We start from the raw sequence: 115,343 nt of genomic DNA on the forward strand, positions 1-115,343 counted from the left end.
TGACCGGCACGCCCCGCTCGGTCATCATTTCCTCCAGATCGCGGTAGCTCACCCCGTAGCGGCAGTACCACCGCACTGCCTACAGAATGATGTCACGGGGGAAATGACGACCGGAGAAGATACCCATGGCTGTGATTATTTCACGTCGCTCATCCTACTGCCCCAACTTTGCAACAGCACCTTAACTGAAATATCTGTAACGGATCTTCAATCCAGCACCCTAACTGTAATAACTGCAATTGCGACTCGGTTACGCGCGTTGCCAAGCGGTCGTCGCGGAGATCGGTTGCGCGCGCGCAACATCGCTTATCGACGGATATGAGCTGTACCCTGTCTCCACCTCCGCCCAGCGGCTCTTTGCGGCGCTCAATGCGGATTCCACCAACGCGGTGCCGACACCCGCACCGCGGTAGGCGGGCAGGACAAAGACGAGGCCGAGCTCGATGAGCGAGTCGTCGTCGGCATCGTAGTGGACGGCTTCGGCGAGCCCGACTGCCAGACGCACGCCGTCGGGTGCAGTGCTGAATGCGATCGCGGTGAACTGGTTGCCGCCGCGGTCGAGCAGTCGTGCTCGGGCGTCGCGAAGACGCTGCTCGGTCCATTCCACCGTGTCGAGCTTCAAGTCCCCGCGCGGGTACCCCTCGGATGCGGTGGTGAGAAGTGCACGGAACAAGGTCAGATTGTCGGCGGAAATCTCGTTATTGAACACCACGTCAATGGAGTCGACGGGGAGTCGGTCGGCTGCTGCGGGGTGGACAATTGTGTCGATCGAGAAGGTGGCTTGGTCCTCGCGGTAAGCGGGGGTGTAGCCGGCGGCGGTCAGGATTTCGGCAGCAGGGGAGCCGGTGGCAGGGGCATGGGTCTCCCAGATGTGGCGGGTGGGGCGGTGGTGGGTGTGGGATAGGGCGTCGATAAGCGATAAAGCGGCGACCCACGGCTCTTCCGGGACGGGCTCGCCGGGCAGCGGCGCGATGGCGGCGTCGAGCGTGACGGAGGCTTCAATGACGCTGGTGTCTTCCAGAAGCGGCAGGGAGATGAAGACCCAGGCGTCGATATCGGCGAGGTCGTCGACCGTGATCTCCGGGTACCCGTGCGCGCCGAGCGGACGCGGCGCCCGAACACTGGTCAGCGCGAACAGGTACGACTCGGACTCCGCGGAACCCTCGAGCCGTTTCGCGATGTGAGATGCCGTGATCCCCGAATGCGCGTCGCCGGTGATGTCCTGAATCGCGAGCGTCGCCGAAAACGCGTACGCGCCGACGACCTCTTCGGCATCGGCGCCAGCGGAAAAGAGAAGCGGCTGCAAGTTAGTCGTCGAGAGCCTTCGCCGCGACGTCCGCGAACTCCTGCCACTGCTCAGCCTGCGCGCGCAGCTCCGCTGCCTTCGCGGCGTTGCCCTTGGCCTCGGCGGCCTCAGCCTTCGCGCGGAAGTCGTCGGCCTTGACCTGGAACTGGTTCGCCTTGTCCTGCTGGACCGGGTTCGACTTGCGCCACTGGCGCTCCTCGGCGTCGGAAACGCGCTTTTCGATCTCGCCGATCTTGTCCTCGTACTCGCGGATCTTGCCGCGCGGAACGAAACCGATCTCCTCCCACTTCTCCTGCAGCTCGCGCAACTTCGACTTCGCCGCGCCCAGGCCCTTCTCCGGGTCGATAAGCGGGCCGTATTCGGCGATGAGGTCGTCCTTCGCCTTCGCGTTGGCCTCGAACTCGCGGTCGCGCTCCTCATTGACGGCGTTGCGCGCGGCGAAGAAGTGGTCCTGCGCGGAGCGGAAGCGCTCCCACAGCTTGTCGTCCACGTCGCGGGGTGCGCGGCCAGCAGCTTTCCATTCCTTCATCAGGTCGCTGAACGCACGGGCCGTTTCGTTCCACTCTGTGGAGTCCTTGATCTTCTCGGCGCGCTCGATGATGTCTTCCTTGGCGGCCTTCGCAGCTGCGCGACCACGGTCGAGCTCGGCGAAGTGGGCACCGCGACGGCGGTTGAACGAGTCGCGGGCCTTGGAGTAGCGCTTCCACAGCGCGTCGTCGGTCTTGCGGTCGATGCCACGGATCGTCTTCCACTCGTCGAGGATCGCGCGGATACGGTCGCCGGCGGCTTTCCACTCGGTGGAATTCGCGGCGATGTCCTCGGCCTCGGCTGCGAGGGTCTCCTTGCGCTCGATCGCTTCGGCGCGGCGGGTTTCCTTGGCTTCCTTGGCCTTCTCGCCGGCGATATCCGCCTGGCCGAGGAGCTCCTTCAAGCGCTTTTCGACGGCGTCGAGGTCACCGACCACCGCCTGCTCGTCAAGCGAATCGATGAGCTGCTGTGCCTGCGTGCGCACAGAGTTGGCGTCCTCCGGGCGTGCAGCGAGGCGGTTTTCTAGCAGACCGACCTCAGTGGTCAGGTCGCCGAAACGCTGGGCGAAGTGCTCCAGGCCCTCTTCCGCGGTGCCGGCCTGCCACGAGCCGACGGCGCGCTCGGTGCCGCCGCGGGCGACGTAAACGGTGCCTTCTTCGTCGACGCGGCCGAATTTCTTCGCTGCGGCGGTGTCGACGGCGGGTGCGGCCGGCATCGCAGGAACCGGCGACGGAGTAGACGACCCCACCTTCGCCGGGCTGGCCCCCGGGCGCGGTCCGGGCTTGGGCGCCTTCGTCGGCATCGATCCGGGCGAAGGTGCCGCAGGCTTCGGAGTCGGCTTCTGTCCGTCGGTAGGGGGCTGCGTCATGGTGGGGGCCAGTCCTTTCATCTTTGTGCCGCGCGACACGGCTGCCGTAACGCTTTGAGACTTTACCGGCCCCCGCGCCTCAATGTCAGGCTCTTGGAACCGTTTGCCCGCGGATCGGGAGGCACTGGATAGGGTGGTGGGCGTGAATCAGTTCAATGTGTGCGTCGTGCCGGGGTCTCCGGCGCTGGTGGCAGAGCTCGCGCCGGGGGATGAGGCCGGGCGCGACATTGTGCGCACCATCCGTGAGCTGACCGCTAACGACGCGCGCGACATCCACATTGTGGGCTCGCGCGACGCTCAGTGGCGCACGGAACGTACGGGTTCGTTCGCGGCGTGGGGCGCGCCGCAGATCACCGTCGGCGAGGGGAATTTCATGGCAGAGCTCGTCGCGCGGTACGTGCTGGGGGACGCGGCCACACGCGTGACGGATTCGCGTGGCACGATCGCCCCGCTCGACCCGGAGGTGCTCACGGTGGTCGTCGTCGATGGGTCGGCAGGCCTGACGCAGCGCGCGCCGCTCGCGTTCATCGACGGTGCGCTGGACACACACGAGCAGATGGCGCGCTTTTTGGACGGCCGCGGCGCGTTGCCGGACGAGCTTACGGCACGCGGTGTCGTCGAGCCCGCCCTGTGGCACGAGCTCGCGGCACTCGATGCGTCGAACCAGCGGCTCATCGCGCAGGACGCGACGCACGGTGTCGGACGCTTCGTCGCGACGTGGCAGGTGGACCATGACTGATCTGGCCGTCACTCCCATCGCGGTCGTCGGTCCGACGGCGTCCGGCAAATCGGACCTCGGCATCGCCCTCGCACGCGAGCTCGGCGGGGAAGTGGTCAACGTCGACTCGATGCAGCTCTACCGCGGCATGGATATCGGCACCGCGAAGCTCCCGCCCGCCGAACGCGGCGGAATCCCGCACCATTTGCTGGATATTTGGGAGGTCACGCGCACGGCGTCAGTCGCCGAATATCAAGCCCGCGCGTGCGAAGTCGTGGAAGAGATCGCCGCCCGCGGCACGGTCCCGATCCTCGTCGGCGGGTCCATGATGTACGTGCAGTCGCTCATCGACGACTGGCAGTTCCCGCCCACTGATCCCGCCGTCCGCGCCAAGTACGAGGCACGCCAGGCTGAGATCGGGGTGCAGGCCCTCCATGCTGAGCTTATGGACATCGACCCCCAGGCCGCGAGCATCATTGAGGACAACGACCCGCGCCGCACCGTCCGCGCACTCGAAGTCATCGAGTTGACCGGCAAGCCCTTCCAAGCCTCGCAACCGCCGAAAGACTCCCCGCCGCGCTGGGGCACGCGCATCATCGGGTTACGCACGAACGCCGAATGGCTCAATCCCCGCATCGAAAAACGCACGCAGCTCATGTTCGACCGTGGCTTCGTCGACGAAGTGCGCACGCTTATCGACGCCGGCCTCACCCCCGATTCCACCGCCGGCCGCGCCATCGGCTACGCGCAGGTCTTGGACTATCTCGCTGGGGGCTGCACCTTCGCAGAAGCAATCGAGTCGACGATCACCGGCACCCGCCGTTACGTGCGCCGGCAGCGGTCCTGGTTCAACCGCGATAAGCGAATCGCCTGGGTCGACGCGGATCAGGACCCGGAGGCGTTGCTACGCGCCGCGCTAGACTCGCTGGCGTGACTTACAGCAACAAGTATTTGTCCACCCTGCCGTTCATCAAGGCGCACGGCACGGAGAACGACTTCGTCGTGCTTATCGACGTCGACGATCAGCTCGACACCCTCGGTGTCCTGACCGACGACCTTGTCGCCTCCCTCTGCGATCGCCGCGCAGGCATCGGCGGCGACGGTTTTCTGCGCGTCGTTCGCGCAGACGGTGATGACGCTAAGTGGTTCATGGACTACCGCAATGCCGACGGTTCGATCGCGGAAATGTGCGGCAACGGCATCCGCGTCTTCGCGCACGTACTGATGGCTCAGGGGCTGGAGACGGAGCGCGAATTCGACGTGGCGACCCGCGCGGGTGTCAAGCACATCGTCGTTCACGAGCTGACGGGCGAGGGCCCGCACGGTCCGTCGCACGCCCAGGTGGAAGTCGGCATGGGGCCCGTGGAGGTCACCGGCGTATCCACCGCGCGCATGGGGCAGTTCGATTTCGCGGGCCTCGGCGTGGACGTTGGAAACCCGCACCTCGCCGCAGTCATCCCAGGGCTGACCGCCGCAGAACTTGAGGCGATGAAGTTGGTCCAGCCCGCCTTCGATCACGACTTCTTCCCCGAGGGCGTCAACGTGGAAATCCTCACCGAGATGGCCGACGGTGCCGTACACATGCGCGTGTGGGAGCGCGGAGTGGGAGAGACGCGCTCCTGCGGAACAGGAACCGTCGCTGCGGCGCGGGCAGCGCTTGCCGACGCCGGCATCGAGAACGGCTCCGTCACCGTCAACGTTCCGGGCGGTGCCTTGACTATCGCCATTGAAGGCGGTCAGGCCACCATGACGGGACCGTCGGTGATCGTGGGGAGGGGAGAAGTGGAGCTGGGGGCGCTTCGTCGATAAGCGAAATGCTTTAAGCGGGACCTAACCTGCGGGCGGCGCGACGCGCGTCAGCCCACGAGTCCGCGAGCTCCATTGCCCGTTGATCCGCAATATTGATCATGCGCTCCAGCGCGTGGCGGTCCAGATCGTCGTTGCGCAAATGCGTGTCCACCCTTGACAGGAAACGCCGTGACGAACCGAGGCGCAGGTGGAAATCCTCGATCGCCGGAATATCACTGTGGGGCGTCGCCAACGCGCGGTAGGTGAGCGTGCGCTCCGCGAGCGCGTCCGGGCTGGTGCCCGACTTGAAATCCTCGTACTCGGCGACCACTTGGGCGATATCGTCGCGCGCGACCCGCAGCGACGATTTCAGTGACTCCACCTCCGGGTCCACCGTCCTTTTGCGATACGCCACGAACGCCACCGCAGCTAACGCGATCCCGAGGAGCAGACCCGGCGGGCCGAGCCGTGTGCCCAGCACAATCGCGACGACGAGCGCGAGCGTCAGCCAAATCGCCGACTCCACGTTGCGGCTGCTTCGGCCCATCGTCTCCGTGTCCTTGCTTTCCTAGCTGACTAGTGTCCGCCGCAACCGCAGCTGCCGCCACCGCAACCGCCGCCACCGCCGCAACCGGCAGCCATTGCGACCTGGCCAGCGAGCACCGCGGTGCCAGCAATGACTGAATTGCGCTCCGGCAGCTCGGCGCCGGAGTCAGGCAGGACTACGTCGAAGGGGAACGCGCCGTCGACGGAGATGTGAACGAAGCGCTCGCCGGTCAACGTGTTGGTGCGGTACTCAGCCTCCAGGACGCGGGCGGAGAATGCCGCGGCGGCGTCCGGGGCAGCAGCGGCACCGGAATTCACGCGCTCAGCGCCCTCGGACACGATCGTCCCCAGGGTCTCGCCGGTGGCGGCGAGGTATTCGTCGACGCTGCTGTAGTGCTGCACGTCAATAGCCAGGGCAGTGAAGCCCATTTCTTGCCACTGGAGGGTGGATTCGTCGACAAGCAATGGCCCCTGCGCGATATTCGCCGTGACGGACGCGATCGCGTTGCCCATCGGATCGACGACATCGCAGAGCCCCACGACGTCGTTGAGCATCGTGACATGCGCGTACGTGCGCGTCGTCGAATCGAAACCGGCAAATGTCGCGAACGGCTCGACAGCCAAAATGTTCAGCTGGGCGCCCGACGGGTCCGAAAACTGGATCAGCTGGCCGCCGCGCACCTCGCCCGTCACCACGAGCTGATTCGACGCGATCGCGGCTTCGACGGCATCCTGCCACCGCGAATAGCCCATGCCGATGCTGGAAAGATCTGTCGTGATCGTCTCACTCATAACTCCCGATCCTAGTGCCGGGGTGGCGGAAGGGAACAATCCGCCGTCGCACGCGGTTGCGAATGACGAGGGCGTTTATTTGCCTGGACATGCAGCCATGCGACAATAAGGACTCAATGACGAAACCTTTTTCCGTATTCTCCGCCGACTCCGACGATGAGACGGCCCACGACAAGCTCCTCGCGGAAGCGTTCCGCCACAACGCGCCGCCTGCCGCGCGCGGCAGCGCGGACCCGACGGTCGGTTCGCTGGACCTCGCCGAGCGCAACGCTTTCCGACGCGTCATCCGCGACACCGACATCCGCTCCGAAGAGCAGGAGGACGGCTACGAGGTCGAGTACCGCAAACTGCGCCTCGAACAGGTCGTCCTCATCGGTGTGTGGACCGAAGGCACCACCGCCGAAGTGGAAGCTAACATGAACGAACTCGCGGCACTGGCGGAGACAGCCGGCGCGGACGTCGTCGAAATGCTGTACCAAAAGCGCGACAAGCCGGACCCGGGAACCTACATTGGCTCCGGAAAAGTCAGCGAGCTCAAAGACATCGTGGCGGCCACCGGCGCCGATACCGTGGTGTGCGACGGTGAGCTCTCGCCCGGCCAGATGGTGGCGCTCGAAGAAGCGCTGAAGGTCAAGGTGATCGACCGCACTATGCTCATTCTCGATATTTTCGCGCAGCACGCGAAGTCGAAAGAGGGCAAGGCCCAGGTCAGTCTCGCGCAAATGGAGTACCTCTACACGCGCACCCGCGGTTGGGGCGGCAACCTGTCGCGCCAGGCAGGCGGACGCGCGGGCTCCAACGGCGGTGTGGGTCTGCGCGGCCCCGGTGAGACACGCATCGAGGCGGACCGCCGCCGACTGCGCTCCGAGATGGCGAAGCTGCGCCGCGAGCTGGCGGGCATGAAGACAGCCCGCGACATCAAGCGCGCGCAACGCCAGCGCTCGACCATTCCGAAGATCGCGATCGCGGGCTACACCAACGCGGGCAAATCGTCGCTCATCAACGCCATGACGGATGCGGGCGTGTTGGTGGAGGATGCGCTTTTCGCGACGCTGGATCCGTCGACACGCAAAGCCGAGCTTGCCGACGGCCGTTCCGTCGTGCTCACCGACACCGTCGGTTTCGTCCGCCACCTGCCCACGCAGCTTGTCGAAGCGTTCAAGTCCACCCTCGAGGAGGTCGCGGGCGCGGACTTGATGTTGCACGTCGTCGACGGTTCCGATCCGTTCCCGCTGAAGCAGATCAAGGCCGTGACCGAGGTGCTCGCCGAAATCACGCGCGACACAGGCGAGGAGATTCCGCCCGAGATCGTCGTGGTGAACAAGATCGACCAAGCTGATCCGGTCGTGCTGGCCGAGCTGCGCCACGCATTCGCCGATTCGGGCCGTGACGTCGTTTTCGTCTCCGCGCGAACGGGCGAAGGCATCGCGGAGCTTGAGGGCCGCATCGAGATGTTCCTCAACACGCTCGACGCGCACGCGACCCTGCTCGTGCCGTACACGCGCGGCGACATCGTCTCCCGCCTCCACGAAGAAGGCACAGTACGCAGCGAAGACTACAAGGAAGAGGGCACGCTTATCGACGTCCGCCTGCCCCGCGTCCTTGCCCATCAGTACTCCGAATTCGTAGTCGGCTGAGACGAATTCGCCGTGGCCGGGAGCGGTGCTAAATTTGTGAGTCTGTGAGCTTTATTCCTTCCTGGACCGTCCACGGTGACGGCAAAACCATCCAACCTGGATCTGTTGTTGCGCCAGAAGAGCGCTTGAGCTGGTCGCGCACAATCGGAATCGGCATGCAGCACGTCATCGCCATGTTCGGCGCAACGCTGCTGGTACCCACCCTGACCGGCTTCCCGGTGAACACCACGCTGCTGTTCTCCGGTGTGGGCACCATCATCTTCCTGTTAATTACGCGCAACCGGTTGCCCAGCTACCTGGGGTCGTCGTTCGCGTTCATCGCCCCGCTGACGGCGTCGCAGCAGCACGGTATCGGTGCGCAGCTCGGCGGCATTCTCGTGACAGGTCTCGCGCTTATCGGTGTGGGGCTGCTGGTCACCTGGGCTGGCAAGCGCGTCATTGACGCTGTCATGCCGCCCGTGGTCACAGGCGCGATCGTCGCGCTGATCGGTTTGAATCTGGCGCCGACTGCTGTGGCGAACACCCAGACGCAGCCCGCCGTCGGCCTGGTCACCCTGGCGACGATTCTGATCGCCACCGCGTGCCTGCGCGGTATGGCTACGCGCTTGTCCATCCTCATCGGTGTGGTCACTGGGTGGATCTTCGCCGCGCTGACCGGCAACCTTGCCGAAGACGCAGGCGAGACCATCGCCGCTGCTCCGTGGATCGGCCTGCCGACGTTCCACACCCCCGAATTCCATCTCTCGGCGATCCTGGTGACGCTGCCGGTGCTCGTCGTCCTCATCGCCGAGAATGTCGGCCACGTCAAAGCGGTCGCCGAGATGACGCGCCGCGACCTCGACGACCTCGCCGGGCCCGCCCTTATCGGCGACGGCATCGCGACCACCCTCGCCGGTGGCTTCGGCGGCTCCGGGACCACCACCTACGCCGAGAATATCGGCGTCATGGCGGCCACCCGCGTCTACTCCACAGCCGCCTACTGGGTGGCGGCAGTCTTCGCCATCCTGCTCGCGTTCGTGCCCAAATTCGGTGCTTTGATCTTTACTATTCCCGCCGGCGTGCTCGGCGGCGCATGCCTGGTGCTCTATGGACTCATCGGCATGCTGGGCGTGCGTATCTGGCAGGACAACCATGTCGACTTCAACAACCCCGTCAACCTCACGATGGCGGCAGTCGCCCTGATCGTCGGCATCGGCAACCTCACCTTCGAGATCGGCAATGTCACTTTGGAGGGCATCGCGCTCGGCTCCATCGGCATCATGGTTTTGTACCCGGTCATGCGGTGGGCGTATGGCACCTTCGGCGAGGGACGGTTCCTTCCCGCCAGCGACCGTGCAGCCACGATCGAAACCCGCGATTAAACCACGCGGGAGACACCGCGCGCATCCCGGGGCCTGTCAGCCTGTGGATAACTCGCGTTATCCACAGGCTCGTATCCGTCTCTATTGACGGTTCCGCGCTGATCTTTAATCTGCGGGGTATGAGCGCATTTGCTTCATTCCTCGACACGCAGACTGCCGACGCCTTGGACGTCCTCGCCGATTTCGACCGCGAGGCTGCCCTTGCCGCCGGCATTCGACCGAGCCATGTCGACGAATGGCAGCTCGTCCGTGACACCTACTTCGGAACCACCACATGGACCGCGCAACAGCGGCTCGCCGTGGAGGTGGTGCGCTCGCGGAAGATGAGTATCGACCAGCTGGCGCTCATCGAGAAACAGCTCAAGAAAGTCAAAGATCCCCGCCAAAAGTGGGAGCTGCGGTTCGAGCTGTTGGGGGTGAGCGGGAGGTATGAGACGGTGCGTCGTAAAGCGAAAGCTTTGATCGGCGAGGAAAAGAAACCCGCGCGGAAGCAACTGTGCTTCTCGAAAACGCGTAACGGACGCCGCACGATGACCGTCACCGCCGACGAACGCGACCTCGCCGACCTCGAGCACGTGCTTCTGCGCGGCATCGACCCGTCGAAAGCCGCCGCACCGCAAATGCTCGCAAATTTCCTGCGGCTCATGCGCAGCGGTAATGCCGGTGTCCCGGCCGCCGTACCGCGACCGATCGTGCTCGTGCCGCTGCCCGCATACAGCCGGATCATGGCAGGGGACGGCGACGATATCCGCCTCGGGCTTACCGATGCCACCACCATGACCGGTGCGGAATTCCTCCAGCAATGCGTCAGCGAAGAACTCGAACTCGCCGCCGTGCACCCGCAAGAAGGTCCTGTGAACCTCTACCGCGCGCAGCGGCTGGCGAATCAAAAGCAGCGCGACCTCGCACGGGTGTCCTCGCCTGTGTGCCCGGTGCCCGGCTGCCGCCACGGCGCTGACGCGTGCGAAATCCACCACATCACAGCGTGGAAGAACGGGGGAGAGACCAACGCCGCGAATCTCGCACCGCTGTGCAGGTACCACAACCGCGTCAACGACGACGACCCGTGGCGCGCGAAACGCGGCCGCATCGAACGCGTGCGGGGAACACCGAGGTGGCGCTCACCCCGCGGATACCTTGTGCCCAACGATTACCACCGGTACGCGGCAGTAGACACCCTGTTCGGGCCGAGAGGGCCGACATAGAAAAAGCTCCGGCACTTGAAGCCGGAGCTTGGACGGGCGACGTTTTCTTACTCGTCGTCCAGGTTGGACTCGATGAGCGCCGCGATCTTCTCAACGGCCTCGTCGTTATCGGACGAGACTGTCACCTCGGCGCCGTGCTCTGCTCCCATGGCCATGATCATCAGGGACGATGCGGCATCCGTCTCGTCATCCTCGTCGCCGCCGACGAGGATGAGAATGATGTCGTCGTCGTACTCGCCGGCCGCTTCCGCGATCACGGTCGCTGGGCGGGCGTGCAGCCCTACGGTGGAGCCGACGGTGACTGTTTTGGAAGCCATGTGAAGTCCTTTCTTTGGGGCGCGTATGCGACCTATCGTAGGAGATTTTTCCAGTGCCGAACGGTTACGCGGCGGAGGCTGTCGGTGTCGGTGTCGGTGTCGGTTCGGGAGCCACAGCGTTGTGCGCTGCCTCCTCAATGGTCTTGTTGGGCCACAGGCGCTTGGCGGCGATGACGGCGAGTGCTGCGACTGCCACGCCGGCTGCCAGGGCGATGAACAGACCCCACCACGGCTCATATGCGAAAATGACGAAGATGCCGCCGTGCGGTGCCTTCGCTCCCACGCCGAGCGCCATTGAGGTTGCGCCGGCAGCGGCGCCGCCCAGCATCATCGACGGAATGACGCGGAATGGGTCGGCCGCGGCGAACGGGATCGCACCCTCGGACACGAAGGACAAGCCGAGCAGCCACGCTGATTTGCCGTTCTCCTGCTCAGCGGGAGTGAAAAGTTTGGCGCGGAGGAATGTCGCAACAGACAGGGCGATCGGCGGGACCATGCCGGAGATCATCACGGCAGCCATGACCTCGTAGGCGGCGTCGGTTCCCGCTGACAGGCCTGCAGTACCGAAGAGATAGGCAGCCTTGTTCACGGGGCCGCCGAGGTCGAAGCACATCATGAGACCGACGATGACGCCGAGCAGAATTGCCGACGAGCCGCTCATCGACTCCAACCACCCTTGCAAGCTCGTCATGATTGCGCCCAGCGGGCGACCGAGCAGCAGGAACATGAGTAGACCCACGGCCAGCGATGTCAGTAGCGGAATGATCACCACCGGCATCAGCGAACTGAGCCAGCGCGGCACCTTCCACGAGCCGATCCAGTACGCGATGAGACCGGCAAGGAGACCGGTGACCAAACCGCCGATGAAACCGGCGCCGACCATCACCGAGATAGCGCCGCCGATAAAACCAGGAGCGATGCCGGGACGCCCGGCGAGGCCGTAGCCGATATAGCCGGAGAGAGCAGCGACGACGAACCGCATTGCCAATTGCCCGATGGCGAAGAGGACCGCGCCCAGGTACAAGGCCCAGCCGGAGCGGTCGAAGGGGACGGGGGCTCCGTCGATAAGCACGTCGTTGCCCGGTAAGTTCGTCGGCGAATACTCGAGCGGAATGACCTGCCAACCGTCGGCGACGTCGTAGCCTCCGACGAGGAAACCGAGCGCGAGCAACAACCCGCCGGCTGCGACGAACGGCACCATGTAGGACACACCCGTCATGACGGCTTGCTGGATACGCTTCGGCCAGCCGACGTCGCCGCGCGTTTCGACAGCGGTGGCGGGTACGCGCCGGGCGTGCGGGTTGTCAGCGGCGGCAATCGCCTCGTCGATGATCGCGTTGGGCTCGTTGATGCCACGTTTGACGGGGCTGTCCACGACAGGTTTGCCCGCGAAGCGCTCCCGGTCGCGCACGGCAACATCGTGGGCGAAGATGACGGCATCCGCCGCGTCGATGAACTCCTGGTCGACCCGGCCCCCGCCCGACGACCCCTGAGGTTCGATGCGCAGCTCGACATCGTCGCGGCCTTGCGCTGCCTGTTCGAGAGCGTCGGCGGCCATATAGGTGTGCGCGATGCCCGTTGCGCACGACGTGACGGCGACGATGCGCTTCTTCGGCGCGGATGCTGCGCCCGAGCTGCTTTTCTTCGTCGCGTTGAGCACCTCGTCGACGGCTGCGACGATGTCCTCAGGGGTTGCGGCAGTGCGCAGCTTATCGACGAAATCCCCCCGCACCAGCGCCCGTGCCAACTTCGACAGAATCTTCAAGTGTTCCTTGCCGCCTCCCTTAGGGGCGGCGATGAGGAAGACGAGTTCAGCGTCGCCGTCTGGACCTGCGAAATCGACGGGGCGGGACAGGCGCGCAAAAGCGAGCGTCGGTTCTTTCACCGCGGAGGTGCGGCAGTGGGGGATTGCCACGCGGCCGTTGACGCCGGTGCCGGTTTTCTCTTCGCGGGCGGTGGCGGCGTCGGCAAGCGTGCTCGGCTCGTTGGTTCGTCCTGCCTCCGCAACGATCGAAGCGAGGTGCCCAATGACATCGCCGGGCGTTTCCCCGAAGTCGCAGTCGAGCCGGACGAGGTCCGGGGTGATGGTGGGTGAAGACACGGTGTGGCCTTTCTTAGAGTTCGCGCACTATGGTGCGTTCGAGATCGATGTCGTCCGGGGAGGGGCTTTCAGTGCCGGGGTTCGCGGCGGCTGCGGTGCCGTAGGCGACGGCGTGGCGGAGCGCGTCGGGGAAGTCTGCGCCGTTCAGGCGCGCCAGTACATAGCCTGCGAGTGCGCTGTCGCCTGCGCCGACGGTGGAGCGCACCTGCGCGGGTGGGGTGGCGGCGTGCCAGGCGCCGTGCGCGGTGACAAGGCATGCGCCGGCACCGCCGAGGGTGACGAGTACGTCGCTGATGCCTTTTTCGACGAGCTCCCGCGCGGCATCTGCGACCTGTTCGAAGCAGCCGCTTTCTGCTTGGCGTTGGAGCTCGGCACCGTCGCGTCCGCAGAGTTGACCGAGCTCAAAAGCATTCGGCTTGACGACGTCCGGCGTCGCCCCGTTCACCTGTTCCCCCAGCTGTTTGAGCGGTTCGTCCGAAGTGTCTACAGCGATCAGCACCTCGGGGCAGGTCGCGCGCAGAGCGCGGATGAGCGCCGGGTACCAATCTGCCGGTGCTCCTGGCGGAAGCGACCCGGCGAGGACCACTGCCTTCGTTGCCGGTGAGGATGCAGCCGTAGTGAGCTCCGCTTCAAGCGCTCGCATGACGGTCTCCGTGAGCGCTGCGCCGGGCTCGTTGAGCTTGGTCGTTCGCCCGTCGGCTTCGGTGACGGTGGTATTCGTCCGGACTGCACCGTCGACCGGAATCGTCCGCAGTGGGAGACCAGCCCGAGCCGTAAGAGCGACAAAGGGGTCGTGCTGGGCGGCGGGCGCGATGGCGACGGTGTCGCGGCCGGCTTTCACCATGGCGCTGGCGACGTTGATTCCTTTACCCCCGGGCTGCCGGAGACTGCGGGTCACGCGGAGTACTCCGCCGAGTTCAAGACGGTTGACGCACATTGTCACGTCGATGCTCGGGTTGGCGGTGAATGTCACAATCACGTGGCGTGTCCCTTCCTGGCCCTTAGCGTGCGCAGGGTGAGCCTCCTCCAATATGGGGGTAGAGGAGTCGCGTCCCTCTATGTCCGAGTATGCCCGGTTGTGTGACTGTGCTCAACAATCGGGTCACCAGCGCGGGAAGGGGATTACTCGGCCAGGATCACGTCGACGCCGAGCTCGGTGAGCTCATCGACGAAGGATGGCGGTGCGTCGGTGTCCGTGATAACGACGTCGACACTGTCGAGCCCCGCGAAGCTGACCAGGTAATCGCTTCCCAACTTCGAGGAATCGCACAGCACAACTACCTTCCGGGCATTGGTCACCATTGCCGATTTCACAGCCGCTTCCTGGGCGTCGGCCGTCGATAAGCCGTGATCGACGGTGAGGGCATTGGTGCCGATGAACGCGACGTCGGCACGCAAAAGCGCGAGTGTGCGAAGCGCTGTGTCCCCGACAACTGCCTGCGTAATGGCGCGCACAGTACCGCCGAGCAACTGGATGTTGAGCTTTCCCGAGCTGGACAGATCGACTGCGATCGGCAAAGAATTCGTCACGAACGACAATGACGGTGCACCAGGCGCGTCTTTGATCAATCCTGCGAGGACGTTGGTCGTCGTGCCCGCGTCGAGGAAGACCGACCCTTCGCCGGAAGGCAAAAACTGCAGCGCAGCTTTCGCGATCGCTGACTTCGCCGTCGTCGCCGAGCGGAGGCGGGTGTCCAAGGGAAGCTCTGTGGTCAGGTACGACTGACTCGACACCGCACCGCCGTGCACGCGCTGAATAATGCCGTCGCGGTCGAGGACAGCAAGGTCGCGGCGGATTGTTTCAGCTGTGACATCGAATCTATCGGAGAGTTCGGTAACGTTGACGCGCCCCTCGACTGCTGTCAGGGACGCGATCTGGCGGCGCCGTTCTTCGGCGTACATGGGCACTTCCTTCCGGGGCCTCGAACATCGCGTGCGAGGCATTCACACTCGTGCACCATTATTCCCACAAAGTGAACGCAATCGGGCCAGCGGGTGTCCGGGTGTGCCCGATTCACCCCCGGACGGGGAGATTAGAGCCGGCGGAAAACGGAGACAACCAGACCCATGATTTCCGCATCGTCGCCCTTAATGGGGGCAAAAGCTTCGTTGTGGGGCAGAAGCCACACACCGGAGGAGTCTTGGTGGAATTCCTTGACGGTCGCCTCCCCGTCGATAAGCGCGGCGACGAATTGCCCTTCCTCCGCGACGGGCTGCGTGCGGACGGCGACCCAGTCTCCGTCGAGGATGCCCGCATCGCGCATGGATTCGCCGACGACCTGGAGAAGATAGAGATCGCCGTCGCCGACGAGCTCCTCGGGCAGCGGGAAATACTCCGACACATTCTCTTCCGCCAGGATTGGGTTGCCTGCTGCTATCTGGCCGAGCACCGGGATGTAACGCGGGGCAGCTGCATCTTCCGGCGTCGGCTCCGGCTTGCGGGTTTTGCGACCGGCGGTCTCAGGCAGGTGGCGCAGGTCGACGGCACGCGGCTTATTCGGGTCGCGCCGCAAAAAGCCCTTCTTCTCCAGCTCTTTGAGTTGGTATGCCACCGAGGACGTCGATTGCAGACCCGCAGCATCCCCGATCTCGCGGATGCTCGGCGGGTAGCCCCGGAGCACCACCGCATCCTGGATGACCTCCAGAATGCGACGTTGGCGCTCGGTCAACGACTTCAGGTCAGGTTTCTTGTCTTCTCGTTTCGGCATTGGCTGCGTCCTCTTTCTTTCCGTGATCGTCGTTATCGGTGTGGTGGGTGAAAACCCTCACATACTTCGACGACGCTGCCCGGCGTTCGGTTCCCTTGCCTCCTGTTTACCACGTATGAGCAAATTTGTTCGAAATATTTCGCGTGCGCCTAGACAAAAATTCGGAGCCTTGCTATAAATCGAACATAGAAGCTATCGAACACCTACTCGAACGGTGTGGCGGCGGTGGTTCAACCGGGCCATAGAATCGCAAACACACAACAAGAAAGGGAACGACAATGACCATCTCCATCGCACGCACTAACAGCACTGATTCTTTCTCTATGGCGACGCCGCAACGCGTTCAGCCGGCGGATGTCTGGGACCTGGATCGCCGCCGTTCTGGCAATGCCGCGCCGGTGCATGTTCGAACGCTGGAATCATCGAATCGAAAATACGGTCCTATCCCGGACGGTCACTCCGGCAGGGATGAGGGCGGCGCCGATAGTTTCGAAACTCGCCGCGAGAAGACCGGGGCGGCGCTCATGGGTGCGCTCTTCGGTTTGGCCCTGATTGTCGGATCGGCTTTCGGCGGAGCGTTCTCCGGCGGGGATGCCGGCTTTGTCCCGAAGGATGCGGGTAACCAGATTGCGGCTGTCTCGCAGCGCTAGCAAGCAGGGGGACCGTTCGGCCGGGCCGGGCCGGGGCGAAAATAAGGCCGCAGCGAACGGGTAAGATGCAGTGTCGTGCACTGCCCTTTTTGTCAGAACGATAGCTCCCGCGTCTCAGACTCGCGTCTCGTGGACGGCGGAGCAGCCATCCGCCGCCGTCGCGAATGCACGGAGTGCGGGGGACGTTTCACCACCATGGAGAAAGCTGTGTTGACGGTGGTGAAGCGCAACGGGGTCAGCGAGCCCTTCGACCGCGACAAGCTCATCGTCGGCGTGCGCCGCGCGTGCCAAGGTCGCGACGTGTCCGACGACTCGCTGAAGCGACTCGCGCAGGAAGTCGAAGAGATCGTACGCAGCCACGGCAGCTCCCAAATCCCGTCGAATGAGATCGGTCTTGCGATCTTGGAGCCGCTGCGTGCGCTGGATGAGGTCGCGTACCTGCGTTTCGCGTCCGTGTATAAGTCCTTCGAAAGTGCTGATGACTTCGAATCGGAGATCCGTCTCATGCGTCGCAAAGATCGTGGGATGGACGAGCTCTAGCGAACAGCTCGGGATGATCCACTGCCTGATCCGTGGCTAGAGCTTGTCGATCATCTTCTCGATGCGCCGTGGACTCACCGGCTTTGCAGTGCCCAGACGCTGGGCGAACAGGCTCACTCGTAGCTCTTGGATTCGCCAATTGATGTCCTTCACTGCCCGGGATTTCGCGCGGTTAGCGGGCAGGCGTTGGAGCTTGGCATCGCGGTATGCCTTGACATCGTCGATGACGGATTGGCGGTCGGCATCGCGGTCGGGGTCGAGGTTCATGTCGTCGAGACGCGCTTGGATCGCCGACATGTAGCGCGGTAGGTGCTGGAGATTCTCGGTGCCGTGAATCGTGATCGCGTTCTTCGGCAGCAGGAAGCGCATTTGCTGCTTGATGTCGTCGATGGCGGGGCCGTCCCACTTGTCGATTTCGGCGGCGATATTGACGTATTCGACAATTCCGCCGGCGAGGGCGACGACGGAGTGGCGAACGGCACCAGGAACCTGGGGTTTGACCGCGCCCAGCAGTGTCTTGAATTCGTCGGGGGTGCGCACGGGGCCGCCATTTTTCATCATGAGGTCGCGGATTGCGGCCACGCGCGCATCCTCGACGAGTCCAGCGGCACCACCGTGGGGATACTTATCGACGGCCACACGCTGCCGCAACGGCAATCCTTTCGTCATTTGGGAAACGTTGACGGGGATCTGGCGCATCAGCATGGTGAGTGTCGCCGTCATCATGGAGGCATCGGCGGCAGCCTTGGTGGGGAAGACCTTGACGCGGACGCCGTCGGCAGTCGCTTCCAGAGCGGGATACGCATCGACATCGTTGCCTTCGATCGTCGTAGTGACGGTCTCAGGCACGTCGCCGAGGGTATCGGCGGTCCAGTCTTTGGCGGCGTCGGATTCCGCTTTCTTCGTCGCCTTGGCCACAGAAGACGTGATGTGGCCGGCCTGGCGGTTTTTGAGAGCGCTGAGGCTCTTGTCGTGATCGATGATCTTTCCGCGGCGGTCGACGGCAGCGAAGGTCATCGTGAGGTGCGCCGGCAGCGCATTGGGTCGGAAGTCGGACCCGTTGATGCCGTGGCCGCCGAGGGACTGCAAAACGTCGGCGAGCTGTTCGGTGATGGGAGCTTCGAACGGGACGAGCTTGCCCATCGCCCGGTCGGCGAATTCCGGGGCCGGGACAACCGTTTTGCGCAGGGCTTTCGGAAGAGAGCGGATGAGTTCGGTGACCAGTTCCTCGCGTAGTCCGGGCACGAGCCAGTCGAAACCGGTGTCTTCGAGTCCCGCGAGGAGAGGAACAGGGACGAGCACCGTCACACCGTCGAATGGGTCGCCGGGCTCGAATTTGTACTGGAGGTCGTAGTCGATGGAGCCGTGGCGCCAGGTGTCGGGGAAGGCGGTGTCGCCGGCGTCGGCGGAGGCGTCGTAAAGCAATGCCTCGGGGTCGAAGTCGAGGAAGGACGCGTCGTGCTGGCGCTTCTTCTTCCACCATGCGTCGAAGTGGCGTCCGGTGCCGATGTCGTTGGGGACGCGCTGGTCGTAGAAGTCAAAAAGGGTGTCCTCGTCGACGACGATGCCGCGGCGACGGACCTTTTCCTCGACGGCTGCGGCTTCTTCGAGCAGGGCCGCGTTGTGCTTCAAGAACTTATGGTGAGCATTCCATTCGCCGTCGATAAGCGCGTGGCGGATGAACAGGTCGCGGGCTGCCTCCATGTCGACGCGGTGGTACGGGACCAAGCGGTCAGCGACGACGGTGACGCCGTAAAGCATCGACTTCTGGTGCACCATCGGCGCGGCGCGCTTCTGCGACCACACCGGTTCGGAATAGGAGTGCTTGAGAAGGTCGCGGGCGATCTTCTCCACCCACGACGGGTCGATCGCGGCGACGTCGCGTGCCCAGAGGCGGGACGTTTCGACGAGCTCCGCCGCCATCACGAATTCCGGCGGTTTCTTCGCCAGGGCGGAACCCGGGAAAACCATGAAGCGGGTCCCGCGGGCCCCCTTGAATTCCTTGGAGTTTCCGTCGCGGGCACCGATATTGGACAGCAGACCGGTAAGTAGCGACTGATGGATCGCGTTGGTGTCGCGGTCGGCGGCATCGACGGCGGACGAGACATTCTTCCACCCGAGCTGCGCTTCAGCGTCGCGGAGCTGACGCACAAGGTCGAACCACTCGCGGATGCGCATGTAGTGGAGGAATTCCTTCTTCATGCGTTTGCGGAAGGCGTTGCCGGACAGTTCGTCGCGGGAGTCTTTGATGTAGTCCCAGAGGTTCAAAGACGCGAGGAAGTCGGAGGTCGTGTCCTTGAAGCGGGCGTGCGCCTGGTCAGCCTGCGCCTGGTATTCCAGGGGGCGTTCGCGGACGTCCTGAATGGTCATGGCGGCGACGATGATGGTCACGTCGCGGAGCACACCGAGCCTGTCGGCTTCGACGAGCATGCGCGCCATGCGCGGGTCGACAGGAATGCGTGCGATGTCGCGGCCGATGCCGGTCAGCGCAAGTTCAGCGTGGTCGCGCGAGTCTTTGATGGTGCCCAGTTCCTGGAGGAGCAGGAGACCATCGCGGACTGCTTTGGGTTCGGGCGGCTGCACGAAGGGGAATTCGGAGATATCGCCGAGCCGCAGATTGATCATCTGGAGGATGACGCTGGCCAGGTTAGTGCGCAGGATTTCCGGGTCGGTGAATTCGGGGCGCGCATTGAAATTGTCTTCGGAGTAGAGGCGGATGGCGATGCCGTCGGCGGTGCGGCCCGAGCGACCGGAACGCTGGTTGGCGCTGGCCTGCGAGATCTCCTCAATAGGGAGACGCTGGACCTTGGTGCGGGTGGAGTAGCGCGAGATGCGCGCAAGGCCGGTGTCCACGACATAGTGGATGCCCGGCACGGTCAGCGACGTCTCTGCGATATTGGTGGCCAGCACGATGCGGCGGCCGGAGTGCGGTGAGAACACGCGGTGCTGCTCGGCATTGGACAGGCGGCCGAACAGGGGAGTGACTTCGACACCGCGCCAGTGCTGTTTCTCGATGACTTCCATCGCGTCGCGGATATCGCGCTCGGAGGCGAAGAAGCACAGGATGTCGCCGTCGCCTTCGCGAATGAGTTCTTTCAGTGCGTCGATAAGCCCGTCGAGCATGTCGATGTCAACGACCTTGGTGCTGCCGTCCTTGGCGGCGACTTCCGTCTCCAGCGGCCGGTAGCGGATTTCCACCGGGTAGGTGCGACCGGAGACTTCGATGATGGGCGCGGGTTCGCCGGAAGCGTCGGCGAAGTGCGCGGCGAAGCGCTCGGGGTCGATGGTCGCGGAGGTGATGATCACCTTCAGGTCGGGCCGCGCGGGCAGCAGGCGTTTGAGGTAGCCGAGGAGGAAGTCGATGTTGAGCGACCGCTCGTGGGCCTCGTCGATGATGATCGTGTCGTAGGCGTTGAGGAACCGGTCGCGCTGCATTTCGGCGAGGAGGATGCCGTCGGTCATGAGTTTGACGGCGGTGGTGTCGGTAACGCGGTCGTCGAAGCGGATGGCGTAGCCGACGGTCTCGCCGATGTCTTGGCCGAGTTCGTCGGCGATGCGTTCGCCAACAGTGCGCGCGGCGATACGGCGCGGCTGGGTGTGGCCAATCAGGCCGCGGCGTCCGCGCCCGAGCTCGAGGAGCATCTTCGGGATCTGCGTGGTTTTGCCGGAGCCGGTCTCACCAGCGATGACGACGACCTGGTTGTCGCGGATGAGCTCCATGATGTCGTCGCGCCGCGCGGAGACAGGGAGGGATTCGGGGTACTCGATCGCGGGGACATGCTTATCGATATCCGCTATTTTCCCAGCCTCTGCGTCCATGTCAGCGCTGATCTGGCTGAGCGCATGCGGAGAACGCGCCTTTTTCAGGCGCCGCTTGAAACGCCGGACGCTGGCGATGGGCAGTTCGTCGAGGCGGCGGTAGAGCTCGTCGCGGGTGAGTTCAGGGTTCGTCATAGTCAACGCGCGAGTCTACCCGCGTGCGAGTAGCCGTCGTGCGGTGGCTATGCGCGCTTATCGACGGTCGCGTGGAATGCTTCCGCAATCAGCTCCCCGAGGGCAGTGAATTCCTCGGTGCGCGTGGACGATGAGCGGTGCACGAGTCCGATGTCGCGTGAGGCGGTGACATCGTCGGCGAAGTGCGCGACAGCGACGTTAGGGCGGGCGCATTCGACGGGGACGGCGGAGATAGGGAGCAGTGTGGCGCCGTAACCGGCGGCGACGAGCTGGATGATGGTGGTCAGTGAGGACGCGCGGGTGACGGATTCGGTCATTCCGGCTACGTCGAGGTTGGCGGTGCGGCACAGGTCCATGATCTGGTCACGCAGGCAGTGGCCGTCGTCCATGAGAAGCATATCCAGAGCGTCGAGTTCGGCGAGTGCGACGTCGCTGCGGCCGGCAAGGCCGTTGGTTTCGTTCACGGCGATGGCGAAGTCCTCGGTGTAGAGGGGAATTTCGTCGAGGCCGGTCGTGCCGGACGGAAAGGCGATGAGTGCGGCGTCGAGCTGGCCGTTGCGCAGTTGCTCCATGAGCGCTGGGGTCGTCTCCTCGACGACTTTCGGTTCGAGGTCCGGGTAGCGCTCTTGGGCGAGGCGCAGAAATTCTGGCAGTAGGTACGGCGCGATGGTGGGAATGATGCCGAGCGTGAGTTGCCCGTTGAGAATGCCTTGGGCGCCGCGGGAGTGCTGCACGAAGGATTCGGCGGCTTCGAGCGTGGCTTGGGCGTAGGGGAGGAGGCGTTCGCCGACGGGGGTGACGATCACTTTGCGCGTCGAGCGCTCGATGAGCTGAATTCCCAAGCCGGATTCCAAGGCGACGAGTGCCTGGGATAGGGATGGCTGGGAGATCTGCAGATGGCTGGCCGCGGTGCCGAAGTGCCGGTGTTCGGCAATGGTCACGAAGGTGCGGATCTGAGCCAGCGTCGGGCGGTACTCCTTATTACTCATATCTTCAAAAACTACAAGGATTAATAGGTTGGTGCGGGAAAATAGAAGAAATACTTAATGGCGCATTTCAAGAGAGCTCAGGCGGACTTCGCCGGCGGCGTCGGAAGCGTCGAGGTCAACGGTGCCGTGCAATTGGAAAGAATTGTCGCCTTCAGGATCTTTGACGAGCTGGGTGACAGTCCAGCTGCGGGAGTCCGTGTCGGCAAGCACGAAGTACTCGGGTCCGCGGGCATCGGCGTCCAAGTCGACATCGTCATAGTCGTCGAAATAGTCGTCCATGAGTGCAGGCCAGTCGGGCTGGTCGGCCAGCTCCATGTAGTCGAGCATGTCGGCGAGCTCTTTTTCCTTCTCGAAGGCGAAGAGCTCGACCATGCGGAAGAAATAATTGCGCACCATGATGGTGAAGGCGCGGCGATTGGCGGTCAGAGCGGTCGGATCTTCCACGCCGAAGGCCAGTTCGCGTTCCAGATCGTCGCGGCTTATGGGGGTGTTCTCGTCGGCCATGTGGGCCCATTCGTCGATAAGCGATGAATCGACCTGGCGGATGAGCTCGCCGAGCCACACAATGATGTCGTCGAGGCGCTCTGTCATGTACGCGTCGGGGATGGAATGCGATAGCGTGCGCCACGCGTCGGTGAGGTAGCGCAGGACGACGCCTTCGCTGCGCGCGAGACCGTATGTGGCGATGACGTCGGAGAATGTCATCGCGTGCTCGATCATGTCGCGCACGACCGATTTGGGGGAGAGATCGAATTCTTTCGCCCACGGATTACCATGCACGAAGGTCTCGTAGGCATCCTCGAGCTCGTCGCGCAGCGGCTGCGGGTAGGTGACGTCCTCGATGAGCGCCATGCGTTCGGTGTAGTCGACGCCGTCGGCCTTGAGTGCGGCGATTTCCTCGCCGCGCGCCGCGGATTGCTGGGCCTGGAGGAGCTGGCGCGGATCGTCGAGAATCGCCTCGAATGTGGAGATGACATCCAAGTCGTAGGTTTCCGAGGCTGGGTCGAGCAACGTCAAAAACGCGAGTGCGAACGGCGACAGCGGCTGGTTGAGCGCGAAGTCCCGGTCGAGCTCCGCAGTCAGGGTGTACGGGCGGAACGCGGGAGAATCAGGAGTGCGCTCGACGACCTCGGCGGCGATGAGCCCGCGGAAGAGATCGACGGCGGTGAGAATGTCGCGGTTCTGCTTGGCGCGGGTGTCGTGGTTGTCTCGCAGCAAGTGCTTCATGTGCTCGTAACCGTCGCCGGGACGTGCGACGACGTTGAGCAGCATCGAGTTCGACACCGTGAATTGGCTGGTCAGCTCCTCGGGCTCAGCTTCAGTGAGCCGGTTGAACGTCTTCTCCGACCACGAGACTTCGCCGTCGCGCGGGGCCTTCTTGCGGATCTTCTTCAGCTTCTTCGGGTCGTCGCCGGCCTTGCGGCGGAGTTTCACGCTCTCGATCTCGTGCTCGGGTGCTTCGACGACGACGGTGCCTTCTGTGTCGTAGCCTGCGCGGCCCGCGCGTCCGGCGATCTGGTGGAATTCGCGGGATTTCACGATGCGCTGCTTCGTGCCGTCGAATTTCGCCAGCCCGGTCATGAGGACGGTACGGATCGGAACGTTGATGCCCACACCGAGCGTGTCCGTTCCGCAAATGACCTTCAGATGTCCCGCCTGGGCGAGACGCTCCACCAGGCGCCGGTATTTCGGCAGCATGCCTGCGTGGTGGATGCCGATGCCGCGGCGCAGCAGCTTCGACAGAGTCTTGCCGAAGGTGGTGGTGAAGCGGAAGTCGCCGATGGCGTCGCGAATCGCGTCTTTTTCCTCGGCGGAAATGATGGACATCGACGTGAGCGCCTGCGCGCGCTCCGTCGCCTCACGCTGGGAGAAATGCACGACGTAGATGGGTGCCTTACCGTCGGCAAGCAGCTCTTCAATGGTGTCGTGGACGGGCGTGAACACGTAGTGGAAATCCAGCGGAACCGGGCGTTCGGATCCGCCGACGTAGGTGGTCTCGCGACCGGTGCGGCGGGTGAGGTCGTCCTCGAGCCACTTTGTGTCGCCGAGCGTCGCCGACATGAGCAGGAACTGTGCTTTGGGCAGCTCCAGCAGCGGCACCTGCCACGCCCAGCCGCGGTCGGGCTCGGAGTAGTAGTGGAACTCGTCCATCACGACTTGGCGGATGTCGGATTTGGCGCCCTCGCGCAGCGCGATATTGGCCACGATCTCAGCAGTAGCCGCGATGATCGGGGCATCACCGTTGACGGTGGCATCTCCGGTCATCATGCCGACATTCTCCGGGCCGAAAATCTCGCACAGGGAGAAGAATTTCTCGCTCACCAACGCCTTGATCGGTGCGGTGTAGAAAGACCGCTGGCCGCGCGCCATGGCGATGAAGTGCGCAGCGTTAGCCACCATCGACTTACCGGACCCAGTAGGCGTGGCCAAGATGACATTGTCACCGGACAACAGAGCCAACGACGCTTCCTCCTGCGCCGGATACAGCGAGATCCCGCGCGAGGAGGTCCAGGAGGTGAAAGAGTCCCAGACTGCGTCGTCGATAAGCGTGCTCGGGACGTTCTCGAGATCCGCAATCGAATCTCCGAGCGTCGGTGCTGAGGCGTTGGAAGTCACCTCACCCACGGTACTAAAGGCGCGCGGCTACTCGTCGTCGTCCGGCATATCGATGTCGTCGCCCGGGCCGAGCGTTTTGTCGCGGTCGTCGATGGCCGCGAGAAAATTCTCGAATGCCTCGCCGATCTCCTCGCCGCTGGGCACCTGTGCCTCGCCCGGCATCATCTTCTGCGGGTTCTTTTTGCGGTAGGACGCCATCTCCGAGTCGTAGTGCTGCTCGAGCTGGCCGACGACGTTGGCGATCTCCTCGGAATTATTCGTCTGCTCGGCGAGCTGCTGCGCGACGCGCTCCATGTCGCGCTCGATCGCGCCCAGCGGGAACTTCAGGTTCGACGTATCCGAAACGGATTGCAGCAACTGGTAGACAGCCTGCGGGTACGGCGAAGACGCGACGTAATGCGGAACGTGCGCCGTGTAGCCCGCAACGCGGCGGCCGCGGGAGTGCAACTCGCGCTCGATCATCACGGCGGCGGCACCTGGAACAGACACCATGCCGTCGAACGTGAACATCTTCCCGACGAGCTCGCGGTCGTTGCCGTGCGCGGACACGACGAGCGGACGCGTGTGCGGCGCACCCATCGGCGCGGCGTAAAGGCAGATGGTCTTGTCCACGTTGAAGCGGTCGGCGAGATCCGCCACCGACTTCGAGAACGCCTCCCAGCGCAGATCCGGCTCTGGGCCGGAAAGCAGCAGGAAGGACTCGCCCTTGGAATCGCGCAGCACGCGGATGTCTAGGTCAATGTCGTCGACGTCGCTGATCTCGTGCTGGCTCAGCGTCACCATCGGGCGGCGCGAGCGGTAGTCAATGAGCTCGTCGTTGTTGAACGTGGCGAGCGTGCGCGAATCGAGCGCGTCCTTCAGATGCCCGGCCGCGCCCTCGACGGCGTGCCCCGCGTCGGCGTAGCCCTGCATGGCCACGATGAGGGTGGGGCCAGAGGACGCGCCGTCTTCCACGGCGGGAGCCGGGTACTCCAGCTCGTACATGTGCCGCTGATCGTCTGACGTCATGTGTGTGACATCCTCCTTCTTGTGAACTAACACCCAGTACAACACCGTGGGTGTTAGGTTTCATTCCCACCTTACGGACCCCACGCGATAGGTGGTAACGCACGTCCCGCATTGTCCGGGAAAGCACAGCTTCGCTTATCGACGCACCCCCGCCACGCTCCCCAGTTCTGCTTTCCTGGGAACCGATCCGGGGGGTGGGGAAGTCCAATAGGGCATGACACATTCATTCTCAGGACAACAGAAACCGACAAACTCGAACAACCCGAATTTCGATCCGTGGACCGACGACATCGGTTCCGTGGACGACCCAGCGACCATCATCGCGACCATTCCCGGCACGCTCGGCTATTACCCGCAGGAATCCGTCGTCGTGATCGGGCTCGTTCCGGACGACGTGAAAGGTGGGGAGCTCATGCTGGGGCCGGTGATGAGGGCGGATCTCTCGCACGCCGGCCAGTTGGGTACCTTCTTGGAGACGGCGCCGGTGGAGCGCTGCGTCGCCTTCCTCGGCGTCATGGTGACCAGGACACCGCTTGGTGAACTCGCGACCAGTGCCGCGCACGGACTGGAGGAGTTGACGCGTCCAGGCGGGGAACCGCTTATCGACGTATTGTGGCACGTCTCCGAAATCGCCCAGGGCACCCCGTACGAGATGGTCTTCGGGCCCGACCCGGAGGACATGAACCGGAACTGGCCCGACTTGAAATGGGACCGCGGAACGGTGGCGTCTGTGGTCAACTCGCCGGCGATGCGTGCGTGGCGCGACAACGGGATCCTGCCGGCGTTGAACCGTTCCGACACATTCGAGTATTTCGAGCAGGACTCCCACACGGGGTGGGTGACGCTCGGTGGGGACAACATTGAGGTCGCGGCGTTCATCCGGGAGGCGCGTTTGTGCGCCGATGCGCTGCGCCGCCAGATCGATCGCGGTGCGTCCACCCCCGGCGAATATGTGCGGGAAGCAATGGCCGCGCTGCGCAACGCCCCGGCTCAGCCACTCATCGCTTCAGACGGACGACCGAGCTTGGACAGCGTTTTCTCAGACACCGACGATCTTTTCGCACTCGTGACGGTGTTGTCGCGCTCGATGCTGCGGGACTGCGTCATCGGCACCGCGGTGCGGTACCCCGAGCAATCAGCGGCGGCTCTGCTTGCCGTGGCCCGGACATTCGACGGTGTGATCCGTGCGAATGCGCTGAGCCTGTGGGCGATCGTCGCCATTAGCAAGGGCTTGTCTTCCTGGGCGTCTGCGGCGCTGGCGACTGCGCAGGAGGACATGCCCAGGCACTCCATGTCAGCGATCTGCCAAGAGATTCTCGCCGCCGGCCAGCAGCAGCACCTCGTCACCACGATTCTGCAAGGGTGCGAATTGGCGTGCGCGCACATCATCGGAAACGCCGCCGAAGGCGACGGCGACGAGTTCAACGATCTCGGCCGCGACGATGACGAAGCCGATGATTTCGACGATCCCGACGAGGAATACGGGGACCAGGCGGCCAGCGCGTAGCTAACGGGACTGGGTGTACTCCCATGCGTCCGCCACGATCTGGTCGAGGTCGGTGCGGGTGGGGGTCCACCCAAGTTCATTCTTCGCGCGCTGGGAGGACGCGATCAGTGTTGCTGGATCGCCAGCGCGCCGGGGGGCGATGTCTGCAGGAATGGGATGACCGGTGACGCGCCGGCACGCCTCGATGACTTCCTTGACGGAATAGCCGTCGCCGGAACCGAGATTGAAAATGCGGTGCTTGCCTGGAGTATTGGACTGCAGGGCGAGCAGGTGTGCGTCAGCGAGGTCACGGATGTGGATGTAGTCGCGCACGCAGGTGCCGTCAGCGGTAGGCCAGTCGTCGCCGTACATGAAGATCTTCTCGCGTTTGCCCTGTGCCACCTGGAGCACCAACGGAATCAAGTGGGTCTCCGTCGCGTGGTTCTCGCCGAGGCCGCCGTAAGCACCTGCCACGTTGAAGTAGCGCAAACTCGTTGCACCCAGTCCGAATGCGGTGGCATAGGAGGTGATGGCGTAGTCGATGGCCAGCTTTGTCGCGCCGTAGGCATTCGTCGGGGCAGTGGGCATGTCCTCGGTGATCGGGACACGCTCTGGTTCACCGTACGTCGCGGCGGTGGAGGAGAACACGAGGTTGGTCACGTCGTGATCGCGCATGGAGTTCAGCAATGTCAGCGTGGTGCCCACGTTGTCGCGCCAGTATTCGTCGGGCTTTTCCACGGACTCGCCGACTAGCGACCGGGCGGCGAAGTGGAGGACGCCATCGACGGGGCCGTCGGAAAGCACGTCGTCGATGACGTCGTTGATGTCGCCCTCGACGAGCGTGGCGCCCTCGGGCACGGCATCGCGGTTGCCGGTCGAAAAATTATCGACGATGGTGACCGTGTGGCCCGCTTCCATAAGGACCTTCGAGCAGACGCTGCCGACGTAGCCGGCGCCACCGGTGACGACGAGACGGGACATGAATTTCCCTCTTTCAGGGTTGGAGGCTAGTACGTTTAGTCAGCCTAGTTGCTACCCGTGGACAGGGATGACGCGAAGCGCGTGCTCGAGGTCCGGTGCGAGGTTCACGCGAGAACCGGACTCGGTGACGAGCGCCAGTGAGCCATTATCGTTGCGCTCGAGAGTGACATGTGCGCCGCGGGCGATGCCGAAGCGGCAGATCGAAGAATAGTGCTCGGAGTCGAGCTGGAGGATTTCGTTGATCTGCACGATCTCCACGTGGACCGGCTCGGAGACCTCGAGATCGCTGACCCGCACCCCGAGGTCTTCTTCCGCCGCCGCAGTGTAGCCAAGCTCGTCGAGAGCGGGAATCGGATTGCCGAATGGCGAGCGCGTCGGGTCGTCGAGCACCCGGAGCATTTGGCGCTCCACGTCCTCGCTCATTACGTGCTCCCAACGGCAGGCTTCGGCGTGAACTTGGCTCAAATCCAGATTCAAAACGTCGGTGAGCAGGCACTCGGCGAGGCGGTGTTTGCGCATGACGGAGGTGGCCAGTTCGCGGCCGCGCTCGGTCAGGGAGAGGGAACGGTCCGATTCGACGACGATGAGGCCGTCGCGCTCCATGCGCGCCACGGTCTGGGAGACGGTGGGGCCGGACTGATCCAGGCGCTCGGCGATGCGAGCGCGAAGCGGAATGATGCCTTCTTCCTCAAGCTCGTAGACCGTGCGCAGGTACATTTCGGTGGTGTCTACGAGATCTCTCACTTCAGACTTCCTTCAATCCTTACACACGGCGGCTATTGACTAGAGCACATAGTAACCCAGAACGCACCGCCGTTTGGGCGGTGCGTTTAGGGCAGAGGCTCTACTGTGCGTAATCGCGCAGGCGGTCGGCGCGGTCGCCGACGCGCAGCTTGCTCATTACTTCGCGTTCGATCTGGCGGACGCGCTCGCGGGACAGGCCGAATTTGCGGCCGATCTGGTCGAGCGTGCGCGGCACACCGTCATCGAGGCCGTAGCGCAAGCGGATGACATCCTGTTCGCGCTGCTCGAGGCCGCCGATGATGTCGTTGATGTCATCGTGGCGCAGCACGGAGACAACGGCATCTTCAGCGTCTGCGGCCTCAGCATCCTCAATGAAATCGCCCAACGGGGCTTCCTCGTCGGCGCCGACGGGCATGTCCAAGCTCACCGGGTCACGGGACTGACGCAGCAGCATCTCGATCTTGGATTCTTCGATGCCGGACTCTTCCGACAGCTCCTCATTCGTTGGTTCGCGGCCGAGGGACTGGTACATCTCGCGGCGGATGCGGGAGAGCTTATTGACCTGCTCGACCAGGTGGACTGGGAGGCGGATCGTGCGCGACTGGTCCGCCATGCCGCGGGTGATTGCCTGGCGGATCCACCAGGTGGCGTAGGTGGAGAACTTGAAGCCCTTGGTGTAGTCGAATTTCTCCATCGCGCGGATGAGGCCGAGGTTGCCTTCCTGGATGAGATCCAGCAGCGGCATGCCGCGGCCGGTGTAGCGCTTGGCCAAGGAGACAACGAGGCGCAGGTTGGCTTCCAGGAGGTGGGAGCGTGCTTTGCGGCCTTCCTTCGCCAGAATCTTCAGGTCGCGGCGCTTGGCGCGGGTGAGTTCTACCTCAGGGTCGTCGAGGAGGTGCTGGGAGTACAGCCCGACTTCGATCTGTTGGGCGAGTTCGACTTCTTCCTCAGCGTTCAGCAATGCGGTCTTGCCGATGCCGTTGAGATAGACGCGCACGAGGTCGGCGGAAGGGTTGTCATTCGTCTGATTTCGTCGGCTTCCGCGGTCGACCTTTTCTTCATTGGCATCGACAGGATCCACATTGGGCTGAGTCATGGATGAAAGCTCCTTCAAGTCTTGCGAATCTATCGTTCTAACGCCGGACAAGAGCAGATTGTTCCCGCGGTAAGACCCTGCCGCTTTTGCGTGCATTTATGCAGCTCATCTGCGGGTCTGGTATGGGGAGCGGATGCGCGGTTGCCGTGATTGGGACTTTAGCAGGTTGCGTTTAGCTTTCAACAGTTACGGTAAACGGTCCGGAGTTGACCGACGCGACCTCCATCATTGCCCCGAAACGGCCTTCTTCAACATGGATTCCGCGCTCGCGCAAACCGGCCGCGATCTTCGCGATGATGGGCTCGGCGACATCGCCCGGAGCAGCGTCGGACCACGACGGGCGGCGGCCTTTTTTGGTGCGTCCCATGAGAGTGAATTGGCTGACGAGGAGGACAGGTGCGCCTGCATCCTCGGCGGATACTTCGCCGTCGAGAATGCGCAGTTCGGCGATTTTGCGCACCATGGTCTCCCAGGCGTCGTCAGCGTCGTCGTTGCCGACTCCGACGAGGGCGAGAATCCCGCCGGTGTCGGGGCAGTCGATGGCTCCGACGGTCTCACCGTCGACGGTGACGGAGGCCTGCGTGACACGGGTGAGCACGGCTTTCATTGGGGATCCTTTCGGCTAGCTGTTCAGGCTGATGAGGTCGGCGGGGAGGACGAAGCCGTGGCGGATCAGGTCGACGATGACTCCGGCGGCATCGTGGGCGAGTGCTTCTTCGGCGTCGTCGTCGAGTCCGTGGGAGGCGGCCCAGAGGGAGACGATGTCGCGAAGCGGCAGTCCGTCGGGGTTGAGTCCGGCGATGATCGCGGCGACCGCGTCGTCGATCTCGTGACTGAAACGGGGGCCGTCGGTACGCGTGATGCGTTTGACCTCGGGGGCAAATCCCATGCCGGTCTCGGCGTCGGCGAGGCTGACATCTTCGAGGGCGATGCCGGGACGCAGCGCATAGCGCGCATCGAGCACATCGCTTATCGACGTCTCCCGCAGCCACTCCATTCTCACAAAATACTCCTCGACCTCTGGGCCGAGCGGGTCTGTGAACGGTTGGGAAAGTGTTTCGGTCACGACTTCTGTGGGGGCGTCGCCGATCTTGCGGATGAAGATCCAGCCGAACCCGACGGCGCGAACGTCTTCCTCGCGGAAGTGGGCGAGCCACTGCCGGGTGCGGGCGATCCCGTTGGCTGAGCGGGGGTCGACGGACTCGTCCTTGAGCCATGTGGAGACGTATAGCGCGGGGTCCACGACATCGCGCTGTAGCACCCACGCGGAGACACCGGTGGAGGGGAACCAGCTGGCCACGCGCTGCTCCCACGACTGTTCGCTGGTGTGTACCCAGGAGCCCAGGATGAAGGCGGAACCGCTGTCTTCCAGGTAGTCGGGGGCAGAGGACACAACGAGTTCGGTGGCGCCGTCCAAGTCGAGGCCGGAATCGCGGTAGACGTGGCCGACCTCGGGCAGGCCCACGACAAAGGGCGGGTTTGCCACGATGCGGTCGAAACGCTCGCCCTCGACGGGCTCGAACCAGGAGCCGTGGCGCAGGTCCACATTGGTCGCCTCGGCGCCGGCCATCGTGGCATCGGCGAGACTAAGGGCGCGCTCGTGGACATCCGTGGCCACCACGCGTTCAGCACAACCCGACTGCGCCAGAGCCTGCACACCGGAGCCGGTTCCTAAGTCGAGCACTGAGTCGACGGGAGTCAGCGGCGTGGCGGACAGCAACGACAAGCTCGCCGCACCGACACCGAGAACGTGGTCGGGGCCTGGCACGTGGTCGGTCATGGAAGCATCCAGGTCAGAGAAAATGAACCGGTCGCGCCCGGCAATGATGTGGGGCCGGATGTCCAATGCGATTTCCAGGTCGCCGGAGGGGGTGGGGGAGACCACGGCGGCGTCGATAAGCGAAAGAACGAGCCGCGCCGGAAGGAACTCGGAGAGCTGTTCCGCTGTCATCTTTTCGCGCACGAGGAAGAAACGGACGAGGCCCGACAAGCGCGAATCATCGCACGCTTCGACAACCGCGCCGGGCTCGCCGCGGAAGAGCGCCTCCATGGCATCGGGGCCGAGGTGCGCGGCGATGGAATCCGAGGTGAACCCGGCGGAAGTAAATTCGCGGATCAGTTCGCCCGCGATGTCGGTGGGGTGCACGGATAGCTCCTTAATCCTCGTGGTCGATCGTCTCAGGGGTGTTGTCTGTGTGCGCTCGTTCGGTGAGCTGTTGTTGGCGGGCGGCCGCGAGCTGTTGCTGGCGGGCGGCGGCGGGCTTGTATACGTTCCGCGAACGTTTATCGCGCACCTCGTTGCCGTCATTGGCCACCACCACCGAAATCCATGGCAGCGGAATCGAGATAGCGAAGAAAATGATCGCGAGCACCCAGTTATGCCACCACATCACTGCCGCGATGGACAGGAACACGAACGGCAAGCGCATGCCCTGCATGATCAGGTAAGCACGCTCGCGCGACCGCAGATTCTCCTGCGGCGAACGCTTCGCGGACGTGATCAACGCGGCCTTGCGACGGGAAAAGCGCTTGCCGGGCGAGCTCACCGCATCCCCGTCGACGACGGAAGGATCGTTGGGTCCGCCTGCTGTGCTCATGGCACCCAAGGGTAGACGTGCCGCGTGCACTTCCGCGAGCAGCCAGCAACACGGTTTTTAAACATGGTTCGGGCAATGAGGCATGATGGTGTGCGTGACGCAGACAACGACGAAGACGATTGAACGGCCCGATGTCCGCGAAGACACTTCGCAGGGCAATGACACTCCGGACTTCTTCCACTATGTGAAGAAGGACAAGATCGTGCACTCCGCCATCAGCGGTGACATGGTCGTCGCGTTGTGCGGTGAGACCTTCCCGGTGCGGAAGCAGGCCAAGCCCGGCTCCCCGGTGTGCCCCGACTGCGAGCGCATTTACAAGGGGCTGCGCCGCAAGTGACATCCGCAGCACCGGGCAAAGGGCCGTCTCTGCGCCAATGGCAGCAGGAGGCCCTTGACCTTTTCACCGCCACGAAGCCGAAGGACTTCCTCGCCGTGGCTACGCCAGGCGCTGGTAAGACGACCTTCGCGCTGACGTTGGCGAGCACGCTGCACGCGGAGAAGACCGTCGAGCGCATCATCGTCGTGGTGCCCACGGAACACCTGAAGGTCCAGTGGTCGCAGGCCGCGGCGCGCTTCGGGCTGTCGCTCGACCCGGAGTTCACTAATTCGTCTGCGGTGAACCCGGCCTACGACGGCATCGTGGTCACCTACGCGCAGGTGGGCATGCACCCGTTCAAACACCACGCGGTGGCGTCGTCGCGCCGCACGCTGGTGATTTTGGACGAGATCCACCATGCCGGCGATGCCAAGAGCTGGGGCGACGGTGTGCGCGAGGCGTACAACGACGTCGATCACCGCCTCGCGCTGACAGGCACGCCGTTTCGTTCCGACGATTCCGCGATCCCATTCGTCACCTACGAAGAAGACGGCGAGGGGCATCTCGTGTCCCAGGCGGACTACACGTACGGCTACGCCGAAGCGCTTGCAGACGGTGTGGTGCGCCCCGTCGTCTTCCTCGCCTACAGCGGTGAGGCGCAGTGGAAGGACTCGGCGGGGGAGGAATACACCGCACGGCTCGGTGAGCCGCTGGATGCGGCGCAGACGGCGCGCGCGTGGAAGACCGCGTTGGACCCGAAGGGCGATTGGATCGCCGCGGTGCTCCAGGCCGCGCAGACCCGTTTGACGAAGGTCCGCGGCCACATGCCGGACGCCGGCGGCCTCGTGATTGCCACGGACACCACGACGGCGCGCGCGTACGCGAAAATCCTGGAGACCATAAGCAGCACTCCCGTGACTGTGGTGCTTTCCGACGAGCCGGGGTCGTCGAAACGCATTGCCGAGTTCTCCTCCTCCCAGGACGAATGGCTCGTGGCCGTCCGCATGGTCTCCGAGGGCGTCGACGTGCCGCGCCTGGCGGTAGGTGTGTACGCGACCTCGGCGTCGACGCCGCTGTTCTTCGCGCAGGCGATCGGCCGCTTCGTGCGTTCCCGTATGCCCGGCGAATCCGCTTCGATCTTCCTGCCGTCAGTGCCGGTCCTGCTGCGCCTCGCCGAAGAAATGGAGGTCTCCCGCGACCACGTGCTGGGCAAGCCGCACCGCGAATCCGGTTGGTCCGACGAATTGCTTGAGCAGGCCAACCAGAAGCGAAGCGAGCCCGACGAGGCTTCGAAATACGAGTCCATTGGTGCCTCAGCGGAGCTCGATTCCCTCATCTTCGACGGTTCCACCTACGGCACTCCGACGATGACCGGAACCGACGAGGAACAAGACTTCCTCGGCCTGCCCGGCCTCCTCGACGCGGAACAGGTGAAGACGCTTCTGCGCAAACGCCAATCCGAGCAGCTCGACGCCCGCGAGGCAGAGGAGAAAGCGCGCCGGGCCAAAGAGGCTGCCGCCGCGAAAGAGCGGGAAGCGCGTCCACTGGCCTCACCGGATACACCCGTCGGCGCAGCAAGCGCCACGGGCGGCAGCGGTGTCGCGTCGGAGGACATCCCCGCGCTCCGGCAAGAGTTGAACACGCGCGTGTCCATCATGGCCTCGCGCACCGGCCGCCCACACGGTGCGATCCACACCGAGGTGCGCAAAGCCTGCGGCGGTCCGCCTACCGCACTGTGCTCCGCCGATCAGCTCAGGGAAAGAATCAGGTACCTGCAGCAGTGGTAAAGTCGGCCACACCATGGTGCACCCGAATCCTTACGGCGCTGGTTACCCGCGCAGCCCGCGGGACCCACTGAACGAACCTTACGGCGGCTATTCCCACGAGCGCGCCGGACAGTTCGACGGCTACGGCCAGCCTTTTGAACAGGGCCCTGTTGACGCGTACGGGCGTTACAACCCCCACGGCCCGAATTCATACCTTCCTTCGGGCTACGCGGACCACTACAACGGGCAGCCCCGCAGCAACGGCTTCGCCATCGCGTCTCTCGTCATCGGTATCGCCACGATTCTCACCTCGTGGTGGTTCATCATCCTCGGTTCAATTTCCGCGATCGTCGGAATCATTTTTGGCGCCATCGGGATCAGCCAGAAACGCCGGGGTCTGCGCCGCGGCGGACTCATATCCGCCATCATCGGCATCGTCCTCAATGTGTGCGCGATCATCGTCTCCATCCTCATCGCCGTCATTCTCATCTCCATGCTTTTCGAGGAACCGGGCAGCTACACCGACTTCGACGATCCAGCCCCCATCGGCCCGGACGAGTTCAACGAACAGATCGAAAAGCACCCCGATGGCCGGTTCACCGAGAGCACTTAGCCCGGATTATTCGCCTTCTGTTGACGCGCTACCGCAGAAAATCCGCCGAGAGAATTCCGCTATTTCCAGGTAATGTCTCTGTGGTCACAACCGTTTTTCAGTCCACGGACGACTGCGCTCGTGGCGTGTTGCGGAAAGAGGAGAAGTGCAGGGCACAGAAGGTAGGCCGAACGGAAACGACGCCGGCAATGTCCCGCCGACTCCTCCCGGCTTCTCCCGCGGGCCGGGTGCCGGGTTCCCGCAGGGGCCGACCTCGATGCCGCCGGGCGGCGGCATCTATTACGGCCAGCCAACCCCATACTCCCCGGGGGACCGTCCAACAGCCCCGTACCCGCTCTACCAGTCGCCGCAGCAACAGCCGGTCGCTTCTGACGAGACGCACCAGGCGCAGCAACCGACGAACCACGCAGTAGAACCCGGGGTCCAGGGCGCCCCGGACCAACCGACTTCTTTCCCGCCCCAGAATCCGAATGTCCCTCCTGGCCCTCCAATGGCACCGCAGCAACCCGGGAAGCCTAGTGTCCTTCTTCCTGTGCTCTCCATCGTTCTGCTTATCGCGGTGATCGGCGGGGCAGTTGCCTGGATTCAGCGGGAGAAAGTCCCAGAAATCGACCAGCGTGCCGTCGACCACACATTTGTTGACGGCAAAATGGTGAGCTGCGAGCTCGGAGAAGAGCTCTTTGATTCCCTCGCCTGGCAAGATGTTTTCCTGCCGTATGACAGGGATGACTCGTGTTCTGGGTGGGTTGAAACGACCGAAGGCGATATCAGAGTCGATTTCTCTCTTCAGTCAGAGACGTTAGAAGGTAAGGTATCCGCCTCCGCCATCGAAGCCTGGGAGGAGACTACCTCGGAAACCCCTGGAGATCCCTGGTGCATGATGACTACCGATGATCCGGCATACCCCGATCTCGTCTTGTCTGTGGGCGCGTCGTGTGAACCACTGCATCCAATGGCCCGCAAGCTGTCTGATCTGTCCTCTATCGCTGCGGGAGAGATACCCAGCGATTATGGCGATGATACGGTGCCCACTCGATTCAACATTATTGGGAAAAACTACTCCAAACTGTTTCCAGATGCCGTTCCGATGGGCACAAGGGAGCCCATTGAGTCGAAAGATTTGAAAAACGCCACGCTGAGTCTGGGGGATATTAGTGTCTCCCGGTTCGGAGTAGAAACGGTCAAAGGCATGGACGATGAAATATGCGTTGATGCGGTTCTCAACGTGGGCGAATTCAAGGATAAGAACGCGGCAGAATTCGGTGTCCCTGGCCTAGGTGTCGTGAATCCGGCAGGCCAAATGGTCTGGCTTGAACAACAGAAACACCATTCTGACGTAGAGGAATACGAGAAACTCGATCTCACCTACTGTGGCCTTCACACAGGCGATTTCCGTCACGCAACGCACCTCTTTGTCAGCTATGACGAGGAGAACGACGAGTTCACCCCCGTGTGGAGTTTCGACATCAAAGGGGAAGTAGGGAGCTAACTCCGCAGAGCAGAAAAGCCCGTAGGCTCTCTTATTTTCAAGAGACCTACGGGCTTTCGCGTCGAGTGCGCGTTGACTAGTCGAGGTAGTCGCGCAGCACCTGAGAACGCGAGGGGTGGCGCAGCTTCGACATCGTCTTCGACTCGATCTGGCGGATGCGCTCGCGGGTGACGCCGTAGACTTGGCCGATTTCGTCGAGAGTGCGGGGCATGCCGTCAGTCAGGCCGAAGCGCAGACGCACGACGCCGGCCTCGCGCTCGGAGAGCGTGTGGAGGACGTCCTGGAGCTGGTCCTGCAGCAGGGTGAAGGACACGGCGTCCACCGCGACGACGGCCTCAGAATCCTCAATGAAGTCGCCGAGCTGGCTGTCGCCCTCATCGCCGATGGTCTGGTCCAAAGAGATCGGCTCACGCGCGTACTGCTGGATCTCGAGGACCTTTTCCTCGGTGATGTCCATTTCCTTCGCCAGCTCCTGCGGAGTCGGCTCGCGGCCGAGGTCCTGCAGAAGCTCACGCTGGATACGGCCGAGCTTGTTGATGACCTCGACCATGTGCACCGGAATACGGATGGTGCGGGCCTGGTCAGCCATCGCGCGGGTGATCGCCTGACGGATCCACCACGTGGCGTAGGTGGAGAACTTGTAGCCCTTGGAGTAGTCGAATTTCTCGACGGCGCGAATGAGACCGAGGTTGCCTTCCTGAATCAGGTCCAAGAAGGCCATGCCGCGGCCGGTGTAGCGCTTCGCCAGGGAGACCACGAGACGAAGGTTTGCCTCCAGCAGGTGGTTCTTCGCCTTGCGGCCGTCGCGGGCGACGGCGCGCAGGTCGCGCTTCATGGCCGGGCTGAGCTTGGCGTCCTTGTCGCCTTCGTCGGCGGCGCGCTTCATCTCGTCCAGGCGGTACTGGGCGTACAGACCTGCCTCGATGCGCTTGGCCAGGGACACCTCCTGCTCAGCGTCGAGCAGGGCGACCTTACCGATCTGTTTGAGGTAGGCGCGAACGGAGTCGGCGGACGCAGTCAGCTGCGCATCCTTGCGCGCTTGGCGCAGGGCTGCGGATTCCTCGATATCCCAGACAGACGGCGCGCCAGAGTCGTCATCGTCATCATCGTCGCTGCTAGCCGGAGCCTTCTTGGAACCGTCTTCCTCGCCGAGCTCGGGCACGACATCCTCGGAGTCGTCTTCCTCGTCCTCGTCTTCGATGGCAGCGTCGACAACTTCTTCGTCATCGAGGTCGTCCTCGAATTCCTCGTCGCCGAGGTTGTCTTCGTCGAGATCGTCGTCCATGTCGTCATCGAGATCAGCGCCGTCGATATCCGCGTCGAGCATGTCGTCGTCGAGATCGTCGTCGTCTTCAGCGCTCTCGTCGAACTCATCGGACTCGTCCGGGGCCTCGACCTTCGCCGCGGCAGACTTGCGCACAGTCTTCTTTGCGGCGGACTTCCTCACCGTCTTCTTGGCGGTTTTCTTGGTCGTCTTCTTCGTGGTCTTCTTCGCCGTTTTCTTGGCGGTCTTCTTCGCCGTCTTCTTAGCAGTCTTCTTCACTGCTTTCTTGGCAGTTTTCTTCGCCGTCGTCTTTTTAGCGGCGGTCTTGCGGGCAGGCGAAGTGGCGCCGGTGTCCCCGGATGCGTCAGCGCTGTTCTCAGGGCTCTGGTTTTTAGATGGGGTGCTCGCTGCCACGTACGACCTTTCATGAGCTCGCCGCTTCTCTTCGTTGGTGCGCCACCACAATACGGGACTGCGGTGGCGGCAGTGTCAACGCGGAGAGGCGGAGTCTATTCCTGCGTCCATGTGTTACGGCGCGGTACAAGCCCCAGCAGAAATGTCTTCTGCCAGCACTAGAACCGCTAAGTTATTGAACAACCCTACAGCATACGCACGCACACTCAGTGAGCGCCACCTTGTGAAAGTCATTAATTTCAGTGTGCGGTGGAGCTTTAGGGGAGGAAGTTACGGAGTGATGTCCTTCCACACGGCCATCGCGGCACCGACGATTCCGGCACGATTGCGGAGCGTGGCCGGTATGACGGGAGTGTCGATGGTGAGCAGCGGCACCCATTTGTCTGACTTGCGAGAGATGCCGCCGCCGACGACGAAAGCGGACGGATTGAACAGTCGCGCGTACTCGGCCAGAACACGGTCCACGCGCTTGGCCCACTTCTTGTAGCTCAGCTCTTCGCGGTCACGCACTGCGGAGGAGGCTTGGTGCTCGGCCTCCTTGTCGCCGACCATCATGTGCCCCAGCTCTGTGTTGGGGAAGAGCGCGCCGTCCATGAGGAATGCAGAGCCGATGCCTGTGCCGAAGGTGAGGAACATGACGGCACCGGTCTGGGCGGCTTCATCACCGAAGGCGACCTCGGCCAAGCCGGCTGCATCAGCGTCGTTAAGCACTGCGAGCTCGCGGCCCGGTAGGTGGCGAGTGAAAAGTTCGTGGACGTTGGTGCCGATCCACGAGTCGTCGATATTGGCGGCGGTGCGTGCGATCTGGTCGGTGACGACCGATGGCAGGCAGATGCCCACGGGGCCGTCCCAACTGAGCTGGCGCACGATCTCCGCCGTCGTCTCAGCGACAGCATCAGGGGTGGCTGGCTGCGGGGTCTGAATTTTGACGCGGTCGCTGACGAATTCGCCGGTCGTCATATCCACGATGGCGCCTTTGACGCCAGAGCCGCCGATGTCAATTCCGCAGCAGTGCGCGTGCGGTGTTTCTTTCGCAGCGTGCGCGTTGTTTTCGTTGGTTTCAGCCACCCCAGTGTTCATGGTTGCTGATTCTAGTCATCCCGCTGTTATGAGTGCGGTGCGGTCCTGCGGGAGGCGGCAAGCGTGACACGCCAGAGACGCAATGCGCGGGGGAAACATGACAGACGGGACACGTTGATTTAGTATCGCGTCGAAAGAAGGCAGTAAAGGCCGTCAGCGGGTGGTGTTCCACCCAGAAAAGCGCGGTTGATGCTGCGACGATGTATGGCAAAGGAGACCCACTAGTGGCCACCGATTACGACGCGCCCCGCCGACGTCTCGACGATGAGATTGAGACCGACTCGCTAGAGGGGCTCAAGGCCGAGGAAGTCGCCGGCAGCAGCATGGACGACGACGGCGAAGTCGTCGATGCCTTCGACCCGCCCCAGGTGGATCTGACCGGCGAGGAGCTCAACGTCTCCGTCGTGCCGAAGCAGCAGAACGAGTTCACCTGCGCGTCCTGCTTCCTGGTGCAGAAGAACAACCGTCTGGGCCACACGGAGTCCGACGGTTCGAAGATCTGCCTGGACTGCGAGTAGTTTCTAGCCCTTCTGAAGCGGGGCGATTGCTTGTTCCGCTTGCGCAGGGACGAACGCCCGGAGAAGTTTCTCCGGGTTCTTCGACGACACGAGCCAGTACGGAGTGGGGTCCTCCGGATCGTCGAGCACGAAGAGGGCGAGCTCCTTAACCCACGCATGGTGGATGAGGTATGCGGCCGGGTCGAGCTGACGCCCGAGCGCGTTCTGTTTCGCAGACTTGGGCACAGCAAGAGAACGCGTGACGACGTTGTCTGGCAGGTTCGCGTCTCCCGCCACCAGCCAGCGGGTCCCATCGCTATCCTTCTCCACCTTCACCACGGTGGACGACAGGTGGAGCAGGAACCACACGATCACCGCGGCGACGAGAACGAAGGTGATGGCGAACCACCAGAAGCCACGGTTATTGCCCATTTGGGCGCCGAGCAATACGGCGAACGCGATGCCGATGATCCACCACCACGCGGGCACCCACTGGCGTTCTGAATAAAGCACCTCCGGGGAACCGGAAGCAGTCTGCGATGCCCCGGCGGGGTTGCTGGTCACATTCTCTTTGGCGTTGTCCGTCACGCCTTCCATGTTAAGCAGCGCGGGGACAATCTTTGAATTGCTCGCCGCGACACTGCGCCACGGCGGGAGCATGGAGCGGTCACGTAGTCTGGGGCCGTGACCAACCACGCGATGAATCATGCGAATGAAAGCGCCGCCGGTGGGGGAATCGGCCCCATCCCGTTGAAGCGGCTCGATCCCGAGTTGCCTGTGCCCAAGCGCGCGCACCGTGGCGACGCCGGTGTGGACCTGCACTCCGCTGAAGATCTCACGATCGCGCCGGGGGAGCGCGCTTTAGTGAAGACAGGGATCGCGTTGGCGCTGCCGCTGGGCACCGTCGGCTTGATCCACCCGCGCTCAGGCTTGGCGGCAAAGCACGGGATCACGATCGTGAACGCGCCGGGCACCGTGGATGCGGACTACCGTGGCGAGTTGATGGTGTGTCTGCTCAATACGGACAAGGACACGCCATTCGAGATCACCCGGGGCATGCGTATCGCACAGCTCGTTGTTCAGCGGGTGGAACTCCCGGATTTCGTCGAGGTCGACGAGCTTGACGAGACGGTCCGCGGCGCCGGCGGGTACGGTTCAACCGGCGTGAACTGATCGATTACATCAAGCACAACTAGCACAAGGAGATCGCAGCACCATGGGATTTTGGCCGTTTGGCAAGAATAAGAAGAAGGCGGCTGACGCTGCTGAAAAGCTCACTGCAGACGCTAAGGACGCAGAGCAGTCGAGCAACCCAAGCTCCGAATTCACCGTTACGGACCTGCAGGAGGGCGCGAGCTCCGAAAAAGCAGAGAAGCCGAGCGACCCGAGCTCCGAGTACACCATTACGGACCTGCAGGAGGGCGCGAGCTCCAAGGAGTCCGAGGAGGAGTCTTCCGAGGAGGACGAATCCGAGAATGAACCCGAGCCCAAGCTCGTATCCGCTGCGGCGGACAAGGCAGAGGATGCGGACCACGTTCAGTCCCAGACCCAGGCCTACGCGGGGCCGGTCACAATCGAGCACGACGCCGTTGGCGGCGACACTGGTCCATTCGACGGCGACAGCGTAGACATCGAGGATTTCGACTTCAGTGATTTCGCTGAAGGCATTCTGAATCTGGGTTCGATCCAGCTGCCGCTGCCGAAGGGCTCCCAGGTGCAGGTGGAGATGGGCGAGCAGGGCCCGCGCATGCTCCACGTCGTGACCGAATTCGGCCGCGTCACTCCGGTCGCATTCGCTGCGCCGAATTCCGGCGGCATGTGGGAAGAGTCGAGCGACGAGATCATCGAGGGGATGCAGGGTGAGGGAATGCCCGCCACCTTCGAGGAAGGGCCGTGGGGCCGCGAGGTCGTGGGCCGCGGAGACAACGGTGTCATCCGCATCGTCGGTGTGGAGGGCCCGCGTTGGCTCTACCGTGTCACGCTCGCGGCACCGCACGGCAAGGAAGATCAGCTGGCTGAGCTGGCGCACGAGATCATTGCCCGCTCCTTCATCTACCGCGGCTCCTCCCCGGTGCTGGCAGGCAACTCCCTGCCGGTTGAGCTGCCCGCGCAGCTTGCCGCGCAGTTGCAGCAGGCAATGGCGCAGCAACAGCAACAGCAGCAGAACCAGAACTAGAACAAGCACTCAAGACATGGACGACCGACCCACCACGCATTCACCAGCACTGAGCGTGGGTGACACTCTCACGCTCACACCGACGACGATGGCTCACGGCGGGGAGGCGATCGCGCACGCGCCGGACGGGCGGGTCGTCTTTGTCGCCGGCGCCATTCCAGGCGACACCGCATCGGTGGTGTTGACCAAGGTGAAAAAGAACTGGGCGCGTGGGGAAGCGCAGGCCATCGACACCCCGTCGCCGGACCGCGTGGACCCGGCCTGCCCCGCTGCGGAAGCGGGCGCCGGGTGCTGCGACTACTCCCACATCACGCCGACCGCGCAGGAGAGGCTCAAACGCGAAATCCTCGTCGGCCAGCTGGACAAATTCGCGCGCCCGAGCGGTGTTCTCACCGGCTTCGACCTCGCCATCGATCTCGAACAGGACACACTCGCGCCGCTGACCGGTTGGCGCACGCGCGTCCGCCTCGGCGTGGGACCGGATGGGCGCGCCGGGATGCGCCGGGCACGCAGCCACGACGTGATCGCGGGGGTGCGCTGCACGCAGGTCAACCAGGAAGCGCTCGATGGAATCGTCGGTGCCGATGCGCGCAGGTTCACTCCGGGCGCGGAGCTCGTCGTCGTGGTCGATTCACGCGGCACGCGCCATGTCGTGGAGACTCAGCGCGCGCAGCGCGGCAAGCGGATCGAGCGCATCGAGACCCGGATCGAAGGCGATTCCGTCGTGACCGAGGCAGTTCCCGCGCCGCAGAGCAGCGGCATCGAAGAATCGGTATTCCGTTTTCCGCCCACGGCATTCTGGCAGGCCCACACCACAGCTCCGGCCACGTACTGCCGCTATATCGCCGATTGGGCGGCGGACACCTATGCACGGCCCGTCGGATGGGACTTGTACGGGGGAGTGGGGTTGTTCGTGCCGTCGATAAGCGATGCGCTCGGCTCGAGGGCGCACGTGGTCAGCGTCGATTTTTCGGCGGCGGCGACGCGCGATCCGCAACCGGCGCTGGCGGATGTCGACGTGGAGGTGCGCAACAGCAAGGTCGAGTCGAGCATCGACGGGCTGCCCGATCCGGGGCTGGTTGTCCTCGACCCGCCGCGCACAGGTGCCGGCGCGGATGTCGTGGAGGCCGTCGCTGCACGCGCGCCGCAGCGCGTCATTCACATCGGCTGCGATCCCGCGACGTTTTCGCGCGACCTCGCAGCGTGGGGCGGGTGCGGGTACGCAGTCGAGCGCATGGCGCTTATCGACGCCTTCCCGAACACTCACCACTTCGAAGTTCTCACGAGCCTTATCCCGCGCTAATTCCGAAGCAGGAGAATGATGGTTTTGGCTACACGCGGTGTAAACTCGATCAGAACGAGAGAGTCCGTCCACGGTGACCCGAGCTGGGCAGAAACCGGGGCGGGGGAAGAATTCGCCGAGAAGGAGCCAAGACGACTAGTGAGTAGCCTTGACCACCGCGATTTTCCTGCTGATCTGAAGGACATGTCGAGGGACGAGCTTGACCGTCTCGCGAATGAAATCCGCGAATTCCTGATCGAAAAGGTCTCCGCCACCGGCGGGCACCTCGGCCCGAACTTGGGTGTGGTGGAGCTGACGATCGCTTTGCACGCGGTCTTCGATTCGCCGGAAGAGCCGATCATCTTCGACACGTCCCACCAGTCCTACGTTCACAAGATTCTCACCGGTCGCGCCTACCAGTTCGACACGCTGCGCCAGAAAGACGGTCTGTCGGGCTACACCAACCGCAGCGAGTCGGAGCACGATTGGACGGAGTCGTCCCACGCCTCCGCGGCGCTGTCTTACGCAGACGGCTTGTCCAAGGCGAAGGTGCTGCACGGCAAGGGCGACAAGAATGTCGTGGCTGTCGTCGGCGATGGTGCGCTGACCGGCGGAATGTGCTGGGAAGCGCTGAACAATATCGCTGAGAGCGACCGCAATGTCGTCATCGTGGTCAACGACAACGGGCGCTCCTATTCGCCGACGATCGGCGGCTTCGCCCGCAACCTGGATGAGCTGCGCTCCCAGATAGCACAGATTCGGATTCAGCCGGGCTACGACGAGGTCATGGAGCAAGGCAAGCGCACCCTCAAATCCATGGGCTGGGTCGGTGAGCGCGCTTTCGATGCCCTCCACGCGATGAAGGAGGGCATCAAGCACCAGGTGGTGCCCACGCAGATGTTCCAGGAGCTGGGCATGAAATACGTCGGCCCGATCGAGGGTCACGACATCGGTTCGCTGATGACGGCGTTGGCGTATGCAAAGCAATACGACGGCCCGCTGATCATTCACGTGGCTACCGAGAAGGGTCACGGCTTCGCTCCGGCTGTCAACGACGAGGCTGACCAGATGCACTCCACCGGCGTCATCGACCCGGTGACGGGTGAGGCGCTCGGTGAAGCGGGGCCCGGTTGGACCTCGGTCTTCTCGGAAGAGCTTCTCCGTGCAGCCCACGAGCGCGAAGACATTGTCGCGCTCACCGCGGCGATGGCAGGCCCGACGGGGCTGACTCCGTTCGCGGAGAAATTCCCGTCCCGGTTCTTCGACGTCGGTATTGCCGAGCAGCACGCGGTGACCTCCGCGTCTGGCATGGCGTTGGGTGGCCTGCACCCGGTCGTCGCGGTGTACTCCACCTTCCTCAACCGAGCGTTTGACCAGTTGCTCATGGATGTCGCACTGATCAAGCAACCGGTGACTTTGGTGCTGGATCGCGCCGGTGTCACGGGCAGTGACGGTGCGAGCCACAACGGTGTGTGGGATATGGCGATCACGTCGATCGTTCCCGGTATCCGTGTGGCTGCGCCGCGCGATGCGGACCGTCTGCGCGAAGAATTCCGCGAGGCGATCGCGATCGAGGACGGCCCGACGGTGGTTCGTTTCCCGAAGGGCGACGTCGGCCCCGCCATCGATGCGGTGCGCCGCACGCCGGGCGGCTGCGACATTCTGGTTGAGCCGCTGGGCGAGGAAAGCGACGATACCCCTGAGGTGCTGGTCATCGCCATCGGTGAGTTCGCAGACAACGCAGTGCGTGTTGCGAACGAGCTCAACGGTGAGGGTCAGCGCATCACCGTGGTGGACCCGCGCTGGATCGTGCCGGTGAACGCGGAGCTGATTGAAATGGCCGCATCCGCCGACATGGTGGTCGTCCACGAAGACGGCATTGTCCGCGGCGGCATCGGATCCGTGATCTCCGAGGCACTCAGCGCTGCCGAGGTGGATACGCCGCTGCGCCGTCTGGCATTCCCGGACGTGTTCCCGAATCATGCGTCACGTTCGCAGCTGATCGCGGATGTGGGCCTGGATGCGGCCTCTGCCCAGGCATCTATTGAAGAGTGGATCGGGAACCTCTAAGCGCTGCGCGAAGCAGTTAGACCTCTATCAACCCGAACAGCGGGGCGACTTCCGCGATCTGCCATTCGCGGGCGCCGAGCGAACGCAGCAGCACCGCAACGCGGTGCGTGCTCCACGGTCCGGGCTCATTGGTCACCGTCCACACCGCTTCACGCAGCGTCGCTGGAGTGAGCAAGACTTCGGCTTGCATTTCGAGCTGGGCTGCGGAATACGCCACTGCCGATCGCATGGCTTGCAATGCCTCCCATGAATCAGGGTGGTGGCGCTGCCATGCGGATTTCCCAGGCGGGCCGGTTTCGTTATCGTCCGCACGCCTTTTCCGCGTCGGCCAGGTCGACGGATCGGAATCGTAGACGGACTGCAGCACCGGAAACCAGCGTTGCACAGCGCCGCGTCGGCGTTGCGGAAATCCGGGGACCGCACCCAGATCACGCGGAGACCGGGGCAGGGCTTTCGCGACGGCGAGAACGACCTTATTGGGCAGGATTTGCGACGGAGATTTATCACGGTCGCGCGCTTCGGTATCGCGCTCTTCCCACAAGGCGCGTGCGACGGCGAGGGATGTCCGCGACTTCAATTGCGCGATTCCTTTGAGATCCCGCCACGTTTTCACGGTCGGTTCCCACTCAGCATATTCGGCGACGATGAAGGCGAATTCCTCGTCCGCGATCTCGAGTTTGTCGGTGGCGGCGAGCAGTTCGGCTTGCGCTTCGGCGAGCTCATTGAGGTAGATGACGTCCTCGGCGGCATAGTCGAGCCATTCCGCCGGCAGGGGAACTTCAGACCAATCCTCGCGGCCGTGACCTTTTTCAAGGACCACGCCGCAGAATTCCTCGACCATGGCGGCCAAGTTTGGCTTGTCGAAGCCGGCGATGCGGCCCGCCAGCGCGGTGTCGAAAAGCGTGCCCGGGTACAAGCCGAGCTCGGAAAGACTGGGGAGGTCCTCCGGTGCGGCGTGGACGATCCAGTCGCCTCCGCCCACCACGGGCGCGAGAATCGATTCGAAGTCATCACGGTGACCTTCGGGCGCGAGCAAGAAGGTGCCGGCGCCGCGGCGGAAGATCTGGACTAAGAAGGCGCGGTCGTCGTAGCGGTAGGCTGACGCGCGCTCAGTGTCGATGGCGAAAGGGCCCCGTCCGGCAGCTAGCGCCGCAGCGGCACGCTGGTACTCCTCCGGCGAGGTGGCGACAGTATAGGCGCCGGAGCCGGAGGTGCGACGGGAAGTATCAGGCATCGGTTAGCGGCGGCCGTCGATGCCAGCGACACCTTCCGGCGGAAGGCCGGCGACGTGGGCGAGCACCTTCGAAAACGCCTCGACGTGGTGGGCGAGGTCGGTGCCGGCGGCGGTCCAGGAGGCGCGCATCTCGATCTGGTAGGCGCGCGGCGGACCGCCGATCTCGCCGAAGCGGACCGACGATGTGGATGTCACGGTGCCGCCGAGGTTGGTGTATTCGGCACCTGATTCGGCCAGGGATTCGCCGAGCCACTGCCACGCGACATCCGGCAGCAGCGGGTCGGAGGCCACCGCGTCGTCCATGTCCGCCTGGATGTAGGCGACCAGACGCATGGAGCCCTCCCACGCCTCTTCGGAGGACGGGGAGTACAGAAGGATCAGGCGACCGAACGCGTCGCCTTGGGAGTCGGTGGGGATAGGCGCGTCGTCGTTAAGCTGTTGTACCTCGAGGCCCACGGCGTGGCTGAACGGCGCGGGGCGCTGCGGCGGACGGATGGTGCCCAGGCTGATCTCCGGACGCAATTGCGCGCGGTGCATGGACTCCACTGCTTCGTTGAATTCGGCAGGGATCGTCGCGGACTCCCCGTTCTGCGCGTCGGTCGCGGCAGTTTTCGTGGTCGGGGAGGGGGCGGCGGAGAGCTGCGGGTGGTCCGAATGTGTCACGCGTTCCAAGCTAGACAGTGCCTGGCCGCATTCTGTGGAGGCGCGCCGTTATCCGTTGAAGCACGCCCTGTAGGATCGGCGGATAGAACTTTTGTTGGACCTCCCCGCGGTAGGGGAAGAAAGGATGTGCGGCATGACTCAGCCGGATATTGAAAAGCTCAACAACACTCAGCGTTACGCCCAGTGGGCGACGTTCCGCGCGATCCCGGGCGCGCTCGGCACCGAGCGTGGGGATGTCATCGCGGAGCTGAAGAAGTTCTTCGCCGGCCTCGAAGAAGAGGGCAAGGTCGTCGTCCGCGGCATCTACGATATCTCCGGCATCCGTGCGGAGGCCGACGTGATGATCTGGTGGCACGCGGAGGAATTCGAAGACATTCAGAAGGCGTACAACGATTTCCGCCGCACGACTGTGCTGGGTCAGTGCCTCGAGGTCTTCTGGATCGGTGTGGGCCTCCACCGTCCGGCAGAGTTCAACCGTGGCCACCTGCCCGCCTTCATCATGGGCGAGGAGCCGCAGGATTGGATCACGGTCTACCCGTTCACCCGTTCCTACGACTGGTACGTCATGGACGCGGACAAGCGCCGCCGCCTGCTCATCGAGCATGGTCAGGCCGCCGCGGACTACAAGGATGTGCGGGCTAACACGATGTCGGCGTTCTCCCTCGGCGATTACGAGTGGATGCTCGCTTTCGAGGCGCCGACGCTGGGTCGCATCTCCGATCTGATGCACAAGATGCGCTACACGGAGGCCCGCCTCCACGTGCGCGAGGAGCTGCCGTTCTTCTCCGGCCGCCGCGTTGCCGATATCGCAGAGATCGTCGAGGTCCTGCCGTAAACCTCGGCGCATAAAGCATTCGCTTATCGACGAAGCGCCTGCTCCCGCACCCTCCGCGGGGACAGGCGCTTTTCGCTGTCCTAAAGCAGCTCAGCTACCGGGAGCCGGCAGCTTTACTGCACCGGCTTTTCCTCCAATGTCATGGAGATGGAGTTGATGCAGTAACGCAGGTCGGTCGGGGTGTCGTACCCCTCACCGGCGAACACATGGCCCAAGTGGGAGTTGCAGTTGGCGCACAGCACCTCGGTGCGCACCATGCCGAGCGAGCGGTCCTCGCGTTCGATCACCTTGTCGCCAGCGAGCGGGGAGAAGAATGACGGCCAGCCGCAGTGGGAGTTGAATTTCTCGGTGGAGCGGAACAGCTCTGCATTGCAGGCGCGGCAACGGTACACGCCTTCAGTGGTGGTGTCGGTGTACTCGCCGACTCCCGGTGGCTCCGTGCCGGCCTCGCGGAGCACGTGGTACTCCTGCTGGCTCAGGCGCTCACGCCACTGAGTCTCAGTCCAGTCGCTGTAATTCGTGTTGTCCGCCATGGCGGTGCGTCCTTTCAGGTCGGTCGGAAGTGCTGACAGCCACGGCCCACGCCGCCACTGCGACGATGAACACCGCCCAGCCGACAGTAGGCAGGAAGGTGTCGAGCCAGCGGCCGGTGACGTAGTGGCCGTCCACTACCCAGGTCAGCGGTGACAGGCACAAGATTATTCCCGCCCATGCGGCAGGCGAACGGAAAGCGCTGAGACGGTGGCCGATGGTGAACACAGCGGGGAAGAGCAGCATCGAGTAATACGCCTGGCCAAGCGAGGACAGCAGGCACACGCCGGCGAGGAGAACAGCGGCGGTGGTGGTGGCCCAGACCCACTCGGCGGTGAAACGGTAGCGGGCCAAGAACACCACGGCGACGAGCGCAGCAGCGGCGAAGAGAAGGAAGAGCACTGTGTGCAACCAGCCCGGCATGCCGAAATAGACCGCGGCGCCGGATAGCGAGGAGTTCGCGTAGTCGCGCGTGATGCCGAGATACGGCGCGACGATATCGATGTAGTCGCGCGCCCCAGGGGTCAGCGGCCAGGCGATCAGATTGAGCACGACAGGCACAGCGATGCCACCAATGATCGCGCGCCAATCCAGACGCAGCAGGGGCAGCAGCAACAGGGGCGCGAACATCGGCTTGATCAGGATGCACAGACCGAGCACGAGTCCGGCGGCCCACGACGAGCCGGCGCCCGCGTTGAGCAGCCAGGCGAGGAAGGCGACGAGCCCGAGGAAGAGAACGCCGTTGATATTGGTGAAGCCCAGGGTGTTTGTCACCGCTTCGGTCAGAAATGCGAGGGCCACCGCGCCCGGGAAAACGGGGGAGGACAACCGATGCCCGGCCAGCCGTGTCAGCCAGGCCAGTGCGCCGATGATGCACGCGGCGTTGACGAGGATGAACAGGGCACGAACCGCGCCGATATTGTCCACCAAACCCAAAGGAGACAGCAGCAATGTTGCGCCCGGGTTGTACAGGTAGTGCGGGTCGACGTGGTGGTAGAGCTCGTTGTACACCGGCTCACGGAGGACGAACCGGCGCGCGGCCGACCACACAGTGGTGAAGTCGTCGGTCACGGTGCCGGGCAGCGCTACCGCGAAGATGCGGTGGATGACAAGCAGCGCAGCCAGCGGCCACAGGAACACATTCGCCACCGCTGGGGAGCACTGACTGCCCTCCGGTGCGGGGGCGGACCAGGCGGTGCGTAATGCGTTCATGCGGGTAGTCACAGCCCCCAAAACTACTAAACGGACACTAGTTTCCCGTGCTCACCCGCCGGTACCGGGCGAAGATATGGGAGCCGGCGGAGTAGATGTCCTCCAATTCCAGCTCCACGTCGATATCGCCGTCCAAACCAGAAGGCTCGCCGTTGACAAAGGGGGCGCAGGTGAGGTGGAGGACATCGATAAGCGATGCTTCGAACATCGCGGCATACAGCGACGGGCCTCCCTCGCAGACGATGCGGCCGAGCCCGCGTCCGCGGAGCGTATCGACGATCTCCGACGCCGACCCCGAGCCCGTTCCCACGAGTTCGGCGCCTGCCTCCGCCAGCGCTTCGCGGCGCGGGGCGAGCTCGGCGTCCGTCAGTGACTCGTCGGGGGCGAGGATTAGCGGGCCTGGGCCGCTGAAAAGATTCGCGGATGTGTCGAAGTCGAGCGAACGCGACACCACGGCGATGGGAATGTCCGCCGGGCCGTAATCCTCGGCTTTGACCGTGCCAGAACCAACGAGGACGACATCCGCCCACTCGCGCAGCGCGAGCATGACTTCTTTGTCAGCGTCGTTGCCCAGCGCCCCGGACGTGCCGGACGCGGTGAACGATCCGAACGCCGTGCTGATCGCTACCGCGCGGACCTCTTGGGTCGCCGTCGACGGCCCGATGATCTCCGCGTGCGTCTTCGGTGATGCTTCAGATGAATCGGATGCAGCCATGGCAAAAGGATAACCCCACCGGCCGGAACAGTGATTCCAGCCGGTGGGGTGGTGTGGAGCGGATGACGAGACTCGAACTCGCGACCCTCACCTTGGCAAGGTGATGCGCTACCAACTGCGCTACATCCGCGTCAGGGCTTGTCGCCCTTGTGCGCGATACTGGGATCGAACCAGTGACCCCTACCGTGTCGAGGTAGTGCTCTACCGCTGAGCTAATCGCGCGCGATATTCACAATATTCACATGAATATGGAGGTGGAAACGGGAATCGAACCCGTGTACAAGGTTTTGCAGACCTTTGCCTCACCACTCGGCCATTCCACCGTGGGCGATTTCCGCCTCTTACACAGTACCAAGAGGTACGTGGAGCGGATGACGAGACTCGAACTCGCGACCCTCACCTTGGCAAGGTGATGCGCTACCAACTGCGCTACATCCGCATCAGGGCTTGTCGCCCTTGTGCGCGATACTGGGATCGAACCAGTGACCCCTACCGTGTCGAGGTAGTGCTCTACCGCTGAGCTAATCGCGCTTAAGCCCCCGTGGGGGGGACTTGGAGCGGATGACGAGACTCGAACTCGCGACCCTCACCTTGGCAAGGTGATGCGCTACCAACTGCGCTACATCCGCATGCATTCGTTCCGATGTGAACTTGTGCGACTAGAAACTCTAATGTGTCGCCCCGCGTTCGACCAAATCCCGTCGTTGTGACTTGTTTTTGGTGCGCCAAAGCGCGCGCTTATCGACACCGCCTGCTTCCCATCCCGCCCTCATCCCAGCGCCGGAACCCGGCCACACATTCCCCGTGCCCCGCCATCACACCCGAAGCTCACGTTCACGGTGTCTGTGCACGCGATTAGGGTCTTTCGCCACAGCAGTGTTAATGTATCCCTCGCGCCAAAAACGCAACGGTCCCATGGCTCAGTGGAAGAGCGTTCCGTTCACACCGGAAAGGTCGCTGGTTCGATCCCAGCTGGGACCACAATCTAGGTTGCCAACAGGCTCCTGACTCCCTTCGAATCTCGTCGATCAGTGCCCCGCTGAATGGCGAGATTTCGTATTTCTGATCTTTGCTAGCGGCGCAGGAGTTCTGCCACTTCAGGTGCTCCCGCAAAACTGCATGAGTAGCTAGCGGTTCTTCTTGACGTATTCTTCGAGGCACTACCCGACAATTTCACGCAAGGTGACTCCCTTGCGTGCGGCGATAGCTTTGAGTTCAGCATGCAAATCGCGGTCCACTTCGATGGTCATTTTCTTGACGTAATCACGGATTGAAGGCTAGTGGAACGCGGAACGTACGGACTTCGTGGGTGTGGCTGTGCTTTTCTTCGTGGCCTTTTTCTTAGTCCATGGGCCTTGTTGGGCGCGTGCGCGCGCTTTGCTGATGGTCACTTCATCATCTCCATAATCTCGTCGGTCACCTTGTCGTAACCATGCATGTCGGGGCTGGGGCAGTAGCCAAAGGCAAGGTGCATTCCCGCGCGCAGCGGGATCTCCGTTTCAAAGTGCGGCATGTCCTCGGCTTCAAGCGCTTCTCGTGCAGCTTCAAGCGCGCTGGTTCCCTTACGGGCGAAAGTCAGCGAGACAGCGTGCGGGGTGCCGCCTACAGCGCCGCGCAGCTCCCACACCCGCGACAGATCGGCGGCTGCGGAACGGGTCGGCATGATGATGAAGTCACTGACGGCGATAGTGGCTTCAATCGCGTTTTCGTCTCCGGGTGGTACGTCGATAAACATCATCTCGTTATCGGCGACTAAAGCGGCTCGGCGGTCCACGCGCTTTGGGATCGACAGCTCGACGTTGAACGGCAGCGGGTCGCCGCCGTCCTCGGCACGCTCGGCCCAGTCGAGAGCGGACCCCTGGCGGTTGAGGTTGGTCACGGTCCAGGGGGATACCGCGTTAGGCGAATACGGGTCGCTAGGGACATCGTGCTCGTTGTTTTCCCGACACCACCTTTCGCGTTGATAGTCATAGCTATGGCCAACAATCGGAAGGTGAAAGCCCCCTTAGATACGTCGGTGGCATTGCGATACTGCGCGTCTAGCTGCTTGATTTGATCCGGCAATTCACTGTTGCCGAAGAAAAGGATCGAGTCGGCGTCTCTAAATCCATGGTCTTTACAGGTCGATACTTTCGTATCAATATCCTTCCGGACGGAAGAAAGACATTGAAGAGACTTAATTTTCCCATAGACGTGGCAATGGCAGCTTGAAAGGTGCTGTCTTGCCCCTCTTTTCATGCCTCCGAAAGGGTCTATTTATGCGTTTGAAGGAAGCTTTAATCCTCTCTCTGGCTGTTTCTACCACTCTCGTCGCATTCCCTGTCGCTACGGCCAGAGCAGGTCCTGCCACGCAGAAGGGGGAGTGCGTCGAGACTCACCGGGTTCCCACTACTCCCGGTGCAGACCGAGAGACTGTTTCGAAAAATGACCTTAAACAAATCAATGAGGATATCGAGTCCGCGGGGGGCTTCCCCCTTGCCTGCGGGAACAGTTGAGTATGGGTTCAACGCTAATGGTGACGCGGTAGCCATTGATTCCAATGGTCGGAAAACAGGCTTGTCTTCAGCAAAGAAGATGGAAGCTGAGCTGAATTCAGAACCAGTCCAGACTAGGGCCGCAGAGGACCAAGACGATAATGGAGTTCTTAGCGCAGCTGCCGCAACCATTGCTGGTTGTGCTGGTAGCGTAATCGGTTAGGATACAATCCTGGAAATTCTAGAGAAGAGGGCTTCCTACTGGGCCTTGGTAAAGTTCCTCGCTAAGAAAATTGGACCAGGACTTGCGATCAGCTGCATTGCCGGTGTAGGTGGCGCCTTTGCCGCCTAAATGGGGTAGTAAAACATGCGCTTAATGGTAACGCTTTGCGGATCTTTAGTGGCACTTGGCATATTTCATTTTCAAATTGATATGGCTTGGTTCCCTTCTGTGTTCTTTTCAGGCATCGTTGGGCTTATCGCAGGTGTAGCTCTACCAGAATCTGGACGGCAGGCAGCCCGTCGAATTGTGCATAATCTTCCTTGGGGATGGTCCAAGCTCCAAGTGCCAGGATTGAATCTAGGCGGGGTGCAAAACACTCGCACTATGAAAATGTTGGCGGGCTCACTCGAGTATTAAGCGGCGTGGGTCCGCCAACTATATAGGCCGTTTAGTATGAAAGCGCTATGAGCTCTGCCCTGGATCTGCAGTCCATCTTCTTCAGCAGGGAAGACACCATTCTTTTTACGTGAGGTTCCGAGTAGAACAACTCGTTCGCTATTTGCCTGTTACTTTTTCCTTGGCACAGCAATTGCATGACGGCTTCCTCGTTATCGGTCAAGGAGGCTTGCTCTATTCGTTCGGCGAAACGCCCCCATGAGGATTGGGCAACCAACCGTTTCACGCATTGAGGTGAGAGACTGGTCCCTCCGTTGAGTGCATCCCTTAGCGCCTGAATGATTATCTGCGGTGGTTGGCCTTTAATGACGTACCCGGACGCCCCACGCGCAAGAGAAGTAATCATCGTATCGTCAGTGTCGTAGGCTGTCATCACGACAAAGACAGGTGGGGCATCGAAACTGTTCAACTTTTTCAGCAGTTCGATCCCATCCATATCGGGCATACGTACATCAGACAATACGATGTCGCAGGTGTGATTGTTGAGCCATGTCAGTGCACTGCGCCCGTTTGTGGCAGTGGCGATAACTTCTAGGTCTGGAGCTTTAGAGAAGTAAACCGGAAATGATTCACGGATTACGGGATCATCATCAACAAGCAGGATCGTGAAACTCACTTGCTGCACCAAGGGTGTGTTTGACCCTTACTACACCCCAGCCAGTCCTTAATAGACTGATACGTTTGGATCACTGGTTCACCCTCAGTGGGAGGTGCCTCGACTGTTGGGAGGGGACCTGCCGCAAGGCCAACGGTGAACATTAGAGAGGCCAACATTTTCATATCAATTACGGGACCTTTCAAACGGGAACCTGGAAAGTAATCGTCCAACGGGCATCAGTGCTATCCAGCGTCATGCTTCCACCTACGATAGCAATCGTTCGCTGCATAGAGCCTAGACCGAAATTGCTGGAGCCAGCTCGCCCACGGCCAAGCTTATGCGTGTTTACGAGAGTCACCATGACTTTTTCGGTATTTGCAGTCGCGGTGATACTAACTGTGGAATAAGGGACGGCATATTTGATGATGTTGGCACTAGCTTCAGATAGGCACTGACTGAGCGCCCTATTGATAGACTCAGCGGCAGGATCCACACGAATAGTCGTGGTGGTCTCAACGTGAAACCCGGCCTCCTGAAGTGCACGGGCAGTTTGCATCACTGTCATTGTTAGTGTCGGTACGGTCACCTGCGGATGATTAATCGCCTGGGCATTGAGCTCATCTACCAGCGTGCGGATGTCACTCATTGACTTACGCGCTGTGGCGGCACACCGCTGTAGAGCTTGCTCCTTCTCCGGCATGGAGATCGTCAGTGCTTCAAGTCTTGCTATCAGCGCGGTTAAATCAGCAGCCACCATGTCATGGAGAAATCCCGCTACCTCTACCTGACGTTGGCGCATCTGGTACTTCTGTTGCATCTCGTTTGTGTGCGCCCTAGCGATAAACCACCCGGCGGCAAAGGCGCTGACCATCATGAGAGTAAAGATGGTTACAGACTGTGGATCCATACGCAACGACTTTTGATCCGGGGAGTAAAACCCGAGCAGCGTCGTAATAGCAGCAAAGACCACAGCAGTCTTGTACCTGTGTTGCGCAGTAACCACCGTAACCAGCAGAACCGCCGTCAATGTCAACAGATCGGGCGAATGACCAGACAAGCTAACGACCGCGAAGAATACGAGATATCCCAAAACTGCAGCAGTTGGAAGATATGCCGCCAGAGGCAGTGTAGCCGCTAAAAAGAAGAGTAAAACCCCGGTACCAACATCAACAGGAGCGATCACCAGCACACGCAAGCCCCACAAGACAAGGGCGAGCAGACACAGCACCAGTGCTATCGATAAGCGAAAAGAACGAAAAAAATTAACAAACACATTGAATACCAATGGCTCTATCGACGGAAAAAATAAAAGAATAGTTAAGAATGAAGGTCACGGTTCAGCCCAACACCCAGTTTCTGAATGTCCAACTGCCGACAATAGACGTCTCCCCTCCAGGGAGGTGATCTACTTCAAGGGTTTGGGAAGTCGCCGATCGTTCCACGGGGGCATCCCACAGCGTTTCCCTATCTCACCAGTGGTATCGAGGCCAGTGCCGAGGGCAAGACTCCAGACGACAGATAGAACGCCATTGAGGACCATTCCCACACACGCTCGAGTCCCACTACGTTGGTCACGACTGCACCCAGGCCGAATACTTCATCGAGCGCGATGAAACGTGCGGATGCTTACTCCAAAACTGGAATTGTCGCGGTTTTAGCCGGGAGACGTGGTCTATCTCCGACAGGGTCCACCTGCCCTTTTGTGCACTGTGTCAACATCGCCCGACTTGGCACTGTCCAACAACGAAATCGGGGTTACAGTGGACACGCTAGCACCATTTCCACCTTGCCCCAGTGCCACCAACCTTCCGGATGAAGAGTAGATGGGGGCGCCGGACTCGCCTGGCGAAAGTCGTAAGCTTGAGGTCTGGACGTAAGCAAACACTGGTTGGCCATTCAACAAAAATCGCTGACACGAGTATTGTTCGGAGATCAGTTCTCCGGACTTTTTCTGACCTTCGTGATCGTTGGCAAACACAACGGACTCTTGAGGGTGTTCTTCCACTTGCAGCGGCCTTATCTGGTCCCCTACGCTGGGGAGGAGAGCGATTTCTGCTATGTCGAGACCCAAGCCGTTGAGCAGATAGTTTGTCGAAATGGTTCCTATTTTATTTCCGTGGGAGAAGACTTCCGCCCCCTCTTCTCCACAGTGGCCTGCTGTTAAACCAGTTATCATAGAGATATAGGAGACAGAGCAGTCTATGGAGCCATTGGGCCACCACACTTGAATATCGTCCCCGCTGGAATACCTGGGGCCTGACTGCGCTGAGTCGACTGGGGGATGGTCAATATAAGGAGTCTCTTGAGGGGTAATCGTGGATGCTGTCGAGTTTGTTTGTGGTAAATCTAATGAAGTATATCCGCTGATGAAGGCACTTACAGTGGCAATTACACAGACGGCTAATGATTCTCGATACATTGCACAAACCTTGTCTATACGACCTCTAGGGGTGACCCCGCACAGAGGTCACCCCTAGAGGGTGCACTATTTGTTGGTGTTGGTTGGAAGGAATATCAACACCAGGGCGATGATGGCAAAGGCGTACATCACCCAACTCGGCCAATGAAACCAAGAGGCTATCGGAATCATGATGACCACTACTGAGATCAGAATCTTCTTGACCATGAGCGATCCTTTCTCTTTTTCGCTACCTTACTGGAAGCCAGCCCGCACAGGCGCGACGCCTGCTGGGTTGACAGGCAAGAGGGCAAATTGAGCATAAGTAAAATCAGCCCAGATACCGCCGGGAGCAACGGCAACTGCAATGCCGAGGGTGGAGACGATCTTCGATACCACTGGTTCTGGAATCCAGACTCCTGCGATTGATACTCCTGCCCCAATCCCTTTGAGAGTGCCCTGGGAAATAAATACCTTCACCCCCCACCAGTAGTACTCGATTCCGTTGCGGCCTGGTTGGAAGAATGGGTCAACCGCGTCACCATCGGTGTTTTCGATGCGTGGACCCGTTGACTGGGAAAAAGCGATGGATTTATCATTGACTTTCTTTTCAACCGATGGGTCATTGGTTGAGGAAGCGGACGCGATGGCCGTGTTGGCTTCCTTCACGGACGCTTCGACTTTCTGCAGTTCATTCGGTGTCAATGCCGACTTGGCTGCGCCGTCGATGACGAACTGATCTTCTTGAGTGGAGATAAACCGGTCTGCTTTTTCGCGCGTCGCCGCATCAACCTCGGAGTTATCGGCCACGGTGGAAGTGAGCGAAGGAACATTATCGGAACCGGCGGGTGTGGCACTGGCCAGTGGAACACCGGCGAGAACGATGGTCGACAGTGAAGCAAGGACAACGCCTGAACGGATTTTCGGTCGGATGGTCATGCAATCTCCTTGATCGTGCATAAGTAGAACAAACTGTGTCGGACGAACAGAACGCTATCAATCACTCTGTTTGAGCGATACGGTTTACCAATGAGATGCTACGAAAGTCGCTTCTTTTAAAAATATGGTTGACTCATGGCTGTTTTGGCTTCGTGACAAGGCGGCTACGCGCAGCACCGCCGACCAGACCTCGCACTTTGTTCACCGCCATGCCCGCCGAGACTTGACCCCATCTGCTGACTCCGGCATCGCAGGCGATCTCGGTTAGTGACCTCGTGGAGGTCACGTATCGGTGAAACGCTTTAAAGTCGCGGGTTTTAGTCAGATCGGGCCGACGGTAGGTGGTGGAAGATCCACAGTCAGGGTTCTTGCACCGCCATCTGGTCGTTCCTTTTGTGGTGGTGCCGTTTTTCTTCATTTGCCCAGTACATACTGGGCATCGTGGTCTGTTTGGTGTCACCGGCAAAGCTAACCAGCATCCAGCTACCACACTGAAGCGCCGTTCCGGCGGATTGAACGAGAAACGGGCCTGAATAAGGACTAAATCCTTATTCAGGCCCGATTTGTATAGTCTGATCTGCGGAAATCGAAACTGTCTAACAAAACGTCCGCATCCCCTTCTGCTACTTAACCCCGAAGATCTATTCCCAGGTGGACATAGCGAGTCAGAAAAGGACTCTGAGCAGAGAAGAAATAGAGTTATGGCTGGAAGCCGAGAACCGTGTGAGAAGAGGCATTGGGGAAGAACGAATGTCCATCAGCCCAGAAATGGCAAGCACAATTCTTCGAGGCGGCCTTGTCGTCGGCGCCATGTGGTCGAGGCCGGTCGTCGTTGGCAAAGATGTACATGGTCCAAATGCCGTAGTCTTCACGGACTTTGACGAGGTAGACCAACACGTCACCGCCGCAGACATTCAGCGCGCAGCCGACACATGGGCGGCGGACAACCCTGACGATGCCTTCACCGCCGCCCTCCTAGACGACAACGTTCCCAAACATGTTCCGCCCCGCGCAGCCGATGAAATCTGCCAGCTCGCAGCATTCGGAACAATCAAGTACTAACTAACGAAATAGGCACTGGGGTAGTGCTCAAAGGGAAATAGCAGGCACGGCAGCTGCCAAGCTAGCTACGGCTGATCCTCCTGGTTCTCGATGACCACCGGTCCCATTTCGAAGCCGGGCATGCCGTAATCGGCCACCCAGCGGAGGAAGGGAGTCACCCGCTCACCGGGGCGCTTGCCATCCTCGATCTGCTTGATGACTGCCTGGGCAGCGAGAACTTCACCCATGTGTGGCGGGCGCTTCAAGCGAAGCCCTTCAAGGGTCGTGTTCTCCTTGTAAGCGAAGCGGAACGTCATGAGTTTGATCCCTCCCTGTCATCGACTTCAAATATGGGTTCGAGTACCACGTCGAGGATTCTGTTGACCATTTTAACCTGCTCTTTGTCTAGGTAACTATGGTCATCATGTTCGGTGAGAACGGCGACGCCGACAGCGGTTTCGAGTGGCTTTCGGGAGAAGCAGAGTTCCGTGGCCCATCGGACATCTTGATGCCACTCCTTTGAAGCGTCCTGTCTACGGGAGCTCTTGACTGTATGAGCGACCCTAGCCCACGCGATGAGTGCTGCTCCGACGGGGCCCAACACCTTGCCGCTGAAATCTAGAACTGCTTCCGCCGAGTCAGGCGGGCCTAGTGAAAGTACGACTGCATACGAAATCGACGTTGCAACTGATAATCCTGTAATAAGCCAAGGGAGCGCGGGTGTTTTGTTCATACCCACTTAGACTCGATCCAGCGCCCCACGGTTCCATCACTGAGACAAGTTTCGTGGGGCTTTTAAGCGTCCTGATGCATGCTCGGCGACTTGGGGTTCCCACGGAAACACCACGCGGTGATCGCGCAAAAGGCCACGGCGGTTGCGGCGAGGAAGGCCATGGTCAGTTCGTGGGCATGGGCGTAAGCCGGAGCGGCGGCATCGTGGGTGGCGGGATCGTAAATTGCGCTCATGCCCTTGTCGGCGAGCTCCGGTGGGAGGAACGACAGCAAGAGGGAGGTCAGCATTGAGCCGGAGACGGCGACGGTGATGAGGGTCCCGAATTCGTAGGACACCTCCTCCACGCCACCGGCCATGCCGGCGCGCTCCGGGGGAGCAGCGCCAATGATGGCGGTGGAGGAGACCGACATCGCGAAGTTCGCGCCGGCACCGAGGAGAATGCCGCCGGCGAGGAACACGGGGAAGCTATCGATTGCGGAACCCCACCAGCAGATAAGTGCGCCGGCGATGCATGCGGCGAAGCCGCCCGACACGATGGTCTGGAAACCGATGCGGTGCAACAGTGCGCCGCCGGCGATCGTGAACGGCAAAGCCGCAAAGCCGATCACACCGATGGCAAGGCCGGCGTGGAAAGGCGAGAAGCCGTCGACAAGCTGTAGGCGCTGCGTGGAGGTCATCTCCATGCCCACCAACACGAACATGGCGCCGGCAGCCGAGACCGCACCGCCGGTAAAGACTGGGTTTTTGAAGATGTCGAAAGTCAACAGCGGGTCGTCGAGCTTCTGCTGGCGGTGGCCGAACATGACGGCACCGAAGACCATGACCACAGTGGCGCCGATGAGAACCGGCATGTGGGTGTCCAGGCGGGCGGCTTCCTCGATCGTCAGCGTCAATCCCGACAGGGCGAACAACGCGAATACTGAGGAAATAAGATCCCAGTGCTTGTCCGGGTTCGGCTTGTTGCGCGGGCCGATCAGCAGCGTGCACACGAGGGCCAGCACAACGACTGGAGCATTGATCAGGAAGACCGAGCCCCACCAGAAGAAGTACAGCAATGCACCGCCCACCACAGGGCCGAGCGCGGCACCCAGGACCGCGGCGGAAACCCAGATGCTCATCGCGAGGTTGCGTTCGCGCTCTTCCGGAAAAATCTGGTTGATCAGGGCAAGCGTGGCGGGAAGCATTGTCGCCGCGCCGGCGCCGAGAAAACCGCGCGCGATCACGAGCGACAACACAGTGGGGGAGAATGCCGCAGCAAGAGACGCGATACCGAAAATGACGAGCCCCACCATGAACATGCGGCGGTGACCAATGCGGTCGCCCAAAGACCCCGAACCCAAAAGAAGGCCCGTGATCACCAGCGGGTAGGCGTTGATGATCCACAAGGACTGGGACGCGGTCGCGCCGAGCTGTTCATCCAAGGCAGGAAGCGCGGTATAGAGGATCGAGTTATCCAGCGCGACCATCAACAGGCCAAGCGACACGACAATGAAAAATGGCCAACGGTTCGGGTTGGCCGGTTTTCTACGAGAACGACGATCACGGGAAATCACCCGGTCAACCTACCGCTTAACCAGTGGTTTGTCACGATTAGGTAGGTCCACATGAAAATCCCAGGAACTTTCGGGCCTAGCGTGGGGACTACTACGGCAGACCAACGCATCGCAGAAGTGATGACAGTTGGAACTGTTGAAACTGACCTGGAAAGAGGAGAAACCCACTGATGGCACGCAGGATCAAATCCGCCACCACCCGCACACTGCTTGCTGGAACCGCCGCAGCAATGCTCGCCGTAGGCACGGCGCCCGCAGCGTTTGCACACGACTCAGTGATCTCCGCGCGTCCAGGCATCGACGAGACCGTCACGGAATTCCCGACAGAGCTCGTCCTGGAATTTTCCGGGCAGCCGAAAGAAGACTTCAACACCGTCGCGCTGTCACGCGTTTCCGACGGCGAAGTCCTGTTCAACGGCGAGCCCGAAGTCAATGACCGCACGGTTTCCATTGACGTTCCGGACGATGTAGATGCGCAGCCGGGCGAGTACCGCATCGGCTACCAGATCACTTCCTCCGATGGCCATGCCACCAAGGGACACACTGACTTCACCTTCACCCCGGCAAATGCATCTGAGGAGTCCACCGCGCCGGGCGGAGGGGATAACGAAGGAACTCAAGCAACCGATTCCGCCGAGAAAGACGCTGGCTCCGGCTACACCTGGCTGTGGCTGCTGCTCGGCGCGTTGTTCCTCGGCGGTGTCGTGATCGTCGCTTTGAGCCGTCGCCGCCAGAACGACGATGCGACGCAGCGAGTGCGCGAAATGGAAGAGCTCGACGGCGATAGCGAACGCCAGTAGGCAACGCGCCGATTACCGCCGCGGCGGGCAGGGGTAAGATCGCCCCCAGTGCCCACGCGGCGGTTATTTTTGTGCCGGCCCGCGAGGGCGAGACATGAACACACCGCGGGCGCGGCCAGGTATGCCGTCCCGCACGAGCGCAAAGGAGCGCTGAAGAACATATGTCCAGCGGGATTGCCCCAACTCAGATGAATCACGAGCCTTTCGAGGTTCCCGCCGGCACACCTGTCGGTGCGGCGATGCGTGAGCTGGAACTGCCCAATAAGGGCGAGGATGCCATCGTCTGCGTGCAGGACGCCGAAGGGAATTTGAAGGATCTTTCCCACACCCCGGAGGAGACCGGAACGTTCATGCCGGTCGCGGCGAACACGGAGCTGGGACGCAGCGTCATCCGCCACTCGTGTGCGCACGTTCTCGCACAGGCAGTGCAGGAGGAATTCCCCGACGCCAAGCTGGGCATCGGCCCCGCCATCAACGACGGCTTCTACTACGACTTCGATGTCACCGAGCCTTTCACTCCTGAGGATCTGAAGACGCTGGAGAAGCGTATGAAGAAGATCATCAAGCAGGGGCAGAAATTCGTCCGTGGTGTCTACGCCTCCGCCGAAGAAGCCGCCGAAGATCTGAAAAACGAGCCGTACAAGCTCGAGCTCATCCAAGACAAGGGGTCTGTGGACCCGAACTCCGACGAGGCCACCGAGGTCGGCGCCGGCGACCTGACGCACTACGACAACGTCAACCCGCGCACCAACGAGGTCGTTTGGCACGACCTGTGCCGCGGCCCGCACGTGCCCACCACCAAGTACATTCCGGCTTTCGCACTGACCCGCTCTTCCGCCGCCTACTGGCGCGGCGACCAGGCCAACGCCGGTCTGCAGCGCATCTACGGCACTGCGTGGGAGTCCAAGGAGAAGCTGGAGGAATACCAGCACATGATCGAGGAGGCCGAGAAGCGCGACCACCGTCGTCTCGGCTCCGAGATGGACCTGTTCTCCTTCCCAGACCAGGTCGGCTCCGGCCTGCCTGTCTTCCACCCGGACGGCGGAATCGTGCGCATGGAGATGGAGAACCACTCCCGCAACCGCCACATCCAGGCTGGCTACTCCTTCGTGAACACCCCGCACGTGACCAAGGGCGATCTGTTCAAGCAGTCCGGTCACCTCGACTGGTACGCAGAGGGCATGTTCCCACCGATGCAGCTCGACGGCGAGACCAACGACGCCGGTGAGGTGACTAAACAGGCGCAGGACTACTACGTCAAGCCGATGAACTGCCCGATGCACAACCTGATCTTCGACTCCCGCGGACGCTCCTACCGCGAGCTGCCGCTGCGCCTGTTCGAGTTCGGCACGGTGTACCGCTACGAGAAGTCCGGTGTGGTTCACGGCCTGACCCGTGCCCGCGGCTTCACCCAGGATGACGCGCACATCTACTGCACCGAAGATCAGCTTGAACAGGAGCTGACTGACGTCCTCGAGTTCATCGTTTCTCTGCTCAAGGACTACGGCCTCGACGATTTCTACCTCGAGCTGTCCACCAAGGACCCGGAGAAGTACATCGGCGACGACGAGATCTGGGAGCGTTCCACGAGCATCCTCCAGTCCGTCGCGGAGAAATCCGGCCTTGAGCTCGTTCCGGATCCGGCAGGTGCCGCGTTCTACGGTCCGAAGATCTCCGTCCAGGCACGCGATGCCATCGGACGCACCTGGCAGATGTCCACAGTCCAGCTGGACTTCAACCTGCCGGAGCGCTTCAACCTCGAATACACCGCTTCCGATGGAACGAAGAAGCGCCCGGTGATGATTCACCGCGCTCTCTTCGGCTCCATCGAGCGCTTCTTCGGTGTGCTGCTCGAGCACTACGCCGGTGCATTCCCAGCATGGCTGGCACCGCACCAGGTGGTGGGCATTCCGGTCGCGGACGACTTCGCTCCGCACCTCGACGCCCTGACTGAGCAGCTGCGCGCCCGTGGCATCCGCGCGGAGGTCGATCACTCCGACGACCGCATGCAGAAGAAGATCCGCACCCACACGCAGGGCAAGGTCCCGTTCATGCTGCTGGCTGGCGCACGCGATGTCGAGGCGAACGCAGTGAGCTTCCGCTTCCTCGACGGCAGCCAGGTCAACGGTGTGCCGGTGGATGAGGCAGTCGAACTCATCAGCGCCTGGGTGGGCGACCAGCTCAACGAGCAGCCGAATGAGGTGTCCTTTGAGGCACGCCGAGGATAGCAACGGCGGCATTCCCGAAAGGGAGGCTGACGTCGCTGCGCCGGGGGAGACCCATGCCCCGAGGGAGTATGTCGACTCCGGCGTAGGCGACCACGACCGCCTCGTGCGGCTGTGGGCGCCGTTCCGCTCGGCGTATATCTCGTCTATCCCTGGTGGAAAAGAGCGCAAGGCAGATCCTTTCCTTGCAGCGCCGGAGCAATCCGATGAAGATGCACTGATCATCGCCCGCGGTGAGAGCGTCTACGCGCTGCTGAACCTGTACCCCTACAACGCTGGCCACCTCATGGTCGTGCCGTACCGCAAGGTCGCGGACTTAGAAGAGTTGACCGATGACGAAACGGCAGAACTCATGGCATTCGCCAAGCTGGCGGTGCGCACCCTCAAACGCGTCTCCCGGCCTGAAGCGATCAACGTGGGGCTCAACCTCGGGAAAGCATCAGGTGGCTCGGTCGGCGATCACCTGCACATGCATGTGGTTCCGCGGTGGGCAGGGGACTCCAATTTCATGACGGTCATCGACGGCACCAAGGTCCTTCCGCAGTTGCTCCGGGAAACGCGCTCGCTGTTGGCTGAAGGCTGGGCGGAGATCGTCAGAGAGGACGGCGCCTAAATGCTCGGTCTTTATGGAAGGAAACCGGCGTCGGTGGTGGCAGCGCCCGTCGCAAAGCTGTTGCTGCGCCTTGGTTTGTCCGCGAATGCCGTGACGATTTTAGGGACGCTGGCCACCATCGCTGTCGCTGTCGTGCTGATTCCCACCGGTCATCTGGTGTGGGCCGGCGTGCTCATGGCGTTCTTCGCGGCGTTCGATGTCGTGGACGGCACAATGGCGCGGTTGCGTGGAGGGGGCACGGCGTACGGCGCGACGCTCGACGCATCGTGCGACCGGCTGACCGACGGCGCGTTGTTCGGTGCCATCGTCTACTGGCTCATCTACGTCGATCAAGCAGAGGCATCGACGGTTGCTGGTGCGCTGGTCGTCCTCGCGTTGTCGCCGACGATCAGTTACATCAAAGCCCGAGCCGAAGCCGGCGGCCTGGAGGTCAACGGCGGGCTCATTGAGCGACCCGAACGTCTGATCGTCGCTGTAGCTGGCCTTGTTCTTGAAGGCTTCGGAGTGGATCTGGCGATTGAAGTGGCGCTGTGGACGCTCGCAGTGGGCTCGGTGATCACCGTGGTCCAACGGCTGTACATGGCCTCGCGCGACCCGAAAGCGAAGCAGCGTATCGCCGCACCCGCAGGCGTTCCTGAACCGGAGGGCACGCGCTAGTGACGGCAGCGGCAAAAGCACCATTCTCCGAGCGACTGGCGGCTGCCGGGTATATCGCGGGATGGAAAGCCGTGCGGTACTTGCCGCCTCGTGCGGCCGCCGCACTGTTCAACGCCGGCGCGGATTATGCGTCGGACAAGGGACGCGGTGCGGAAATGCTGCGGCGCAACCTCACACGCGTCGTCGGTGCGGAAAATGTCACCCGGGCGCTCGTGCGAGATTCGATGCGCTCGTACGCGCGCTATTGGAACGAGGCTTTCCGTTTGCCGGCGATCGCAGGTGATCCTGAACTGCTGTCACGCCTCGATGCCGGCGTGCGTGGCCGCGACCACCTGGAAGAGACCCTGGCTCGCGGCAAAGGTCTCATTCTCACCCTCCCGCATTCCGGTAATTGGGACATGGCGGGCATGTGGCTCGTGTCCCGCTACGGCGGTTTCTCCACTGTCGCCGAGCGCTTGCGGCCCGAGGCGCTTTTCGACGCCTTCGTGGACTACCGCGAATCCATGGGCTTCGAGGTGCTCGCCGCTACTGGTTCATCCGTGCCACCCTACGAGCGACTGAAAGAGGTGCTCGTCTCCGGCGGAATCGTCTGCTTGATGGGGGAGCGCGACATGACTCCCCGTGGTGTTCCGGTCGAGTTTTTCGGGGAGGAGACCACCCTGCCGGCCGGGCCGGCGAAGCTCGCACTGGACACCGGTGCCGGGCTGCACGTGGCGCACTCCTGGTTCGCGGGTTCAGCAACTGAGCCGGACTGGGGACATTCGGTTTCGCCGGAGATCGAGGTCACCGATGTAGAAGAGACCGTTCAGCGGATCGCCGACGGCTTCGCGGCAAATATCGCTGCGCATCCGGAAGACTGGCATGCCCTCCAGCCGATGTGGCCCGCCGACCGTGAGAAACGGAAGCGGTGATGCGTCGTGCGCGTCGGCATGGTGTGCCCGTATTCCTTCGACCACCCCGGCGGGGTGCAAGCGCACATCCTGGACCTTGCCCGGATTCTTACTGAACGCGGGCACGACGTGCGCGTGCTTGGGCCGGGAAAACGGTCACATTCGGCCTACGACCTGCCGGATTATGTCACCCTTGGCGGACGAACTATTCCTCTGCGGTACAACGGTTCGGTCGCACGGATTTCTTTCGGGCCGAGGACTTTTCAACGCACACGACGCTTTTTGCGCGAGGGCGGATTCGATGTCGTTCACATCCACGAGCCCAATGCACCGAGTTATTCCCTCGCCGCATTGCTTCTGGCTACCGAGCCGGTCGTGGCCACCTACCACGCCTCTGCGACGTCATCGCGCGCACTGCAATTCGTGCGACCGGTCTTGCGCCCGACGCTCGAGAAGATTCAGGCGGGCATTTCCGTGAGCGAGATGTCGCGCCGCTGGCAAGTGGAGCAACTCGGCGGGGACCCGCTGCTCATTCCGAACGGAGTGGAAACGAGCATCTACCGGGAGGCACGCAGGGCGCGGGGGACGGCAACTGCGACGTCGATAAGCGATGCTCCTGATAAAGGCGCGCACATCGTCTTTCTGGGGCGCTACGACGAGCCGCGCAAAGGTCTGCCGATTCTTCTTGATGCGCTGTCGATCATGGATGATGAACCGCGCGTGACCGTGATCGGTGGCGGTTCCGGTCGTCCTGTTGCTGCGCCGACGAATGTGGAATTCGTCGGGCGCGTGAGTGAGGCTGAGAAAGCGCGGTTGCTCGCATCGGCCGATCTTTATGTCGCGCCGAATACGGGCGGCGAATCCTTCGGCATCGTGCTCGTTGAAGCGATGGCGGCGGGATGCGCGGTCGTGGCTAGCGATATCGAAGCCTTCGCCGATGTGTGCGCGGCGGATAGCGACATCCCCGCGGGTGCCCTGTTCCCGGTGGGGGATGCGAACGCCCTCGCGGTGACGCTGCAGCGATTGGTCCGCGATCCTGCAGCCCGCGCTGCACTTGCGGCTGCTGGGACGCAGCGTGCTCGGAATTTCGACTGGAATGTCGTCGCGGGACGCATCGAAGCTGTCTACGACGCCGCAGCTGGCGGGGGAGCGAGCGCGTGATGAGCGGTCTTTCTGTGCTGATAGTGGCACTGGTGTTTGTTGTGCTCGCTGTCGTTGTGTGGGCGATTCTCACCGCACGACGGCTCGACCGTCTGCATATCCGGCTTGACCGGGCCCGGGCAGCGCTCGACTCAGCGATCGAGCACCGGGATGCCGTCGCCGACATCGTTGCGAATACCCGTGACGATGAAGCAGCGCGGACGGCGCTGGCCGTCGCGGAAGACCGGGTGGAGCTCTCCCTGCGCCTGTACAACGGCGCCGTTGCCGCCACACGCGCGGTGCGGTTGAAACCCGGAGTGCGTGCATTGCGGCTCGCCGGTACGGCACCGATGCCGGAATTTCACGGCCGTGAAGCGGGCGCGCCGTTTAAGCTGTGACACATGCCATTCGACATTCCCAGCATCGACAATATTTTGAATCTGGAGCAGCTGGACGACAACGTCTTCCGCGGCACCAGCGTTTACTCCGGACTGCAGCGCACTTACGGCGGCCAGGTGGCGGCGCAGGCGCTGTCGGCAGCGACAAAGACGGTCGAGGACGGCAAGCTCGTCCACTCCCTGCACAGCTACTTCATCCGCCCCGGTCAGGCGGACCGGGACATCGTCTTCGTGGTCAACCGTGTGCGCGATGGACGCAGCTTCGCCACACGCATCGTCGACGCGGTTCAAGGTGGTAAGACGATTTTCTCGCTCGAAGCGAGCTTCCACATCACCGACGACGAAGGCATCGAGCACTCCGATGCGATGCGGACCGTGCCCGAACCGGACGATGTCGTGCCGCTCGAGGAGACCGATGGACCGTTGAAATTCTTCTCTATGTGGGCAAAGGACTGGGACGTCCGCGTCGTGCCCGACGACCAATTCGAGCACAACCCGTACACACCCAGCCAGCAAGTCGTGTGGTTCAGGTCCAAGCGCGAGCTTCCCGACGATCAGACCTTCCACATCTGCACCCTGGCCTACATGTCGGACCTGACGCTGCTGCACTCCGCACTGGTGCCGCACCGCGATCACAAGGTGCAGATGGCGTCCCTCGACCACGCCATGTGGTTCATGCGCCCGTTCCGCGCCGACGAGTGGATGCTCTACGACCAGGTCTCGCCGTCCGCTCACGGCGCACGCGCTTTGACCCAGGGCCGGATCTTCGACAGGCAGGGCAACCTTGTCGCCATGACCGTGCAGGAAGGACTCACCCGCACGCTCAAGGAGGGCGGGAAGGCGTTTTCCTAACGCAACTAGTCCGCCCCTGAATGTCGTTTCCCGGGGTGGGCGTATAGTGGACAGCCGAAACTTCAGCCGGAGGAAAGGGGAGATGGCGTATGTCAGGCCACTCGAAATGGGCTACAACGAAGCACAAGAAAGCCGCTAACGACGCAAAGCGCTCGAAGTTGTGGGCGAAGATGATCAAGGACATCGAGGTCGCGGCACGCACCGGCGGCGGTGATCCGGCAGGCAACCCCACCCTCGACGACATGATGAAGAAGGCCATGAAGGCCTCCGTCCCGAAGGACAATATCGAGCGCGCCCGCAAGCGCGGCTCCGGCGAGGAAGCCGGCGGCTCCGACTGGGAAGACATCACCTACGAGGGCTACGGCCCGAATGGTGTCGCCATGCTCATTCAGTGCCTGACCGATAACCGCAATCGTGCCGCCACCGATGTCCGCACCGCGATGACCAAGAACGGCGGCAACTTGGGCGAGTCCGGTTCGGTCGCCTACATGTTCAGCCGTAAGGGTGTGAACACCGTGGTCAAGGGCGACCTGACCGAAGATGACGTGCTGATGGCCGTGCTCGAGGCAGGCGCTGAAGAGGTCAACGACCTGGGCGAGCACTTCGAGGTCGTCTCCGAGGCGACCGATATGTACGCCGTGCGAGATGCCCTGCGCAAGGCCGACATCGAAATCGAGGACACGGAGCAGGACTTCCGCGCCTCGGTGGAGGTCGATCTCGATCTTGAAGCCGCGAAGAAGCTCGAGAAGCTTATCGACGCGCTTGAGGACGCCGACGACGTCCAGAACGTCTACACCAACTCGACCATGTCGGACGAGGTCGCTGAAGCACTCGCCAACGAGTAGAACGCAGCATGCGCGGGCGCCGTTGATGGGGCCTGAGTACAGCATTACCGAAGCGGATCTGGCTGTTGCCGGGTCCGCTTTGTCGTGCTCGGTATGGCATGGCTCGCAAGTGGCACGGCATGGCTCGCGAGTGGTGTCTGGGTCGTGTGGTAGAACAAATGTGTGACTACGACGGAGGGCCTGCGCGTGATGGGGATTGACCCGGGTTTGACCCGGTGCGGTCTCTCCGTGCTGCAAACGGGCAAGGGGCGGCAGGTGATTCCCATTGCTGTCGGAGTGGTGCGCACACCGTCCGATGCGGAGTTGTCCGAGCGCTTGTTGCGTTTGTCTAATGCGGTCAACGAATGGCTGGACGATTACAAACCAGATGTTGTCGCGATGGAGCGTATTTTCGAACGCAGCAACGTTTCCACCGTCATGCACACCGCCCATGCCGTGGGGGTGATGGTGCTCGCCGCCGCACAGCGAGGGCTTCCCGTGTACATGTACACACCCTCCGAGGTGAAAAAAGCTATCTCCGGCAACGGCCGGGCGGACAAAAAACAGATGACGGCTATGATCACCCGCATTCTCGGGCTCGGTGCGCCGCCGAAGCCAGCGGATGCAGCTGATGCGCTCGCCATCGGGGTGTGCCATTGCTGGCGCGCACCGCTGTTGGCCCGCACTCAGGCGGCGGCGACGTTGACGGGTGCCGCGGGACGGAATGCTGCCGGGAATATGACTGGTAAAAGGAGTTGGAAGTAGTGATTGATTCGCTCAACGGTGAGGTCATCTCCATCGGTTTGGATCACGGCGTGATCGAATGCGGCGGCGTCGGATACCGCTTCCTCGCCACCCCGCCGACGCTGGGCCGGCTGGTCCGCGGTGAGAACGCTCGTGTGCTGACCACGATGGTGGTCAAGGAAGACGCGATGACGCTCTACGGCTTCAGCGACGACGATGCGCGAGAGATGTTCGATCGCTTGACCTCGGTCACAGGTCTCGGCCCGAAGCTGGCGTTGGCATCACTGTCCGTCTTCGAGCCTGCTGAACTGGCCGGCCACATTACAGCCGGTGACTCGAAGACGATCCAGTCCATCCCCGGCGTGGGTAAGAAAATGGCTGACCGCCTCGTTCTGGAACTCAAAGACAAGCTCGCCGGGGTATACGGCACGCAGCCAGGTCAGGCAGCCGGGCAGGCTGCCACCCCGCAGACGCAGGGCGCGTCGCTGGCGGCGGAACAGGTCGTCGAAGCACTCGTCGGGCTGGGCTTTCCGGAAAAGGGTGCCCGCAGCGCGGTCGACGCTGTTGCTGCCGAGTCCCCGGACGCGGAGTCCTCGGCGTTGCTGCGCAATGCGCTTAACCGGTTGGGTAAGAAATAAGCAGCTGATTTCATAAGGCATGGAGATGGAGGGTGCAGCACATGTCTGATGTAGAGAAGACAGAGTTCGAGCTACCGGCCGACCTTGCCCGGCAGGTGGACTCGCCGGTGGATGCGACGGAGCACACCGGGGAGCAGGACTTCGAGAAATCGCTGCGCCCGAAATCCATCGACGAGTTCATTGGCCAGCCGAAGGTGCGCGAGCAGCTCAGCCTGGTGCTCACCGGTGCGAAAAAGCGCAATGTCACCCCTGACCACATTCTTCTGTCCGGCCCGCCGGGTCTGGGCAAGACCACGATGGCGATGATCGTGGCGCAGGAACTCGGGACGTCGCTACGCATGACCTCTGGCCCCGCGCTTGAGCGTGCCGGTGACCTCGCAGCGATGCTGTCGAACCTGATGGAGGGCGATGTGCTCTTCATCGACGAGATTCACCGGATTGCGCGCCCGGCCGAGGAAATGCTGTACATGGCCATGGAGGATTTCCGCATCGATGTGATCGTGGGCAAAGGCCCGGGTGCGACCTCCATTCCTCTGGAAATCCCGCCGTTCACTCTGGTCGGAGCCACCACGCGTGCCGGCATGCTCACCGGACCGCTGCGCGACCGTTTCGGTTTCACCGCGCAGATGGAGTTCTACGATGTGGAGGACCTCACCGATGTGATCACGCGTGCGGCGTCGATTCTCGGGGTGGAGATCGAGCACGACGCCGCAGTGGAGATCGGTTCGCGTTCCCGTGGCACCCCGCGCATCGCCAACCGCCTGCTGCGCCGCGTGCGCGACTGGGCGGAAGTCAACGGCGACGGCACCGTCACTGTGGAGGCAGCCCAGCAGGCTCTCACCGTGTTCGACGTTGACGAGTTGGGCCTCGACCGTCTCGACCGTGCGGTGTTGGACACGTTGATTCGGAGCCACGGCGGCGGCCCCGTCGGCGTGTCCACCTTGGCTATCGCAGTGGGGGAGGAGCCCTCTACCGTGGAGGAAGTCTGCGAGCCCTACCTCGTGCGTGCGGGCCTCATGTCGCGCACTGGCCGGGGACGCGTGGCCACCGCCGCTGCTTGGCACCACCTCGGCATGACACCGCCGCCGGAAGCCCCGGGGCAGCTTCACTTGTACTAGCTGCCAGCCCCTCGGATCGGTGTGCCACAATGGTTCACCATGGAATACTTACCTCTTCTCCTAATCTTCGTTCTGTTCGCGTTGCCAAGCTTGTTTTTGGCGCGCATGAACCGGAAGCGGGTGGAGAAAGCCCGCGCCGTCCAGGCCAAGGCGAAGGCCGGCGACCGCATCATCACCGTCTCGGGCTTCCACGGCGACATCGTCTCCGCTGGTGACACGACCGTTGACATCGAGCTGGCTCCCGGCATCGTTGTCACGATGGAGCGTGAAGGTGTCTACAAGGTGGTTGAGAACGACGGTGCCGCAGGCAGCACTGTGCGCGAGACCGAGACTGATCCGGTAGCCACCGAGACTGATCCGGTAGACGGCGACCGATAGGCGTCAGACGCCACCAGCAAGACACAGCGGCTCGGCGTGCGATCAGAAAAAGGCACGCCGGGCTTAATCATTTCCACGTCCATGACGTACGATCACTGTCTGGACCTTTTCCCGGCCCGGGAATCAGTGCCCCAGAAATGCGAGCACGCCGGGGCTGGGGAAGAGACGACAGAAGCACAACCACCTTGCACGGGTAGCCGTAGCCGTCACCGCGCAACTGCGGGGAACGTAGCCGCCTGAGGTGGATAAAGCAGGTTAACGAGGAGAGCACGTACGTGACTTCGAAAACGTCAGGCAGGCGGTCAGCCCGAGAGGGAAGATCGAAGCGAGCGTGGCCTAAGCGGGCCATTGCGCTATTCGCACTCATTTTGGTGGCCACTTATGCCCTTATCTTCTTGACGGGCGACCGTGAGGCGTCGCCGAAACTGGGCATCGATCTTCGCGGCGGCACCCGTGTCACGCTCGTCCCGCAAGGGGAGGAGCCCACGAAGGATCAGCTGGACCAAGCGCGCACGATTCTTGAGAACCGCGTCAACGGCATGGGTGTCTCCGACGCATCTGTCGTCGTCGACGGCAACACGCTGGTGATCACGGTCTCCGGCGAGGAATCCGCCGACGTGCGCAATATCGGCCAAACCTCCCAGCTGATGTTCCGCCCGGTCGCCCAGCCGACCCAGCAGGCCGACCAGGTCAACTTCCCGAAGGTTTTGGAAGACATGGCGAACCGCTGGGTCGAATACCGCGTCATCACCAAGGAAGAAGCGCAGTCGACGATGCAGACATTCGCCGACACCTTCAACCAGCAGGCCGAAGCGATGAAAAAAGCTCAGGAGGAGCAGGGCGAGGAAGCCGCCACCGAGATAAACCTCGAGCCGATCGAGGCACCGGAGATCACCGCCGACCCGAAGCCGGAGCCGGAAAACTCCCTCGAAGCATCGGATCTGCGCAAGGAAGCAACGGCGATGCTGCGCGAGGACCGCCAGTCCGATGACATGACGAAGCTTCAGGCGGCATCCTGGCTGATGAAGTGCACCCCGGCCGACCCCGAGAAGCCGGCGCCAGTGGACCCGCTGGCGGGCACGGACGATCCGAAGCGCCCGCTCGTGGCCTGCGATCCTAGCCAGGGCCAGGCGCTGCTGCTCGACCCGGTGCCGCTGCTCCAGGGCGTCGAGGACGAGGACGGTCCGCGTCTGACCGGTAGCGAGATCGACACCAATCGCCCCATTACTGGTGGCATCAATCCAGAGACCGGCCAGATGGAGATCAACTTCGCCTTCAAACAGGAAGGCGAACATAATGGTTCTTCTACCTGGGCAGCGCTGACCGCAGCCATGGTTGGTCAGCAGGTCGCGATCACCCTGGACTCCCAGGTGATCTCCGCACCGCAGATCAAGTCGCCGACGCCGGTCGGATCTGCAACCTCGATCACCGGTCAGTTCAGCCAGGAAGAAGCCGAGAACCTAGCGAATAACCTGCGTTACGGCGCACTCCCGCTCTCCTTCGCTGGTGAGAACGGTGAACCGGGCGGCACCGCGCTGACCGTTCCGCCGTCACTCGGTGTCGCTTCCCTGAAGGCGGGCATCATTGCGGGCCTGGTCGGTCTGGCACTCGTTGCCATCTTCGTCTTCGTGTACTACCGCCTCTACGGCCTCATCTCCCTGTTCACTCTGGCGACCGCAGGGTTGCTCGTCTACGGCGCGCTGGTCCTGCTGGGCCGCTGGATCGGCTACACGCTTGACCTGTCCGGCGTCGCCGGTTTGATCATCGGTATCGGTACCACCGCCGACTCCTTCGTTGTCCTCTACGAGCGCATCAAGGACGAGGTGCGTCGCGGCAGAACATTGCGCTCGGCGACGCTCAACGGTTGGGATCGCGCGAAGGAAACGATCGTCACAGGCAATATGGTCACCCTGATCGGTGCAGTCGTGATCTACTTCCTCGCCGTCGGCGAGGTCAAGGGCTTCGCCTTCACTATGGGCCTGACCACGATCTTCGACCTGCTGGTGACATTCCTGATCACCGCACCGCTGATGATCCTGGCTTCGCGCAGCTCGTTCTGGGCTAAGCCGTCCGTCAACGGCATGGCCAAGGCCTTCGAGGCCGGCCGCGGCAAGACCGTCACAGCGCGTCGTTCCAAGCGGAGCGCGGACGCAGAGACCGAGTCCGATGCTGCACGCGCTACCGAGACAAAGCCGAGCGAAGCGTCCACCATCACCACCACGTCGACGAGCAACGCCGCCACCGGTGGTTCCACCGTTGCGACTCTGACCGCCGCGGATACTGTCACAGCAGTAGATGAAGACGAAGACACCGATACCGCCACGCCCACGGCAACCAGGAAAGAGGAGAAATAATCATGACCACCTCACTGAACGCCGCAGCTGATTCGTCGGCAAGCAACGACGCTGCGAAAGGCACTGCCGTAGCGGAACACGAGACCGCAACGCACACGAAGGGCATCGAGCGCCTTTACGAAGGCAAGGGCGCGATCGACTTCATCGGCCACTCCAAGCTCTGGTACATCATCGCCGTGGCTCTGGTGGTCATCTCCGCGGCGGCGATGCTGCTGCGCGGCTTCAACCTCGGTATCGATTTCGAGGGCGGCACCAAGATGTCGATGCCAGCCGGCGAACTCGTCGTCGAGCAGGTTGAGGAGACCTTTGTCGACGCAACGGGCGTGACGCCCGAGCTGACCCAGATTGTCGGCGCGGGTGATTCGCGCACGCTGGAGATCAATTCCGAGCACCTGTCCCAGGAGCAGATCGACAGCGCACGCGAGGCGATTTACAACGCCTACCAGCCGAAGGACGCTTCTGGTGAGGCGACACCGGACGCGATTGGCGATTCCACGGTGTCCGAGTCGTGGGGTTCGACGATCACGAACCGCATGCTGCTGTCGATGTTGATCTTCCTCGTCACCGCCGCGATCTACGTCGCCCTGCGTCTGCAGCGCAATATGGCGATCGCTGCTATGGTCGCCCTGCTTTTCGACGGCGTGGTCATCATGGGCATCTACTCCCTGTTCGGCATCGAAGTCACCCCGGCCATGATCATCGGTCTGCTGACCGTGCTGACGTTCTCCCTTTACGACACCGTCATCGTGTTCGACAAGGTCAAGGAGAACACCGAGGGCGTGCTCGATTCGCGCCGTTCGACCTATGCGGAAGAGACCAACCTCGCAGTCAACGAGACATTGATGCGCTCGATCTCGACCTCAGTGATTTCGGCGCTGCCGATCATCGCGCTCATGATCGTCGCTGTGTGGCTGCTCGGCGTGGGCACCCTCCAGGACCTCGCACTGATTCAGCTGATCGGTGTCGTGGAAGGCGTTATCTCCTCCCTGTTCCTCGCCAGCGCCCTGCTGGTCACTCTCACCAACGCGCAGAGCCAGTACAAGGAGCACAACAAGAAGGTCGCTGACTACCGCGCGGGCAAGAGCGAGAGCGAGCTTATCGACGACACCTCTGCCCCCACCGAGTCCTCCGCTTCCGAGCAGGACGACGACGTGGCTGAATCGGTGTCCGCGAAGCGCACTGTGACCTCCCCGCGTTCTTCTTCTCGCCTTGACGCTGAAACGCACGCGACGGAGCCAGCACGCCAGTCCGCCGCAACGTGGCGACCGAACCAGAAGTAGTGCACCGTGGCAAGTAGATGAGGATTAGACAGGGCGAGAGGAGCACACCGTGAGCACCCCCATGAAAACCACGGCGGGAAATCGGACGCGACGAAAGAATTCTGTGCGCGTTGCCGCCCTGCTTACCGCAGCAGCCACCTTCATGGCGGGGTGCTCCGATTCTGAGCAGGAGCCCACGGACAAGACCGCCCTGGATTATTTCGGGTACCAGCTGCCCGTTCCGCTGATCACCACGAATGCGGCGACGAAGATCGGCGATTCTTTGAAGATGCAGCGTCTTTCCGGCCGCATGTTCCCGGGGGCATTCATTCCCGGGCCGTCCGGTCAGCGCATCCCGAATACTGATCTTGTGTCCACGCAGGTATTGCCGGGCCCGCAACGACAGGTCATTTACACTTTGTCGGATCAAGCCGAATTCTCCGACGGTGTGCCGGTGACATGCGACGACTATGCCCTCGCTTTCGCCGCCGGTTCCAACCCGGATGTCTTCTCCTCTCACATGCCGCAGATGGAGCAGGTCGAGCGCGTCGACTGCACACCGGGCTCCAAGGAATTCACCGTCGTCTTCCAGCCGGGCAAGGGCGGCCGCTGGCGCGAGCTTTTCGGTGCCGGCACGGTGCTTCCTGCCCACGCCATCGCTAAGCGCCTCGGCATGGAGACCGCCGATTTCACCACCGGCCTCCAATCCGGCAACCCAGATCTGTTCGCCCGCACTGCCGAGGTGTGGCGCTTCGGTTACGGCCTCCGCAAATTCGATCCTGAGCTTCAGGTGTCTTATGGCCCGTACAAGATCGAATCGATCGGGGAGGAGGGCGAGGTCGTCCTCGTCGCCAATGAGAAGTACTACGGCGACGCCCCCGAGGTGCCGAAGGTCGTTGTGTGGCCGGCGTCCAAGGATTCCGCGGAACTCCAGGAAGCAGGCGCGCTCATGGTCGGTGACCTGAGCGATCACAATCCGGATTGGTACGAGGCTCCGCCTGAGCCCGATCAGGGTGCCAATGCCGACGATGTGCGCACGGGCAAGGACGGCAAACAAGCAGATGCCTCCGAGGCGAGCGCAGCGGGGGAGACACCTTCTGACAATGGAGCGGACTCGGGCTCCCCGGAGAGCCACCAAGAACTACAGACCGTCATCGGCGAGATGACCGACACGCTCGTTTTCGCCGATGCGGGTTCGTGGGCGTATCACGACAACCGGCAGGCTCTGGCCAAGTGCATCGACATTCGGGCGGTGGCGGAGGCGTCGTCACGCGAAGCTGGCATCGAGCTCCCGCCGTCGCCCGTGCACGTGCTCACCCAGAATGACCCGATGTCGCGTCGCCTCGCCGATATTGCGGACCCGCACCTCGGCGTCGATATCGAGGGTGCCAGCGTCGCCTCTGGACTTGAGCTGCACGTCGGTTACAACGCGCCGAATAAGCGCATGGCTGCCATGGTCGAAGCGATGAAGAAATCGTGCGAGCCCGCCGGCATCACGATCACTGACGTCACTGCCAACGGCAAGACACGCGGCGATCTCCTCACCGAGGAGCCGACCTGGAATGAGCAAGGCGAGCTTGACCGCGGCGGCAAAATCGATGCGTTCCTCGGCGCCGTCGACCCGATGATGGAATACGAATCCGCGACCTCACGCTCCGAGGAACTCCAAAGCCTCCGCGCGGAGGAAAAACGCCTGTGGGACGAGGTGCCGTCTATTCCGCTGTCTGCTCAGCCGCGCACCTTCATCGTGGACAACAGCATCAAGAACGTGGTGGTCTACACTGGCCCTGTCGGGATCGGCTGGAACATGGACCGCTGGCACGTTCCCGGTTTGGAACCCACACCGGAACAGAAAGACGACAAGTAGACCATGACTTCCCCAGAGAACTCTGTTCAACCCACGTACCGCACCGCCCGCGAGGCATTGGCCGAGAAGATGCGCTATGTGCAGGACTTTCCTGAAGAAGGCGTGCTTTTCGAGGATCTGACGCCGGTGCTCGCTGACGGCGCGGCTCTGAAAGTCGTCATCGCCGAGATGGCGGAGGCCTCCAAGAACCTCGGCGCCGACATGATTGGTGGCCTCGACGCGCGTGGCTTCCTCCTCGGCTCAGCTGTCGCTTACGACATGGGCCTCGGCATCCTGGCGATCCGCAAGAAGGGCAAGCTGCCGCCGCCGGTGATCAGCGAGGAATACTCCCTCGAATACGGCACCGCCGCGCTGGAGATTCCTGCGGAAGGCATGAATATCGAAGGAAAGCGCATCGTGCTTGTCGACGATGTCTTGGCCACCGGCGGTACCCTTCACGCCGCCCGCGATCTGATTGAGCGTGCAGGCGGAATCGTTGCCGGTTGCGTCGTCGTGCTCGAGGTTTCTGGCCTTGGTGGCCGCGAACGCTTGGACGGTATTCCTTTGGTCGTTCTGAACCAAAGTAACGGCGACGCAGCATAGAACTGACCGTGTGGCTTAAAGTGGGCGCATGACGTCCCAAGATCGATCGCAGCGGCGCACCACCGGTTCGTCGATGCGCAGTGTGTCGGCCAGGCTCGCCCGGTCGCTCACCGGTGGGCGACCGAAAACTAACCCGGTCATCGAGCCGCTGTACTCGATCCACCGCAAGTACCACCCGAAGGCGAGCGTCGAGGACATCTCGCGCGCCTATGAGACGGCGGAGCGCCTGCACGAGGGCGTGCAGCGCAAGTCCGGCGACCCGTACATCACCCACCCGCTGGCTGTGTCGACGATCTGCGCTGAGATCGGCATGGACACGACCACGATCATGGCCGCGCTTCTCCACGACACGGTAGAGGACACCGAATACTCCCTGGACGATCTCACGAATGATTTCGGCCCGGAGGTCGCCCGGCTTGTCGATGGCGTGACCAAGCTCGACAAAGTCGCCCTCGGCGCCGCTGCTGAGGCCGAGACGATCCGCAAGATGATCGTGGCCATGTCGCAGGATCCGCGAGTGCTCGTGATCAAAGTCGCCGACCGTCTGCACAACATGCGCACGATGCGCTTCCTGCCGCCGGAGAAGCAGCAGAAAAAAGCGCGTGAAACCCTCGAAGTCATCGCTCCGCTGGCGCACCGCCTCGGCATGGCGTCAGTGAAATGGGAGCTCGAGGACCTCGCATTCGCGATCCTGTACCCGAAGAAGTACGAGGAGATCGTCCGCCTCGTCGCTGAGCGCGCCCCCTCGCGTGACCGGGCTCTGAAAGAAGTCACCGGTGAAATCCAGGCCGAGCTAAAGCAGAACGGCGTCAAGGCCGAGGTCATGGGACGCCCGAAACACTACTGGTCGATTTACCAGAAAATGGTGGTCCGCGGCCGCGACTTCAACGAGATCTTCGATCTCGTGGGCATTCGCGTCCTGGTGGATAATGTCAGCGACTGCTACGCCGCCATCGGTGTCGTGCACTCGCTGTATTCGGCGATGCCGGGGCGCTTCAAGGACTACATCTCCAACCCGCGCTTCGGTGTTTACCAGTCACTCCACACCACCGTGATGACGGATTCCGGCCGCCCGCTGGAGATCCAGGTGCGCACTCATGAGATGCACTACAACGCCGAATTCGGTGTGGCCGCCCACTGGCGGTACAAGGAAACCAAGGGCTCCCACAAGGGCGACCAGGCTGAGCTGGATCAAATGACGTGGATGCGTCAGTTGCTCGACTGGCAGAAGGAAGCGGCGGATCCGAACGAGTTCCTTGATTCCCTGCGCTACGATCTCACCTCCGCGCAGATCTTCTGTTTCACCCCGAAAGGTGACGTGATCAATCTGCCGGCGGACTCGACTCCCGTCGATTTCGCCTACGCGGTGCATACCGAGGTCGGCCACCGCTGTATCGGCGCGAAGGTCAACGGCAAGCTCGTCGCCCTTGAATCCACCCTCAAGTCAGGTGACCGTGTCGAGGTCTTCACGTCGAAGGACGCGAATGCGGGCCCATCGCGCGACTGGCAAGACTTCGTTGTCTCACCACGCGCCAAGAGCAAGATCCGCCAGTGGTTCGCGAAAGAACGCCGCGAAGAGCACCTCGAGGCCGGTCGCGATGCCCTTGCTGCCGAGGTCCAGCGCGGCGGTTTGCCGTTGCACCGCCTCTTCACGGCTGACTCGATGAACAAGGTGGCTACTCAGCTCCACTACGACGGTGTCGATGCCCTCTACACCGCGATCGGTTCCGGCCAGACCTCTGCGAAGCACGTGGTCAGCCTGCTGGTAGAGATGTTCGGCGATGAGGACGACGCCGTCGACGCGCTTGCCGCACGCGCGCCCATCGCGGAGCTCAAAACGCCGACGCGTACCGACGGCCCTGGCATCCTCGTCGAGGGTTCTCCTGATGTGATGGCCAAACTGGCCCGGTGTTGCCAGCCCGTGCCCGGCGATGAAATCTTCGGCTTTGTCACCCGTGGCGGGGGAGTGTCCGTCCACCGTGTCGATTGCACCAACGCAGAGAAACTCAAACAGGAACAAGCCCGACTCATCCAAGTGGAATGGAACAGCGGTTCCCGACAGGGCGCGTCCACGGCGACGATGCAATTGGAAGCACTCGACAAACAAGGCCTGCTGGCTGAGCTCACCCGAGTTCTCAACGAGCAGAAGCTGCCAGTCATTGCTTTCAACCACCACTGCGACGATGACCACATCGCCACTGTCCGGTTCACTTTCCAAGTCTCCGACACCAAGCAGTTGGGCACGCTCATGAACCAGGTGCGCAATATCGAGGGTGTCTTCGACGTCTACCGCGTCAACGCTTAGCCGATAACGCGGACTCGACGCACTCTGATTTAGGGCCCTAAAGACGCGAAAACCGCCACGACGCAACGTCGCGGCGGTATTGGCGTGTGAGCTAGATGCTCGGAGCAGCCTTAGAACGGCAGCTTGAAGTTCTTCTGAGCGAAGGTGACCACGGAGCCGACCAGACCCAGGACCGCGGTGAAGACGCTGATCCAAGCGGTGATGGCCTTCGGATCCCAGTCGCCGTTGTCGTCGGAGGAGTTAGCCTTGAGCTTGGCGCCGAAGGACTTGTCCTCGTCCTTCTTGTCTTCGTCCTTCTTGCCCTCGGACTCGCCGTCTTTGCCCTCGGACTCGTTTTTGTTGTTGTCCTCAGTGGTGACGTTCTCGTCCTTTGCCGGCTCGTCGGCCGCGAAAGCCGGAGCGGCGACAACGCCGGAGACGGAAACGGTGGCAGCGGTAGCAGCAGCGAGGATGCTCTTGCGGATCTTCATGAATGTCCCTTTCAGAAAGAAGCTCTCAATGACGTGGAACACTCTACAGCTGGGGTATAGGGGCTGCAAGGGTTTCCACGAGCGCTTTTCCAGCTAGGAGCAGCATTTCTTAGCTTCTTATTAAGTATTTGAATGCAAAAGGTGTGACTATTGGGGCGTGAGGGGCACGACTGTTGGGGGACTTCTCACGCGCTTCGAGTGAAATATTTGTACAGACACACAGTTGAAGCGGGAAATATAGCGAAGGGGGAGGGGGCCTCGTCGATAAACTGTGCGTGCGCTGGCTGTTGTTGCGGTTATCTTAAGCTTCGGCAATGAAAAACCGCCTAATGTGGTGAATATCACACTAGGCGGCAGGTGCTTATGAGTGAAGGGCTACGCGACGGACGCGCTGTTGATCTTCACTTCCTCCTTCGGGGCGCCGTCACCCGGATTCGCCATCATGGCCTCTTCCTCGGTTTCCGGCTCAGCGATGCCGGCCTCCGCGATCTTGTCGAGGGTGGCCAGGCCTTCCTCGTTGATCGTGCCGAAGTAGGTGTAATTGGGAGGGAGCGGGGACTCGCCATAGTTCAGGAAGAACTGCGAACCATTCGTGTTCGGGCCCGAGTTCGCCATGGCGATGCTGCCGCGCTCGTACAGAACATTGGCGTTCTTGCTCTCAGCTTCATCGTCGACCGGGTACTCGTCCGCGAACTGGAAGCCCGGGCCGCCACTGCCGGTACCGCTCGGATCGCCGCACTGCAGAACGTGGAGGCCCTCAGTGGTCAGGCGGTGGCACACAGTGTCGTTGTAGTAGCCCTCCTCGACCAAGTACTCGATGGCGTTGACTGTGCACGGTGACACGGAACGGTCCAAGGTCATGCCGATGGGGCCAGCGGAGGTGTCGAGGGCGACGTCGACGGTGCCCTCCGTCGATACGCCTTCAGCTTCGGGCAGGCCCTTGTAGAACTCGCCGTTGCCGTCCTCGGTGTACGTGCAGGTAACGGTCGGATCGAGCGGGGTCGTGCGCTTCTTATTCAGCGCGACGGGCTCCACCTCTTCCTGCTGCTCCTGCTCTTTCTGCTCGTCCTGTTTATCGGCTTCCTCCTCGGCAACGACATCCTCGTCGGAGCCCCAGGTGGCAGCCAAGTAGATGCCGCCGCCGACAAGAGCGATGACCAGCAGCGCCATGGCCGCGATCGACCAGGGCTTGTTCTTCTCTTTGCGGTCGCGTGCCTTGAGCTCGCGGTCGAGTTCCTTCAGGGCGTCTTTGCCGCGCTGCGCGTTATTGCTCACGGACTTCGGCCTCCATCAGTAGGTGTTGGTGGTCAGATGGGTAATTACAGTATCAGTACTGCACCACATACCAGTGCGTGCGGCCGGGCCTTTATTTATGCTGGGCGCTATGGCTGATATTTCTTTCCGCAATGAACCGACCACCACCTCCGGCGAACTTCCGGCCGTTGGTGAGAAGCTGCCGTCCTTCGAGCTGGTAGGCGGTGATATGAATACCGTCACTGACGCTGACTTCGCTGGCAAGCGCATCGTGTTGAATATCTTCCCGTCCGTGGACACCGGCGTGTGCGCGCAGTCGGTGCGTCGCTTCAACGAGCTCGCAGCTGGCCTCGACAACACCGTGGTGCTCTGCGTGTCCAAGGACCTGCCGTTCGCGCAGCAGCGTTTCTGCGGTGCCGAGGGCATCGACAATGTCGTCAGCGCGTCCGCATTCCGTTCTACCTTCGGCGAGGACTACGGCGTGATCATGGAAGGTTCGCCGATCAAGGGCCTGCTCGCGCGCTCCGTGGTGGTCACCGATGCCGACCACAAGATCATCCACACTCATCTCGTCGACGACATCGCCGACGAGCCCGACTATGACGCTGCCGTAGAAGCACTGTCGAAGTAATTTCCGGCGGCATGGTCGCGCATGCCGTCTACACTGGCGGCCATGCAGATCGCAGGATTCACCGCAGGGCCGTTCGGCACCAACACCTACGTCGTCATTGCGTCGGCGGACTCCGCCTCGGGCTCCAAGCCCGAGGCTTTCGTCATTGACCCGGGCAAGGATTCCCACGCCCAGGTCATGAAGATCGTCGAGGAAGCGGGTGCGGAGCTCGTCTCCGTCGTGCTCACCCACGGCCACATCGACCACACCCGTGACTGCGCCGAGTTCGGTGTGCCTGTCTACATCCACCCCGACGATGAAGTGATGCTCGATCCGCAGTGGGGCGCGCCCGGCGACTTCGGTCGGATCTTCGAGGTCGACTCCATGAAGCAACCCGAGGACCTGCGGCACCTTACAGCGGGGGAGACCATGACGTTCGCGGGCATGGACTTCCGCATCGTCCACGCTCCGGGGCACTCGCCGGGGTCGTGCCTGCTCATTGCTGCCTCCGACGAGCAGGTCGTCTTCGCCGGCGACGTGCTGTTCGCCGGTTCCATCGGCCGCACGGACCTTCCACTGGGTGACCCGGCCGCGATGGACCGCACCCTCGCCGGTCCCGTGTGGGATCTCGACGATGAGCTCACTGTTCTGCCCGGCCACGGGCCTGCGACCACAGTGGCACAAGAACGCGCCACAAACCCGTATCTCAGCGCCGCAGGCCGTTCGCGCTAAGATCGACCGGCGTGAGCGATACCCAGCAGAAAGCCGAGAAGTTCCAGCCCCTGTCCGCGCCGAAGGGGGTGCCGGACTATGTGCCGCCGGCATCCGCGACCTTCCACGCGGTCCGTTCCGAGTTTGTGAATCAGGCGCATCTCGCCGGGTACCAGCACATTGAGCTGCCTGTCTTCGAAGACACCACCCTCTTTGCCCGCGGCGTGGGGGAGTCCACCGACGTCGTTTCTAAGGAGATGTACACCTTCGCCGACCGCGGCGACCGCTCGGTCACCCTGCGCCCAGAAGGCACCGCAGGCGTCATGCGTTCGGTGATCGAGCACAATCTCGATCGCGGCCAGCTGCCCGTCAAACTCAATTACTACGGCCCGTTCTTCCGCTACGAGCGCCCGCAAGCCGGTCGCTACCGCCAGCTGCAGCAGGTCGGAGTCGAGGCGATCGGCGTCGACGATCCGCTTCTCGACGTCGAGGTCATCGCCCTCGCCGACCGCTGCTACCGCTCCATTGGCCTCACCGGGTTCCGCCTCGAGCTGACCAGCCTGGGAGACCGCAATTGCCGCCCGGCCTACCGCCAGAAGCTCCAGGACTTCCTCCTCGATCTGCCGCTGGACAAGGAGACCCGCCACCGCGCCCAGATCAACCCGTTGCGTGTACTGGACGACAAGCGCCCGGAGGTCCAGGAGATGACCGCTGATGCTCCGCTCATGCTCGACCACTTAGACGCCGAGTGCCGCGAGCACTTTGAAACCGTCACCGGCTCCCTCGACGACCTCGGCATCGAGTACGTGATCAACCCGCGCATGGTCCGCGGCCTGGACTACTACACCAAGACCTGCTTCGAATTCGTCCATGACGGCCTCGGCGCACAGTCCGGCATCGGCGGCGGCGGCCGCTACGACGGCCTCATGGCGCAGATCGGCGGCCAGGACCTCTCCGGCATCGGCTTCGGCCTCGGCGTCGACCGTGCTGTCCTCGCCCTCGAAGCCGAAGGCGTCACCCTCGATGGGGTCGACCAGCGCGTCCAGGTTTATGGCGTCGGAATTGGCCCCGAAGCGACCAAGAAAATGGCCACGCTTATCGACGAACTCCGCCACAACGGCATCTCCGCCGACATGGTGTACGGCGGCCGCGGCCTCAAGGGCGCTATGAAGGGGGCGGACCGCTCCGGCGCTCACACCGCACTCGTCCTAGGTGACCGCGAGCTCGAAGCCGGCGAGATCACCGTGAAGAATCTCGAGAACCAGTCGCAGAAGACTGTCGCCCTCGATGCCGGTGCGATTATCGACGCGATCTTCCTCCCAGAGGACGATACCGTCCCAGAGGTCACGGAACGCTAGGGCGGCAATCGGGCCCGCCCTTTATTGGGCCCCAGCGGCGTTTTGATCGCCGGCCGCGAGACGGTCGTCGGCCCTTTGTTGGCCACCAGCCGTGTGGCGGCCGCCGACCGCGGTCAGATTCCCGAGTGGATCTTCCTTCATCTCGCCGGGGATCGGCTATCTGTTTCCCCAGGTCAGTTTTGGTTGACATGGAAGCAACGTCGTCTAAATCCACCCTGCGCCCAGAGACGCCCAACCAAACCTCATAATGGCCTCATAGTGGGGCTAGCACTCGGTGATATTCACCGGGAATCCGAGCTGAACGGCGAGGCCGCCGACGGAGGTCTCCTTGTATTTGGTCATCATGTCGCGGCCGGTGGCGGCCATGGTCTCCACGGCGTCGTCGAGGGAGACGATATTGGTACCGTCACCCCATTTGGCGAGGCGGGCGGCATTGATCGCTTTGACGGCACCGATGGCATTGCGCTCGATGCATGGGACCTGAACAAGGCCGCCGACTGGATCGCAGGTGAGTCCGAGGTTGTGCTCGAGAGCAATCTCCGCGGCGTTTTCCACCTGGGCAGGTGTGCCGCCGAGGATGGCGCACATGCCTGCGGCGGCCATGGCGGAGGCGGAGCCGACTTCGCCCTGGCAGCCGACCTCGGCACCGGAAATGGAGGCGTTGGTCTTGATGATTGCGCCGACGGCACCGGCAGTGAGAAGGAATTCCCGGGCGCGCTCCGGGGTGAAATCGGCGGTGAAGTCCCGGCAGTAGTGCATCACGGCGGGAATGATGCCGGCGGCGCCGTTGGTCGGGGCAGTGACAACGCGGCCGTGGGCGGCATTCTCCTCGTTGACAGCCAAAGCGTAGAGGTTCACCCACTCCATGGCGTCGAGTCCCTCGGAGTTGTGGCGTTGCTGCTCACTGGTCAGCATCGCGTGCATGCGCGGGGCGCGACGGCGGACATTGAGGCCACCGGGTAGGGAACCGTCGGTGGTGATGCCGTTTTTCACGCATTCCTGCATCACGGACCAGACCTCGTCCAAGTGGGTGGTGTACTCGGTCACGCCGCGCTGGATGGTTTCGTTGTGGGCCATGACCTCGGCGATGCTCAGACCGGTGTCGTCGCAGACAGCCAAGAGGTCCGCGGAGGAATCATAAGCGTATGTGCCGTCGTCTAAGTCAGCTGCCCCGGATCCAGTTGCCTCTTCAGCCTCCGCCTCAGCGACTGCGGTAGCGGCGGCGATGCCGGTGCTAGCACCTTCGGAGGTGGCTTCGTTCATCTCGGCGCGGTCCATGATGAAGCCGCCGCCCACGGAGTAGTACTCGGTGCGGCTGGCCAGGCGGGTGCCGTCAGCGGCCCATGCGTCGAAGATGAGGCAGTTGGGGTGTTCGGCGACGGGCTTCGGGTTGAAGGTGAGCTCGTAGGTGACAGTGCCGTCGGGGCCCGAGATGGTGCCTTTCGCGGGAATCGGTGTTCCCGGGACAGGCTCGACGGTCTGGTCGGTAGTCAGGGGAGTGTAGCCCACCAGGCCGAGGAGGACGGCGCGGTCGGTGCCGTGGCCGACACCGGTGGCGGCGAGAGAACCGCGCAGTTCAATGTGAACTTCAGAGGGGAGCTGGCCGAGTTTTTCCACGAATGCGGTGCTGGCGCGCATCGGGCCAACGGTGTGCGAGGACGACGGGCCGATGCCGATGCTGAACAGGTCAATCACGCTAACACGATGCGATGTCATGTCCACGAGGGTAAACGCGGGGGTAAAAGGGCACAAACCTTTGAGCAGGTGAGCTACTTAGCGCAGGCCAGCTGGTGTTAGGGTCAAACTAAGGTTTGAAATATGGATGACCGGTGGCGGTTCGCGCCCGCCGGAAGAGGAGAAGCACATGGCCACAGTGACCTACGACAAGGCGACGAGGATTTATCCGAAGGCGGTTAAACCGAGCGTCGATAAGCTTGATCTTGAAATTGCAGACGGTGAGTTCCTCGTTCTCGTCGGCCCCTCTGGTTCTGGCAAGTCCACCGCGTTGCGCATGCTCGCGGGCCTGGAGGAAACGAATGAGGGCCGCATCCTGATCGGCGACCGCGATGTCACGCACGAGTCCCCGAAGGACCGCGATATCGCGATGGTCTTCCAGAACTATGCGCTGTACCCGCACATGACCGTGCGTGAGAACATGGGCTTTGCCCTCAAGATTGCGGGCATGGACAAGAGCGATATCGATCGCCGCGTCGAGGAAGCCGCGAAGACCCTCGACCTGACGGAGTACCTGGACCGCAAGCCGAAGGCCCTTTCGGGCGGTCAGCGCCAGCGTGTGGCCATGGGCCGTGCGATCGTGCGCGAACCGCAGGTCTTCCTCATGGACGAGCCGCTGTCCAACCTGGACGCCAAGCTGCGTGTGCAGACCCGTACCCAGATCGCCAGCTTGCAGCGCCGGATGGGCGTCACCACGATCTACGTCACGCACGACCAGACTGAGGCGCTCACGATGGGCGACCGTATCGCCGTGCTCAACTTCGGCGTGCTGCAGCAGGTGGGCACCCCGCGCGAACTCTACGAACACCCGGATAACGTCTTCGTCGCCGGCTTCATCGGTTCGCCGGCAATGAACCTGTCCACCTTCAATGTCGAAGGCAATGTGGCCAAGCTCGGCGGTGCGTCGATTCCGCTCGCGCCCGAGCATGTCCAGGCCCTGACTCCGGAAGATAACGGCCAGGTCATCCTCGGCTTCCGCCCGGAGGCGCTCACCGTCGTGCCGGAGAGCACCGAGCACACCGTTCCCATCGAGGTCGACTTCACGGAGGAGCTCGGCTCCGATTCCTATATCTACGGCCACCTCGTGGGCGGCGAGTGGCGCGAAGAGGGCACCGACGATTCCGTCGCGGGCAAGATCGTCGTGCGCGTGGCACCGATGTCCGGCATCAAGGGCGGCGACATCATCCACGTCGCTGTCAACGAGGGCGGGCTCCACGTGTTCTCCAAGGCGACCGGAAAGAGGATCTAGGCGCCTGCCGCGCGCCGTGAGGTGAACAGTCCATGTCCGAGAAAATGAGCGTCCAGTCGCCGGCGTATGCACAAGTTCTGCTTGGCTTGCCGTGGGCTGTTCCTCTCGCGGACTGGCCTGAAGAACTACTCGCGGCGTACCCGCGCGGTATTTCGCGCCACACGGTGCGGCTCATTTCAGCAGGCGGATTGGCGCTAGCGATCAAGGAGATCGGTGAGTCCGTCGCTTATCACGAGTACCGGACGTTGAAGAAGCTCCGGGATCTCGACATCCCATGCGTGAAGCCGGTCGCAGTGATCGCGCACCGCACCGACGATGCACGCGACGAGGAGCTCACTCCGTGCCTGGTCACTGAGCACTTGGAGTTCTCCCTGCCGTACCGCGACGTGTTCAGTCGCGCTCTCGGCCCGGAGACAGTGAATAAGCTCATCCGCGCGCTCGCCGTTCTGCTTGTGCGCCTCCACCTGCTGAATTTCTATTGGGGCGACGTGTCGCTGTCTAACACGTTGTTTCGCCGAGACGCCGACGAATTCTCCGCGTACCTTGTCGACGCGGAGACGGGTGAGTTCCACGCACCCTTGTCGCAAGGGCGCAGGCTTTACGACGTCGAGCTCGCCCGCGTCAACATCATCGGCGAACTCATGGACCTTCAAGCAGGCGGGCTTATCGACGCCTCCGTGGACGTCATCGCCCTCGGCAATGCCGTCGACGCGACCTACCACGAACTGTGGAGCTTGATGACCGACGAGCTGGTCGTCGAAGGCGACGCGTTCGGACAGATCGCCGAGCACATCGAGAAGATCCAAGCTCTGGGCTTCGATATCGGTGAAACGGAGATCAGCCACGGCACCCGGCCCGGTGTGGATGCCGACGGTAATCCCACCGGTGAAAACGTCGACGTGTACCGCGTGAGCATTGAGCCCGCCGTGTTTTCCACCGGCTTTAACCGCCGCAAGCTCAAACAGCTCACCGGACTCGATGTCCAGGACCGTCAAGCGCAGCGTCTCCTGGGTGAAATGGAGGTCTACCGGGCACTCCACTACGACGGCGACATTTCCCTCGAAGACGTCGCTCTGGACTGGTTGGTGAACCGGTACGAACCGATTGTGGCGCTCACCCCGCCCGCTCTGCGAGCCAAGCTTGAGCCCGCCCAGGTGTTCCACGAGATCCTCGACCACCGCTGGTTCGTCTCGGAGAACGAGTCACGCTATGTCCGCCTCGAAGAAGCCGCCGAATCCTATTTCCGCACCATCTTGCCTGAGCGGCCTGATGAGGCGCGTATCTACACTGCCGACAATCCCGATATATCGGATAGCTCCTGAATCCACACTGAATCAATCCCCATACCCACCCCTAGAACAATGATTGAGGTACACCCCATGCAACCGACCACCCGAGCACTAGCGGCGGTCGCCGCTGTCGGGTTGAGCGCGTCGCTGCTCACCGCGTGCGGGCAGAACAACGGCCCGAACGTGTACTACCTGAACTTCAAACCGGAGCAGGCGGAGCAGTTCGAGCAGATCGCGGAAGAGTACACCGCCCAGACCGGCGTTCCGGTCAAAGTGGTCACCGCCGCATCTGGTTCCTACATGCAGACTCTCAAGGCCGAGATGGCCAAGTCCAACGCACCAACGCTGTTCCAGATCAACGGCCAAGAAGGCTACGGCATCTGGAAGGACTACTTGGCCGACATGTCTGACTACGAGATCACCCAGGCTCTGCAGGACGACGCTCAGCCGATCACCAATGCGAATGACCAAGTAGTGGGCATTCCCTTCGCCATGGAGGGCTTCGGCATCCTCTACAACGAAGAGATCATGGACGCCTACTTCGCGCTGCCGAACGCGAAGGTCGGCTCCATGGAGGAGCTCAACTCCTTCGACGACTTGAAGGCCGTCGCCGAGGACATGCAGGCCCGCAAAGATGAATTGGGCATCGAGGGCGTATTCGCCGCGACATCGCTCAGTGCCGGTGAAGAATGGCGCTGGACCAACCACCTCATGAATGGTCCCCTTCATTACGAGATCGCCGACCGCGGCATTCAGGACTTCTCCGATATGGCCGATGTGGAGTTCACCTACGGCGAGAACTACCACAACCTCTTCGACCTGTACCTGCAGAATTCCACGGTGAAGCCGAGCTTGGCATCTGCGCGTGCCGTGTCTGATGCCATGGCTGAATTCGCCACTGGCAAAGCAGCCATGGTGCAAAACGGAAACTGGGCCTGGGGGCAGATCTCCGGTGAGGGCGGCAACGTGGTCAAGGAAGACAAGGTCAAGTTCATGCCGATGTATATGGGGCTACCGAACGAGGAGAACGTCGGTATCAACGTCGGCACCGAGAACTTCCTGTCGGTCAACAACAAAGCCAGCGAGGAAGACCAGCAGGCCACAAGGGACTTCCTGAAGTGGCTCTTCCTGTCCGAGCGAGGCAAAGAACTCGTTGTCAACGACCTCGGGTTCATCGCTCCGTTCGAAAACTACGACGTCGACGACGTCCCGGACGACCCGCTGGCGCGCCAAGTGCAGGAAGCGCTCAATGACACTGAGACAGAAGCGCTTCCGTGGGACTTCCAGTACACCCCGAACCAGCAGTTCCGTGACCTCTACGGGCAGAACCTCGCCCAGTACGCCAACGGAAATCTCACGTGGCAGGACTTGGTGAACAAGCTCAAGGAAGACTGGAACTACGAGATGGCCAACCAGATCGCGCTGTTGGATTAGGCGGGCCGGGAGCAACCAGAGGATCACATCATGCAACAGACACTGAAGAAATATTTCCCGATCTTCGTGCTGCCGACGCTCCTCGCATTCGGCATCGCGTTCTTCGTGCCGTTCATCGTCGGCACGGCACTATCGTTCACTAAATTCACCACCATTACCGACGCCACCTGGGTCGGTTTGGACAACTACGCCCGCGTGTTCAGCGAGCGTGAAGGCTTCGTCTCCGCGCTGCTGTTCACGATCCTGGTCGCGGTGGTGTCCATCATCACCGTCAACGTCATCGCATTCGCCATCGCGTGGATCTTGACCCGCAAACTGCGCGGCACCAACTTCTTCCGCACGGTCTTCTTCATGCCGAACCTGATCGGCGGCATCGTGCTGGGCTACACCTGGCAGTCGATGATCAATGCCGTGCTGGCTAATTACGAGACCACGATCTCCGCCGACTGGCGCTTCGGCTACGCGGGCCTCATCATGTTGATGAACTGGCAGCTCATCGGCTACATGATGATCATCTACATCGCCGGCCTGCAGAACGTTCCACCGGAGCTCATCGAGGCCGCAGAAATCGACGGTGTGTCCAAATGGCAGCAGCTGCGGCATGTGACCATTCCGCTGATGATGCCGTCGATCACCATCTGCCTGTTTTTGACGCTGTCGAACACGTTCAAGGTCTACGACCAGAACCTGGCGCTTACCGACGGCGCTCCCGGCGGCGAGACCGAGATGGTCGCCCTCAACATCGTCAAGACCATGTTCAACCGAGTGGGCGCCGAGGGCGTCGGCCAGGCGAAGGCAGTCATCTTCGTCGTCGTTGTCGTCGCCATCGCTATGTTCCAGCTGCGCGCCACCCGCAGCAGGGAAGTGGAGGCATAAACCATGACTACGAGTATCAAAGCGGATAAGAAGGCGGACCGGAACGTGCCGTCGATAAGCAAAAAGAAAAAGGCCGGGGACGAATCGACCGTGTCCAACGGCTCCAAGGTCCTCATCTACGCGGTGCTGGTGTTCCTCACCATCGTGTTCCTCGGGCCGATCGCGTTCATCCTGTTGAACTCGTTCAAGGATCGCTTCGCCATCTCCACGAACCCGTTCGCGCTGCCGACGGGTGAACTGTGGGCCGGGCTGACTAACTACATCACCGGTATCCAAGGCGAAGGATTCGGGTGGGCGATCGTGTGGTCCTTCGTGATCACGATCAGCTCCGTTGTCGCCGTCGTGTTCTTCTCCGCGATGACCGCCTACTACATCACCCGCGTCAAGACATGGTGGACGAGCGCTCTCTACTACGCATTCGTGTTCTCTATGGTCATTCCGTTCCAGATGGTCATGTTCCCGACCGTGGTCATTGCCGACCGCCTCGGCTTGGCCAATCCGCTCGGCATGATCGTGCTCTACCTCGGATTCGGCTCCGGGTTGAGCGTGTTCATGTTCTCCGGCTTCATCAAATCCATCCCGCTGGAAATCGAAGAAGCCGCGCATATCGACGGCTGCTCCCCGCTATCCACCTTCTTCCGCGTCGTGCTGCCCATGCTGAAGCCGACCGCTATTACGGTGGCGATCCTGAACGCGATGTGGATCTGGAATGACTACCTGCTGCCGTACCTCGTGATCGGCCTGTCCACCCCGTACCGCACCATCCCGGTCGTGATTCAGCAGTTCATCGGCTCGCAGGGCGACCGCGACTTGGGTGCCATGATGGCCATGCTCGTGCTGGCGATCACCCCGATCATCATCTTCTACGTCTCCGCGCAGAAGCACATTATCGAGGGTGTCGCCGCCGGCGCTGTGAAGGGCTAATGGTCAGGTAGCGGACCTGTTATGCAGTTTTTCCACCCGGACTCGAAGTTCATGGCGGCGTTCACGCTGCTGGCGGACATCGTGATCCTGAATATGCTGCTGGTGGTTACCTCGCTGCCGGTGGTGACCGGCGGCGCCGCCTGGCGCTCCGCGAATGTCGTGGTCGGAGAGATGGTGCAGGGCCGGGGCTCCCGCTACGCTCTCATGTTCATTCGCCAGCTCACCGTGCGGTGGAAAGCTGTGTCCCTGTTTTGGGTGTTGTTATTGGCTGCCGGTGCGCTCTTGGTTTACCAGCAGTTCGTGGTCTTTCAAGCCGGCGTGGACGGTTTCGCGCTCACGGTGATCCAAGCTCTGGCGTTGGCCGGAGCATTCATCATCGCCGGAATCAGCGTGTGGTTCTTTGCGCTGGCGTCGGTCGGTTCAGATAACTCGGGTAGTTCGGGTAGTTCGGGTGCTGAGAACTCGCCGGCCCCAGGGTTCGCTCAGCTCGCTACATCGTCGATCCAGCACACGTTCCAGTTCCTCGGCCGCACGCTCATCGCGGTGGCGGTGGTGGCCGGGGCGGTGTGGGTCGTCGTCAAGCTGCCCCTCGGTTTCTCCGTGCCGCTGGTGTTCTTCTTTGTGCCCGCGGTGGCGCTGTATCTCGTGCGCCTTGTGCTGGCAGGCCCGCTCGGGCAGGGGCTGGGGGACTGAAGCCCGATTTTGGTGGGGCGGGATCTTGGGGGATCTACCGGAAAATAGTTGGTCCAGGCCCATCGGTGAATCTGTTTACATCTCCGACATGTCTGCTTGTTTATAAGTAGAGGTCAGCGCGTTTTGGGGTAAAGTGGCAGCGGGGCGAAATGTAAACAGATTCACCAGCATCCCGCGCGGGCGGCGAATTAGACCGCATCGAAGAGCGAGGGCACCGAACTAGACCGCGTCGAAGAGCGCGGGCAGGTTCGAGGGCGTGATCACGCGCAGAGGCTGCTGGTTGTTGTGACCGTGCTCGGTGATGATCACGAGGCGGGGCAGGACCTGCTTGCGCGAGGGGGAGGTGAGCGCGGCAATGACCTCGGTGGCTGTGGCGGTCCGGGGAAGGAACACGGCCTTGTCCTTGCGCTCGTTGAAGGTGAGCACGTGCTCGATGCTCGAGTTGGCGATGGAATCGTCTTCGCCGAGCTCGTCGGCGAGCCACCGGGCGATCGTGTTGGTGGTCAGGACGCCACGGCACTGTTTGTCGTCGTAAATGGGGAACTGGGAGATGCCCGTGTCGCGGATGGCGTGGAGTGCCTCGTGAATGTCCTCGTCGGGCGAGAACGTGATCACGTCCTGGTGGCCGATGACATCGATGGCCAGGGCTGGGTGGAGGAGTTGGTCGCGGATGGCCTCGATCTCGGCGACTGCCTCGGGAAGGGGTTCGGCGATGGGCCGGTAGTCCTGGTATTCGCCGTGGCTGATGGCGTTCCTAAGCCCGGCGAATTCTTTGAGGTCGTTAGCCTGCCCGGTGGTGACAATGTGGCGTTTTTCCGCCTTGGAGACCATCCAGTTGAAGCCGTCGGTCTTCTTCGCGTCCAACGCGGAGCGCAGGAAACTCTCGATCTCATTGAACGCCGCGAGAAACGGCACGGCGCGATTGCTGGGCCGTGCGCTGTGCTGAGCGTCCTGATCGCTGCTGTTGTCGCCCTTTGTCATCGCTTGCTTAAAGACCTAACCCTTGTACACGCCGCGGTTGAGGGTGTCGCACTTGGCCATGGATCCGCTGTTGTAGCCGCTGAGGAACGCTTCCTGGCGCTGCTCGGAGGAACCGTGCGTCCAGGCATCCGGGTTGACGTCTTGGCCGGAGTGCTGCTGGATGTGGTCGTCACCGATGGCGCGGGCGGTCTCAATCGCCGACTTCAGCTGGTCCTCGGTGATGGGCTCGAGCAGGGCGTTTTCGCCCTTGTCTGCCTGGGATGCCCAAATGCCGGCGTAGCAGTCAGCCTGCAGCTCGATGGCGACGGCTGCGGAGTCCTCGCCCGGGTCGTCGTAGTTGCTCAGACCGAGGGTGTCCTCGAGGTTCTGAATATGGTGGCCCCACTCGTGGGCGACGACGTACATCTGAGACAAGGGAGCAGAGCTTCCGCCGAGCTGTTCAAGCTGGTCGAAGAAGCTGGTGTCGAGGTAGATGTGCTCATCGCGCGGGCAGTAGAAGGGGCCCGTGCTTGACGACGCATTACCGCACCCGGTCTGGACACTGTTCTGGAACAGGCGCAGACCCGGCTCGGTGTATTCGATGCCGGCCTGCTCGGGGAGCACGGTGGGCCACACAGCGTTGAGTGAATCGGCCATCGCAGCGGCGCGGCAATCGGCGTACTCGTTCACGGCGCCTTCAGCACTGCAGTGTTCGAGGTTGTTTTCGCCCTGCTGCTGCTGTTGCTGAGCCTGCTGGCCGGGTTCGGCCGGGCCGCCGCCAAGGCCACCACCGCGGCTGAGAAGGAGGTAGAGGACGAGCAGGACGACCGTGCCCAGGCCGCCGCCGCCGAGCATGATGGGCATGCCGCCGCCTCTGCCGCCGCTGGGGCCACTGCTCGTACTGACTCCACGCCCGGAGGGCGTCACACCACTCTTAAAGGTCATGGGCCAAATCATGCCATAACTAAGGCAGGTTCCGGGGGTGGGAACCTACTACGGAGATGCACCGGGGCCATTCGGTAGACTCACGTGAGTTGAGAAATAGTTGGACAACACGTGGAAGGACGTGGAGGAAACCGTGCTGCGCACTCACCTTGCAGGGGATCTCCGTAAAGAAATGGACGGCCAGACCGTCACGCTGACTGGTTGGGTCGGCCGCCGCCGCGACCACGGCGGTGTGATCTTCATCGACTTGCGCGACCGTTCCGGTTACGCCCAGGTCGTCTTCCGTGAATCCGAGGTGGCTGAGGCCGCTCACGACCTGCGCAGCGAGTACTGCGTGAAGGTCACCGGTGTCGTCGAGCCGCGTCCGGAGGGCTCCGCTAACCCGAATCTCGCGTCCGGCGAGATCGAGGTCAACGCGACCGAGTTGACTGTCTTGTCCACCTCTGCGCCGCTGCCGTTCCAAGTGGAGGATTTCTCCTCCAGCGAGGTCGGCGAGGAGACCCGCCTGCGCTACCGCTACTTGGATCTGCGCCGTGAGCGCCAGGCTGAGGCTCTGCGCCTGCGCTCGAAGGCGAACAAAGCTGCCCGCGACGTGCTGAACAAGCACGAGTTTGTGGAGATCGAGACGCCGACTCTGACGCGTTCGACCCCGGAGGGTGCCCGCGACTTCCTGGTTCCGGCTCGTCTTCGTCCGGGCACGTGGTACGCACTGCCGCAGTCCCCTCAGCTGTTCAAGCAGCTGCTCATGGTGTCCGGCATGGAGCGTTACTACCAGATCGCGCGCTGCTACCGCGACGAGGATTTCCGCGCTGACCGCCAGCCGGAATTCACCCAGCTGGATATTGAGGCCAGCTTCGTCGACCAGGACGACGTCATTGAGCTCGCCGAGGAGATCCTGGTTGAGCTGTGGAAGCTGATCGGTTACGACATCACCACGCCGATTCCGCGCATGACCTACAAGGAAGCGATGGAGAAGTACGGCTCGGATAAGCCGGATCTGCGCTTCGATATCCAGCTGGTGGAGTGCACCGAGTTCTTCAAGGACACCCCGTTCCGCGTATTCCAGAACGAGTACGTCGGTGCTGTGGTCATGGACGGCGGCGCATCGCAGCCGCGTCGTCAGCTGGACGCATGGCAGGACTGGGCAAAGCAGCGCGGTGCCAAGGGCTTGGCGTACATCCTCGTGCAGGAGGACGGCGAGCTCACTGGCCCCGTCGCGAAGAACATCACCGACGAGGAGAAGGCGGGCATCGTCGATCACGTCGGCGCGAAGCCGGGCGACTGCATCTTCTTCGCGGCTGGCGACACCAAGTCTTCCCGTGCGCTGCTCGGCGCCGCCCGTGGCGAGATCGCGAACAAGCTCGGCCTCATCAAGGAGGGTGACTGGGCGTTCACCTGGGTCGTCGACGCACCGCTGTTTGAGCCGGCTGCCGACGCAACGGCCTCCGGCGATGTCGCTCTCGGCCACTCCCAGTGGACGGCTGTGCACCACGCGTTCACGTCGCCGAAGCCGGAGTACCTGGACACCTTCGACAAGGAGCCGGGCGAGGCGCTCGCTTACGCCTACGACATCGTCTGCAACGGCAATGAGATCGGCGGCGGCTCCATCCGTATTCACAACCAGGATGTGCAAAAGCGCGTCTTCGACGTCATGGGCATCACCAACGAGGAAGCACAGGAGAAATTCGGCTTCCTGCTCGACGCGTTCTCCTACGGCGCACCGCCGCACGGCGGCATCGCGTTCGGCTGGGACCGCATCGTGTCGTTGCTGGGCGGCTTCGATTCGATCCGCGATGTCATCGCCTTCCCGAAGTCGGGCGGCGGCGTCGATCCGCTTACCGACGCCCCGGGCACGATTCCGGCTGCCCAGCGCAAGGAGACCGGCGTGGACTTCAAGCCGGAGAAGAAGGATGTCTCGGCCGAGGACAAGGCCGAGACTGAGAACAAGGCCGAGGCGGACAACTAAAAGGGCGAGGCCGGCCGGGGTCGTGTGTGCTCTGCGCCGGCTGTCTGAACATGCTGGATAACCAAGAAATCATCGCCACTGCCGAAGCGGTGTTGAACAACCGCTACGGCGGGCAGCAGCAGTTGACGGACCCCGAGGAGCTCAGCGGTACCGGTGCGACGACGGTGCTGCGTTTACGTGTGGCGAATAATCCGGTGTTTCCTCACCGGTCAGTCGTGGTGAAATATTCGCCGGAGTCGAATGACGAGGTGGATGACGCAGCTTTCTTGAGGGAAGTGGTGGCGTACCAGTTCACGACGTCGTTAAGCGAAGATGTGCGCCCTGGTCCTGTGTTGCTGGGGTACGACATCGAGCGTCGCACGCTGATCTTGTCGGATGTGGGCAACGGTGAGACCTTCGCTGATCTGCTCGACCAGTCCGACGACGAGGCGCGCGTGCGTCTGCTGCGGAATCTGGGCACGTCGTTGGGCAAAATGCATGCCGGAACGGCGGGGGCGGAGACGAGCTTCAATATTTTGCTGGCGCGCATGCTCCGCTCCATCGACGGCGCGCGGGAGATCCAAATTCAGCGTGAAGCGATGCTGGAAAACCGTATTGAAGAAGGCGTGGACATCATCCGGCAGATGGGCATTGACGTGCCCGCGGATGTCGCTGCTGTGGCCCAGACGGTGCAGGTGCGCATGCTGCACGGCGGGTCGCGGGCGTTCACGCCGTTCGACCTGTCGCCGGACAATATTATTTTCGCTGAGCGCGCGCAATTCCTCGACTATGAGTGGGCTGGTTTCCGTGATGTCGTGGCGGATATCGCTGGGGTGATCGCTGGTTTCCCGCAGTACATTTCGGCGCGGCCGATCAGCGAGCATGAAACGGCAGTCTTCGTTGAAGCGTGGGTGGCGGAAGTCGGCGACGTGTGGCCGTCGGTGCTCAACCACGACACGTTGCAGGCGCAGATCACCGCGGCGCTGATCGGCTGGGCGTTTTTCAGTGCCTCGTTGCTCGAGTACGTGCGGGGTGTGGAAGATGCAGCAGGAGACGGGGAGGCGCCCGAGGACGAAGCTGAGGCGCGGGTGATCCGCAGGGATGTGGCCGGCACCTTCGATGCCCTGGCGCGCTACGCGGCGACGGGCACGGAGCCGACGTATGCAGTGACGGCGGATTTTGCCCGCCGGGTAGCGGAGCAGCTGGTATGACGCAGGGCGGTTTGTTCACGGATCCGTCGAGCTCGGGTAGCTCGGGGCAATCCGGGGCGAGCCTCAGCAGTGCTGCGCGGGGCACCGCTTTTTTCGACGCGGGGTCTTCAGCGCCGCTTGCCGCCCGGATGCGGCCGCGGACCCTCGATGAGCTCGTGGGCCAGCAGCACCTCCTCGGCCCAGGCCGTCCGTTACGCAGATTGGTGGAGGGTTCCGGCGAAGCATCGGTGGTTCTCTACGGTCCACCGGGCACCGGCAAGACGACGATCGCCTCGCTCATCGCGGGCGCCATGGGGCAGAACTTCGTGGGGTTGTCGGCGCTGTCTTCAGGCGTGAAACAGGTCCGCGAGGTGCTCGAGGGCGCCAAGCAGGACCTCGTGCGCGGGCAGCGCACGGTGCTGTTCATCGACGAGGTGCACCGCTTTTCGAAGACGCAGCAGGACGCGTTGCTCGCCGCGGTGGAAAACCGCACGGTGCTGCTCGTGGCAGCGACGACAGAAAATCCGTCGTTCAGCGTGGTAGCGCCGTTGCTGTCTCGCTCTTTGCTGTTGAAGCTGGAATCGCTTGACGACGACGGCATCAGGACCGTCATCGACCGCGCCGTCGAAGACCAACGAGGCCTAGGCGGAGCAGTGACGCTTGACGACGACGCGCGCGAGCAGCTTGCCCTGCTTGCCGGGGGCGATGCGCGCCGCGCGTTGACCTACCTCGAAGCGGCTGCCGAGGGCGCAGGTGACGGGGAGCATAAATCGATCACCCTCGAGGTCGTGCAGAACAGCGTTGACCGTGCAGTGGTGCGCTACGACCGCGATGGCGACCAGCACTACGACATCACCTCCGCGTTCATCAAGTCGATCCGCGGCTCCGACGTGGATGCGGCGCTCCACTACCTCGCGCTCATGATCGAGGCCGGGGAGGACCCGCGGTTCATCGCCCGCCGCCTGGTCATCCACGCGTCCGAGGACATCGGCATGGCGGATCCGACCGCGCTGCAAACGGCGACGGCGGCGGCCAATGCGGTCCAGTTCATCGGCATGCCGGAAGGACGCCTGCCGCTCGCGCAAGCCACCATCCATTTGGCGACCGCGCCCAAGTCGCCGTCGGTGATCAAAGCGATTGACGCAGCGCTTGCCGACGTCCGCGCCGGACGCACCGGTGCCGTTCCGCCGCACCTTCGTGACGGCCACTACGAAGGAGCGAAGAAGATCGGCCATGCGGTCGGCTACCTCTACCCGCACGACGATCCGCGCGGTGTAGTGGAGCAACGGTATATGCCGGAAGGGCTCGACGATGCCAGGTACTACCAGCCCACCGACCATGGAGCGGAGAAACGCATTCAGTCCTATGCGGAGAGGCTGAGGGAAATGGTGCGGGGAGAATAGGCGCGGGTAAGCGTTGTGCCCGTGAGCTAGTGACCGTGAGATGGCGTAGCGCGGGTAAGGTGTAACGACGAGAAACGCACTGTCAACGCTTTACTAACGCTTAAGGATTCTTCTGTGCAGACCCATGAGATCCGCGACCGGTTCACCTCGCACTTCGTCGACGCTGGGCACACGCCCGTGCCTAGCGCTTCGCTGATTCTCGACGACCCGACCCTGCTGTTCGTCAACGCGGGCATGGTGCCGTTCAAGCCGTACTTCTTGGGGCAGCAGAACCCGCCGTTCGAGAACGGCAAGGCCACCTCGATCCAGAAATGCGTGCGCACCTTGGACATCGAGGAAGTGGGCATCACCACCCGCCACAACACCTTCTTCCAGATGGCGGGCAACTTCTCCTTCGGCCAGTACTTCAAGGAAGGTGCGATCACGCTCGCGTGGGACCTGCTGACGAAGTCGCAGGATGATGGCGGTTTCGGGCTCGACCCGCAACGGTTGTGGGTGACCGTCTACACGGACGACGATGAAGCGGCTGAGATCTGGCGTGACAAGGTCGGTGTTTCTGCTGACCGCATCCAGCGCATGGGCATGGAGGACAATTTCTGGTCCATGGGCATCCCCGGCCCGTGCGGTCCGTGCTCCGAGATCTACTACGACCGCGGCCCGGAATACGGCGCCGACGGCGGCCCGATCGCCGACGACAACCGTTACATGGAGATCTGGAACCTCGTGTTCATGGAGTCCATCCGTGGCGAGGGCGATAAGAAGGGCAATTTCGAGATCGTCGGCGAGCTGCCGAAGAAGAATATCGATACCGGCCTGGGCATCGAGCGCCTCGCCTGCCTGCTGCAGGGCGTGGACAATGTCTACGAGACAGACCTGCTCGCACCCGTGATTCAGGCCGCCGAAAAGCTGACCGGCACGAAATACGGCGCCGGCAAGCAGGAAGACGATGTGCGCTTCCGCGTCATCGCCGACCACTCCCGCACCGCGATGATGATCATTCTCGACGGTGTCACCCCGTCGAATGAAGGCCGCGGCTACATCCTGCGCCGTCTGATGCGCCGCATCGTGCGTTCCGCGCGCTTGCTGGGTGCCACCGGCAACACGCTGGAGACGTTCATGAACACCATCATGGACACGATGACACCGTCCTTCCCGGAGATCGCAGACAACCGCGAGCGCATCCTCCGCGTCGCTGTCGCGGAGGAAAAGGCCTTCTTAAAGACCCTTGAATCCGGTACCACGCGTTTCGACGAGACGGCCACGGCGCTCAAGTCTGCCGGCCAGAAGACGGTTCCGGGCGAGAAGGCTTTCGAGCTGCACGACACCTACGGCTTCCCGATCGACCTGACCCTCGAGATGGCCGCCGAGGCTGGCCTGGACGTGGACATGGATGCCTTCCACGCAGCGATGGACGAGCAGAAGCAGCGCGCCAAGGCCGACAACAAGGCCAAGAAGCACGGCAATATTGACGAGTCGCTCTACCGTGAGTGGATCGACGGTCACCCGACCGAATTCGTCGGCTTCACTGAGCTGAGCCACGAAGGAAAGGTCCTGGGCCTCGTCCGTGGCGGCGAGAAGGTCGGGGAGGCCGCCCAGGGCGACGAGGTCGAGGTCATTCTCGATGTCACCCCGATGTATGCCGAGGGCGGCGGACAGCTAGCCGACCGTGGCCGCATCATCGTCGGCGACACGGTCCTCGACGTTCACGATGTCCAGAAGGTCGGCAACAAGAAGCTCTGGGTCCACAAGGCGACCGTGGCAAACGGCGGACTGGACGTCGGCCAGACCGTCCGCGCGGAGGTCGATCTGACGTGGCGCCACGGTGCCCGTCAGGCGCACACCGCGACGCACTTGATTCACGCGGCGCTGCGCCAGGTGCTCGGCCCGACCGCCGTGCAGGCCGGTTCGATGAACAAGCCGGGCTACTTGCGCTTCGACTTCAACTACACCGACCAGTTGAGCCCCGAGCAGCTCGAGGAGATCTCGACCATCGCCAACCAGGCAGTCGACGCGGACTTTGCCGTCAACACCTTCGAGACCTCCTTGGACGAGGCGAAGGCAATGGGCGCGATGGCCCTGTTCGGTGAGAACTATGGCGACGAGGTGCGCGTCGTGGAGATCGGCGGTCCGTTCTCCATCGAGCTGTGCGGCGGCACGCACGTGGACCACTCCTCGCAGATCGGCCCGGTGGCCGTGCTCGGCGAGTCGTCTGTCGGATCGGGTGCACGCCGTATCGAGGCGTACTCGGGCATGGATTCCTTCCAGTACTTCTCCAAGGAAGCCGCTATTGCGAACCTGCTCGCCGGCGAGATGAAGACCCCGTCTGAGGATCTTCCGGAGCGTATCGCCCAGCTCACCGAGCGCCTCCGCGCCGCTGAGAAGGAGATCGAGAATCTGCGCAAGAAGGAACTGGCTAACCAGACCGGCGAGCTGGTGAATAAGGCAGAAGAGGTCGGGGCATTCCGCTACCTGAGCGTGAAGCTTCCCGACGGCACGACCGGCGGCGACATGCGCACCATCGCAACGGATCTGCGCGGCCGCTTCGGTGATTCTCCGGCAGTGATCGTGCTGGCCGCGGATGCCGATGGCAAGGTGCCGTTCGCTGTGGCTGCGACAAAGGCAGCTGTCGACGAGGGTGTCAAGGCCGGCGAGTTCGTTGGCCTGTTCGGCGGATATGTCGGCGGCAAGGGCGGCGGCAAGCCGGATCTCGCGCAGGGTTCGGGTTCGGATGCTGCAGGCATTGATGCCGGCTTCGCAGCCCTTCGGGACCGCATCGCCCAGATATAGGATAGGGTTCAGGAAGGTCACGAATTGATTACGTGACACGCCCTGTCCATGGTCCACGACCGTGCCGAGTGGCACTACCGTGGAAACGACGGCACTTCCAGCACGAGAAAAGGGAACCCGCCAACGATGAAAGTTCATCCGGATACCCCCGGGGTCGACGACCCGGGGAACGGCCGCCGCATCGGTCTCGATGTGGGCACCGTCCGGATCGGCGTCGCTTCCTCTGACCGTGATGCACGCCTGGCCACCCCGGTGGAGACAGTCAAGCGAGTCACGGGTTTCAAAGACCGCGACGGCGCGGATATTGAACGGTTGCTGGAGATCATCGAGGAATACGACGCCGTTGAAGTCGTCGTGGGGCTTCCGCGCGATTTGCAAGGAAATGGTTCGTCCAGCGTCAAGCACGCGAAGGAAATCGGCTTCCGGATCTCGCGCCGCAGCGATGTACCGGTCCGGTACGCCGACGAGCGGCTCACCACCGTGGAGGCGACGCACGCGCTGCGCGCATCCGGTGTGAGTGAGAAAGCTGGACGATCTGTCATTGACCAGGCCGCGGCAGTGGCCATCCTCCAGTCCTGGCTGGACGGACGAAACAACTACCGCGACATGGGCGCGCCGGAGCAGTCAGATACGTCTGCCGCATACGGTGCGGGCACGTCGCCCGAACCCAAGGAGACCTGAACGTGAGCTCGGCAACTACGTCTGGGGGGCGCACCCGCGGTGTCGCGGTGCTGGTCGCATCGATCCTGTTGATCATTGGCGCCGTCGTCTACATTGCTTTTGCACGCAGCAACTCCACTGGAAGCGACTTCAAAGGCGCCGGCAATGGCGTCGAGCAGGTCGTTGAGATCCCCGAAGGATCCTCGCTTACTGCAATGGGCCCCGCGCTTGCCGAGAAAGGGATCGTCCGCTCGGACAAAGCCTTCCAGAATGCGGCGATGACCAATCCGGATGCGGACAGTATCCAACCGGGCTTCTACCGCCTGCAGGAGAAAATGAGCGCCGAAGAGGCAGTGGCCGCGCTGCTCGATCCTGCCAACAAGGTGGACATGCTGAAGATTCCTGGCGGCTTGACGCTCATGGACGTCAAGGTCGTCGGCGGCGACACCCGGTTCGGTATTTACACCAATATTTCGAACGTCTCGTGCGGCTCCGACGGCGAGAACAAGGACTGCGTCAAGGTGGAGGACCTCCACGACGTTGCGGCGAATTCCGATCCCGCCAGCCTCGGTGTGCCGGAATGGGCGCTCGAGCGGGTCAACGAGCACAAGGGCGACCCGAAGCGCCTCGAGGGTCTCATTGCTCCGGGCGAGTACATCGTGGACCCGGGTGCAGACGCGGAGACGATCCTGAAGGACCTGATCACTCGCTCGGCAGACAAGTACAACGGCACCGATATCGTCGGTCGCGCCAAGGCCGTGGGGCTTAGCCCGTACGATCTGCTCACCGCAGCATCTCTGGTGGAGCGCGAGGCGCCGGAAGGCGAATTCGACAAGGTCGCCCGCGTGATCCTCAACCGCCTCAAGGAACCGATGCGACTGGAGTTCGACTCCACCGTCAACTACGGCCTCGAATCGGTCGAGCTGGCTACTGGCGACACAGACCGCCAGAAGGTCACGCCGTGGAATACCTACGCCATGGACGGCCTGCCGAAGACCCCGATCGCATCCCCGTCCGAGGAAGCGATCCAGGCGATGGAGCACCCGGCGGAAGGCGAGTGGCTGTTCTTCGTCACCGTCGACGACGAGGGCACGACCCTGTTCAGCAACACCTTCGAAGAGCACCAGGCTAACGTCCAGAAGGCATACGATTCCGGCATCCTGGATTCCCAGCGCTAGGTCGGGCAGAGTCAGACAGGCGCTCTAGAAGCGGAAGCACGAGCACATGAGTACAGCGATTCCCGCCGGCGGCGGTAAAGCAGCCGTCCTCGGTAGCCCGGTCGAGCACTCTTTGTCGCCGGTCCTTCACGGTGCCGGTTACGAAGCGGCCGGGCTAGAGGGGTGGACCTACGAGCGCATCGAATGCGATGCGGAGCAGCTTCCCGGCATCGTCGGCGGGGCGGGGGAAGAATACCGCGGTTTCTCAGTGACGATGCCGGGGAAATTCGCGGCCCTCGAATTCGCCGATGATGTCTCGGAGCGCGCACAGGCGATCGGTTCGGCGAACACGCTCGTCCGCGACGGCGGTTCGTGGCGCGCCGACAACACTGACTGTGAGGGAATCGCGGGGGCGCTGGACGAGCTCGTCGGCAATCAAACTGCGATCGGGCATGCTCTCGTGATCGGCGGCGGCGGAACCGCACGTCCCGCTCTGTGGTCGCTTGCCGAGCGCGGGGCGGAGAAGGTCACGGTTCTCAACCGCTCCGACCGTTCGGATGAGCTGCTCCCGCTGCTCGGTGGCGTGGAGGCGGACTTCATTGATTTCAACCGTGACCTCGAGCCGCTGGCGATGAGCGTGGGCCTCATTATTTCCACGGTTCCTCCCGCCGCGCTCGAGGGGCGGGAAAAAGAGCTCGGGCACGCTCCGCTTCTCGACGTCATCTACAACCCCTGGCCCACGCCGCTGGCGACTAGGGCTGCGTCGAACGGCCACCTGACCGTCGGCGGGCTCGTCATGCTCGCCTGCCAGTCGTACTCCCAATTCGAGCAGTTCACAGGTGTGCCTGCCCCGCGCGAAGAGATGCGCGAAGCGCTCTTCCGCCACGTCGGATGGGTCGCACCCACCGGGGTCACGCGCAAGAACCGTTGACGCGCAAGAACCGTTGATCAGACACAAGCTGAGTCAACGGATCCACTGAATTGAGTAATGCGCATTACAGTGCGCATTCTTGGCGTGCGCACTGTGGTGGGGTGGCTTTAGCGTAATGCTCATGGGGGATTCAACTGGGGTCGTAGCAGTCAGCTCGGGGACTGCGATCGTGGTCGCTGTGATCATGTGCGCTCTCGTCGCGGTGTGGACGGTGGTGCTCGGGGTGGTGGACGTGGAGCAACGGCGGTTGCCTGATGCGTGGACTTTGCCGGCGGCTGGAGCGGCGCTTCTTACGTGCCTGGCCATGCCGGTCGGTGCGTTCGGATTCATCTGGCCCGGGGCGTACCTGGTCATGGGCCGCGGGATCGGCGGGGGAGACGTGAAGCTGGCGGTGCCCCTGGGGGTAGCGATGGCGCTGGTTGGAGGGGCCGGCGCAGTGCTCGCGGCAATGCTTCTTGCCAGCATGTTCACCGTGGTAGCGCTGCTAATCAAGAAGGCGAAGGCCATGGCCCACGGGCCATCTATGCTCGCTGCTGCCTGGATCGTGGGGTTTGCTAGCACTTTCCTGACATCAATATGAGACAATGCCTGCATGCTTCGTTGGACTACCGCAGGTGAATCCCACGGTCAGGCGCTTGTCGCACTGGTCGAGAATATGCCAGCTGGGGTCACTGTCTCCGCGGATGAGATCGGCCACCAGCTCGCGCGTCGCCGGCTCGGCTACGGCCGTGGCGCACGCATGAAGTTCGAGCAGGATGAATTGACCCTGCTGACCGGCGTGGTGCACGGCAAGACCATCGGCAGTCCGATCGCCATCATGATCGGTAACACTGAGTGGCCGAAGTGGACGACGATCATGTCGCCGGACGCGTTGGACTATGACGATCCCGACGTGGCCAAGGCCATGAACTCCGGCCGCGGCGCAGCCCTGACGCGCCCGCGCCCGGGCCACGCGGATTTCTCCGGCATGGTCAAATACGGCTTTGATGCGGCACGTCCGGTGCTGGAGCGGTCGTCGGCACGCGAAACTGCGTCCCGCGTGGCGGCCGCGACTGTCGCGCGCTCGTTTCTTCGGGAGGTGCTCGGCGTGGAGGTCTACTCCCACGTGATCTCCATCGGTGCCTCTGATCCGTACGATGGTCCGTCCCCGCAGTTCAGCGACATTGACGCGATCGATGAATCTCCCGTGCGTGCCTTCGGTAAGGACGCGGAGGAGTCCATGATCGCCGAAATCGAGTCGGCGAAGAAGGCGGGCGACACCTTGGGCGGCATTGTCGAGGTCATCGTGGACGGCCTGCCGATCGGGCTCGGCTCCCATGTCTCCGGTGAGACGCGCCTTGATGCGCAACTCGCCGCGGCCCTGATGAGCATTCAGGCGATCAAGGGCGTCGAGGTCGGCGATGGTTTCGAGGAAGCGCGTCGCCGCGGTTCGGAGGCGCACGACGAGATTCTCCGCGACGAGAATGGTGTCCATCGCGCCACCAACCGTGCGGGCGGGCTCGAAGGTGGCATGACGAACGGTGAGCAGCTGCGCGTGCGCGCGGCGATGAAACCGATCTCCACCGTGCCCCGCGCGCTGCAGACGCTCGACATGGCGACGGGGGAGAAGGCCACAGCCATCCACCAACGTTCCGACGTGTGTGCGGTGCCCGCTGCCGGTGTCGTCGCTGAGGCAATGGTCGCACTCGTGTTGGCTCGCGCGACGCTGGAGAAATTCGGCGGAGACAGTGTTGAGGAAACGAAACGGAACGTCGAAGCGTATAAGCACTACGTGTCTGAGCGTCTCGCATTCGGAGGAAACGGAAATGACTAATCCAGTAACGGGCCATCAGCGTCCGGCACGCTTCCCGGCCACCTCCGGTACCCCGGCACCGAGCACGCGTCAACGTAGTCAGATCCTGCCCGGCGGGGGCGAGCCGGTCGGTTCCCACGGAGACGCCGCCGCGTTCGGCGCCCCGGAGGAACCCGTCGTCCACGGCTCACCCCGCGTCGTCCTCGTCGGCCCGCCGGGTGCCGGAAAATCCACGATTGGGCGCCGTCTCGCCCGCGCCATGAACCTGCCACTCGTCGATTCCGACGACCTGATTGCTAAGGGCGAAGGCAAGCCGACCGGTGAGGTCTTCAGCGAGCTTGGTGAGGAACGTTTCCGCGAGGTCGAGGCAGAATACGTCGCACGCTCGCTCGCGTCCGGTGGCGTGGTCAGCCTTGGCGGAGGCGCGGTGCTCACCGAATCCACCCGCAAACTCCTTCAGGCGCACCATGTCGTCTGGATCGATGTCTCGGTCGAGGAGGGCGTGCGCCGCACCTCGGGCAATGATTCCCGCCCGGTGCTGCAAGCCGACGATCCGGAGGCGCATTACCGCGCCCTGCTGGAGTCCCGCGAGCCGTACTACCGCGAGGTGGCGATGCACCGGGTGCGCACCGATTCGCGTCCGCCGCAGCGCCTCGTGGCAGAGATTCTCGCTCTCATCGATACCCGCTAGCGGAGAACCTGGCCCAGCTGGCAGTCCAGCACAGTCCAGCAGTGGCACAGACGTACAACGCCGCCTCTCAACAAAGGAGAACCGCCATGGCCGATATTCAGGTCGCAGGACCGTCGCCGTATACCGTCCGGATCGATCACGGCCTGGATGACCAGGTGGCGCAGCGCATCGCTGAGATCGGTGCCCGTCAGGCGTTGATCGTTCACCAGGATCCGCTGACCGCGGCGGCGGAATCTCTCCAACAGCAGCTGGAGGACAACGGCATCAGCGCGACGCTGGCCCCGATTCCGGATGCGGAGGACGGCAAGTCGCTCGCTGTCGCAGAAAAGCTGTGGAACACCCTCGGCGAGAAGAATTTCTCCCGTCAGGACGTTGTCGTGGGCCTGGGCGGGGGAGCGACGACCGACTTGGCTGGTTTCGTCGCTGCAACGTGGATGCGCGGCATCAAGGTCGTCCAAGTTCCCACGACGCTTTTGGCAATGGTCGATGCGGCCGTCGGCGGCAAGACCGGCATCAATACCGCCGCGGGCAAGAACCTTGTGGGTGCTTTCCACGAGCCGGATTCGGTATTCATCGACCTCGACCGTCTGGAGACGCTGCCGGAGGAGGAATTCATCGCCGGCTCGGCCGAGATCATCAAGACCGGCTTCATCGCCGACCCGATCATCTTGGATATCTACCGCGCCGGTGGCAGCATCCCGGCCGAGAAAACCGCAGAGCTCATCGAGCGCTCCGTCGCGGTGAAGGGGGCCGTCGTGGCCCAGGACCTCAAGGAGTCCTCGCTGCGTGAGATCCTCAACTACGGCCACACGCTCGGCCACGCAATTGAAAAGCGCGAGAATTACCGCTGGCGTCACGGCAATGCCGTCGCGGTGGGCATGATGTTCGTCGCTATTCTCGCGCGCAATCGCGGGCTTATCGACGACGACGTGGTGGAGCTTCACCGCGAGATCCTCGAAGGAATCGGTCTGCCGACGACCTACGAGGCTGGCGCATTCGATGAGCTCTTCGAGGGCATGACGCACGACAAGAAAAACCGCAACGGCCAGATCCGTTTCGTTGTGCTGGATGGCATTGGCAGCACCACCCGAATCGAGGATGCGGAGATCGAGGAGCTCCGATCCGCGTACACTGAACTGTCATCGTGACGCTTATCTGACATCAACTCCCTCGGCGAGGAGGCCACCGTGAAGATTCTGGTACTCAACGGCCCCAACCTGAACAGGTTGGGCAAGCGGCAGCCGGATGTGTACGGCACGACGACGCTGGCCGATATCGAGCAGCGCCTCTGGGAGCGTGCCGAGCAGGGCGGGGCTGAGATCGCATTCATCCAGTCGAACCACGAGGGCGAATTGATCGACGCTGTTCACGAGGCAGCTGATCACTCCTGGCCCGTGATCATCAACCCGGGAGGGTTCACCCACACGTCGGTAGCGCTGCGCGATGCCCTCGTTGAGCTGCAGGGCACCCCCGGTTTCATCGAGGTGCATATTTCGAATGTGCACGCGCGCGAACCGTTCCGCCACCACTCGTACCTGTCGCCGATTGCCACCGGCATCATCGCCGGCCTAGGCACGGACGGCTACGACATGGCACTCGACTACTTCCTGAGGAGGGACGTTAAACCATGAGTTTCGCCGATTCCCGCTTTCTGACCCGCCGCCGCAAGCTGTCCGCGACACTTGCAGCGCAGCGGATCGACTCGTTCGTGATCACGGATCCGACGAATGTCCGCTATTTCTCCGGCTTCACCGGTTCCAACGGCGCATTGCTGATGAATAAGGATCTGTCCGCCGCGATCGCCACCGACGGCCGCTATACCACGCAGATCGCCGAGGAAGTTCCGGATATCGAGGCGATCATTCAGCGCGATGCCGGTCCGGCTGTTCTGGCGACAGTGCCGGAAGGGTGGCGAGTCGGCTTCGATCCTTCGCGGACCACGGTGGATGAGCTCGACAGCCTGAACAAAGCCACCCCGGAGTCGGTCACGCTCGTGCCCGTCAAAGGCGTTGTCGAGCAGATCCGCTTGATCAAGGATAATTTCGAGCTCCAGAAACTTGAAGAATCAGCGGATATCGCGGTCACTGCGCTGCGCGAGCTTATCGACGCTGGTGAGCTGCGCGCCGGCCGGACTGAGAAGCAGGTCGCTGCTGATCTGGAATACCGGATGCGCCTGTTGGGCTCCGAGCGCGTCAGCTTCGACACCATCGTCGCATCGGGCCCCAATTCGGCGTTGCCGCACTACGCTGCCGGCGACCGGGAGTTGACCGACGGGGACCTGGTCACCATCGATTTCGGTGCCCATTACCTCGGCTTCAATTCAGATATGACGCGCACGTTCTGCATCGGCGAGCCGTCGGATTTCAACCGGGAGATCTACGAGATCGTGCTGGAGGCACAGAAGGCCGGAGTTGCGGCGGCGACGCCGGGGCGCGCACTTGTCGACGTCGATAAGGCATGCCGCGACATTATCGACGCTGCTGGGTACGGCGACTACTTCGTGCATTCCACGGGTCACGGTATCGGGCTCGACGTGCATGAAGGTCCGGCGGCATCGACGCGCGGCAAAGGCGTGCTGGAGGGGAACATGACGCTCACCATTGAACCTGGCATTTATGTGCCTGGTAAGGGCGGTGTGCGTATTGAGGACACTCTCATCATCACCTCCGGTGCGCCGAAGGTGATCACCCCGGCACCGAAGGAACTCACCGTTCTTTAACAGTGAGCTCTCTGCCACGACTGATTGTCAGTCAATCCGCCAGAGTTAGTGGTCGGCGGTTGGCGGTGGTGTAGCATAGCTGTGTTTGAATCACCCACCGAGCCGAATTAAGGGAGAATATCGTGGCAACGACCGCTGATTTCAAGAACGGCCTTGTGCTCAAGGTTGACGGCAAGCTGCAGCAGATCATCGAGTTCCAGCACGTCAAGCCGGGCAAGGGCCCCGCGTTCGTCCGCACGAAGCTCAAGGACGTCGTCTCCGGCAAGACCGTGGACAAGACCTGGAACGCCGGTGTGAAGGTTGAGACCGCGACGGTGGACCGCCGTGACATGACCTACCTGTACAACGACGGCACCAGCTACGTCGTCATGGACGACAAGACCTTCGAGCAGTTCGAACTCCCCGCTGACAAGTTCGGCGACGCCGCTAAGTTCCTCTTGGAGAACATGCGTGTTCAGGTTTCCTTCCACGACGGCGAGGCACTGTTCGCCGAGCTGCCGATCTCCGTGGACCTGAAGGTCGAGCACACTGATCCGGGCCTGCAGGGCGACCGTTCCTCCGGCGGCACCAAGCCGGCGACCCTGGAGACCGGTGCTGAGATCCAGGTCCCGCTGTTCATCGAGACCGGCAACGTGCTCAAGGTGGATACCCGCACTGGGGAGTACCTCTCCCGCGTGAGCAACTAAACGACCTATACACTAAACGACCTATGCAAGGCCTTGTGTCTTGACGGGAGCGGTCCCCAACTGCTCCGATTCTGGTGGACTCAGCCCCGAGTCCACCTCATTTTTCACTTCACCTGATCGTCCCTGCCCCTGATTCTTCTTTTGCGAACATGCCTGATTACAAACGTCATGGTGCGCGTTACCGTGCACGCCGCCGCGCAGTAGACATCCTTTTCGAAGCGGAGACCCGCGACCTCGACCCGGTCGCCATCGTCGAGGAACGTGCCGCACTGGCACAGGACCCCGTGAACGCTGTCGCACCCATCGCGGTTTACACGCGAGAGATCATCGCCGGCGCGGCGGAGAACCTCGACGAGATCGACGACTATATCGAGCGATTCCTGTCGGAGGATTGGGAGCTGCACCGCATCCCAGCGGTCGACCGCGCTATCTTGCGCGTGGGAACCTGGGAGATCCTGTACAACGACGAGGTCGCCCCGCCGATCTCCATCGCCAACGCCATGGAGATGTCCACCGAGTACGCCGGCGACAACGCCTCGCCGTATATCCACGCCGTCCTCGACGACATCATCCAGGCCAATGCCGCCGATGCCCCCGACATCGTGAACGGGGAAGACAGCGGTGTCGACGACGACACCGATACTGACACCGGCACCGGCACTGACAGCGATGTCGTGCTGACCGATACTCAGTCTGAAACACCCGGTGGTGTCGTCGCGCCTGATGTGACCGAGGAAACGGAGCTGAATTCCGCAACTGCTGTAGCCGAGCTCGTCCCGGAGCCGGAAGCGCCCGAGACAACCACCCCGTCTGCCGATAAGTAGGAGTACACCGAGCCATGGCGAAGGTATCGATCAAGGAAGCTGAGGCGCTCCGCGTCGATGAAGATTTCGTGCTCGCGGATGTGGACCCGGACTCCACGCCTGGGGTGAAAAAGAGCAATGTCGACGAGGCATTTGAAAAATACGACGAAGAGGTCGCCGATCTCCAGGAGTGCTTGTACGCCAATGCCCGCGCCGGCGTTGAGGGCACTGGATCTATTTTGCTTGTGCTCCAGGGGATGGATACTTCCGGAAAAGGCGGGATCATCCGAAAAGTCGTGGGCGATGTGCTCGACCCGCAGGGCGTGCAGATCACGGCCTTCGGTAAACCCACCGAGGAAGAGAAGAAGCACGACTTCCTGTGGCGGATCGCACCGCACCTGCCTGAGCCGGGCATGGTGAGTGTGTTCGACCGTTCCCACTACGAAGATGTGCTGGTGCAGCGCGTCCGCGAACTGGCACCGCCGGAAGAGATCGAGCGCCGCTACGGCGCGATTGTGGATTTCGAGGCTGAAGCAGCAGCGAAGGGCACCAAGATCATCAAGGTCATGCCGCATATCTCCAAGGAATTCCAGGGCGAGAACCTACGCGAGCGCATTGAGCGCGAGGACAAGCACTGGAAGTACAACCCGGGCGATATCGAAGACCGCATGCTGTGGGACGAGTTCCAGGAGGCTTACGAGATCGCGCTTAAGCGCACATCCACCGACGTCGCCCCGTGGTACTGCGTGCCTTCCGATGACAAGGACTATTGCCGCACCGTGGTCAAGACCCTGCTGCTGAAGGCACTGCGCGAGCTTGACCTGGAGTGGCCGGAGCCGGACTTCGACCCTGAGGTCGAGCTCAAGCGCCTCGAAGAGTCCTAAAAGCGGACACCACACCGGCGTCGCAGCCACGCTGCACAACGCTTTCATAAACTTCGCATCCCAGGTTGACCCGCGTGTGTAATCTTGCGAGCAAAACAGGCCCGTACGTTGAGCGAGCGAAGAGGGATGCATGCGAAGAGTGAACACGGCCGTACTAGCACTTGCGGCATCGTCGGCGTTGCTGGTGGGTTGCTCAAGCCACAACGGCGGCGCTACGAACGACAATGGTTCGACGGAAGCGACGGACAGTGGCCAAGAAAATGCCGCGCAAGACGAAGCGACCGTTTCCGCGACTTTGGAGCAGCCTGATCCTAAAGCGTGCGACAGAGAAGTGAGCATCAACGCACTCCAGGACAAAATGCCGGAGTTCTTCGCCCAGCTGCCGCATGACCCGAACTTCAGCAACGATATGGACGGAGGCTGGAATAAGTTCTATCAGGACGGCTCAGGTCAGTGGCAATATTCAGTCGGCGCCGCTTACCTCGAAGAGGGTGACGCGTACAGCGTGTGTCCGGACGACCCGAAGCAGGCGGCCGATGATTTCCGGACCTTCACCGCGGAGGACTATCAGCGACAGCAACGGGAGAACGGGGAAGAGGTCGTGTCGTTCGACAACCTCGAATTCACCGTCGAGGGACGCTATTTCGCGTGCGCGAAGAACCCGCCGGCGGATCTGCGCCAATTCTTCTGCACCACGAACATGGGCAACGCGATGGTGACAACCTACATGTTCCGCCATTCCAAGGGAGATGAGGCGGACATCGCCGACATGAAGGCGGCCATGGAAGAACTCACGCCGATCGTCGATGATGTGCCGATCGGGCCGGGCCTTTCCGATATCTAAGTTCGCGCATGCGGCGAGCAGTCTTCTGAATCGGTCAAGTCGCTCTGGAATGCGGGTTTCCTTCGCTGCGCGGGGCACACTGTATAGGTGTTAAAAATCGGAAGACTTTTCAAGGCAGCGACTATCGTCGCAGTTGTCGGACTGACTGCGGCGGGGTGCTCGGCCACCGGTGGGGCACCGCGCAACGACGGTTCTGACGGCACCGCCGGCGGGGTGGACACCCCGCGGTACGTCGTCGCGATGGTCACGCATGGCGCCCCCGGTGACACCTTCTGGGATCTTGTGCGCAAGGGCGCGGAGGACGCAGCCAAAAAAGACAATATCGAGCTGCGGTATTCCTCCGACCCGCAAGCGCCGAACCAGGCCAATCTCGTTCGCTCCGCAGTCGATTCCAATGTCGACGGTATTGCCGTGACCATGCCGAATGCCGAAGCCATCGGTCCCGCGGCACAGAACGCCGTCGACGCGGGAATCCCAACGGTTGGGCTGAATGCCGGTATGGACGATTACACAACCTACGGGCTCAGCGGTTTCTTCGGCCAGGACGAGACCATCGCCGGCACCAGGGCAGGCGAGAGGCTCAAAGAAGAAGGGAAGAAGAAGGTTCTCTGCGTCATTCACGAGCAGGGAAATTCTTCGCAGGAAGCGCGTTGTAACGGAGTGAAGCAGGGGCTTGACGACGGCGAGGTCGAGCACCTCTACGTCAACGGCCAAGACCTGACTTCGGTGCAAGCGACGATCAGCTCGAAGCTTAGCCAGGACTCCAGTTTCGACACCGTTTTCGGGCTGCAGGCCCCAGTGGCCATGCGTGCCACCGAATCGGTGAAGCAGTCGGGCGCGGAAGCCCAGGTGGTCACCTTCGACACCAACGCGGAGCTCGTCGACGCGATTGCCGACGGCCGAATCGCCTGGGCGGTGGACCAACAGCCGTACCTGCAGGGGTACCTGGCGGTGGATTCGCTGTGGGTGGCCAAGCGCAACGGCGGCACCTTCGGCGGCGGCCAACCAGTCTTCACCGGCCCCAGTTTCGTTGACGGCACGAACGTGGACAAGGTCGCTGAGGCGGCGAAGAAGGGGTTGCGATGAGCACAGTCGCACCGCAGCCGGACAAAGACGTGACAGCCCACGTCTCACCGCAGGACACGGCACCGGACGACCGACTCAGGACTCACACTGGCTTAGCGAAGCTGATCCGCCGTCCGGAGTTGGCCAGCTTGCTCGGTTTCCTGGTCATCCTCGCGCTGTTTCTCGCCGTCGCGCCCGCATTCCGTTCGTTCGAGGCGATAGCGACGATCCTTTACGCTAGCTCGACTCTCGGCATCGTGGCTCTCGCCGTCGGCCTACTCATGATCGGCGGCGAATTCGACCTGTCTTCCGGTGTCGCCGTCACCACCGCGGCACTCGCGGCGACGATGCTCAACTACAACCTGCACCTGAACTCGTGGGTGGGAGCGGGCCTTGCCCTGCTCATTTCTCTCGGCATCGGTGCGCTCAACGGCATTCTCGTCTCACGCACAGGCATCGACAGCTTCCTCATCACCCTGGCGGCCTTCCTCATGCTCCAAGGCCTCAACCTCGCGGTGACCAAACTG

Annotated in this window: 106 protein-coding genes, 7 tRNA genes and 2 pseudogenes (1 of these 115 running past the window's edge); 67 read left to right on the forward strand and 48 right to left on the reverse strand. The window is 62.4% G+C overall.

All coding sequences use genetic code 11. From position 1 onward, the window contains the following. The 3 genes and pseudogenes from M3G19_RS00005 to M3G19_RS00015 form a co-directional block, all read right to left on the reverse strand. Nucleotides 1-127: pseudogene (locus M3G19_RS00005) on the reverse strand (IS6 family transposase); the annotation flags it as partial. Nucleotides 128-250: 123 nt separating this feature from the next. After that, a complete protein-coding gene (locus tag M3G19_RS00010; RefSeq protein WP_259899728.1) occupies nt 251-1,306 on the reverse strand; it encodes a GNAT family N-acetyltransferase in 1,056 nt (351 codons plus the stop codon). 1 nt (nt 1,307) lies between these two features. After that, complete coding sequence (locus M3G19_RS00015) at nt 1,308-2,636, reverse strand: DUF349 domain-containing protein (RefSeq protein ID WP_259900212.1); 1,329 nt, start codon at nt 2,634-2,636, stop codon at nt 1,308-1,310. 208 nt (nt 2,637-2,844) lie between these two features. Between M3G19_RS00015 and M3G19_RS00020 the strand changes: the two genes are divergently transcribed. From M3G19_RS00020 to dapF, 3 genes are read left to right on the forward strand one after another with little or no spacing between them, the layout of a single operon-like run. After that, nucleotides 2,845-3,441: a hypothetical protein gene (locus M3G19_RS00020; RefSeq protein ID WP_259899729.1), complete on the forward strand. Its 597-nt coding sequence runs from the start codon at nt 2,845-2,847 to the stop codon at nt 3,439-3,441. Beyond that, on the forward strand, nt 3,434-4,354 hold the full coding sequence (miaA, locus tag M3G19_RS00025) for a tRNA (adenosine(37)-N6)-dimethylallyltransferase MiaA (RefSeq protein WP_259899730.1): 921 nt from the start codon (nt 3,434-3,436) through the stop codon (nt 4,352-4,354). Before M3G19_RS00020 ends, miaA begins: the two co-directional genes overlap by 8 nt. After that, nucleotides 4,351-5,229 carry a diaminopimelate epimerase gene (dapF, locus tag M3G19_RS00030; RefSeq protein ID WP_259899731.1) on the forward strand — a complete coding sequence of 293 codons (879 nt, stop codon included), beginning with the start codon at nt 4,351-4,353 and terminating at the stop codon, nt 5,227-5,229. The genes miaA and dapF overlap by 4 nt, the downstream gene beginning before the upstream one ends. Before the next feature lie 10 nt (nt 5,230-5,239). On the opposite strand, the gene M3G19_RS00035 is transcribed toward dapF, so the two are convergent. Next, complete coding sequence (locus M3G19_RS00035) at nt 5,240-5,755, reverse strand: hypothetical protein (protein ID WP_259899732.1); 516 nt, start codon at nt 5,753-5,755, stop codon at nt 5,240-5,242. Nucleotides 5,756-5,784: 29 nt separating this feature from the next. After that, a complete protein-coding gene (locus M3G19_RS00040; RefSeq protein WP_259900213.1) occupies nt 5,785-6,534 on the reverse strand; it encodes a hypothetical protein in 750 nt (249 codons plus the stop codon). A gap of 128 nt (nt 6,535-6,662) precedes the next feature. Between M3G19_RS00040 and hflX the strand changes: the two genes are divergently transcribed. The 3 genes from hflX to M3G19_RS00055 all read left to right on the forward strand — a co-directional run bounded on the left by hflX (nt 6,663) and on the right by M3G19_RS00055 (nt 10,749). Next, nucleotides 6,663-8,183, forward strand: a complete 1,521-nt coding sequence (gene hflX / locus M3G19_RS00045) for a GTPase HflX (protein ID WP_259899733.1) — start codon at nt 6,663-6,665, stop codon at nt 8,181-8,183. Between the two features lie 44 nt (nt 8,184-8,227). Then, a complete protein-coding gene (locus M3G19_RS00050) occupies nt 8,228-9,544 on the forward strand; it encodes a uracil-xanthine permease family protein (protein WP_259899734.1) in 1,317 nt (438 codons plus the stop codon). Between the two features lie 119 nt (nt 9,545-9,663). Beyond that, nucleotides 9,664-10,749 (forward strand): HNH endonuclease signature motif containing protein, encoded by a 1,086-nt coding sequence (locus tag M3G19_RS00055; RefSeq protein ID WP_259899735.1) that lies wholly within the window; start codon nt 9,664-9,666, stop codon nt 10,747-10,749. A gap of 47 nt (nt 10,750-10,796) precedes the next feature. On the opposite strand, the gene M3G19_RS00060 is transcribed toward M3G19_RS00055, so the two are convergent. From M3G19_RS00060 to lexA, 5 genes are all read right to left on the reverse strand, one after another. Continuing rightward, on the reverse strand, nt 10,797-11,066 hold the full coding sequence (locus M3G19_RS00060; RefSeq protein ID WP_259899736.1) for an HPr family phosphocarrier protein: 270 nt from the start codon (nt 11,064-11,066) through the stop codon (nt 10,797-10,799). A 64-nt stretch (nt 11,067-11,130) separates the two neighbouring features. Next, a complete protein-coding gene (locus tag M3G19_RS00065) occupies nt 11,131-13,167 on the reverse strand; it encodes a fructose-specific PTS transporter subunit EIIC (protein ID WP_259899737.1) in 2,037 nt (678 codons plus the stop codon). Nucleotides 13,168-13,180: 13 nt separating this feature from the next. Beyond that, complete coding sequence (locus tag M3G19_RS00070; protein ID WP_259899738.1) at nt 13,181-14,146, reverse strand: 1-phosphofructokinase family hexose kinase; 966 nt, start codon at nt 14,144-14,146, stop codon at nt 13,181-13,183. 143 nt (nt 14,147-14,289) lie between these two features. Next, nucleotides 14,290-15,069 (reverse strand): DeoR/GlpR family DNA-binding transcription regulator, encoded by a 780-nt coding sequence (locus M3G19_RS00075; RefSeq protein ID WP_259899739.1) that lies wholly within the window; start codon nt 15,067-15,069, stop codon nt 14,290-14,292. Nucleotides 15,070-15,200: 131 nt separating this feature from the next. Further along, the gene (lexA, locus tag M3G19_RS00080; protein ID WP_210574243.1) at nt 15,201-15,875 is read right to left on the reverse strand and encodes a transcriptional repressor LexA; all 675 of its coding nucleotides are present in this window, start codon (nt 15,873-15,875) and stop codon (nt 15,201-15,203) included. A gap of 278 nt (nt 15,876-16,153) precedes the next feature. Here lexA and M3G19_RS00085 point away from each other — a divergent pair, with 278 nt between their 5' ends. Continuing rightward, nucleotides 16,154-16,525 (forward strand): hypothetical protein, encoded by a 372-nt coding sequence (locus tag M3G19_RS00085; protein WP_259899740.1) that lies wholly within the window; start codon nt 16,154-16,156, stop codon nt 16,523-16,525. A gap of 75 nt (nt 16,526-16,600) precedes the next feature. Then, the gene (gene nrdR, locus M3G19_RS00090; protein WP_210574246.1) at nt 16,601-17,065 is read left to right on the forward strand and encodes a transcriptional regulator NrdR; all 465 of its coding nucleotides are present in this window, start codon (nt 16,601-16,603) and stop codon (nt 17,063-17,065) included. Between the two features lie 36 nt (nt 17,066-17,101). Here the strand turns inward: nrdR and hrpA are convergent, their stop codons facing one another. The 4 genes from hrpA to M3G19_RS00110 are packed head-to-tail and all read right to left on the reverse strand — an operon-like array spanning nt 17,102 to nt 25,632. After that, nucleotides 17,102-21,019: an ATP-dependent RNA helicase HrpA gene (gene hrpA / locus M3G19_RS00095; RefSeq protein ID WP_259899741.1), complete on the reverse strand. Its 3,918-nt coding sequence runs from the start codon at nt 21,017-21,019 to the stop codon at nt 17,102-17,104. Between the two features lie 47 nt (nt 21,020-21,066). Beyond that, entirely contained in the window at nt 21,067-22,008 is a 942-nt protein-coding gene (locus tag M3G19_RS00100; RefSeq protein ID WP_259899742.1) for a hydrogen peroxide-inducible genes activator, read from the reverse strand. 54 nt (nt 22,009-22,062) lie between these two features. Continuing rightward, entirely contained in the window at nt 22,063-24,624 is a 2,562-nt protein-coding gene (locus M3G19_RS00105; RefSeq protein ID WP_259899743.1) for an RNA helicase, read from the reverse strand. 27 nt (nt 24,625-24,651) lie between these two features. Next, on the reverse strand, nt 24,652-25,632 hold the full coding sequence (locus M3G19_RS00110) for a PAC2 family protein (protein WP_259899744.1): 981 nt from the start codon (nt 25,630-25,632) through the stop codon (nt 24,652-24,654). A gap of 214 nt (nt 25,633-25,846) precedes the next feature. Here M3G19_RS00110 and M3G19_RS00115 point away from each other — a divergent pair, with 214 nt between their 5' ends. Beyond that, complete coding sequence (locus M3G19_RS00115) at nt 25,847-27,139, forward strand: DUF4192 domain-containing protein (RefSeq protein ID WP_259899745.1); 1,293 nt, start codon at nt 25,847-25,849, stop codon at nt 27,137-27,139. Here the strand turns inward: M3G19_RS00115 and galE are convergent, their stop codons facing one another. From galE to M3G19_RS00145, 6 genes are all read right to left on the reverse strand, one after another. Continuing rightward, entirely contained in the window at nt 27,140-28,099 is a 960-nt protein-coding gene (gene galE, locus M3G19_RS00120) for a UDP-glucose 4-epimerase GalE (RefSeq protein ID WP_259899746.1), read from the reverse strand. 51 nt (nt 28,100-28,150) lie between these two features. Beyond that, nucleotides 28,151-28,843, reverse strand: a complete 693-nt coding sequence (locus M3G19_RS00125; protein WP_259899747.1) for a metal-dependent transcriptional regulator — start codon at nt 28,841-28,843, stop codon at nt 28,151-28,153. A gap of 100 nt (nt 28,844-28,943) precedes the next feature. After that, nucleotides 28,944-29,939, reverse strand: coding sequence for a sigma-70 family RNA polymerase sigma factor (locus M3G19_RS00130; protein WP_259899748.1), 996 nt, complete (start codon nt 29,937-29,939; stop codon nt 28,944-28,946). Nucleotides 29,940-30,111: 172 nt separating this feature from the next. Further along, a complete protein-coding gene (gene dtd / locus M3G19_RS00135; RefSeq protein WP_259899749.1) occupies nt 30,112-30,546 on the reverse strand; it encodes a D-aminoacyl-tRNA deacylase in 435 nt (144 codons plus the stop codon). Between the two features lie 15 nt (nt 30,547-30,561). Next, the gene (locus M3G19_RS00140) at nt 30,562-32,085 is read right to left on the reverse strand and encodes a class I SAM-dependent methyltransferase (RefSeq protein WP_259899750.1); all 1,524 of its coding nucleotides are present in this window, start codon (nt 32,083-32,085) and stop codon (nt 30,562-30,564) included. A gap of 10 nt (nt 32,086-32,095) precedes the next feature. Then, a complete protein-coding gene (locus tag M3G19_RS00145; protein WP_210574261.1) occupies nt 32,096-32,536 on the reverse strand; it encodes a DUF3099 domain-containing protein in 441 nt (146 codons plus the stop codon). An 85-nt stretch (nt 32,537-32,621) separates the two neighbouring features. Between M3G19_RS00145 and M3G19_RS00150 the strand changes: the two genes are divergently transcribed. From M3G19_RS00150 to M3G19_RS00165, 4 genes are all read left to right on the forward strand, one after another. After that, nucleotides 32,622-32,873 carry a DUF3039 domain-containing protein gene (locus M3G19_RS00150; protein ID WP_259900214.1) on the forward strand — a complete coding sequence of 84 codons (252 nt, stop codon included), beginning with the start codon at nt 32,622-32,624 and terminating at the stop codon, nt 32,871-32,873. Then, nucleotides 32,870-34,639 (forward strand): DEAD/DEAH box helicase, encoded by a 1,770-nt coding sequence (locus M3G19_RS00155; protein WP_259899751.1) that lies wholly within the window; start codon nt 32,870-32,872, stop codon nt 34,637-34,639. Before M3G19_RS00150 ends, M3G19_RS00155 begins: the two co-directional genes overlap by 4 nt. Nucleotides 34,640-34,652: 13 nt before the next feature. After that, nucleotides 34,653-35,231 carry a DUF4190 domain-containing protein gene (locus M3G19_RS00160; protein WP_259899752.1) on the forward strand — a complete coding sequence of 193 codons (579 nt, stop codon included), beginning with the start codon at nt 34,653-34,655 and terminating at the stop codon, nt 35,229-35,231. A gap of 532 nt (nt 35,232-35,763) precedes the next feature. Next, nucleotides 35,764-36,720, forward strand: coding sequence for a hypothetical protein (locus M3G19_RS00165; protein WP_259899753.1), 957 nt, complete (start codon nt 35,764-35,766; stop codon nt 36,718-36,720). A 76-nt stretch (nt 36,721-36,796) separates the two neighbouring features. Here the strand turns inward: M3G19_RS00165 and M3G19_RS00170 are convergent, their stop codons facing one another. After that, nucleotides 36,797-38,449, reverse strand: a complete 1,653-nt coding sequence (locus tag M3G19_RS00170) for an RNA polymerase sigma factor (RefSeq protein ID WP_259899754.1) — start codon at nt 38,447-38,449, stop codon at nt 36,797-36,799. 219 nt (nt 38,450-38,668) lie between these two features. Next, nucleotides 38,669-39,478, reverse strand: a complete 810-nt coding sequence (gene ppgK, locus M3G19_RS00175; RefSeq protein ID WP_259899755.1) for a polyphosphate--glucose phosphotransferase — start codon at nt 39,476-39,478, stop codon at nt 38,669-38,671. A 224-nt stretch (nt 39,479-39,702) separates the two neighbouring features. Between ppgK and M3G19_RS00180 the strand changes: the two genes are divergently transcribed. Then, nucleotides 39,703-39,996: a DUF4193 domain-containing protein gene (locus tag M3G19_RS00180; RefSeq protein WP_210574272.1), complete on the forward strand. Its 294-nt coding sequence runs from the start codon at nt 39,703-39,705 to the stop codon at nt 39,994-39,996. A 3-nt stretch (nt 39,997-39,999) separates the two neighbouring features. On the opposite strand, the gene M3G19_RS00185 is transcribed toward M3G19_RS00180, so the two are convergent. Next, complete coding sequence (locus tag M3G19_RS00185) at nt 40,000-40,563, reverse strand: DUF3093 domain-containing protein (RefSeq protein ID WP_259899756.1); 564 nt, start codon at nt 40,561-40,563, stop codon at nt 40,000-40,002. Nucleotides 40,564-40,674: 111 nt separating this feature from the next. Between M3G19_RS00185 and dut the strand changes: the two genes are divergently transcribed. The 4 genes from dut to dxs all read left to right on the forward strand — a co-directional run bounded on the left by dut (nt 40,675) and on the right by dxs (nt 45,503). Further along, nucleotides 40,675-41,148, forward strand: coding sequence for a dUTP diphosphatase (gene dut, locus M3G19_RS00190; protein ID WP_259900215.1), 474 nt, complete (start codon nt 40,675-40,677; stop codon nt 41,146-41,148). A 43-nt stretch (nt 41,149-41,191) separates the two neighbouring features. Beyond that, entirely contained in the window at nt 41,192-42,151 is a 960-nt protein-coding gene (locus M3G19_RS00195; RefSeq protein ID WP_311198323.1) for a DUF3710 domain-containing protein, read from the forward strand. A 16-nt stretch (nt 42,152-42,167) separates the two neighbouring features. Continuing rightward, nucleotides 42,168-43,454, forward strand: a complete 1,287-nt coding sequence (locus M3G19_RS00200; RefSeq protein WP_259899757.1) for a class I SAM-dependent RNA methyltransferase — start codon at nt 42,168-42,170, stop codon at nt 43,452-43,454. A 138-nt stretch (nt 43,455-43,592) separates the two neighbouring features. Beyond that, nucleotides 43,593-45,503: a 1-deoxy-D-xylulose-5-phosphate synthase gene (gene dxs, locus M3G19_RS00205; RefSeq protein WP_259899758.1), complete on the forward strand. Its 1,911-nt coding sequence runs from the start codon at nt 43,593-43,595 to the stop codon at nt 45,501-45,503. 16 nt (nt 45,504-45,519) lie between these two features. Here dxs and M3G19_RS00210 read toward each other — a convergent pair whose 3' ends face one another. Both M3G19_RS00210 and M3G19_RS00215 read right to left on the reverse strand, forming a co-directional pair. Further along, entirely contained in the window at nt 45,520-46,737 is a 1,218-nt protein-coding gene (locus tag M3G19_RS00210; protein WP_259899759.1) for an HRDC domain-containing protein, read from the reverse strand. 3 nt (nt 46,738-46,740) lie between these two features. Continuing rightward, nucleotides 46,741-47,400, reverse strand: coding sequence for a DUF3000 domain-containing protein (locus M3G19_RS00215; RefSeq protein ID WP_259899760.1), 660 nt, complete (start codon nt 47,398-47,400; stop codon nt 46,741-46,743). Between the two features lie 133 nt (nt 47,401-47,533). Here M3G19_RS00215 and hemQ point away from each other — a divergent pair, with 133 nt between their 5' ends. Next, nucleotides 47,534-48,235: a hydrogen peroxide-dependent heme synthase gene (hemQ, locus tag M3G19_RS00220; RefSeq protein ID WP_259899761.1), complete on the forward strand. Its 702-nt coding sequence runs from the start codon at nt 47,534-47,536 to the stop codon at nt 48,233-48,235. Nucleotides 48,236-48,348: 113 nt separating this feature from the next. Here hemQ and msrB read toward each other — a convergent pair whose 3' ends face one another. The 9 genes from msrB to M3G19_RS00265 form a co-directional block, all read right to left on the reverse strand. Continuing rightward, nucleotides 48,349-48,768 (reverse strand): peptide-methionine (R)-S-oxide reductase MsrB, encoded by a 420-nt coding sequence (gene msrB / locus M3G19_RS00225; RefSeq protein WP_259899762.1) that lies wholly within the window; start codon nt 48,766-48,768, stop codon nt 48,349-48,351. After that, nucleotides 48,734-49,990 carry a glycosyltransferase family 87 protein gene (locus M3G19_RS00230; protein WP_259899763.1) on the reverse strand — a complete coding sequence of 419 codons (1,257 nt, stop codon included), beginning with the start codon at nt 49,988-49,990 and terminating at the stop codon, nt 48,734-48,736. Before M3G19_RS00230 ends, msrB begins: the two co-directional genes overlap by 35 nt. 25 nt (nt 49,991-50,015) lie before the next feature. Beyond that, complete coding sequence (locus tag M3G19_RS00235; protein ID WP_259899764.1) at nt 50,016-50,693, reverse strand: dihydrofolate reductase family protein; 678 nt, start codon at nt 50,691-50,693, stop codon at nt 50,016-50,018. 54 nt (nt 50,694-50,747) lie between these two features. Further along, a tRNA-Gly gene (locus tag M3G19_RS00240) sits at nt 50,748-50,823 on the reverse strand. Nucleotides 50,824-50,843: 20 nt separating this feature from the next. Continuing rightward, nucleotides 50,844-50,915 (reverse strand) — tRNA-Val (locus tag M3G19_RS00245). A 27-nt stretch (nt 50,916-50,942) separates the two neighbouring features. Next, nucleotides 50,943-51,016 (reverse strand) — tRNA-Cys (locus tag M3G19_RS00250). 40 nt (nt 51,017-51,056) lie between these two features. Next, a tRNA-Gly gene (locus tag M3G19_RS00255) sits at nt 51,057-51,132 on the reverse strand. A gap of 20 nt (nt 51,133-51,152) precedes the next feature. Then, nucleotides 51,153-51,224 (reverse strand) — tRNA-Val (locus M3G19_RS00260). Nucleotides 51,225-51,246: 22 nt separating this feature from the next. Next, nucleotides 51,247-51,322: transfer RNA gene (locus M3G19_RS00265), tRNA-Gly, on the reverse strand. A gap of 280 nt (nt 51,323-51,602) precedes the next feature. Here M3G19_RS00265 and M3G19_RS00270 point away from each other — a divergent pair. Then, nucleotides 51,603-51,674: transfer RNA gene (locus M3G19_RS00270), tRNA-Val, on the forward strand. A gap of 406 nt (nt 51,675-52,080) precedes the next feature. Here M3G19_RS00270 and M3G19_RS00275 read toward each other — a convergent pair. The 6 genes and pseudogenes from M3G19_RS00275 to M3G19_RS00300 form a co-directional block, all read right to left on the reverse strand. Then, nucleotides 52,081-52,572 carry a ParA family protein gene (locus M3G19_RS00275; RefSeq protein ID WP_259899765.1) on the reverse strand — a complete coding sequence of 164 codons (492 nt, stop codon included), beginning with the start codon at nt 52,570-52,572 and terminating at the stop codon, nt 52,081-52,083. Nucleotides 52,573-53,838: 1,266 nt separating this feature from the next. Next, nucleotides 53,839-54,462: a response regulator transcription factor gene (locus M3G19_RS00280; RefSeq protein WP_259899766.1), complete on the reverse strand. Its 624-nt coding sequence runs from the start codon at nt 54,460-54,462 to the stop codon at nt 53,839-53,841. A gap of 181 nt (nt 54,463-54,643) precedes the next feature. Next, nucleotides 54,644-55,717, reverse strand: a complete 1,074-nt coding sequence (locus M3G19_RS00285; protein WP_259899767.1) for a sensor histidine kinase — start codon at nt 55,715-55,717, stop codon at nt 54,644-54,646. A 1,212-nt stretch (nt 55,718-56,929) separates the two neighbouring features. Next, complete coding sequence (locus tag M3G19_RS00290) at nt 56,930-57,070, reverse strand: hypothetical protein (RefSeq protein WP_259899768.1); 141 nt, start codon at nt 57,068-57,070, stop codon at nt 56,930-56,932. Between the two features lie 27 nt (nt 57,071-57,097). Next, entirely contained in the window at nt 57,098-57,781 is a 684-nt protein-coding gene (locus M3G19_RS00295) for a hypothetical protein (protein WP_259899769.1), read from the reverse strand. 229 nt (nt 57,782-58,010) lie between these two features. Continuing rightward, nucleotides 58,011-58,199 (reverse strand): annotated as a pseudogene (locus tag M3G19_RS00300) (IS256 family transposase); the annotation flags it as partial. A 350-nt stretch (nt 58,200-58,549) separates the two neighbouring features. On the opposite strand from M3G19_RS00300, the gene M3G19_RS00305 reads away from it, so the two are divergent. Further along, the gene (locus M3G19_RS00305; RefSeq protein WP_259899770.1) at nt 58,550-58,843 is read left to right on the forward strand and encodes a hypothetical protein; all 294 of its coding nucleotides are present in this window, start codon (nt 58,550-58,552) and stop codon (nt 58,841-58,843) included. A gap of 65 nt (nt 58,844-58,908) precedes the next feature. Here M3G19_RS00305 and M3G19_RS00310 read toward each other — a convergent pair whose 3' ends face one another. From M3G19_RS00310 to M3G19_RS00320, 3 genes are all read right to left on the reverse strand, one after another. Next, nucleotides 58,909-59,139: a hypothetical protein gene (locus M3G19_RS00310; RefSeq protein ID WP_259899771.1), complete on the reverse strand. Its 231-nt coding sequence runs from the start codon at nt 59,137-59,139 to the stop codon at nt 58,909-58,911. Continuing rightward, nucleotides 59,136-59,555 (reverse strand): hypothetical protein, encoded by a 420-nt coding sequence (locus M3G19_RS00315; protein WP_259899772.1) that lies wholly within the window; start codon nt 59,553-59,555, stop codon nt 59,136-59,138. Before M3G19_RS00315 ends, M3G19_RS00310 begins: the two co-directional genes overlap by 4 nt. 62 nt (nt 59,556-59,617) lie before the next feature. After that, nucleotides 59,618-61,108 carry an MFS transporter gene (locus M3G19_RS00320; protein ID WP_259899773.1) on the reverse strand — a complete coding sequence of 497 codons (1,491 nt, stop codon included), beginning with the start codon at nt 61,106-61,108 and terminating at the stop codon, nt 59,618-59,620. Between the two features lie 170 nt (nt 61,109-61,278). On the opposite strand from M3G19_RS00320, the gene M3G19_RS00325 reads away from it, so the two are divergent. From M3G19_RS00325 to M3G19_RS00410, 18 genes are all read left to right on the forward strand, one after another. Continuing rightward, nucleotides 61,279-61,908, forward strand: coding sequence for a copper resistance protein CopC (locus M3G19_RS00325; RefSeq protein WP_259899774.1), 630 nt, complete (start codon nt 61,279-61,281; stop codon nt 61,906-61,908). A gap of 161 nt (nt 61,909-62,069) precedes the next feature. Continuing rightward, nucleotides 62,070-64,136, forward strand: a complete 2,067-nt coding sequence (gene thrS / locus M3G19_RS00330; RefSeq protein WP_259899775.1) for a threonine--tRNA ligase — start codon at nt 62,070-62,072, stop codon at nt 64,134-64,136. Next, a complete protein-coding gene (locus tag M3G19_RS00335) occupies nt 64,105-64,746 on the forward strand; it encodes an HIT family protein (protein WP_396121717.1) in 642 nt (213 codons plus the stop codon). The genes thrS and M3G19_RS00335 overlap by 32 nt, the downstream gene beginning before the upstream one ends. Then, nucleotides 64,747-65,403: a phosphatidylinositol phosphate synthase gene (gene pgsA / locus M3G19_RS00340; protein WP_259899777.1), complete on the forward strand. Its 657-nt coding sequence runs from the start codon at nt 64,747-64,749 to the stop codon at nt 65,401-65,403. Further along, nucleotides 65,403-66,314 carry a phosphatidylinositol mannoside acyltransferase gene (locus tag M3G19_RS00345; RefSeq protein ID WP_259899778.1) on the forward strand — a complete coding sequence of 304 codons (912 nt, stop codon included), beginning with the start codon at nt 65,403-65,405 and terminating at the stop codon, nt 66,312-66,314. The genes pgsA and M3G19_RS00345 overlap by 1 nt, the downstream gene beginning before the upstream one ends. Before the next feature lie 6 nt (nt 66,315-66,320). Beyond that, nucleotides 66,321-67,454 (forward strand): glycosyltransferase family 4 protein, encoded by a 1,134-nt coding sequence (locus tag M3G19_RS00350; protein WP_259899779.1) that lies wholly within the window; start codon nt 66,321-66,323, stop codon nt 67,452-67,454. Next, nucleotides 67,454-67,831: a hypothetical protein gene (locus M3G19_RS00355; RefSeq protein WP_259899780.1), complete on the forward strand. Its 378-nt coding sequence runs from the start codon at nt 67,454-67,456 to the stop codon at nt 67,829-67,831. Before M3G19_RS00350 ends, M3G19_RS00355 begins: the two co-directional genes overlap by 1 nt. 3 nt (nt 67,832-67,834) lie before the next feature. Continuing rightward, the gene (locus M3G19_RS00360) at nt 67,835-68,683 is read left to right on the forward strand and encodes an acyl-CoA thioesterase II (RefSeq protein ID WP_259899781.1); all 849 of its coding nucleotides are present in this window, start codon (nt 67,835-67,837) and stop codon (nt 68,681-68,683) included. A gap of 89 nt (nt 68,684-68,772) precedes the next feature. Continuing rightward, a complete protein-coding gene (locus M3G19_RS00365; protein ID WP_259899782.1) occupies nt 68,773-69,528 on the forward strand; it encodes a YebC/PmpR family DNA-binding transcriptional regulator in 756 nt (251 codons plus the stop codon). 189 nt (nt 69,529-69,717) lie between these two features. Further along, nucleotides 69,718-70,272, forward strand: a complete 555-nt coding sequence (gene ruvC / locus M3G19_RS00370; RefSeq protein ID WP_259900217.1) for a crossover junction endodeoxyribonuclease RuvC — start codon at nt 69,718-69,720, stop codon at nt 70,270-70,272. Continuing rightward, the gene (gene ruvA, locus M3G19_RS00375) at nt 70,272-70,889 is read left to right on the forward strand and encodes a Holliday junction branch migration protein RuvA (RefSeq protein WP_259899783.1); all 618 of its coding nucleotides are present in this window, start codon (nt 70,272-70,274) and stop codon (nt 70,887-70,889) included. Before ruvC ends, ruvA begins: the two co-directional genes overlap by 1 nt. 41 nt (nt 70,890-70,930) lie before the next feature. Further along, the gene (gene ruvB, locus M3G19_RS00380; protein WP_210573497.1) at nt 70,931-72,007 is read left to right on the forward strand and encodes a Holliday junction branch migration DNA helicase RuvB; all 1,077 of its coding nucleotides are present in this window, start codon (nt 70,931-70,933) and stop codon (nt 72,005-72,007) included. Nucleotides 72,008-72,046: 39 nt separating this feature from the next. After that, nucleotides 72,047-72,385: a preprotein translocase subunit YajC gene (gene yajC / locus M3G19_RS00385; protein ID WP_259899784.1), complete on the forward strand. Its 339-nt coding sequence runs from the start codon at nt 72,047-72,049 to the stop codon at nt 72,383-72,385. Between the two features lie 275 nt (nt 72,386-72,660). Beyond that, nucleotides 72,661-74,739 carry a protein translocase subunit SecD gene (gene secD / locus M3G19_RS00390; RefSeq protein ID WP_259899785.1) on the forward strand — a complete coding sequence of 693 codons (2,079 nt, stop codon included), beginning with the start codon at nt 72,661-72,663 and terminating at the stop codon, nt 74,737-74,739. Nucleotides 74,740-74,741: 2 nt separating this feature from the next. Then, nucleotides 74,742-76,019, forward strand: a complete 1,278-nt coding sequence (gene secF, locus M3G19_RS00395) for a protein translocase subunit SecF (RefSeq protein ID WP_259899786.1) — start codon at nt 74,742-74,744, stop codon at nt 76,017-76,019. A gap of 49 nt (nt 76,020-76,068) precedes the next feature. Further along, entirely contained in the window at nt 76,069-77,865 is a 1,797-nt protein-coding gene (locus M3G19_RS00400) for an ABC transporter substrate-binding protein (RefSeq protein WP_259899787.1), read from the forward strand. A 3-nt stretch (nt 77,866-77,868) separates the two neighbouring features. Further along, nucleotides 77,869-78,447, forward strand: coding sequence for an adenine phosphoribosyltransferase (locus M3G19_RS00405; protein ID WP_210573493.1), 579 nt, complete (start codon nt 77,869-77,871; stop codon nt 78,445-78,447). A 28-nt stretch (nt 78,448-78,475) separates the two neighbouring features. Further along, nucleotides 78,476-80,752, forward strand: coding sequence for a bifunctional (p)ppGpp synthetase/guanosine-3',5'-bis(diphosphate) 3'-pyrophosphohydrolase (locus M3G19_RS00410; protein ID WP_210573492.1), 2,277 nt, complete (start codon nt 78,476-78,478; stop codon nt 80,750-80,752). A 110-nt stretch (nt 80,753-80,862) separates the two neighbouring features. Here the strand turns inward: M3G19_RS00410 and M3G19_RS00415 are convergent, their stop codons facing one another. Further along, a complete protein-coding gene (locus M3G19_RS00415; RefSeq protein ID WP_259899789.1) occupies nt 80,863-81,222 on the reverse strand; it encodes a hypothetical protein in 360 nt (119 codons plus the stop codon). Between the two features lie 375 nt (nt 81,223-81,597). Further along, the gene (locus tag M3G19_RS00420) at nt 81,598-82,497 is read right to left on the reverse strand and encodes a peptidylprolyl isomerase (protein WP_259899790.1); all 900 of its coding nucleotides are present in this window, start codon (nt 82,495-82,497) and stop codon (nt 81,598-81,600) included. A gap of 109 nt (nt 82,498-82,606) precedes the next feature. Here M3G19_RS00420 and tpx point away from each other — a divergent pair, with 109 nt between their 5' ends. Genes tpx through hisS form a run of 3 tightly spaced genes read left to right on the forward strand, consistent with a single transcriptional unit; the run spans nt 82,607 to nt 85,155 of the window. Beyond that, entirely contained in the window at nt 82,607-83,107 is a 501-nt protein-coding gene (gene tpx, locus M3G19_RS00425) for a thiol peroxidase (protein WP_259899792.1), read from the forward strand. 42 nt (nt 83,108-83,149) lie between these two features. Further along, nucleotides 83,150-83,818: an MBL fold metallo-hydrolase gene (locus M3G19_RS00430; protein ID WP_259899794.1), complete on the forward strand. Its 669-nt coding sequence runs from the start codon at nt 83,150-83,152 to the stop codon at nt 83,816-83,818. Between the two features lie 11 nt (nt 83,819-83,829). Beyond that, nucleotides 83,830-85,155 (forward strand): histidine--tRNA ligase, encoded by a 1,326-nt coding sequence (gene hisS / locus M3G19_RS00435; RefSeq protein ID WP_259899795.1) that lies wholly within the window; start codon nt 83,830-83,832, stop codon nt 85,153-85,155. Nucleotides 85,156-85,419: 264 nt separating this feature from the next. On the opposite strand, the gene M3G19_RS00440 is transcribed toward hisS, so the two are convergent. After that, nucleotides 85,420-86,871, reverse strand: a complete 1,452-nt coding sequence (locus M3G19_RS00440; protein WP_259899799.1) for an L-serine ammonia-lyase — start codon at nt 86,869-86,871, stop codon at nt 85,420-85,422. A gap of 148 nt (nt 86,872-87,019) precedes the next feature. Between M3G19_RS00440 and M3G19_RS00445 the strand changes: the two genes are divergently transcribed. The 6 genes from M3G19_RS00445 to M3G19_RS00470 are packed head-to-tail and all read left to right on the forward strand — an operon-like array spanning nt 87,020 to nt 93,354. Next, entirely contained in the window at nt 87,020-88,138 is a 1,119-nt protein-coding gene (locus tag M3G19_RS00445; RefSeq protein WP_210573550.1) for an ABC transporter ATP-binding protein, read from the forward strand. Nucleotides 88,139-88,170: 32 nt separating this feature from the next. Further along, nucleotides 88,171-89,460, forward strand: coding sequence for a DUF4032 domain-containing protein (locus M3G19_RS00450; RefSeq protein WP_259899801.1), 1,290 nt, complete (start codon nt 88,171-88,173; stop codon nt 89,458-89,460). Between the two features lie 57 nt (nt 89,461-89,517). Next, nucleotides 89,518-90,861: an ABC transporter substrate-binding protein gene (locus M3G19_RS00455; protein WP_259899802.1), complete on the forward strand. Its 1,344-nt coding sequence runs from the start codon at nt 89,518-89,520 to the stop codon at nt 90,859-90,861. Nucleotides 90,862-90,891: 30 nt separating this feature from the next. Continuing rightward, nucleotides 90,892-91,737 carry a carbohydrate ABC transporter permease gene (locus M3G19_RS00460; protein WP_259899804.1) on the forward strand — a complete coding sequence of 282 codons (846 nt, stop codon included), beginning with the start codon at nt 90,892-90,894 and terminating at the stop codon, nt 91,735-91,737. A 3-nt stretch (nt 91,738-91,740) separates the two neighbouring features. Then, nucleotides 91,741-92,661 (forward strand): carbohydrate ABC transporter permease, encoded by a 921-nt coding sequence (locus tag M3G19_RS00465; protein ID WP_259899805.1) that lies wholly within the window; start codon nt 91,741-91,743, stop codon nt 92,659-92,661. Nucleotides 92,662-92,682: 21 nt separating this feature from the next. Further along, nucleotides 92,683-93,354: a hypothetical protein gene (locus M3G19_RS00470; RefSeq protein WP_259899807.1), complete on the forward strand. Its 672-nt coding sequence runs from the start codon at nt 92,683-92,685 to the stop codon at nt 93,352-93,354. A gap of 219 nt (nt 93,355-93,573) precedes the next feature. Here M3G19_RS00470 and M3G19_RS00475 read toward each other — a convergent pair whose 3' ends face one another. Both M3G19_RS00475 and M3G19_RS00480 read right to left on the reverse strand, forming a co-directional pair. Beyond that, nucleotides 93,574-94,335, reverse strand: coding sequence for a CBS domain-containing protein (locus M3G19_RS00475; protein WP_210573474.1), 762 nt, complete (start codon nt 94,333-94,335; stop codon nt 93,574-93,576). A gap of 15 nt (nt 94,336-94,350) precedes the next feature. Then, entirely contained in the window at nt 94,351-95,259 is a 909-nt protein-coding gene (locus tag M3G19_RS00480; RefSeq protein ID WP_259899809.1) for a neutral zinc metallopeptidase, read from the reverse strand. A 133-nt stretch (nt 95,260-95,392) separates the two neighbouring features. Between M3G19_RS00480 and aspS the strand changes: the two genes are divergently transcribed. The 19 genes from aspS to M3G19_RS00575 form a co-directional block, all read left to right on the forward strand. After that, a complete protein-coding gene (gene aspS, locus M3G19_RS00485) occupies nt 95,393-97,225 on the forward strand; it encodes an aspartate--tRNA ligase (RefSeq protein WP_259900218.1) in 1,833 nt (610 codons plus the stop codon). A gap of 50 nt (nt 97,226-97,275) precedes the next feature. After that, nucleotides 97,276-98,415: a phosphotransferase family protein gene (locus M3G19_RS00490; protein WP_259899810.1), complete on the forward strand. Its 1,140-nt coding sequence runs from the start codon at nt 97,276-97,278 to the stop codon at nt 98,413-98,415. Beyond that, nucleotides 98,412-99,797: a replication-associated recombination protein A gene (locus tag M3G19_RS00495; protein WP_259899812.1), complete on the forward strand. Its 1,386-nt coding sequence runs from the start codon at nt 98,412-98,414 to the stop codon at nt 99,795-99,797. Before M3G19_RS00490 ends, M3G19_RS00495 begins: the two co-directional genes overlap by 4 nt. A gap of 114 nt (nt 99,798-99,911) precedes the next feature. Beyond that, entirely contained in the window at nt 99,912-102,584 is a 2,673-nt protein-coding gene (gene alaS, locus M3G19_RS00500; RefSeq protein ID WP_259899813.1) for an alanine--tRNA ligase, read from the forward strand. 126 nt (nt 102,585-102,710) lie between these two features. After that, nucleotides 102,711-103,265 carry a Holliday junction resolvase RuvX gene (gene ruvX / locus M3G19_RS00505; RefSeq protein WP_259899818.1) on the forward strand — a complete coding sequence of 185 codons (555 nt, stop codon included), beginning with the start codon at nt 102,711-102,713 and terminating at the stop codon, nt 103,263-103,265. A 2-nt stretch (nt 103,266-103,267) separates the two neighbouring features. After that, on the forward strand, nt 103,268-104,422 hold the full coding sequence (gene mltG, locus M3G19_RS00510) for an endolytic transglycosylase MltG (RefSeq protein ID WP_259899822.1): 1,155 nt from the start codon (nt 103,268-103,270) through the stop codon (nt 104,420-104,422). Between the two features lie 46 nt (nt 104,423-104,468). Further along, on the forward strand, nt 104,469-105,332 hold the full coding sequence (locus M3G19_RS00515; protein WP_259899824.1) for a shikimate dehydrogenase: 864 nt from the start codon (nt 104,469-104,471) through the stop codon (nt 105,330-105,332). Between the two features lie 121 nt (nt 105,333-105,453). Further along, nucleotides 105,454-105,912 carry a prepilin peptidase gene (locus tag M3G19_RS00520; RefSeq protein WP_259899825.1) on the forward strand — a complete coding sequence of 153 codons (459 nt, stop codon included), beginning with the start codon at nt 105,454-105,456 and terminating at the stop codon, nt 105,910-105,912. 12 nt (nt 105,913-105,924) lie between these two features. Next, nucleotides 105,925-107,145: a chorismate synthase gene (gene aroC / locus M3G19_RS00525; RefSeq protein WP_210573462.1), complete on the forward strand. Its 1,221-nt coding sequence runs from the start codon at nt 105,925-105,927 to the stop codon at nt 107,143-107,145. Next, nucleotides 107,138-107,815, forward strand: coding sequence for a shikimate kinase (locus tag M3G19_RS00530; RefSeq protein ID WP_259899831.1), 678 nt, complete (start codon nt 107,138-107,140; stop codon nt 107,813-107,815). Before aroC ends, M3G19_RS00530 begins: the two co-directional genes overlap by 8 nt. Nucleotides 107,816-107,901: 86 nt before the next feature. Then, nucleotides 107,902-108,963: a 3-dehydroquinate synthase gene (gene aroB / locus M3G19_RS00535; RefSeq protein ID WP_259899832.1), complete on the forward strand. Its 1,062-nt coding sequence runs from the start codon at nt 107,902-107,904 to the stop codon at nt 108,961-108,963. A gap of 39 nt (nt 108,964-109,002) precedes the next feature. Beyond that, the gene (gene aroQ, locus M3G19_RS00540) at nt 109,003-109,446 is read left to right on the forward strand and encodes a type II 3-dehydroquinate dehydratase (RefSeq protein ID WP_259899834.1); all 444 of its coding nucleotides are present in this window, start codon (nt 109,003-109,005) and stop codon (nt 109,444-109,446) included. After that, nucleotides 109,443-110,534 (forward strand): Xaa-Pro peptidase family protein, encoded by a 1,092-nt coding sequence (locus M3G19_RS00545; RefSeq protein WP_259899835.1) that lies wholly within the window; start codon nt 109,443-109,445, stop codon nt 110,532-110,534. The genes aroQ and M3G19_RS00545 overlap by 4 nt, the downstream gene beginning before the upstream one ends. A 122-nt stretch (nt 110,535-110,656) precedes the next feature. Next, entirely contained in the window at nt 110,657-111,220 is a 564-nt protein-coding gene (gene efp / locus M3G19_RS00550; protein ID WP_259899836.1) for an elongation factor P, read from the forward strand. Between the two features lie 149 nt (nt 111,221-111,369). Next, complete coding sequence (nusB, locus tag M3G19_RS00555; RefSeq protein ID WP_259899837.1) at nt 111,370-112,044, forward strand: transcription antitermination factor NusB; 675 nt, start codon at nt 111,370-111,372, stop codon at nt 112,042-112,044. Nucleotides 112,045-112,058: 14 nt separating this feature from the next. Then, nucleotides 112,059-112,907 (forward strand): PPK2 family polyphosphate kinase, encoded by an 849-nt coding sequence (locus M3G19_RS00560; protein ID WP_259899839.1) that lies wholly within the window; start codon nt 112,059-112,061, stop codon nt 112,905-112,907. Between the two features lie 139 nt (nt 112,908-113,046). Next, entirely contained in the window at nt 113,047-113,751 is a 705-nt protein-coding gene (locus M3G19_RS00565) for a hypothetical protein (RefSeq protein WP_259899840.1), read from the forward strand. Nucleotides 113,752-113,838: 87 nt separating this feature from the next. Continuing rightward, nucleotides 113,839-114,837 carry a substrate-binding domain-containing protein gene (locus M3G19_RS00570; RefSeq protein WP_396121718.1) on the forward strand — a complete coding sequence of 333 codons (999 nt, stop codon included), beginning with the start codon at nt 113,839-113,841 and terminating at the stop codon, nt 114,835-114,837. Then, a protein-coding gene (locus M3G19_RS00575; RefSeq protein WP_259899841.1) for an ABC transporter permease crosses the window boundary here: on the forward strand, nt 114,834-115,343 show its 5' portion. The gene runs 570 nt beyond the window's last position; only the first 510 of its 1,080 coding nucleotides appear in the window; it begins with the start codon at nt 114,834-114,836; its stop codon lies beyond the right edge, outside the window. Before M3G19_RS00570 ends, M3G19_RS00575 begins: the two co-directional genes overlap by 4 nt.

It is taken from the genome of Corynebacterium sp. p3-SID1194, from assembly GCF_025144155.1.
Lineage (GTDB): Bacteria > Actinomycetota > Actinomycetes > Mycobacteriales > Mycobacteriaceae > Corynebacterium.

Bases quoted from the DNA above. Each gene is read 5' to 3' on its own strand.
- ruvX (WP_259899818.1), top strand. From the start codon at position 102,711: ATGAAAGTTCATCCGGATACCCCCGGGGTCGACGACCCGGGGAACGGC.
- miaA (WP_259899730.1), top strand. From the start codon at position 3,434: ATGACTGATCTGGCCGTCACTCCCATCGCGGTCGTCGGTCCGACGGCG.
- M3G19_RS00360 (WP_259899781.1), top strand. From the start codon at position 67,835: ATGCCATTCGACATTCCCAGCATCGACAATATTTTGAATCTGGAGCAG.
- M3G19_RS00335 (WP_396121717.1), top strand. From the start codon at position 64,105: ATGAGGTGTCCTTTGAGGCACGCCGAGGATAGCAACGGCGGCATTCCC.
- M3G19_RS00325 (WP_259899774.1), top strand. From the start codon at position 61,279: ATGGCACGCAGGATCAAATCCGCCACCACCCGCACACTGCTTGCTGGA.
- M3G19_RS00290 (WP_259899768.1), bottom strand. From the start codon at position 57,070: ATGGTCAAGAAGATTCTGATCTCAGTAGTGGTCATCATGATTCCGATA.
- ppgK (WP_259899755.1), bottom strand. From the start codon at position 39,478: ATGAACACTGGGGTGGCTGAAACCAACGAAAACAACGCGCACGCTGCG.
- hrpA (WP_259899741.1), bottom strand. From the start codon at position 21,019: ATGACGAACCCTGAACTCACCCGCGACGAGCTCTACCGCCGCCTCGAC.
- ruvC (WP_259900217.1), top strand. From the start codon at position 69,718: ATGGGGATTGACCCGGGTTTGACCCGGTGCGGTCTCTCCGTGCTGCAA.
- M3G19_RS00440 (WP_259899799.1), bottom strand. From the start codon at position 86,871: ATGACATCGCATCGTGTTAGCGTGATTGACCTGTTCAGCATCGGCATC.
- M3G19_RS00520 (WP_259899825.1), top strand. From the start codon at position 105,454: ATGGGGGATTCAACTGGGGTCGTAGCAGTCAGCTCGGGGACTGCGATC.
- M3G19_RS00145 (WP_210574261.1), bottom strand. From the start codon at position 32,536: ATGAGCACAGCAGGCGGACCCAACGATCCTTCCGTCGTCGACGGGGAT.
- M3G19_RS00075 (WP_259899739.1), bottom strand. From the start codon at position 15,069: ATGTACGCCGAAGAACGGCGCCGCCAGATCGCGTCCCTGACAGCAGTC.
- M3G19_RS00415 (WP_259899789.1), bottom strand. From the start codon at position 81,222: ATGAAGATCCGCAAGAGCATCCTCGCTGCTGCTACCGCTGCCACCGTT.
- thrS (WP_259899775.1), top strand. From the start codon at position 62,070: ATGTCCAGCGGGATTGCCCCAACTCAGATGAATCACGAGCCTTTCGAG.
- M3G19_RS00150 (WP_259900214.1), top strand. From the start codon at position 32,622: ATGGTGTGCGTGACGCAGACAACGACGAAGACGATTGAACGGCCCGAT.
- M3G19_RS00315 (WP_259899772.1), bottom strand. From the start codon at position 59,555: ATGAACAAAACACCCGCGCTCCCTTGGCTTATTACAGGATTATCAGTT.
- M3G19_RS00085 (WP_259899740.1), top strand. From the start codon at position 16,154: ATGACCATCTCCATCGCACGCACTAACAGCACTGATTCTTTCTCTATG.
- M3G19_RS00060 (WP_259899736.1), bottom strand. From the start codon at position 11,066: ATGGCTTCCAAAACAGTCACCGTCGGCTCCACCGTAGGGCTGCACGCC.
- M3G19_RS00210 (WP_259899759.1), bottom strand. From the start codon at position 46,737: ATGCCTGATACTTCCCGTCGCACCTCCGGCTCCGGCGCCTATACTGTC.
- galE (WP_259899746.1), bottom strand. From the start codon at position 28,099: ATGTCCCGTCTCGTCGTCACCGGTGGCGCCGGCTACGTCGGCAGCGTC.
- M3G19_RS00475 (WP_210573474.1), bottom strand. From the start codon at position 94,335: ATGACAAAGGGCGACAACAGCAGCGATCAGGACGCTCAGCACAGCGCA.
- M3G19_RS00515 (WP_259899824.1), top strand. From the start codon at position 104,469: ATGAGTACAGCGATTCCCGCCGGCGGCGGTAAAGCAGCCGTCCTCGGT.
- secF (WP_259899786.1), top strand. From the start codon at position 74,742: ATGACCACCTCACTGAACGCCGCAGCTGATTCGTCGGCAAGCAACGAC.
- M3G19_RS00455 (WP_259899802.1), top strand. From the start codon at position 89,518: ATGCAACCGACCACCCGAGCACTAGCGGCGGTCGCCGCTGTCGGGTTG.
- M3G19_RS00490 (WP_259899810.1), top strand. From the start codon at position 97,276: ATGCTGGATAACCAAGAAATCATCGCCACTGCCGAAGCGGTGTTGAAC.
- M3G19_RS00410 (WP_210573492.1), top strand. From the start codon at position 78,476: ATGACGTCCCAAGATCGATCGCAGCGGCGCACCACCGGTTCGTCGATG.
- msrB (WP_259899762.1), bottom strand. From the start codon at position 48,768: ATGGCGGACAACACGAATTACAGCGACTGGACTGAGACTCAGTGGCGT.
- M3G19_RS00015 (WP_259900212.1), bottom strand. From the start codon at position 2,636: ATGCCGACGAAGGCGCCCAAGCCCGGACCGCGCCCGGGGGCCAGCCCG.
- aroB (WP_259899832.1), top strand. From the start codon at position 107,902: ATGGCCGATATTCAGGTCGCAGGACCGTCGCCGTATACCGTCCGGATC.
- M3G19_RS00235 (WP_259899764.1), bottom strand. From the start codon at position 50,693: ATGGCTGCATCCGATTCATCTGAAGCATCACCGAAGACGCACGCGGAG.
- nusB (WP_259899837.1), top strand. From the start codon at position 111,370: ATGCCTGATTACAAACGTCATGGTGCGCGTTACCGTGCACGCCGCCGC.
- hemQ (WP_259899761.1), top strand. From the start codon at position 47,534: ATGACTCAGCCGGATATTGAAAAGCTCAACAACACTCAGCGTTACGCC.
- M3G19_RS00465 (WP_259899805.1), top strand. From the start codon at position 91,741: ATGACTACGAGTATCAAAGCGGATAAGAAGGCGGACCGGAACGTGCCG.
- M3G19_RS00130 (WP_259899748.1), bottom strand. From the start codon at position 29,939: ATGACTCAGCCCAATGTGGATCCTGTCGATGCCAATGAAGAAAAGGTC.
- M3G19_RS00560 (WP_259899839.1), top strand. From the start codon at position 112,059: ATGGCGAAGGTATCGATCAAGGAAGCTGAGGCGCTCCGCGTCGATGAA.
- M3G19_RS00480 (WP_259899809.1), bottom strand. From the start codon at position 95,259: ATGACCTTTAAGAGTGGTGTGACGCCCTCCGGGCGTGGAGTCAGTACG.
- dut (WP_259900215.1), top strand. From the start codon at position 40,675: ATGAATCATGCGAATGAAAGCGCCGCCGGTGGGGGAATCGGCCCCATC.
- M3G19_RS00430 (WP_259899794.1), top strand. From the start codon at position 83,150: ATGCAGATCGCAGGATTCACCGCAGGGCCGTTCGGCACCAACACCTAC.
- tpx (WP_259899792.1), top strand. From the start codon at position 82,607: ATGGCTGATATTTCTTTCCGCAATGAACCGACCACCACCTCCGGCGAA.
- M3G19_RS00295 (WP_259899769.1), bottom strand. From the start codon at position 57,781: ATGACCATCCGACCGAAAATCCGTTCAGGCGTTGTCCTTGCTTCACTG.
- M3G19_RS00460 (WP_259899804.1), top strand. From the start codon at position 90,892: ATGCAACAGACACTGAAGAAATATTTCCCGATCTTCGTGCTGCCGACG.
- M3G19_RS00100 (WP_259899742.1), bottom strand. From the start codon at position 22,008: ATGAGTAATAAGGAGTACCGCCCGACGCTGGCTCAGATCCGCACCTTC.
- M3G19_RS00495 (WP_259899812.1), top strand. From the start codon at position 98,412: ATGACGCAGGGCGGTTTGTTCACGGATCCGTCGAGCTCGGGTAGCTCG.
- M3G19_RS00530 (WP_259899831.1), top strand. From the start codon at position 107,138: ATGACTAATCCAGTAACGGGCCATCAGCGTCCGGCACGCTTCCCGGCC.
- M3G19_RS00055 (WP_259899735.1), top strand. From the start codon at position 9,664: ATGAGCGCATTTGCTTCATTCCTCGACACGCAGACTGCCGACGCCTTG.
- hflX (WP_259899733.1), top strand. From the start codon at position 6,663: ATGACGAAACCTTTTTCCGTATTCTCCGCCGACTCCGACGATGAGACG.
- M3G19_RS00200 (WP_259899757.1), top strand. From the start codon at position 42,168: ATGGACGACCGACCCACCACGCATTCACCAGCACTGAGCGTGGGTGAC.
- M3G19_RS00160 (WP_259899752.1), top strand. From the start codon at position 34,653: ATGGTGCACCCGAATCCTTACGGCGCTGGTTACCCGCGCAGCCCGCGG.
- M3G19_RS00115 (WP_259899745.1), top strand. From the start codon at position 25,847: ATGACACATTCATTCTCAGGACAACAGAAACCGACAAACTCGAACAAC.
- M3G19_RS00310 (WP_259899771.1), bottom strand. From the start codon at position 59,139: ATGACGTTCCGCTTCGCTTACAAGGAGAACACGACCCTTGAAGGGCTT.
- M3G19_RS00405 (WP_210573493.1), top strand. From the start codon at position 77,869: ATGACTTCCCCAGAGAACTCTGTTCAACCCACGTACCGCACCGCCCGC.
- M3G19_RS00450 (WP_259899801.1), top strand. From the start codon at position 88,171: ATGTCCGAGAAAATGAGCGTCCAGTCGCCGGCGTATGCACAAGTTCTG.
- aroC (WP_210573462.1), top strand. From the start codon at position 105,925: ATGCTTCGTTGGACTACCGCAGGTGAATCCCACGGTCAGGCGCTTGTC.
- M3G19_RS00035 (WP_259899732.1), bottom strand. From the start codon at position 5,755: ATGGGCCGAAGCAGCCGCAACGTGGAGTCGGCGATTTGGCTGACGCTC.
- M3G19_RS00470 (WP_259899807.1), top strand. From the start codon at position 92,683: ATGCAGTTTTTCCACCCGGACTCGAAGTTCATGGCGGCGTTCACGCTG.
- lexA (WP_210574243.1), bottom strand. From the start codon at position 15,875: ATGCCGAAACGAGAAGACAAGAAACCTGACCTGAAGTCGTTGACCGAG.
- pgsA (WP_259899777.1), top strand. From the start codon at position 64,747: ATGCTCGGTCTTTATGGAAGGAAACCGGCGTCGGTGGTGGCAGCGCCC.
- yajC (WP_259899784.1), top strand. From the start codon at position 72,047: ATGGAATACTTACCTCTTCTCCTAATCTTCGTTCTGTTCGCGTTGCCA.
- M3G19_RS00365 (WP_259899782.1), top strand. From the start codon at position 68,773: ATGTCAGGCCACTCGAAATGGGCTACAACGAAGCACAAGAAAGCCGCT.
- M3G19_RS00445 (WP_210573550.1), top strand. From the start codon at position 87,020: ATGGCCACAGTGACCTACGACAAGGCGACGAGGATTTATCCGAAGGCG.
- M3G19_RS00110 (WP_259899744.1), bottom strand. From the start codon at position 25,632: ATGACGTCAGACGATCAGCGGCACATGTACGAGCTGGAGTACCCGGCT.
- M3G19_RS00355 (WP_259899780.1), top strand. From the start codon at position 67,454: ATGAGCGGTCTTTCTGTGCTGATAGTGGCACTGGTGTTTGTTGTGCTC.
- M3G19_RS00305 (WP_259899770.1), top strand. From the start codon at position 58,550: ATGGCAAGCACAATTCTTCGAGGCGGCCTTGTCGTCGGCGCCATGTGG.
- M3G19_RS00195 (WP_311198323.1), top strand. From the start codon at position 41,192: ATGGGATTTTGGCCGTTTGGCAAGAATAAGAAGAAGGCGGCTGACGCT.
- M3G19_RS00545 (WP_259899835.1), top strand. From the start codon at position 109,443: ATGAGTTTCGCCGATTCCCGCTTTCTGACCCGCCGCCGCAAGCTGTCC.
- dtd (WP_259899749.1), bottom strand. From the start codon at position 30,546: ATGAAAGCCGTGCTCACCCGTGTCACGCAGGCCTCCGTCACCGTCGAC.
- ruvB (WP_210573497.1), top strand. From the start codon at position 70,931: ATGTCTGATGTAGAGAAGACAGAGTTCGAGCTACCGGCCGACCTTGCC.